The sequence below is a fragment of the Gudongella sp. QWL-04 genome (genome assembly GCF_058683975.1).
Genome location: NZ_CM178754.1, coordinates 1,211,104 through 1,326,446, shown reverse-complemented (window position 1 = coordinate 1,326,446; position 115,343 = coordinate 1,211,104). Strand labels below are relative to the sequence as shown.

Below are 115,343 nucleotides of genomic sequence, written 5' to 3'. Positions count from 1 at the left end.
GCTAAGTATGTTGTTTTCAGAGCAATGGAAAACTCTGGCGGCTGTCGGGATCGCTGCTCAGGGAGAAGGAGCATGGCTTCTGGACAACGATGGAAAACCAGTGAGAAATGCAATTCTATGGAATGACAGCAGAAATGACCAGATCCCAATGCATGTGTGGGAAGAAGCAAACCTATGCAGCTCCCATAACCATATGGTGCCGCTATGTGTTGGTTCTCCACTTGCCATACTAAATTGGCTGAAGGAACATGAACCTCATAGCTACAGCAGGATCGAGCATGTTGTTTATTGCAAGGATTGGCTTAATTTCAAGCTTACTGGCAAAATATCAACTGACTGGACAGATGCATCAACAACGGCAATCAATGTAGTAAAAAAGACAAGGGTAGCCGAGATATTTAAAATACTCGGCATCGAAGAAATGATCAAAAAATTTCCCAAGATCCTTCATTCAGGAGAGACGATGGGAAAGGTTTCTTCCCGAGGAGCAATTGACACCGGAATACCCGAGGGAACTCCTGTTATCGCAGGGTGCATAGATATTTCTGCTACCTCAGCAGGACTTGGTGCAGTAGCTCCGGGGGACTCTGGATCTGTAATAGGAACAACCTTAGGCAATATTGTGATCATGGGCAAGGAAGAGATTGAAGAGATGAATGTCGAGGAGGGGAGCATTCTTTGTCACGTTAAGGATGGGTCGTACTTAAGACAGATGTCTGCATTAAGTGGTGTTGTAGTTATTGATTGGTGCAGGAAAGAATTGGGGATGACTCAAGGAGATATTTCTGTCATTGAGTCGGAAATCAAAACGATTCCGCCTGGCTCCGAAGGTGTTATCTTCCTTCCATATTTATTTGGTGAGAGAGCACCCTTCAAGGCACCGGATGCCTCAGCCGTTTTTTACGGATTAAGGTTCAATCATACCCGAGCACATATGATCAGATCGGTATATGAGGGACTTGCCTACTCGATGTATGATTGCCTTACCTTTATGCCAAAGGGAAATGCTGGCAGGTTTCTTGCAGGAGGAGGTTCCAAAAGTGACCTCCTATGTCAGATCATAAGCGACGTGACTGGAGAAGAGGTTATCAGATCCAATAGGGAAGAGCTTGGTCTATATGGAATATATAAGGTGATCACAGGAAATTGGGAGGAAATAAGCTCTCCTTCCGACAAATTTTATCCTGATTTTGATAGGAACCAAGTATATATGAAAATGTTTAGTGAATTTTTAAGAATCAGGGACAGGCTGATACCAAGGTAGAATAATTAAAAATCAGGCAGAAATCGTTAAAGTTTATATAACGGTTTCTGCCTGATCATTTAGAATCCCTTTATTTGACCTCTGAAGGGAGGTTCCTTATTGTCTCTGAATTCATCTATACCGGGACCACCAAGCTTCTTAAGCCTCCAGATACCATATATATAGCTTAATATAAGGACTGAAAGAGTTGCAGGGGTACCTAGAAGCGTATTTATCCAAGCCTGCTTCAGAAGATCTCCTCCTTGGTATAGCCTAAGCTGCAGGATCATTCTTATAAGGAATAGGAAACCCCACATTAATGTTACCTCTGTATAAGCAGGTTTGACGTCTCTTCTTAGAAACCAGGACATCTCCCAGCCTCTTGATAGATGACTTGCTAATGCAGCCATAGGCTTTCCAATAAGCAGAGTCACTATGGCAGCTATGAATAAAAAGCCACTGGTAAAGATCCTTGGAAGAAAGTAATTTGCTGCATTGTCTGCAAAGTATGCAAAGGCAGATGCGATCAATACTCCCAACAAACCTCCAGTTGCATATTTGACTGATTCTCCCTTAAGAAATCTTGCAACGCCTAAAAGCAAAGCGGTCAATACTGCAGAAATAATACCCCAGAAAAGCCCAAGCAGGTTGTTTGCTATAACAAAAACAATCGGGGGGAGTATGGCCCCGAGAGTCTTACCCCCTATAACGCTTTTGACCTCATTCTCGATGTCTTTAAGAAGTGGGGTCATATCTAGCGATCTCCTTTCGATATGCTCTCAATAGACCTCCACCCAAGGAAAAACCTTGTCCAATCACCCTTGTTGATTTCCAGATGGATAGCTGTATAAAGAGCCCCCGCAAAGAACCCTAATATCATGATGGCTATTATCCATAGTATCGAGATAATTTTGCTTTTCTCCCTGAAGAAAACCCACATAGAGAAAATCGTGAAGCCTACATACAGGTCTACCATGGAGACTATTCCCCATGGATTATTTAATATAATGCTGCCATCTGCAAAAAAATCACCTTGAGTAAATCCGAAGAATAGTGCTGCAGACATTGCAGCAACTCCTAACCACGCAATTGCTCTTGCAACCTTCATGAGAAATCCTCCCTGTAAAGTGTCGTAGCTATTTCCTGATATCCAAATTGATCCTTCCATCCTTGATTTCAACGATCCTGTCAGCTTGTTCGGCTATCCTCTGATCATGTGTGATTATCACGAAGGTGGTCTTGAATTTTTCATTGATATCTCGCAATGTGGAGTAGATTGTCTTAGTTGAATCCGAATCCAGATTTCCAGTAGGTTCATCGGCGAGTATCAGCTTAGGTCTGTTTATAAGGGCTCTGGCGATAGCTGTTCGCTGCTGTTGTCCTCCTGACATATTGGTGGCCAGGTTATTCTTTACTTTTGTGAGCCCAACAAGATCAAGCAGCTCGTCAGCCCATTCCTCGATATCCTTGGGAACCTTGAAGTTCCCTATCCTATAGGGTATGAGGATATTTTCTCTGGCTGTAAACTCCGGAAGAAGATAATGGAACTGGAATATAAAGCCTATGGTTTTGTTTCTCAATACGGCAAGCTCTTCCTTGCTCAAGGTGTCCGTACGATTACCGTCTATGAAGACCCTGCCTGAGGTTGGCTTGTCAAGAGTCCCGATGATGTTTAGCAGGGTGCTCTTTCCGCTTCCAGATGCACCTATGATTGAATTGAAGCTGTTCTCCTCAAACCCGAGGTTTAGGTCAAACAAAACCTGGGTCTTTATCTTTTCACCATATATCTTGTTTATTTCTTCAAGCTGAATTATATTAGCCATTCTTGATCACCTCTATCGGATTAAGCCTTGATGACAATCTTGCTGGTATAAGTGAAGCGATCATTGCGGATAATACTGCAAATAATCCTGACAAGGCTATGAAACCGTAATTTACATATATCGGGATTACGGGTGTCCCATCGGGATTTAGTGCAAACTTGGTAAAGGACCACAACAGACCAAATCCAAGTGCTATACCGAGCACGGCACCGAGAAGACCTAGCATCAGTCCCTGGAAGACGAAAATAAGACTTGCATCGCTGTCTTGGATACCCATTGCCTTCAAGATCCCCAGCTGCTTGGATCTTTGAACCACTGATATGGCCAGCACGCTCGAAATACCTAAAAGTACTGCCACAAGGACGAAGACCTGGATCATATAGCTTGAAACGCTTTGCCCGTTGAGGCCGCTTAAAAGGGACGCATTCTGGTCCTTCCAGTTGTCGATCCTAAGATCCTTTCCGGATATAGAATATTCAAGTCTTTCAGCAAGAAGGTCTGCATCAAATACCTCAGAAACCTGCATCTCAACAGATGTGACGCTGTTATCAGTTCCAAGTATTCTTTGGGCAGTATCCAGGGAGGTGACCACCCAGCTTTCGTTAAGTGAAGATACTCCCAGATCAAATAAGCCGGTTACGGTAAGTCTTACGAATCCTCCGTCTGGGGTTAGAAGTGTTATTCTATCCCCGGTTTTAGTCCTTGTTTTTACTGCAAGCTCTCTTCCTATGATAGCTTCATCCCTTAGAGTAGGCAAAGTGCCCTCGTATAACCCTTCAGTGAAGCCGTAGATCGGATCAGAGGCAGATAAGTTGAAGCCTCTTATAACAACTGGATCGATGTCTGTTTCATAATCGATGCTGGCAGGTCCATCAACCGCTGGTGAAACATGAATTATCTCCGGCTCAAAAAGCTGTGCTTCATAGACGGCCCTTTCCCAGTCCTTTATAAGCTTTTCCTCATTGGTCGAGGTTATGGTGATTTGAGACGAGCTCCCAATTGTCGTATCTACTAGATCGATCTGAAGACCTTGAATGAGTAAGCCGATAAAGATCTGAACAGAGACGCCTACAGCAATACCAACTGCAATAAGTGCGGTTTGACCTCTTCCGGAACGCAAAAATCTCAGGGCGATTGAGAAAGCAAGTTTCATGAAGCATCACCCTCCCTGAGATTTTTTATATCTGAATAGCTGTCCATAAAGAGATCGCCACCTAATGCTGTGAATAGCTCACGATTATTCTTTATGGCTCTGCCGCCGAGGATCACTGTAATGCCATTTCCATGATCATTCCGGATCTCCTCGATAAGCTTTTTGGTTTCCGAGAGGTGATAGTGATCGGTTACGCTTATTGCAACGTATTTTGGCTTCTCTATATAGATTGCAATGGATACTTGATCCCGTGGAGTATTGGCACCTACAAAGACTGTTTCATATCCCTCTATAGCAAAGAGATCTGCCATCATCCTGAGGCCTACGTCGTGAAGCTCGCGCTCTGGACACGCAAGAACCACTTTTTGTCCGGCGGGATCGTTATTTTTTTTCATTTCAATTACCTGAGGATATATTGACTCAATGATGGTCTTTACTATACCTGTCTTTACATGCTCATCCCAGATACAACCCTTGTCCTCATCCTGACACTCGTCTATGGTAAAGAGGGCAGGGGTAAGGATTTCCTCATACAGCTCAGATAGGGTAAATAGACCATCGGACAGCCCTTTAACTGCGAATTTTACGCAGGCATCCTTATCATTTTTCTCAAAATGCTCCATAAAGCTAAAAAAATGCCGATTCATACCTGTCACCTCATTCTAAAATACTTACTTCAGTTCCGTCAGATATTTCCATTTGAGGATTGAGAATGACCTGATCGTTTTCGTTTAGCCCTGATTTGATTTCTACTATATAACCGTCGGATATCCCAAGCTCCACAGGAGTTTTGACGGCCCTGCCTCCTGAAACAGCATATACGAAGGATACACCTGAATCATCATATCTTACAGCCTCAGTTTTAACTGAAAGGACTCCTGCTTTTGAATCTGTTGCAACCTCGGCATCAGCGTCAAAACCTGGGATCACTTTATCGTCTGTGTCACTAAGAAGTATCCTTACTTCGACCTTTGGTGTCCTGCTACCGCTTGAAGGTTCTACCTTTGCTAATTTCCCAACGAAGGAAACGCTGCCGTCATAGGATGTACCAGACCCCGGAACTTGAACAATAGCCTTTTGATTTACAGATATCAACAGGGATTCCTCCTGAGTTACAAATGCTACAAATTCAACACCCTCACTGCCATGTATGATGACCTCGGCTCCTGTGGGAACATCTCTGCCCTCCTCAAGAGGAAGATCAACTACCATACCTGAAATATTTGATTTTACGATCGTGTCGTTTATAGAATTCTGAAGCAGCTCCATGTCCAGAAGTATGGACTGCCTTTGCCTGTCGAGACCTTGGACTCCATCTGAGGATGATTTAACGAACTGGGAGTACCTGAGAGTAGCATCCTCATAGTTCAACAAGGAGGTATTTCTATAAGCTTCAAGAGACATTAGAGCTGATAACCTGTTGTCATAATCAGATTTGCTTATGGCTCCTTCATCAAGAAGTACCTTGTAAGAAGCAAGATCCTGCGCACCCTTGGAAGCGTCTGCTACAGCTTTATTGTAGTCTTCCTTTGCTCTATCCAAAGCATTCTTCAGTATAGCCTGATCACTTGAAATAGATGTGTTTTTCAAAGTTCCAAGCTCATCCTCGATCTGTTCCAGAGACAAAGAGGTCTTCTCCAATGATAGACGTAGCTCAGTGGAATCAAGCTCTGCTATTATCTGGCCTGGTTCGACTGTATCATTCTCTGATACATGAACCTTCAGTACCTTAAGGCCCTGCTGAACGGTTATGACCTCGCTCGCTACCGGCTCAACAGTTCCCGACATAGATACAGTCTTGGTGATGTCGGTTTTTGATGCATTCATAGCCCTGACCTCAACTCCACCTCCGCCCCTTCCGAATAGGTAGAAAGCTGCTAAAGCTCCGATAACAAGCAATGCTAAGATTCTGAAGGATTTTCTCTTGATTATATTCATTTTATGGACCCCTTTCAGACGTTGTTTGCATGATCTATTTAATTAATTCCGTTCATATTTACCCAAATTATGGAATTATATCAGTTATGGAATGGAAAAATGGTTTAGTTGTCACTAATATTGTCGGTGGCTGAGGAATTGTGCTAATATTAGGAGGAGGGGGTGGTATGGTGAAGGATGGTAATATCAATCTGGATTATGTTGATGCCATTATGATAGTTGACAGAAACGGTAAGATAGTTTATTCAGTCAGATACAATCCGAGGTTCGACAGCGACGGCTGTGATGATGTTTTGGAATCTGTTTTAAATAAGAATTTTCTTGAGGTATATCCAAATATCGATCCAAAGGAAAGCTCAACTGTAAGGAGTCTTGAGACAGGTAAGCCTGTTTATATGGAAAGGCAAAGATTTACTGACTTTACAGGCAGAGCGATCACCACAACTAACCTTACGATCCCTATTATCAGAAATGGGCAAATACTTGGCGTGGTAGAGCTGTCAAAGGATGTCACTAAGTTTAATGAATCAACGTCTCCAAAAGCGTTGAAAAACAGGGCTGAAAGAGGGACCTCAAATTTGTACAGCTTTGAGGATATCCTTACAACCAATCCTGAAATGAAGCTTAATATAATAAAAGCTAGAAGCATAGCTGAGTCGAGATCCTCGGCTATCGTATATGGTGAAACGGGAACCGGCAAGGAGCTTTTTATCCAGGCAATACACAACGGAAGTGACAGAGCAGGGAAGCCATTTGTGGCGCAAAATTGTGCAGCCTTACCCGAGAGCCTTTTCGAAACAATACTTTTTGGATCTGTCAAAGGCGCATTTACTGGTTCGATCGATAGATCAGGGTTGTTTGAGGAGGCAGATGGAGGAACATTGTTCCTTGATGAGCTGAACAGCATGCCTAAAAACCTTCAGGCAAAGCTCTTAAGAGTGCTTCAGGACGGCCGAGTCAGAAGAGTCGGAGATACTAAAGATAAGCAGGTCGATGTCAGAGTTGTCGCTGCCATGAACATGGACCCTATGACTGCTATGGATAGGGGATTTTTGAGAGAGGATTTATTTTTCAGGCTGGGAGTTATGACATTAAGATTACTTCCCTTAAGAGAGAGAAAAGAGGATATTCCACTTTATATCGAGCATTTTATAAATCGATTCAACAGCCAGTTCGGAAAGTCTGTTGAAAGGATCTCCAGGGATGTGGAGAAGCTATTCCTGGAGTACCCGTGGCCTGGCAACGTTCGAGAACTGCAGCATATAATAGAATCCTGTATGAGCTTTACTGATAAAAAAGTGATCGAGCTTGATGATCTGCCTGCATACTTAAATAGAGAACCTTCGTCATATCTTTTACAGTCAAAGAACTTGGAAGGAAAGACTATCGAGGAGTTTGGATCACTGGACAATCTGCTGGAAACGATTGAAAAGGATATGATATTGAGAACCTTAAAAAATACAGGCTGGAATATATCAAAGGCTGCCAAGCTCTTAAGAATAACCAGGCAAAAGCTTCATTACAAACTCAATAAATATGGTATCGAAACCGAGGTATGACAAAAAATATACAACAAGGTGACAGAAATCTGTCGCCTTGTATCTTTTTTTGTCGGTTTACTGAAGTAATTCCAATCTTTATCTTTGGCATGGTTATTGCATTAATAAATAGCAATAAAAGATAGGGGGTAAATGTATGGAGCTTGAATTACGTTACAGCTATGTAAAGGACATAAAGTTGTCAGATGCTACGAAAATTGAAAACGGCGTTCTGTCTGTAGACACTAAAGAGCTGAAGATGCTTCTAATGGAGGATGACAGGATCGTGGATGTTGGCTTTGATGTTGCAAAGCCTGGAGATAGTGTTAGGATATTGCCTGTTAAGGATGTAGTGGAGCCTAGATGTAAGATCGATGGAGATGGTTTTCCCGGTTTAGTTGGTGAGATTTATGAAGCAGGAAGGGGCACGACATACGTGTTGAAGAATGCTGCAGTAATAACAACCGGGCCAATAGTGGGATTCCAGGAAGGGATCATTGACATGTCCGGGCCACTAGCGGAATATACACCATTTTCCAAGCTGTTTAGTCTTGTAATGAGCGTCATTAAGAAGCCTGGGGTTACCCCTCACGAGCATGAGGAAGTAGTAAGACTTGCTGGCGTGAAGGCTGCGAATTATCTTGCCAAAGCATGTATCCCCTTTGGTTATGAGGATTCAGAAGTCATAAAATGGGGATCGCTTGATGATAAAAATCAAGAATATAAGGACCTTCCGAAAGTGGCCTATGTATATCAATGCGTGGGACAGGGTCTTCTCCATGATACCTACTTCTATGGCAAGGATTCCAAGCTTATGCTTCCTACTCCTATAAATCCACTTGAAGCCTTTGATGGAGCTCTTGTCAGCGGACACTGCGTATCTGCAGGGTCAAAGACTACTACATACCATCACCAGAATAATGCTGTCATCAAGGAATGCTTTAAAAGACATGGAAAAGAGATAAATTTCATCGGGGCAGTCGTCAGTCCTATGACAACGGTTCTCCAGGACAAGTATAGAAATTCAATGCTTACAGCAAAGATAGTAGAATTAATGGGTGCAGATGGAGCTATACAGTCTCAGGAGGGCTTTGGAAACCCAACTACCGATTTGATGATGATATGCAAGAGGCTGGAAAATAAGGGCATAAAGACCGTAATGATCAGTAATGAGGATGCAGGAGTAGATGGCAAGTCTGAATCACTTCCGGACGGTGTAGATGAAGCAGATGCAATAGTATCAACTGGAAACAGCAATGCAAGGATAAGGATCCCAAGGATGGATAGGATCATCGGGGATTTAGATGCACTTGAACACATAACCGGTGGATTTGTCGGCTCGAGGCAGGAGGATGGAAGCTTGATAGTAGAGATCCATGGGATCATCGGAAGCCATAATCTTCAGGGATATAGTTATCTTAGTGCAACTACTGTTTAGGAGGGGAAGATATGAAAAAAGCGCTGTTTTATACAAATCAATTCTTTGGCCAAATAGGCGGCGAAGACAAAGCTTCCATGAAACCGTTGCTATTGGATGGAGTTGCCGGTTCAGCAAATCTTTTTATTGATGGACTGGATGCTGAGATCGTTGCAACTGTAGTCTGCGGTGATAATTATTATGCTGAAAATATGGATGCTGTAAGAGAAGAGATACTCGAAATGGTTAAAGGTTTAGATATAGATATGTTAATAGCCGGTCCTGCCTTCAATGCTGGCCGATTCGGGATGGCCTGTGGGGACCTTTGCGCCTTTCTAGGCGAAATGCTTGGTATAAGTACGGTTACTGGGATGTACATTGAAAATCCCGCAGTTGCCATATACAAAGATAAAACAATAATAGTAGAGACGGCAAACTCTGCGGCAGGGATGAAAAAAGCGGTAGCTGCAATGAAGATGATAGCAAACAAGCTGCTTTCAGGTGAGGATCTTGGACTGCCTGCTGAGGAGGGCTATATCCCAAGGGGGATAAGAGTAAATAGATTTATGGACAGGACTGGAGCTGAAAGAGCTCTTGACATGCTTGTTAAGAAGCTTAGGGGAGAGGAATTTCAAACCGAGATCCCTATACCATCCTATAACAGAGTAAAGCCAGCAAGGGGACTTAAGGACTTGAAAAAGGCTAAAATCGCAATATTGACTTCAGGAGGAGTCGTTCCAATTGGAAATCCGGATCACCTCCCTGCTGCTACGGCCAAGTTCTATAAGAAATACAGTATCAAAGATATTGAAAAGCTTGAGGAAGGAAGCTATGAGTCGGTCCATGCAGGATATGATCCCGTATATGCAAACAAAAATCCAAATGTAGTGCTTCCCATAGATCTCATGAAAGCAAAAGAAAAGGATGGAACGTTTGGTGAGCTTTATGAGTATTATTATGTAACAACTGGAAATTCTACTTCTGTTGCAGATGCCACGGCGATGGGAAAAGAGATTGCACAGGAGCTTTTACAGGCAGGAGTTGATGGAGCTATAATGACTTCCACCTGAGGCACCTGCACTCGTTGCGGAGCAACGATAGTCAAGGAACTAGAGGCAGTTGGAATACCTTCATCCCACATTTGTACGGTAACTCCAATATCAAAAACAATCGGGGCTGTAAGAATAGTTCCGGCATTTGCTATCCCATTCCCTGTAGGCAATCCTATGGATTCCAGCGAAAAGGAAAGTGAAATCAGAAACAGGATAGTGGATGAAGCTCTGGAAATGCTGGCAGTTGATGTAGAATAAAGGGTTGATATCTCGAAGGAGGAATAACAATGATAATTGGTATACCAAAAGAGATCAAAAAGAATGAATACAGAGTGGCATGCAATCCTGACGGAGTGAAGGAGATCACAAGCAGAGGTCATACTGTTCTTGTCGAAAGAGGTGCAGGGATCGGAAGCGGTTATTCTGATGAGGACTATATCAAAAGCGGTGCGATCCTAAAGGATACTCCAAGGGAAGTATATGAGGAAGCCGAGCTTATTTACAAGGTTAAGGAGATATTTCCTCAGGAATTTCAATATCTTAGGGAAAACCACATAGTATTTACTTATATCCACTCAAACGCCTACGCTGAGCAAACTGATGCATTGCTTGAGAAAAAGGTTATAGGGATCGCCTATGAGGATGTAGACGACAAGGACGGAGAGTTCCCGTTACTTAAGCCAATGAGTATAATAGCAGGAAAGGGAGGGTTTTTGGCAGCTCTCCACTTTATGCAAAGGGTGCATGGGGGAAATGGCATACTTTTATCCAGAGTTGACGGAGTAAGAACCCCTGAGATAACCATTATTGGTGCAGGCAACTCAGGAGTAGCAGCTGCTGAACTAGCTGCAGCCTTTGGAAACAAGGTAACTATACTCGATATAAACATAGATAAGCTTGAGAAGGCAAGAAAGGAGCTGCCTTCAAATGTTGAGCTCCTTATATCCAACAGAGCCAATTTGGAGATGTGCTTGAAGAGGACTGATGTCCTTATAAATTGTATCCTTTGGCCCAAGTGGAGGAAGGATCATCTTGTGGACAGAGATATGCTCAAGATGTTGAAGCCAGGAGCGATGATAGTAGATGTTGCATGCGATGATGAGGGTGCGATACAAACGACACATTCAACCTCTCACGACGACCCAGTTTATGAGGTTGATGGAGTGACCCACTATTGTGTTGACAACATACCTTCGGCTTTTTCACAGACAGCTACAACCACCTTATGTAACGTTACAGTTCCATACGTTCTAAAAATAGCACAAAAAGGTGCAAAGCAGGCTTTAATAGAAGACAAGTACCTTAGAAGGGGACTTACTACCTATGAAGGCTTACTGACACTTGAAGAGACTGGCAGAAAGCAGAACAGACCCTGGGTGACGCCTGAGAAGGCACTTGGGATGGAGTAATGAGTATATTGGTTTGCCTCTGGGTATAGTCATCTTAACGCGAATTTGATTGGAGGTTTTAGGATGACTAGGATAAATGAAACGATTGCCTTGCAGCTTGAGCACCGTACTATTAGAGAATTCACAAATGAGCCTGTGTCAAAGGAGACAATGGATACGCTCTTCCAGGTAGCTCAGAGGACCGCGACCTCAAACGGGATGCAAAGCTATTCGATAATCAGGGTAACCGAACCGGGACTAAAGGAAGCTATCGCCAAGGTTGGAAATCAGGCTTATATTGCAAGAGAACCTGAGCTGCTGATATTTATTGTGGACAGCTATCGAAATGGCAGGATAGCACTTGATAAAGGTTATAAGGGTGAAGCACACAAGGACATGGACAGATTTTTCCAGGGGTGGACTGATGCGTCTCTTGCTGCTCAAAATGTCGTTCTGGCAGCTGAATCCATAGGGCTTGGAGCGAATTATCTAGGATGCATACTCAACGACACTGCAAAGATCATTGAGCTCCTGAAGCTTCCTGAGCTGACATTCCCAGTTGTGGGTGTTGGTCTTGGATACCCGAATCAAACTCCGCAGCTTAAGCCAAGGATGGATATGAGCTTGAGGGTGTTCGAGAACAGCTACTCGATAATAGATGACTATCTGACTGCAATATCAGAATATGACCAGGAAATGCAGACCTATTACGATTTGAGAAATGCCAACAAGAGGGTGGACAGCTTCAGCGACCAGGTAGTTTCCAAGCTTGTCAATGTTATTCCAGGAAGGCAGGATATCTTGAACGTAATAAAATCGCAAGGCTTTGACTTAATGATAAAATAAAAAGCAAAAAGAACCGTCCCCGGCGCTTATTAAAGCACCGGGGACGGTTCTTTTTGCTTTAAAATCACATGAATGGTAGAACCCTACTGGGGTATATATACTAACTACGGGAGGGATTGATATGAAGCCGAGCACTAAGAAGTTTATGACATATGCCATTCTGGGGATTATGATCTTTATTGCCTTCTCATATTTCACAAGAGATACGGAAAAGGACAATACCGAGAATATAATCAGCGCTGAACCTATTCCTGACTATTCCGGAAGCAGATACAAAGAGATATATATTGCTGGAGGGTGCTTCTGGGGAGTTCAAGCATATTTTGACAGAATGCTTGGTGTAATTTATACAAATGTAGGCTATGCCAATGGGGAAAGTGAGGATACTGATTACTATTCAATAGGAGAAACCGGACATGCAGAGACTCTGTATGTAGTGTATGATCCTGATATATTAAGTCTTGAGGAGCTTTTGGGATATTTCTATGGCATAATCGAGCCGACTGTTCTGAACAGACAGGGCAATGACATTGGAACCCAGTACAGGACTGGAATATATTATGTTGACCCTGAGGACCTTGCAACCATAAAAAACGTTACAGCACAGGAGCAAGAGAAACATGATGAGACAATAGTGACAGAAATAGAGCTTTTACAGAACTATGTACTTGCTGAAGAATACCATCAGGACTATCTTGTAAAAAATCCCGGTGGCTACTGTCATGTAGATCTTTCAAATATACCGCGGGAAAGGCCGGGAATATATAAGAGCGATTTTCCAAAGCCAGGCGACAGTGAAATAAAATCTAAACTCACCAGCCTACAATACAGCATAACTCAGGAGAATTTCACAGAGACTCCATTCCAAAACCCTTACTGGAATAATGAAGAGGATGGGCTTTATGTTGACATAGTTACTGGAGAACCACTATTCCTTTCAATCGATAAGTTTGATTCAGGCTCTGGCTGGCCAAGCTTTACCAGACCTGTACAGAGAGAAGTCCTTACCTATCACAAAGATGAAAGTCTTGGGATGGCAAGGACTGAGGTTCGTAGCAGAAGCGGCGATTCCCACCTCGGACACGTTTTCGAGGATGGTCCTGTTGAGGAGGGAGGCCTTAGGTACTGCATAAACAGCGGAGCATTGAGATTCATACACGTGGATGAACTTGAGAAGGAGGGCTATGGAGACTTTATGGTTTATTTCCGGTAGACAGTGCGGAGACCAAAGCCGATAAGGAGTATTCCTACAAGACCATTCAAAATCGACATAGCAGTTTCAGGTATAAAGACTCCTGCAAAACTTCCAACAACTGAAACAAAGGTCATGAAGAAAAGTGTGGAAAGCACAGCTCCTGCACCAAACAAGTACATTTCTTTCCTACCTAGGCCGTCTTCAATGATCCTTGATGAAAACACCCCTGCCCAGAACATTATAGTCAGGGGGTTTGAAAGGGTAAGAAGCAATACCTTTGGGAAAGCAGATCCTGAGCTGATACCCTTAAACAGGTTTATATTGGGGAGTATGGATAAACCGAAAACTCCGAGGAGAGTTTGCAATCCGAATAATATTAGTATAGATGCGCCAAAGTATTTGAAAAAAGACTTGGCGCCTTCTTTTTTCTCAAGTATAGCTGCCATTCCAAGTATTGCACCTAGAATAAAAAGACTATCAACCAAAGTGACGGCAGCAACCCCCTGCATCGCCTCCCAGAAGCCACTTTCAACCGATGTGCCAAATATAAACAAACAAACTGGACCTACTGCAATTTGTAGAAGCATTCCAAATCTAAATCCCTTTATCAGCATATTAACACCTACCTGTTTATAGTTTCCTTGAGAGTTGACAGCACTACTTGGGTATTTGACTTTTCCACACCCTTTATCGACTTTAGTTTACGGCTTATAAACTCCTCGAGCTCTGAAGTATCCCTAAGGAGAACCTTTAGCATATAGTCATATTCTCCTGCCATGTGATGACATTCGATCACCTCAGGATACTTCGTGATTATACTCCTGAAGCCTTGGATATTTCCTGTTTGACCAATATTCACAGAAATAATTGCCAGAAGCTTGTAGCCCAATTCTTCACGGTTTATCCTGACGGTATACTCTTGGATAATTCCTGACTCTTCAAGTCTTCTCATCCTTTCCGATACCGCAGGTACCGATAGCTTTATCCTCCTGCTTATATCTGAAGCAGTGGCTCTGCCGTTTTCCTTGAGTATTTCAAGTATTCCTAAATCCAAATTATCCATATCAACAGCACCTCTTAATATTATTTAAGGATATTATAGAACTTAACATAATAAATGTAAATAAATCATGATAAAATCAAAAACATATTAAGTTTCATCACGATTTTCCTAAAATAATACCGAAACAGAGTTTAATTGATTGCATTGACTTAAAAAAGTGATGTACAATGGGAATAAGGACTTATTAAGAGGAGGCAATCATATGAAATTTTTAACCTACAAAAGAGTTGAAGCGGTAAAGGTCGGCATTATGGATGATAACAATATGATATACAGTTTATCTGAGGTGCTGGGGCATGATGATTACGGGACCATGCATGAATGCATAGCAGGAATTTCAGATGCAGAGCTGGCGAGGGTAGATGCTTTTCTAAAGGATCCTGATTTTGAGGGAGTAAGCTCGGATAAGGTCAACATCCTTGCTCCTATCCCAAAACCGATCCATGACATAATATGTGTTGGAGTGAACTACCTGGATCATCTGAACGAATCCAAAAATGCAATGAATGACGACAAATTCAATGCTGTAACCAAGCCTGTATATTTTGGCAAGAGGACTCAGACCATAGTTGGGCCGGAAGCCTCAATAAAAGGATGGCTTGAAGTTGATGAGAACCTGGACTATGAGGTGGAGCTTGCGGTAATAATTGGCAAGAAGGGGACCTGTATTCCAAAGGATAAGGTAGAGGATCATATATTTGGATACTCTGTGTTCAACGATTTTTCATCCCGAAAGCTTCAAACTCTGCATATGCAATGGTACAGAGGCAAGAGCCTGGATACTTATACTGCAATGGGTCCAGTAATACTTCATAAATCAATGATGAAATTCCCTGTTGAAGCTGACATCATATCAAGAGTAAATGGAGAGGTCAGACAAAACTCGAACACAAGGATGCTTATAAATGACATTGCTGAGCTGATATCAGATTTTTCAAATGGGATAACACTTGAGCCAGGGGATATAATTGCAACAGGTACACCAGCAGGTGTTGGGATGGGCTTCTCACCACAAAGATTCCTTAAAAAGGGAGATGTGGTTGAATGTGAGATACCAGGGATCGGGATATTGAAGAATACCGTCGAATAAACCAGGGGGCATATATGACAAGATTTGAAGAGCATTTCAGGATGAGAGAGAATGATATAGTTGAATACGTCAAGGAAAAGCTGGATTTTTTTGAGCCTAATGAGTCCCTCCGTTGCCAGGAAATCGGTGATGGTAATATCAACTATGTATTCAGAGTAACCAGCATGGATTCCTCAAAATCCTTGATAGTAAAGCATGCAGATATCGCTGACAGATCCTGCGGAGACCCGCTTGCGGTGGACAGAAACAGGATAGAAGCCAATGCACTGATCCACCAAGGAAGTCTTTCACCAATGATGGTACCTAAGGTATATCACTTTGACCCTGTCATGAGCTGCCTCGTCATGGAGGACCTTTCTGATCATAGGATCCTTCGGGATGAGCTGGTAAATTATAAGACCTTTGATAGCTTAGGTGTAAATTTAGCTGAGTTCCTAGTGGACACACTTCTGCCTTCTACTGATATGTTGATGGATCAGATGGAAAAGAAGCGTTTGACTAAGGAGTATGTTAACCCTGAGCTTTGCGAAATAACTGAAAGACTGGTATTTACAGAGCCGTTTTTAAATGGAAGAGGCAAGAATAGCCTTACCGCTTTGGAGGATGGATTTGCTAAAAGGGAGCTTTATTCTGATAGAAGACTCCATCTCGAGGCTATGAAACTAAAAATGGATTTCCTTACAAAAGCACAAGCTCTCATTCATGGAGATTTGCATACAGGTTCAATATTCATTAAGGAAGGATCTGTCAAGGTCATTGATCCGGAATTTGCTTTCTTTGGGCCTATGGGCTACGATGTTGGGAATATAATAGCTAATCTGTTCTTTCCACTTATAAGGGCTACGGTAGACCGTTCAGGAGATGAGAAGAAGGAAATATTCATATATTGGATACAAGATACAATAAAAGAGTTGATTGAAAGCTTCAAGCTTGGATTCTTACTTAAGCTTAAGGTAAATGCGAAGGAGCCCTTTGCTTCGGATGATATGGTTAGAGAGTGGTATCTTGAAGAAGTACTTAAGGATTCTGCAGGTATCGCAGGGCTGGAGCTTATACGGAGAACTATCGGGGCTGCCAAGGTGAGGGATATTACATCCATCAAGGATGAAAATGAGCGCGCAATGGCAGAAAGACTCTGCATTTCTCTGGGTAAGGAGCTGATGATCAACAGATACAGTATCCTAGACAGCGACTCTTATTTTAATGCCTTTAAAAGAGCACAGAGCCACTGAAGCTATTAGCTCACAACAATATGCATTGGGAGGGAGATACATGAAAATAATTGTTCTTGACGGATATACCCTTAATCCTGGGGACCTTTCCTGGAGAGGATTTGAAAAGCTTGGAGAGCTCCATGTATATGACAGGACTGCTTACGATCTTTCAAATAGTGAGCTTGTAATAAACAGAGGGAGGGATGCAGATGTAATACTCCTTAATAAAACCCTCTTAAATAGAGAAATGATGGAGCATATGCCTAACCTGAAGTATGTTGGAGTACTTGCAACAGGATATAATATCGTGGATGTTGAAGCTGCTAAGGAAAAGGGGATCACTGTAACAAATATCCCTACATATGGAACAAATGCGGTGGCTCAAATGGCCATTGCTCTTTTATTGGAGCTTTGCCATCATGTGGGTGCCCATAGTGATGCAGTTGCCAATGGGGAATGGGAGTCTAATCCTGATTGGTCATTCTGGAAGTATCCATTAATAGAATTGGCTGGCAAGACGATGGGGATCATTGGATATGGACGGATCGGAAGGACCGTGGGGGGGATAGCTAAGGCTCTTGGCATGAAGGTTATTGCGATGGCAAACTCACCGGATCCATCACTTGAGGATGATATGATGCGGTATGGCACCCTCGAGGATCTGTTAAGGGAGTCTGACGTTATAAGCCTTCATTGTCCGCTTACTGAGTCTACCCAAGGTATCATCAACAAGGAAACCATAGCCAGCATGAAGGATGGAGTGATGATAATAAATAATTCAAGAGGTCAGCTGATCGTTGAGGGTGACCTAAGGGATGCTCTCAACAGCGGTAAGGTTGCAGGAGCTGCTCTTGATGTGGTATCGTCCGAACCTATAAAGCCCAATAATCCTTTGCTGCAAGCTAAGAATTGTATAATTACACCACATATTTCCTGGGCTCCTAAGGAGGCCAGGACCAGGCTTATGGATCTTGCTCTGGAGAACCTGGTAAGATATCTGGCGGATGATCCAATAAACGTAGTAAATAAATAACGGGAAGGAAATGATAGGATGAGCATATTTGAGGCTATAATGCTGCTTTGCTTTGGAGCTGCATGGCCCTTTTCGATAATAAAATCATATAAGTCAAGGTCGGTCGCTGGGAAAAGCCCCTATTTTCTGATAGTAGTAATTATCGGGTACATCTCAGGTATAATAAATAAGCTTCTCTATAGCAACGATATCGTCATGTATCTTTATATTTTGAACCTTCTTATGGTAGCAACAGATCTGGCTCTTTACCATAGAAATGTAAAGCTTCTAAAGGAGTCCTAGTTTGAGGAGAAAGGAAGGTACTTCTATGAACGAAATAACTAAGCTTTTATACAGGCTTGTATCTGTAAGAAGTGATACTGGCAGCAGCTTTGAAAGAGAAATGGCTGATGAAATTTATAGTGTTATCGGGGAAAATCAATATTTTAAAAGTAATCCCGATCTATTCGGTAAATATAACAGTGGAGATATTCTCGATAGACCTGTGGTTTGGGCATTAAGGCGTGGCTTAAACAACAAAACACTTATAATAACCGGACACTACGACACTGTAGGTATAGATTCATACGGGATATACCAGCAATATGCTCTTGACCCTGATAATTTAAAACAAAAATTTCTAGAAGGCGGCTTTGGAGATGAACTTATAAGGAGAGATCTTGGAGACCCCAACTGGGCTTTCGGCAGAGGCATAGCAGATATGAAGGCAGGACTAGCTATTGGCTTAAATGCTTTATTTACAAGCAGTGAGGATGACCTTAATATCTTATTTGTCGCTGTGCCTGACGAGGAGAACATATCCTCAGGAGCTATAATGGCAACTGATCTATATCACGAATTAAAAGACAAGTTTGGTCTAGAATATGTACTAGCTATAGTGCCAGAGCCTGAAAGCCACAGGGTAGGGGAAGCAGTAGATATAATCGGTGGAAGCATGGGTAAGTTTATGCCTGTTATAGTGGTTAAAGGTATTCTAACTCATGCAGGCTATTTAATGAAAGGACTTAACTCAGGTTTTATTCTATCTGAGATTATTCGTAGAATCGAGCTGGATAAGACGAAGATATTGTCAAAGGATGGCATATACACTCAGCCTCCTACGGTTCAAATGTTCAGAGATCTTAAAAAAGGATATGACGTATCTGTTCCTGAGTATAGTGCTGCCCTTTTTAACTTTATGTTCCTTAAACTTAGAACTCCAAATAGTTACATAGAAGACCTTAGGATAGTATGTAGGGATGCGTTGGAAACTGCGGTTCATAAGTATAATGATACTTTTTCTGAGCTTGTGGATATGGGGCTTCAAAAGGAAGAGTTTAGATTAAAATTTGATCCCAGAGTAATGACACTGGCAGAACTGGATGAATATACTTCAAATAAAAAAGCCGGTTATAAAACATTTAAAGATAAGCTTAATCAGGAAATTTCAAAGAAAGTCCACTCCAAGGAGATAACTCTTCAAACAGCAAGCATAGATACTATCAAAGCAATATTAGAGTACTCAGAGATCACGGAGTCTGTTGCAGTAATTGGCATATCTCCTCCGTACTACCCCGCAGTTGCCAATGATGTCTTAGATAAAGATGTGGATTATGCTTTTGATGATTTGGATGTGAGTTTAAGAGAAGAATTTGGATTTGGATTACGACATGTTTACTCAAACCTTGGAATGACAGACATAAGCTATATGTCCTGCACAGATCCAGAAGGTGAGAGAGAGTTTCTGGGAAATATGACTGTACCGAAAGAACTCTATGATATCCCAGTTGAGAGAATAGCAGAGCTAAACATCCCAACCTACAAGATTGGCCCAATTGAAAGAGATATCCATAAGATTGGAGAAAGAGTTTATTTGCCTGATGTTGAATCAATTATCCCAAGGGTATTTGAGAAAATTATAAGAAACCTATCAAGAAAATAGTTTTCATGAAAAAGCTCGGGAATAATTTCCTGAGCTTTTTCATGGTCATATCGCCTCGAATATCATAATTTCCTTGCTTTCAATAAGATCTGCGATCGCTGGGCCGAAAAACGCGAAATGAGGTGTTGCTTTATGGTATTCAAAGGCCTCCATGCTCGTGTACTTCTCATACAAAAAAACCTTGTTTCCATTTACGGCTGCTTCATAGTTCAAACAGCCAGGCTCTGCCAGACTGTTCTCTGAATTCTTCTTTAGCAGCTGAATGAACTCATCAAGCTTGTCCTCTTTTACCACGTAATTAACCTGTATAACTACCTTTTTCATCCGATCAACCTCCCATTGGCTAAATTATCCACGTATCAATGCAGCATGTAAAAATCATTGTCCAATTATTTTTCTATAGTAATCAAGCTCCAGGATTTTAGCTGAGTAGTAGAATTTCTCTTCAATCATAGCTGAGATCTCTCTGCGGTACTCCTCCTGGATTTCGGGACTTTCATCCTTAAATTCACCGAAGGCTTCAAATTTTCCTGTTCTTGAGTTGTATCTTCCCTTGTCAGTTATAAAACTCCTGTCATACAGCAGTACCAGAGGTTTTGAATCAGATAACAGGTCCCTGCCCATCAAAAGTCTGGAATCATATTCAAGTCCCATAAGATTTGTAATAGTAGGCAGAATATCCAGGCTTGAACCAGGTTTGTCGATCCTCATGGGCTTCATACCCTTGGCATAGAGGAGAAAAGCATTTTTGTAAAGCTCAAAGGTCTCCTCTATTTCATGACCTGCAAGAGCATCAAGGTGATTTTTTTCAAGTGCATAGGGGTAATGATCTGCACTCAGTGCAAAAAGGGTATTTTCAGCAATTCCAGCTTTATCTAACTCTGCCAACATATACTCAAGTGCTCTGTCTAGCTCTACTTGCGTGGCAAGGTACGCCTTTGCTCCTTCGGGATATGGAAGATCCTTCACAATTGCCTTGTTCTTATTTGCTATGAAGTTTCCGGCGAAGGTATACCTCATGTGGCCACTTACAGTCATATAATATGCATGAAAAGGCTGGTCCTCAATATACTCAGGAAGTGTAAGCTCCATCATTTCAAGATCGGATTCGGGCCAGGTCTTAGTAATGTTTAGACCGTTTCCTAAGCCTTTATATTCATATCCTGCATTTGGATGTGAAAGATGGCGGTCATAATAGTCATAGGAATGGTTATGGTACGCCTTGGTTATGTATCCACGCTTCTTCAGTTGATTTCCCATAGTAAAGGGCAGCAGGTTGTCCTTGGAATGCCTGTAGCTCCACACTCCGCTTTTTGGTATGAGTCCTGTAGTAGCAACGTATTCTCCATCTGAAGTGCTTACCCCCCATAGTGCAGTGTAGAAGTTATCAAACCTGAAGCCTTCGTTATACATCTTGTAAAGTGTAGGGGTGACATTCGGATCTATACCCAGGTGAGAAAAGCCTTCAGCAGTTATGAATATGAGATTATAATCCTTAAACATACCTGTGAATTGATTTTTCATAGTTGGTTCAACTGTACTGAAGTATGAATGAAGCTTCTTAAGCTGAGGATCTTTCTCATCCTGTACAAGATCAGCAAACTCGATTTCCATAGTATTCGGCTCTTGTTTTACTACTTCTACTTCAATCACCTCAATAGTATCATCAAGCTTCTTTTTAGGGATCACAACTATTGCGTTCCCGCTTCCAAGCTCCTTTGGCTCCCAATCGAGCAATGACCTCTTTAAGTCAAGCCTCATGTAGGTCAAAAGGCCGAGATTATTGACAGACATCTCAGGATGATGGATATTGTAGTATAGGTTATATGCTGAGTTCACGTTCCTGCTTCCTTGATTTATTATGGTTAAACCGAAAACGTGTAATACCGAAGCAACTGCAAACAAGATGATTAATTGTCTTGGGTCAAATCCTTTTAGCTCCGTCGATCTTCCTATAGTAACAAACAAAGCAAAGGGTAGAAACATAAGAAGGACGAGGTGTATATTTTCCAGTATCATATAGAGTGCTTCCTTGGCAAATTCCATTACTTTTCCGGCATTGCCTGCAGAATAGACGATATAAAAGGTCCTGAATATTTTGTAGTAGACCAGCTGAGACGCAAAGAGGAACCCAAGTATGAATAACAACGCTGCAGGAACAAGCTTTCTTCCCGCAAGTGATGACAGTATTCCTAAGCATATTGCAAATACAGCGCCAAAGAGCGTGGTATAGAATATACCATTCGACTGCCTTATAGCGGTAGTAAATAGCCTGAGAATAGTTTCAAGATATATGATCGAAAGGAAAAACAATACTGACAGAACCAATGTGTTCATTTTTCTCGTCGCCCTTTTAAGTTTTTTATAATTCAGCATTTGAATCACCTGCACTATACTCCTTTATTACTATAGTATACCACCATGTCTATAGACTGAATAATATTTTTCTTGAAGAATAGGTCATTTGTGGCATATTATCTCGTGTAGGGTATATTGCATTCATAACTACGTTTTAAATGGAGGATTTTTATGAGGCTATTTATAGGTATCGATTTTAATGACGAAACGATTGAGCTTATGGAGTCTACAATAACAAAACTAAAAAACATCGCAGAAAAGGGAAGATTTGTAAGACCAGAGCTTTTACACTTAACTGTAGAATTTTTGGGAGAGATCGAATCTGAGAGATTAAATGAGCTTCAGGAAATCATAGAAGATATTAAATTTGATCCCTTCTACATAAAGCCCTCCAACTTTGGCACCTTCAAAAGGCGAGAGGGAGATATATTATGGGTTGGGATTAAAGAAAACCAAGATCTCCAGGCACTTTGGGCGATGATTCACAAAACTCTCAGAGATTCCGGATTCAAAGTAGAAGACCGACCCTATGTGCCCCATATAACACTTGGAAGGAAAGTAAGGATCACATCAGATATAAATGAGCTTGAGAGTAGTATGGCACGGGCTATGCCAGATTCTTTGGTCGACAGGATCCACATTTTTCATTCAACGAGTAAAAATGGACATTTGGAGTACATCAAGATATATAGTGGTGTAATCCAGAAATAGAGTATTATTTCAGGAAAACTTTTGCATGATTGAATCTACCCCATGATACCGTTTTGGTATCTTGTTTTTTTCATGTCATTAATATAGAATTCTCATTAAAATATTTTTACGTGAGGAGAAGTCTGTATGATCAGGCAATTTAAGAAGGTATTGGTAGCAAACAGAGGCGAGATAGCCATAAGAATAATCAGAGCGTGTCAGGAACTGGGGATAAGGACGGTTGCGATTTATTCTGAAGAGGACAAGAATTCACTTTTCAGAACTAAAGCGGATGAATCTTATCTAATAGGCAAGAATAGAGGACCAATCGAAGCTTATCTTAACATCGATGAAATAATAAAGCTGGCTCTTAAAAAGGGTGTTGATGCTATCCATCCAGGCTATGGATTCCTAAGCGAGAATCCCGAGCTTTCAAGGAAATGTAAGGAGGTTGGCATTGAATTCATAGGTCCTGATACTGAAATGATGGAAAGACTTGGAGACAAAATCAAGTCCAAGCAGGTTGCTTCATCAGTCGGTGTAAGGACTATACCAGGCACAGAAAGGGCAGTGAACACAGATCAAGAGGCACTCCGGTTTGCTGGTGAAACTGGATATCCTGTTATGCTCAAGGCTTCCGCAGGTGGCGGCGGTAGAGGTATGAGAGTCGTTCATGATGAGGAGCAGCTTGCCCGCGAATACTGGAATGCAAGAAATGAAGCTAAAAAGGCCTTTGGAAACGATGACGTATTTATTGAGAAATATCTGGAAAAACCTAAGCACATCGAGGTACAGATATTAGGAGATAAATATGGGAACCTGGTCCATCTTTATGAAAGAGACTGCTCTATACAGAGGCGACACCAGAAGGTCGTGGAGTTTACTCCCGCATTTACTATTACTGAGGAACAAAGGCAGGCAATATGCAGTGATGCCGTAAGAATAGGAAGCTCAATAAATTACTGCAACGCAGGGACCGTGGAATTTCTCCTGGACCGCCATGGGCAGCATTATTTTATCGAGGTAAATCCAAGGATACAGGTAGAGCACACCGTATCTGAAATGGTCACAGGAATCGACATAGTTCAGGCGCAGATTCTGATAGCTCAAGGATACTCCTTAAACTCCGATAAGATCGGAATAAAAAGCCAAAGTGATATCCAACCCAGAGGATTTGCTATCCAGTGCAGAGTAACTACGGAGGATCCTCTCAATAATTTTGCTCCGGATACCGGAACAATTGACACTTACAGGTCAGGCTCGGGTTTCGGTATTCGTCTGGATGGAGGGAGTGCATTTACAGGAGCAACCATAACTCCATATTACGACAGCCTGCTTGTAAAGGTAACAGCCCATTCCAGAACATTTGAGGATGCTGCGAGGAAGGCTTCCAGAGCCTTGAGGGAGATAGTGGTCCGTGGAGTGAAGACAAATATTCCCCTGTTGATCAACATCCTTAACAACAAAGAGTTTCTTTCAGGAACCTGCGATACTGGTTTCCTGACCTTCCACCCTGAACTTTTCGATATTAGTATAAAGGACGACGTTGAGCTTAAGGTCCTTAAGCATATCGGAAGCAGGGTCGTGAATGTAACGAGGGGGAATAAGCCTGATTTCGACGTTCCTAAGATACCAAAGGTTGAGAGACCTGAAGTACAGAGCGGAACAAAGCAGATTCTGGATGAGAGAGGACCCGATGGACTTGTAGAGTGGATCAAGGGAACTGAAAGACTACTTATAACAGATACTACAATGAGAGATGCTCATCAGTCTCTTATTGCTACAAGAATGAGAACGACAGATATGATGAATATTGCTAAGGCAACATCGGTCCTTGCATCAGATTTATTTTCCCTTGAAATGTGGGGAGGTGCAACCTTTGACGTCGCCTACAGATTCCTTAGCGAATCGCCCTGGGAGAGACTTGAGAACCTTAGAAGAAAGATACCAAACATCATGTTCCAGATGCTCCTTAGAGGAGCAAATGCAGTAGGATATAAGAACTATCCTGATAATGTAGTTAGAGAGTTCATTCAGCAGTCTGCAAAAAGTGGTATAGACGTATTCAGGATATTTGACTCTCTCAATTGGATAAAAGGAATGGAGGTAGCGATAGACGAGGTTCTTAAAACGGGTAAGGTTGCTGAAGCCTGTATTTGTTATACAGGAGACATTTTAGATTCTACAAGGGATAAGTACACACTTCAGTATTATGTGGAGGAGGCGAAAAAGCTTGAAAAGGCTGGAGCACACATCCTAGGGATAAAGGACATGTCCTCGTTATTAAAACCCAAAGCTGGCTATAAGCTGATAAAGGCTTTGAAGCAGGAAATAGGCATACCGATCCATCTCCATACCCATGATACAAGCGGAAATGGTGTTGCAACTGTCCTCATGGCAGCGATGGCTGGAGTAGACATAGCAGATACAGCCTTTAACAGCATGTCAGGATTAACCAGCCAGCCTGCTCTTAACTCAGTGGTTGCAGCACTTGAACACACCGAGAGGGCAACAGGCCTTGTACTAGAAGACCTGGAGAAGATATCTGAGTACTGGGAGAGCATCAGACCAGTATATTACCAATTCGAAAGCGGACTTAAATCAGGTTCAGCTTCAATATACAAGTATGAGATCCCTGGAGGTCAGTACTCAAATCTGAAACCGCAGGTAGAGAGCTTTGGCCTGGGGCACCGGTTTGACGACGTCAAGGAAATGTTCAGGGAAGTCAACGACATGTTTGGGGACATAGTCAAGGTGACCCCTTCATCGAAGGCAGTAGGAGATATGGCGATCTTTATGATCCAGAACGATCTTAACAGGGATAATATATATGATAAGGGAAAGGAACTGAGTTTTCCGGATTCCGTAGTCTCTTATTTCGAAGGGATGATGGGTCAGCCTGTGGGAGGTTTCCCAGAGGAGTTGCAAAACCTTGTTCTTAAGGGCAAGAAACCGATTACTGTAAGGCCAGGTGAACTTCTACCTCCAGAGGATTTCGCCAAGGCGAGGGATTACCTTGAGAGCAAGTATGAAAGGGAGTTCTCTATGGAAGAGTTGCTTTCATATATAATGTATCCCAAGGTATTCGAAGATTATTTAAAAGATATCAAAGAAAATGGCGACAATTCAAGGATGAACAGTCATGTATTCTTCCATGGATTAAGGCTTGGCGAGACAGCAGAGGTCCATATAGATGAAGGAAAGATACTGGTAGTAAGCCTTCTTGAGATAGGAGAGGTCGACAAAGAAGGGAACAGAACTCTTTTATTTGAGGTAAATGACAGTACAAGAGCCGTTAAGATCAGAGACGGCCAATCCAGTGTAATAAGGGAGGAAAAGGAGGTTCCTATGGCAGACCCTTCAGTTCCGGGAGAGATTGGTGCCAGCATACCTGGAAGAATAGCTAAGCTTCTTGTAAAGCAGGGTCAGGCAGTAAAGAAGAATCAGACATTGTTTGTCCTCGAGGCTATGAAAATGGAAACAGAAGTAGCTTCACCAGTCGACGGCACTGTTAAGGCCTTGTTTGCCAAGGAAGGACAGATGCTGGCCAGTAATGAACTGGTTGTGAGGATAGAGTGAATACAATTCACATTTCACAGAGCACAATTCACAATGCACAATTGAAAAAAGCAGCTAAGAACTAAGAAATAAGAACCAAGAGCAAAGTATAGGGGATAGTAGGGGCAGACAGGGTCGTCTGCCCCTACTATCCCCTATACATTCCCCATAATTTGAGATTGTTAATTGCCAGACTATTCTACAAAGTGTATACTTTAATCGAGAGGAATAAACACAGCATCACATTAAAGGGAGGTTTGAAAATGATCGAGCAAGTAAAAGAAGGGATACTGTACTACGACGGCTGTAATACTCTTGAGCTGGCAAAGGAATTTGGAACGCCGTTATATGTTTATTCAGAAACAGATATCCTTAACAAGATCAATGAGATGAAGGAGTGCTTCACAAACAAGTACGAAAGGACCAGAATAGCTTATGCTGCGAAAGCCTTTGGTGTGATGGGCATATTCAGACTCATGGAAAGAGAAGGTCTATGCATTGATGTCGTGTCAGGTGGAGAGCTATACACAGCAATAAAAGCGGGATTCCCACCGGAAAGGATCGAATTTAATGGCAATAACAAACAGATCCATGAGCTTGAGATGGCTGTTGAATATGGAATAGGAAGGATCATAGTAGACGGGATTGAAGAGCTTTCCTTAATAGAAGATATATGCAAGGAAAAAGGGAAGAGGATAGAGATCCTGTACAGAATTACCCCTGGGGTAAGAAGTGATTCCCATGATTACATAGTAACAGGCAAGAAGGATTCACAGTTTGGTATGCCTTTGGATGATTATATATTAATGCCAGCTGTTGATGCAGCAATAAATTCAGTGGTTGTAGACTTCAAGGGCTATCATTTTCACCTTGGTTCCCAGTTGTTCGACAATTCGTCGCATTTACAGGCAGTGGAAATACTCCTGGAGCTAATAGAGAAAACAAGAGACAAGTTTGGTTTTGAAATAGAAGAGGTCAATTTGGGTGGAGGCTTTGGAATAAGGTATACTAATGAGGTAAGAAAGCCATTCAGTTATTTCCTCGAGCCAATGATGGAGAGGATAGAAGAGTATTTCAAGAAAAATGGGCGCATAAGACCTGAGGTAGTCATAGAACCTGGTAGAAGCCTTGTGGGAGAATCAGGGATGACACTTTATACCATAGGCAACATTAAGGAGATTGAAGGGATCAGGAAATATGTTGCAGTAAATGGTGGTATGCCTGACAATATAAGACCCGCCCTATACCAGGCTAAGTACAGAGGAGTTATTGCCAACAAGGCATCTATTGAAGCGGATGATAAGGTCACCGTCTGCGGTAAATGCTGTGAATCAGGTGATGTCCTTATGAGAGATGTATCCCTTCAAAGAGCAGAACGTGGAGATGTACTGGCGGTATTTACAACAGGAGCCTACGGATATTCCATGGCGAGCAACTACAACAAGAATCCTGTACCTGCAGTTGTGCTTGTAAAGGACGGTAGAGCAGAGCTGATGGTCAAGCGTCAAAGCTATGATGATATGATCAAAAATGAGTTGATCCCTGAGTCAATGAAGTAAGGAGGATCATATGTTATTTACTAAGATGCACGGCGCAGGCAATGATTTTATCATCATAAACAATTTAGTGGAAAATATACCTGAAGAAGTGTTTCCAAGCCTTGCAAAAGCTCTTTGTCAGAGAAGGATGTCCATTGGTGCCGATGGGATGATGATAATTGACAAAGCTCAGGGGGACGGAGATTTCAGGATGCACTTTTTCAATTCTGATGGCACGATAGGCGAAATGTGTGGAAACGGTGCCAGATGCATTGCCAGATATGGATTTGAGAAGGGATTATCCAAAGATATACAAAAAATAGAAACAACGGCCGGGATGGTTACAGGCTGGAGAGTAGATGAAAGACAGTACAAGGTCAAACTCAATGACCCAACCTATATCAAGCTGGATCATGATATTGATATCGGAGGGAGCACTTATAAATGCTCTTATATTGAATTAGGAAATCCAGGACTGCCTCATGGAGTTGTTTACCTTGAGGGAATGTCAGAGATGGATCATGACGAGTTGAGAAAGCTTGGAAGAATACTCAGGAACCATAGCTCATTTCCAAAAGGAGCAAATATAAATTTCTGCCAGTTGGATGGTCAAGATGGATTAAGGGCCATAACCTATGAGCGAGGAGTAGAGGATTTCACTCTTGCTTGCGGAACAGGAGCAGGATCCATGGCTCTTGCTATGAGGCTAAAGGGAGTTGTGAAGGAGGACAGAGTGAGGATCGAGAAGCCCGGAGGAACTCTATTTATTGAGCTTGAAAAGAGTGATGACACTTATTCGATCTACTTGATCGGACCTACCTGCATGGTGGTAGAGGGGCAGGTCCTGGATGAGAACATGAAGAAATTATGGGAGGGTTTGGAATGAGGTATAATTTTGATGAAATGATCGATAGAAGAGATTTTTATTCAGTCAAGTACGACGAGAGAATGAAGAAATTCGGCACAGATGATGTTATTCCGTTATGGATAGCTGATATGGACTTTAGAACTGCTCAGCCAATAATAGATGCTATGATCAAGCGGGCAGAGCATGGCATTTTTGGGTATGTTTCTAAACCTCTAAGCTATAAGGAGGCAGCTGCTGAGTTTCAACTGAGAAGGCACGGATGGAAGCTGGATACTGATACAATGAGCTTTGCAGTAGGTATTGTTCCTGCGATGGCTGAACTGGTAAGAGAGTTCACAGATCCAGGTGAAAAGGTTTTAATCCAGACTCCTGTTTACCCTGAGTTCTACAACGTGGTAGAGGTTTGGGAAGGGAGAGAGGTAGTTGAAAACAAGCTTCTGGAAAAGAATGGCTGGTACGATATCGACTTTGAGGATTTCGAGGAGAAACTGAAGTCTGGAGTTAAGCTGTTCATTCTATGCAATCCCCATAATCCAATAGGAAGAATATGGACAAAGGAAGAGCTAGTAAGAATGGGAGAGCTTTGCCTAAAGTATAATGTTCCTGTAATATCTGATGAAATCCACGGAGATCTTGAGCTTTATGGGAATAAGTACACAGCCTTCGGAACACTGTCAGAGGAGCTAAAGAAGAACACAATAATATGCTTCGCAGCTACAAAAACCTTTAACCTTGCGGGTTTACAGGCATGCTCCATAGTATTTCACAGAGAGGATTGGAAGAAGAGATTCGACGGCTTCTGGAGCGGTCTCGATATCCACAGAAATAATTGCTTCAGTCTTGTCGCCATGGAGGCAGCTTGGAGACATGGAGATGAGTGGCTGGATCAAATGCTGGAGTATGTTGGAGAGAACATGAAATATGTTAAGGAGTATCTTGAAATGGAGATCCCACAGATTAAAATGACTATCCCCCAAGCTACATACCTGATGTGGCTGGATTGCAGAGAGCTAGGGATGGATTCAAAAGAACTCAATGAGTTTTTTGTCAAAAAGGCCAAGGTTGGAATGAATAATGGCAAGGATTTCTGCAGAAGTCTTGATGGGTATATGAGAATGAATGCCGCTCACCCAAGAGCTCAGCTGAAGCAGGCATTGGAGCAGATAAAAGAAGCGGTTGAGGCGACCTTTGGTCGCAGTGAATAACGATTAGTGAATAGCGAATAGTAAAAATACCCTCCATAAACGTTCATTATAAGACATTTAATATCAAAATGAACGGAAATGGAGGGTATTTTCTTTTACTAACCACTAACAACTAACTACTAACTACTATTTTTCATTGTGAATTTAATTGTTCAATGTTCATCGTTCATTTATTAGCTCTTAAATCTTACCTCCTAGCTTTCTCTCACTCTCCGGCTTTCAGCATCTCCTTGCTCTTCAACAGAAATAAGGTCATGCCTGACATGAGGACACCAGTGGCAAGAAGCATAAGTTCGATCTCCAGCTTGTCTGCAAGAGGTCCGAAAAGGAGCATTCCAAGCGGCATTGTGCTGCTGTGGATCATTCCATAAACGCTGAAGACCCTTCCCAGATAATTTGGGTCCACTTTCCTTTGAATCAAAACTGTGGCAGGGGTACCAAAGAATGGCATCGTTATTCCACATATCACTATCATCAACACATATATTACAAACGCAGGTTTGAACCCAATCACTAGTGTCGATATCCCAGTCAAGATCGTCGACAACGCCATAGTGTGGACCTTGTTTTTAAAGCCTCCCCAAGCGGCAATTATCATTCCTCCAAGGATCATTCCAGCTGAGAATCCTATCTCCACAACTGAAAGCCGCCATACCTCGTCTCCATAGCTTCTGACAACCTGCAACGGAGTCAGAAATGCCAGTGGACTTATCAGGAAAAAGAAAATGATGCAGAACAAGAAAAATTCTCTTAGATAAAGATGACTTGATATATATCCTATCCCATCCCGAAAATCATTCAAGAAGCTCTCCTCCACCTCTTCAGCGGCTCTTTGGTGTTTGGGTATCTCCACTGCAAATATGAGGATCGTTATCCCTATCAAGGCGGTAAATACATCTATAAAAAAGATATATTGCAGATCGAATGATGACAAAAGTGCTGCGGCAGCCATTGGTGAAATCAGAAATACAAACGACTGCAGACTATTGTTCAAGCCGTTTACCCGTGTGAGAGCATCTTCAGGTACCAGCTGCGGAATAACTGCACCTATGGCGGGAGAATGGATACCGGAGCCAACAGCCCTTATTGCGGAAATCAAAAATAGAAGCCATATAGAGCCATATCCTGCTCTGAATAAAAGAGCTAGTAAAAGCGTAGCAAGAGCTATAAATGAGTCAGCAAAAACTATAAGCTTCTTCCGGTCGTATCTGTCTGCAAGTACCCCTGCGATAGGTGAAATGAAAAAGGTAGGTACGAAGCCTGCTATGATGTATATGGTCATCATGATCCCCGACTGAGTTTCCAGGGTAATGTGCCACATTATTGCATACTGAACAAGGCCGGAACCGAACAGTGATACCATCTGGCCGACTAAAAATAACGCTGTGTTTCTTTTCCAAACTGTGTTCATAAATAATCTCCAAAGGTTTTATTTGCCATAGATACCCATTTTAACACAACTGGAACATTTCAAGGCAGAATAGGGTTAGAAAAGATAAGAGTGGGTACAATGACAATAATTAAACACAATTGGGAGGAGATCAAAATGAGACCGGTAATAGGCATCACATTAAACTACTCAACAACTGACACGCTTGGGGTAAATGAAGGTATAGGTGCAAAGACTCAGGACTGGCAGATGATAGCATCAGATTATATAAGAGCTGTAGAGAGAGCGGGAGGAGCGCCGGTAATACTACCAATAACAGACAGCGTAGAGACCATATGGGAACTGGTCAAAGGCTTGGATGGGATAGTGTTTACAGGAGGAGCAGATATAGATCCAGCCCTTTATGGCGAAGTACCTATATTCGGACTTGGCACTATAGACACAGTAAGGGATAGATTTGAGTATGAACTGTTGAATCGAGTTGTAAAGGAGACTTCGATACCTGTTCTTGGGATATGCAGGGGATTTCAGTTGATTAATATTGCATTTGGAGGAACTTTATATCAAGACATGAAAACTCAAAGATCTGAAGGGATGAATCATAGTCTTGGAATATTCCCTAAATATTATCCTGCACATATCTTAAAGGTCAAAGAAGGCTCCTGGATGCATGGGATATTCGAAGGCGAGGTCGGTGCCAATAGTCTTCACCATCAGGCAGCAAAGGTCCTTGGGAAAGGTTTGATCCCGACATTGCATGCGAAGGATGGTTTGGTCGAGGGAGTCGAGTTGGAAGGCGACAGATTCCTTGCAGCAGTCCAGTGGCACCCTGAGATGATGATCCAGACTGATGCAAAATACTTAAAGTTTTTTGAAGGTTTTATAGATATTTGTAAAGCATAAGAAAGGAAAGGGGTTTCCCCTTTCCTTTCTTATGCTAATATGGCTGTTTCTCATCATCCTGCTCGTAAAGCTTAAAGATCTCAAGACAGGAATCTCTTTCCATTTGAACAAGTTTCACAGATGCTAAATCATCCTGTCGAGGCAGTATATCATAGAGTATCTTATCATCAAAGCCTATATGTGCGGCATCCTCTCTATCACAGCCGTAGTAGACCTCAGTTATTCGTGCCCAATGAATGGCTGCATAGCACATCGGGCATGGTTCACATGTTGTATATAGTCTGCAGCCAGACAGATCAAATCTTCCAAGAGCTTTACAGGCGTCACGAATTGCATTGATTTCTGCATGAGCAGTAGGGTCATTTGTTCCAACGACTTTATTGTGGCCTCTTCCAACTACAGTACCATTATTTACTATCACAGCTCCGAATGGACCACCATCCCTATTTTCGACTCCAAGCTTTGCCTCTGATATTGCTTCTGACATAAACGGATCCATAAATAGCACCTGCCTTCCGTTAAATATATACCCATGTTGGAGATAAACAAGGCAGATGTACCTGTTTGATGATTATTTTCACAAACAGGATAAAATTGCCCCAAAATTGGTATAATCAGGGTATAAGGGAGTTTTTAATAACATCGATAGGGGAATTCTGCCAGTTGATCTTATAGTTGAAATTACTTATATAGGAGTTGATGATTAAAATGAAAACACTTAAGACAGCATTGATCCAGCTTAAAGTAGTAGAGGACAAAGAAGAAAATCTTAGAATGGCGGAGGAAATGATACGGGAGGCTGCATCAAATGGTGCCAGGTTGGTATTGCTACCGGAGATGTTCAATACACCCTATGAAAACTCAAGGTTTCCTGTTTATGCTGAGGAATATCCCGGAAGGAGCAACCTGTGGATGGAGGAGCTCTCTAAAGAGCTTAAGATCTACATAGCAGGTGGTTCCGTGCCTGAGAGGGAGGGAGAAAAGCTGTATAACACTGCGTATGTTTACTCAGATGATGGAGAGCTTATAGCAAAGCATAGGAAAGCCCATCTGTTTGATGTAGATGTAGAGGGAGGTATAACCTTTAAGGAGTCAGATACACTGACGCCAGGTGAATGGTCAACTACTTTTACCATAGAGGATATGAAAATCGGGCTGATAATCTGCTACGATATAAGATTCCCGGAGTTTTCAAGAAAACTTGCACTGGAGGGTGCAGAGGCTATTTTAGTACCAGCAGCATTCAACATGACTACTGGGCCGGCACATTGGCATATCTCTGCAAGGGTTAGGGCTCTTGACAATCAGCTTTACATGCTCCTTTGTTCACCAGCCAGAGATTTCTCAGGTCCTTATACAGCCTACGGACATTCCATTGTGACAAGTCCGTGGGGAGATATAGTGGATCAACTGGGCTCCGAGGAAGGAATTCTCTATGCTGAGCTTGATAGGGATCATATAAGGAAAGTTCGAAATCAGCTGCCGCTCCTCAAGCATAGGAGACCAGAATTATACTAGAGGAATAATTACTATCTGAGGTGATTATCGTGCATAGGTTCAGGAACATTGTTACTGCATTTTTACTTTATGAAGACAAGGTACTTATGCTTAAGAGAGGGAATCATAAATCGATTGGACCGGGAAAATGGTTTGGCGTAGGAGGTCATATCGAACCTGAGGAGATCAACGATCCTTACTCTGCAATCTATAGAGAAATAAGAGAAGAAACCGGGCTCGATAGATACACTATCGAAACCCTTGATCTTAAGTACATCATTTATAATCATGTCGGCAAGGAAATAGTCATTAACCATATATTTTTCGGGAAGCCCTCTCTGACGGATGTTATTGACAGTGATGAGGGGTCTCTTCATTGGGTTGAAAGATCTCAGGCAATTGAAAGGATAGAGATCCCTGCTGTTAGAAAAGCTCTTGAACATTATTTCAGCGAGGTAAGAGATGAGATACTTCTTGGAGTAGTTGATGGTGCTGAGCCTTATATATGGTGGTATCCGCTATGAAAAGGGGTGAGATTTCTTGAACGAAATACTATTAGAAAAATATGAAAATGCATGGTTAAACTTTATCCAGAATAATATTGAGTCCAGCGATATGAACCCGATGATATTAAGATCATGGAGGAGATGCCGTGATTATGGAGTAGATCCATATAGCGGAGATGGAACTAAGGTACCTGACGAAGCTCTGGATGAATCATTGAGAAGGAATAGAGAGCTTCTGGAAATAGCAAAACCAATAATGGACAATTTAAACAGTATAGTACTTGGTACCGAATTTGTATTGGTTTTAACTGACAGCGAGGGCTTGATACTACATATCATCGGTGAAGAGGGAATCAAGCTTGAAGCAGAAAAACTGAGGTTCAGCACAGGATCTCTTTGGTCTGAGGAGTATGTAGGCACTAATGCAATCGGTACTTGTATTGCTGAAGATAAACCCATTCAAACTATTGGAGCTGAGCATTATTGTAAAAGCCACCACACATGGACTTGCTCAGCTGCACCGATACACGACTCTGAAGGTAAATTGATCGGAGTCCTTGACATGTCGGGGTACTCCAATGGAGCACATAAGCATACTCTTGGCATTGTTGTTTCTGCTGCGTACTCAATCCAGAATCAGCTTTCACTATGGAGGTCGTATGCACTAATTGATACTACTGTTGAGTCGATTTGGGATGGAGTCATGATCATTGATAGTGATTACAATATAACTAGGGTAAATAAAACAGGGGAAAGAATACTGGGTATTTCCAGAGGAGATCTGGATTCTAAGGATATCAGAACGATTTTAGGGGATAAGATTTTTTTGAGCCCTGATCATTACCAAAGAAGGCTGGATTGGAACTTCCATGTTAATGGTAAGAGCATCCCTTGCAATATCAGGATAGCACCCATGACCATACACGATAGCTTTACAGGAATGATAGTAATGTTCAAGGAAATGAAGGAGCTTCACAAAACAGCAAATGTTGTAGCAGGAAACAAAGCTACATATACTTTTGACAGTATCCTTACTAAGAATCCAATAATGAAGTCGTCTATAAAGGAAGCATATAAGTTTGCTAAAACCAGAGGATGTGTTCTTATAGAGGGAGAGAGCGGAACAGGTAAAGAGCTTTTTGCCCATGCGATCCACAATTCAAGCAATAGGAAGGACGGTCCCTTCGTTGCTATCAACTGCGCTTCACTTCCGAGAGACTTGGTTGAAAGCGAACTGTTTGGATATGAGCGGGGAGCATTCACTGGTGCTGTAAAAGAAGGGAAGATTGGGAAATTTGAGCTGGCTAACGGCGGAACATTATTTATGGATGAAATCGGTGAGCTTCCTCTTGACGTTCAAGCCAAACTCTTAAGAGTCCTGGATGATTACACTATAACCAGAGTTGGCGGTAAGATTCCGATGAAGCTTGATGTTAGAGTCATTGTTGCCACCAATAGAAATCTTTTTGAAGAGGTAAAAAACCGAAACTTCAGAGAAGATCTGTACTACAGGCTTAATGTATTCAAAGTCAATATACCGCCGTTGAGAAATAGAATAGAGGATACCGAGTTATTGGCAGAATACTTTTTAGAGCGATTGAACACGGTAAGTGGAACTAGAAAATATTTTTCTACCGAGTTTATTAACGGGTTGATTGAGCATAACTGGAAAGGAAACGTCAGAGAACTCCAAAATATGGTAGAGAGAGCATTTCATCTGACTGAGGGTGATTTGATAAATGAAACTGCTATTAAGAAGCAGGCTGATATGTACTCTTCCGATTTTACCATTAAAAATGTCATGACTATCAGGAACCATGAGAAGACAGCCATAGAAAAGGTTCTTGAGCATACTGGAGGCCAGGTGCTGGAGGCTAGCAGTATACTTGGAGTGAGCAAGTCTGCGCTTTATAGAAAAATAAAAGAGTATAGTATTGAACCAAGAAAATATCGTTCATAGGAAAATTCCCGGAATTGGGAAAACAAAATTCCCGATTTCGGGAATTTTGTTTTTTTAAAAATCTCAGCAACGTTGATAAATGCTGATAATGCACAAATAGATCGATTGGCATGATAATTGCTTAATATATCAGTAGATACCGTAAAGAAAAGAGAGGGGGAATACATAGAGATATGGAAGGAGAGTCCAGAAAAAGATTTATTATCGAGTTTGGTATGGGCATGGACTTCCACGGACAAGACATCTCAAAGGCTGCAGCTAAAGCGGTGAAAGATGCAGTATCGAGATCGTGCTTGTGTGGGCTGGAAGAGGTTCTGGGGATCAAGGACTTAAATACGTCGGTTGAGATCGAGGTTACAGTCGCTGTTTCAAGACCAGAGGAGGTGGATGAAAAAAAGATCAGGGAGCAGCTGCCAATAGGAAGCGTTAAGGTCAAAGCAGTAAAAGGCGGGTTGACTATACCAGGGTTGTATATACCAGCTTTTGGGGATAAGGACAATACAATTGAAGCAGTCCTGGCTTGTGTTGAAGTATTTATACTTTAAGGAGGGATTTTCTTGGATCTGACAAATGAAAAAATAATTGAGATGTACAAGGTTATGAAGAGAATCAGAGAATTCGAAACAAACGCAAGCAGATTATTTGCAGAAGGAAGCATTCCTGGCTTCGTACACCTGTATCTTGGCGAGGAAGCTGTTGCGACAGGCGTTTGCTCGAGCATGAATGAAGATGATTACATCACCAGCACCCATAGAGGACATGGGCATATAATTGCAAAGGGTGGAGACACCAAGTATATGATGGCTGAGCTGTTTGGGAAAGAAACAGGATATTGCAAAGGCAAGGGTGGTTCAATGCATATTGCTGATGCAACAAAAGGAATTTTGGGAGCTAACGGGATCGTTGGAGCAGGACACAATATTGCAGTTGGTGCAGGCTTAAGCGCAAAATATAGAAAATCAGGCCAGGTTTGTGCGTGCTTCTTTGGAGATGGATCAACTAATCAGGGTACATTCCACGAATCGATAAACCTTGCAAGCATATGGAAGCTTCCAGTAGTATTTGTTTGTGAGAATAACCTTTACGGGATTTCAATGTCCCAAGCCAGACACCAGGCTATACAAGATGTGGCTGATAGAGCTGTGGCTTATAATATCCCGGGAGTAGTAGTTGATGGTAATGACATATTCGCCGTATACGAAGCAGCAACTGAAGCAGTTGCGAGGGCAAGAAGCGGCCAAGGCCCTACTCTCATCGAATGCAAAACCTACAGGCATAAAGGACACTTTGAGGGCGATCCGACGACTTACAGACCTTCGGACGAGGTCCAGGAGTGGATGATGAAGGATCCTCTACCAAGAGCAGCAGCTTACTTATTGGATAATGATATAGTCACAGAAGAAGAGCTTAAGAGGATAGATGCAGAAATCGTCAAGGAAATCGCTGAAGCCATTAAATTTGCAGAAGATAGCCCTGTGCCTTCTTTAGAGTCCATCGTTCAGGATATTTATACTGATATCGTAGAGGAGGTAAGATAGATGAAAACCATGAGTATGATGGAAGCCATCAGAGAGGCTATGAATAAGCGAATGAGAGAAGATAAAAACGTAATTCTTTTTGGCGAAGACGTTGGAGCATTTGGTGGCTGCTTTGGAGTTTCAGCAGGTATGTTCAACGAATTTGGTGAAGAGAGAGTAATGGATACTCCAATTTCAGAGGGTGTAATAATTGGAACTGCAGTAGGAGCTGCCGCAACGGGATTAAGACCTATTGCAGAGCTGATGTTCATAGATTTTGCAACAGTTGGTGCGGATCAACTGGTCAATCAGGCAGCAAAAATGAGGTATATGTTTGGTGGCAAAATCAATCTGCCGATGGTTGTAAGATTGCCGTTGGGTGCGGGAATAAGCGCAGCAGCTCAACACTCCCAGTCGCTGGAAGCATGGATGGCACATATTCCGGGACTTAAGGTAGTATATCCTTCAACACCTTCTGATGCTTACGGCTTATTGCTTCAATCAATAGATGACGACAACCCTGTAATATTCCTTGAGCATAAGGTACTTTACGGTGCTACAGGCGAGGTAGATGAGAATATGGCTCCAATAAAGTTTGGATTAGGAGACGTCAAACGAGAGGGAAGCGACGTAACGATAGTTGCAACCGGAAAGATGGTTCATGAGGCTCTTGCGGCTGCCGAAAAGCTTTCAGCTGAGGGTATCGAGGCCGAGGTATTTGATCCTAGGACACTCTTCCCATTTGACAAGAAGGGAATTTTGAAATCACTGGAGAAGACAAACAAGATCGTGATTGCAACGGAGGAAAATAAGAGAGGAAGCTTTGCAGGAGAGATTTCAGCTATAATTGCCGAGGAAGGCTTTGATTATCTGGATGCACCTGTACTTAGAGTATGTGCTATGGATACTCCTGTTCCTTTCTCGCCGGTTCTTGAGAAGTACTATATACCAGACGCAGATGACATCGTAAAGGCTGTTAAAAAGCTGTTCTAAAGGGAGGCAACGTTTGTTGCCTCCTCCCAAGGGGTGAAAAGATGAGTACAATCGGTATTATAGCTAATCCTGCATCGGGAAAAGACATCAGGCGACTTGTCTCCCATGCGACCGTAGTTGACAATAATGAGAAGATCAATATCGTTAAGAGAATAATCCTGGCTGCTCAGGGAGCGGGCGTTAAGGGTGTAGTGATCATGCCGGATACATTTCTTATAGGATACAAGGCATCTGAAGCCCTTAAGAGTTCAAAGGAGCTGACAATACCAGTCGAAATACTAGATATGAAAATTAAAGGCAGTGTCGAGGACACAATTCTGGCTGCCAGGCTTATGGAGGAAAATAAAGTGCAATGTATAATTGCACTCGGAGGTGATGGTACCAGCAGAGCTGTTGCTAAATCGATCACCACTACGCCACTGATTAGTATCTCCACGGGGACGAACAATGTGTATCCTGAAATGTTAGAGGGGACAGTTGTAGGTATAGCCGCTGCGGCAGTTTCAACAAGAACAAGTAATCTAGGGCAGTCCTGCAGAAGGGATAAGAGAATAGAGATATATAAGGATGGAAAGATGCTGGACATAGCCTTGGTAGACTGTGTAATATCGAAGCAGACTTACATAGGATCAAGAGCAATTTGGGATCCTGAAGATATCCAAAGGGTAATAGTATCAAGGGCTAACCCTGCATCAATTGGTTTTTCAACCATTGTGGGCGTAAAGAAAATTATTAGTGAGGATGATGACTTTGGGGCATCTATCAATGTAAATGTCGGAGAATTTGAGTTAGTGGCTCCAATTGCAGCCGGGACAATGAAGGAAATAAGAGTTGATGAGCCATTGATTCATCCCCTTGATGAAATTTTCTCTATGTCTATGGAGTACAAGGGAATAATGGCCCTTGATGGCGAGAGGGAGCTTCCATTTAAAAAGGGAGATATTTATGAGTTTAAGATAACTAGAGACGGCCCATATAGGGTCAACATAAAGAAAACAATAGAATCTGCTCAGTTAAATGGATTCTTTAATAGGTAGCATCGAAGGAGGAGGTAAAATGGCAAAAAAAATAGTTATGCCCAAGCTAGGGCTGACAATGAAAGAGGGCAAGCTTGCTAAGTGGTATAAAGCAGAAGGGGACTCGATCAAGTCAGGAGAAAAATTATTCAGCATTGAGACTGACAAGATAACCAACGATGCAGAGGCAACAGAGGATGGAGTACTTAGAAAAATACTGGTGGAATCAGGCTCCATTGTTCCTATTATGTCACCAGTTGGTATAATGGGTGGTGCGAATGAGGACATTTCATCTTTATTGGCTGATGTACCTGAAGCTTATAGTATGAGGGAAGAGGATAAAATCCCGCAGCCAGAAAAGACTACCGAGCAGGATAAAAGAACCGAGAGGACTGGGAAGGTAAAAATTTCACCAGTAGCTAAAAAACTTGCAGAGGATGAAGGGATAGATTTGGAGTCGATTGAAGGAACAGGTCCTGGCGGAAGGATCGTTCTTGATGATGTAAAAGGCGCGATTGAAGACAAAGGGAAAGTAAAGGCAAGTCCTGCAGCTCTCAAAGCCGCAGAAGAGCTGGGAGTGGATGTATCAGGAATCTCAAGTGGATCAAGGGTGATGAAAGACGATGTGCTAAGAGCTGGGAAACAAGCTCAATATGCCTCAATGGCACAGACAGAAGACAGAAAGATCCCAATGACGACAATGAGAAAGATCATTGCAAAGAGAATGAGCGAGAGCTCGTTGATCGCTCCTACTGTCAACTTTACCATTTCCGTCGATATGACAAACTTAAAAGCATTACGGGAGGAGCTCAAAGGTGAAAGGAATATAACCTATACTGATCTTATAGCTAAAATAACCTCGTTGCTTCTGCTTGAACACCCATATCTCAACTGTTCCCTGGATGGAGATGAGATAATAATGCGAAATTATGTGAATATGGGGGTTGCAGTCGCTTTAGAGGATGGGCTTATAGTTCCTGTCATAAAAAATGCCCACATCAAGACGCTTAGTGCGATATCCGAAGAAATCAAAGATATGTCATTCAGGGCAAAGACAAATCAGTTGACGACAGACGAGATAGAAGGTGGCACCTTTACTATAACAAATATTGGTATGTTTGGTATCGAAAGCTTCACACCAATAATCAATCAGCCAGAATCAGCAATACTGGGGGTTAACGCAATCGTTGAAACTCCAATTGTGGTCGAGGGCTGTGTTTGTGCACGACCGATAATGAAACTGTCACTGACTGCTGATCACAGGACAGTTGACGGAGCAGTAGCAGCAATGTTCCTGGCGAGACTCAAGGAATCTCTGGAGCATCCGCTGAGAATTCTGCTTTAGGGGGGATACAATGAAGATTGCAATAATCGGAGGCGGTCCAGGCGGTTATGTCGCAGCAATTAAAGCAGCTCAAATGGGTGCTGAGGTAGTTCTGATCGAAAAGGAATACATCGGAGGAACTTGTTTGAATACCGGCTGCATACCAACAAAAGTACTTCTTCATTCTACAGAGATTTACCATCAATTAAGGAATGAGGCTGAAGCCTTAGGCCTTGAGATGGATAACCTTAAGGTAAATTGGAATAATCTCTTGAAAAGGAAAGAACTTGTAGCTACACAGCTTGTTGAGGGAGTAAAGAATCTACTCAGAATAGGGAAAATAGAAGTTATTGAGGGAAGTGCTAAATTTATATCGAGTAAAAGCATCGAAGTGTCTCTTGCAGCAGGAGGAAGCAAGAGAATATCTTTTGATAAGGCCATAATTGCGACGGGATCGAAATCCATAGTCATTCCTGTACCCGGTCATGATTTGGAGGGAGTGATAACAAGCAGAGAGGCGATGAGCTTGGCTGAGATCCCTAAAAGCCTTTGCGTTATTGGCGGTGGTGTAATTGGAGTTGAATTTGCCAATATTTATTCAAATCTAGGAACCCAGGTCACTATTATCGAGATGCTACCACGTCTTGTCGCAAATATGGATCAAGAGATAGTTAAAAGCCTTGAGGAAACATTAGTCGATAAAGGAGTTAAGGTATATAAGTCAGCTAAGGTTTTAAAAATCGATCGAACTGATAATGGACTCCAGGTAACTGCACAAATGAGTGATGATACATTCCAGGTAATATCTGAAAAGGTTCTTATGGCGACAGGCAGGAAGCCTATGGGGGATGGCTTAGGACTTCAGGAAATCGGAGTAAAGATTGAAAGAGGAGCTATTCAAGTTGATAAGCTATTTAAAACAGATGTTGATAATATATACGCAATTGGTGACTGTACAGGAGGAGTTCAGCTTGCACATGTCGCTTCAGCATCCGGGCTGATGGTCGCAGAACTCATTATGGGAGAAAGAATGACAATGGATTTCAGGACGATTCCCTACTGTGTATATACAAACCCTGAGCTTGCCTCTGTAGGCTTGACGGAAGAAGATGCAATTACGAAAGGATATAGGATAAAAGTAGGAAAATTCCCAATGTATGGGAATGGAAAGTCAGTAATCACCGGAAATGTCAGGGGATTAGTTAAAATAGTGGCTGATGAGAAAACAGGTGAAGTCTTGGGACTTCACATTGCCGGAAACAGTGCAACTGAGTTGATCGCTTCAGGAGCTGTTGCAATTAGGCTTGAAGCTACAGTCCAGGAGCTAATAACTACTATTTATGCTCATCCAACAGTTGGTGAAGCAGTACATGAAGCAGCGGAGGGTGTCTTTGGGAGAGCAATACATATACCCTAAAGACTTAAACGCCTGGTGGATAAAAGCCTCCAGGCGACTTTTTTTACACTTCTTAATTATTGTTATGCTATAATATTAAATAATAGACTAGTCGTGGGGGTAGAAGATGAACAAGCTCAACGGTTACAATATAGATCCAAGATGGAGACTTATGCTTATTTTTGCTGCACTTGGGATCGTATTCATTATAGCTTCGATACTCGTTAAATAATGTTAATCCGTAACAAGGTCTGCGATCTTATAGTCAAGGACCTTGTCCAGTTTTGCAACGGGAACGTGGAGCTGAAAACCAACCTTTCCAGCATTGAATACTACTATATCAAGAAGTACCAGCGTTTCGTCGAAGAATGTCGGATAGTGCTTCTTCATGCCAATAGGAGAACATCCTCCTTTTACATAGCCGGTTGTTTTGAATAAATCTTTCAATGGGAGCATTTCGATATACTTCTCCCCAGTTGCTTTGGCTGCCTTTTTAAGATCCAGCTCACAGGATACTGGAATTACAAATACATAGACCTCCTTTGTGCTTCCTATTGCAACAAGCGTTTTAAATATTTCATCCTCTGACAAGCCGAGTTTTTTTGCTACTGATTTCCCATCAATAGCCCCATCTTCTGTATCATAGGATGAAAGTATATAATCTATGACTGCGATATCAAGCAATCTGGCTGCATTTGTCTTTTCACTCATGTTATCACCTCATAGCTAGATTGTAACAAGTTTATTTGAATAGAACAAACAAATATAGATGAAATGCACACTAAAAAAAACAATAATGGGAGGCTGCAATGGACTGGAAAACAATAATCTACGGCAAAAAAGAAAAGGTAGGCATTATAACACTAAACAGACCTGAGGCAAACAATACTTTCGATCTGACAATGGCCAGGGAATTAAACGATGCCCTTAGATCGATGGATGATGAGTCTGAGGTAAATGTAGTTGTCATCAATGCAAACGGGAGGAATTTTTGTACAGGTATCGACGTTAATTACGTAGATGGGAAGTCGATGGACGAATACCTCAAATGGGTCAGGCTTATGGAGGAGATGAATATGACCATAGCACATATGAAAAAGCCTGTGATAGCATCGGTCCATAAAATTGCAGTAGCGAATGGAATAGGTCTGGTAGCAGCTTGCGATCTGGCAATAGCATCAGATAATTCGAAGTTCGGAGCGACTGCTATAAATGTGGGACTATTTTGTATGGGACCAGCTGTTCCCCTTTATAAAAGCCTTGGCAGGAAAAAGACTCTCGAGCTTATTATGACAGGTGATCTTATAGGTGCCGATGAGGCTCTAAGAATTGGTTTGATAAACAAGGTAGTTCCGGCTGATAGTCTGGAAGAAGAAACAATGAAATACGCTAAGAAGCTTGCTGCAAAAAGCCCTAGGGCAATGCAGTTGGGCAAAGTATCCTTTTACCAGATGGAAGACATGAAATTTGAGGATGCACTTGAAGTAACTAATTACCATTTCGCAGCTCTATGTACAACAGAGGAAGCACAGGAAGGGGTAAGTGCATTTCTTGAGAAAAGAGAGCCTAAATGGATCAAGGAATGATTATTAGACTGTGGAGAAATCCGCAGTCTTTGTCATGTGGGATGACACTGCTAAAATGACTGATAGACACATTTGAGAGATTAATATAAAATAAAATTGATAATAAGAGGAGGGATAAGAGTATGAGGAAAACCGTCAGCTATATACTTATCATAGGTATTATTACAGGCTTATCGACAGGCTGTGGAGGGCAAAATACAGTCAAGAGCAGCTTTAATTTCACAGAACCATTGATCGGTAAAGTTGATAGCTCTGGGGCAGCAATCGGAGATATCGAATCTAACGGGATAACTCTGGACATTTCTGAGGAAGCCTTTGAGAATAGTCAAACCATAACTTTGTCTCCAGTGGATGAGTATGAAATACCAGACAAAAATAGAGCACAGCTGCTTAGCTCACCCATAAAAATAGATGTAGACCAGGAATCAAAAAGATTCAATGCTCCTATCTCAGTCAAAATGAGCCTAAGTACTGAAGAAGTAGAGATGATAAAGGATGGGAATGAGATATGGGGTGCGTATTATAATGGCTCTGACTGGGACTTCATAAAACCTTCATTAGTGGATACTGAACAGAGTTTTATTGCATTCGAGACCTATCACTTCAGTACTTATTCAAAGGCACAGGTTGAAAAGGATGAAATAATAAATAAATTTTCTGAAAGCAATGCTTTGGAGCAATGGAATGCCAGGAATGGCAATACTGCAATAGATGAAGAGACAAAATCCTTGATAAAAGATATTTTGACAAATAAGATGGGGCTGGGTGGGAACCCTACGCTGGAAGAGGATATAATAGCTGCAGTTTTAAAGGAGGATGCATACATAAATCTTCTAAACGATTATTCCGAAGGCAATGTCGACGCATACTCTCAGACTATAGCTTTGCTTGCTGGAGAAAAAATCGTGGATATCATCAGCGAATATCCAGAATCTGTTGCAGGCGAGATGTTATCCAATGTGACTGAACATGCAAGCAAGATAGGCACTGGAGTGCAGATGGCTACTCATCTGGTTAATGGGGAGTATACTGAAGCGATGAAAGCCCTTTCAAATGAAATAATTGATTCATATCCTCTCACAAAGATGTTAAAAACAGCTGCAGAAATTACCGAAAGACAAATTGCAAGATGGAAGGACCAGGAGCTTGAGGCTGCTTATCAAGTATATAAGAATGGCGCTGAAAGTAATGTTCCATGGTGGGGATATAATGCTGAAAAAGGAAATTTTGAGGAAGTATGGTCACAGATGAAAGGGCTGCAGACCAAGGTACTATCAGATGCAATAGCAGACGAAGCTGCAAGGATGGGGGTTGCACCTGATCAGCTGGGTGAAAAAGTCCTTGAAGGAATAAGAGCCAAGGCTAAAGATAGTCTTAAAAAGGAATTTGAAGAAAGAGTTCTAGGCGAGAGCGAGATCGAAAAGATAAAAAATGAGAACCTTAAGCTAATCGAGGTGTACAGAAAGGCTAACCTTCTTGAAAAATACAGATACGGCTTCACTGAAAACACAGACTTGGAGCAAATGCTGGACAGGCTTTTCAGGCTGAAAGCAAGGATACTGAAGGACACTAAATCAAAGATGACGAATATAGACCTGCCGGATAAAGGTGAGATCTCAGCTGAGACGATAGCAATTCTTAGTCAAATATGGTATACCCAACCAGACGGAAAAGAGAAATATACAGAAAAGCTTGTAGAACTTGGATATGCTGAGCCTGCACCCGATTTGCTAATGACCTTGAAGATCAACGGTGTTGCGGGTATTGTCGATTATACGCCGGAGTTGGAGTATGAGGCTATAGGATATTTCATGGATACTATCCCTATCAATAGCGATGGTACTATAAATGTAGATTTTAATGGTGGTAAGATAATAAAGATCCCCGATGCCTTGATATTCAGTACACCTAGTCCGGGAAAGACTCTAACTCTTGAAAACGCTCAGATCAGAGGTAGTTTCGATGCAGCAAGAAATGAGGGTTCTGGTACTTTAACTATTAATTGGAGAATCCTGGAAGAAGCAGGCAGTGGAATAGATTATGAGAAATATGACGTCAAGAGATCGTTGACAGGCGATTTTAGAATTGCTGAGGCATATGGAGAACCAAATAAATCCAGAGGGCACCTGTACCTCGAGATTTATGGGAAGACAGAATGGAATCAAAGCTATACAGGAAAGTCATATGATCCGGAAAAGGATGAGTATTTCCTTGAAACCACTACCAGAAGCTATCCAACTGACGGCTGGGGAGGAACATATTCTTACGAAATTGTAAAACCATAAATAAGGTCAACTGGCTATTTGACATCGAACATAATGTTGTCTATACTGATACGAGACTTAGCATCGCATCAAATTGATTGGAGAAGCGAGAATGTTGGGAATAGCTAAAAGCCTTATTGATATATTGACTGTTGAACTGACGGTATTCTTAACAGCGGCCATACCCTTGATCGAGGTCAGAGGTGCCATACCGCTGGGAGTTTCCCTTGGGATGACCCCGCTGCACGCAGCCATTGTAAGCCTTGCAGGGAGCATGCTTCCAGTACCGTTTATATTGCTTACTATAAGACCAATATTCAACTATCTGAGAAGGACAAAGACTTTCAAAAAACTGATTTCTCATCTTACGGACAAATCGATAAATAATAACGGCCACAGGATACAGAAGTACGGAGCCTGGGGACTTTTGATCTTCGTTGCTATACCACTGCCTGGAACCGGAGTTTGGAGTGGGAGCCTCGCTGCAGCCTTACTTGATATGAGGCTGAAGTGGGCATTTCCATCGATACTTGTGGGTAATATCATAGCTACAATAATAATTACGAGTTTAAGCCATGGAGTAATTAATATTTTAATGTAGGACTGCCGAACCAGGCAGTTCTTTTTTTACAACAATTTCGGGAATTGGTTCAAAATTGCCATGGCAAGGTGTTGATACTGCAAAAGCGGGGTAATATAAGAGCAATAGGCATAGTACGGCATGGGATATAATACATACTAAATATTTTAATGTGACATACTATATAATTCTGTGCTATAATGTTTGATATTGACTACCGCAGGCAGATCGATGGTTGAAAAACATTTAGGGGGTAATGACATGGGGAACAAGTATGTTTACAGCTTTAAAGAAGGCTCCAAGGAGATGAAGTCCCTCCTGGGAGGTAAGGGTTCTAACCTTGCAGAAATGACTAATATCGGACTTCCGGTGCCTCCAGGGTTCACAATAACAACAGAGGCTTGCAACAGATTTTATGACGAGGGTCAAAAGCTGTGGCCTGAATTATTGGATGAGATATACATGCATCTGGCAGAGGTTGAAAAAACCCTTGGCAAGAGGTTCTCCGACCAGTCCAATCCACTGCTTGTATCGGTAAGATCTGGCGCAGTCTTCTCAATGCCCGGTATGATGGACACAATACTTAATCTGGGACTTAATGACGATGCAGTAAAGGGTCTCATATCCTCAACAGGAAACGAAAGATTTGCCTATGACAGCTACAGAAGATTCATTCAGATGTTCTCTGATATAGCTATGGGTATCCCCAAGAGGAAATTTGATGAAGTTATGGAGAAAATGAAGGAAGATAAAGGTGTCCATCTTGATACTGAGCTGGATGCTGAGGACCTTAAAGAGCTGGTAAGACGTTTCAAGGGAGTATACTTTGAGGACATGGGGGCGGAATTTCCACAGGATCCAATAAAGCAGCTGCAGCTGGCTATTGAGGCTGTATTTTCATCATGGAACAATCCAAGAGCTGTAATATACAGAAGGCTTCATGATATACCTGGAAATCTCGGAACAGCAGTAAACGTCCAATCAATGGTTTACGGCAACATGGGCGATACTTCAGGAACAGGAGTTGCATTCACCAGGAACCCTGCAAACGGAGAAAACAAGATATATGGGGAATTCCTTATGAACGCTCAGGGTGAGGATGTAGTGGCTGGAATCAGAACACCTAAATCGATCTCAGAGCTTGAGGAGGTAATGCCAGAGGTATTTGAAGAATTCAGAAAGGTTACCAATATTCTTGAGTCACACTACAGAGATATGCAGGATATAGAATTTACAATAGAAAAGGGCAAGCTGTTTATGCTTCAGACTAGAACAGGAAAGAGGACAACCCAAGCTGCCATAAATATAGCAGTTGATCTTGTCAACGAAGGTAAAATAGCGAAGGATGAAGCAATATTAAGAATCGAGCCCAATCAGCTTAATCAGCTTCTCCACCCAGCATTTGACGCTAAAAAGCTTGCTGAATCCGAGGTCCTAGCAAAGGGACTTCCAGCATCTCCCGGAGCCGCTTCAGGAAAGATTTACTTCCATGCAAAGGACGTTGTAGAAGCGAAGGGAAGAGGAGAGAAAGCTATTCTTGTGAGACAGGAGACCTCACCGGAGGATATAGAGGGCATGATCATGGCTGAGGGTATCCTGACGGCACGAGGAGGTATGACATCTCACGCTGCCGTCGTTGCAAGAGGCATGGGTAAGTGCTGTGTAGCGGGCTGCAGTGAGGTAAGAGTCGATGAGACTCAAAAAACAATGAAATCCGGCTCCGTTACACTCAGAGAAGGGGATTATATATCACTGGATGGAAGCGGTGGTACTGTATACTTAGGCGACATACCAAAGGTCGAGCCAGAGCTCTCAGGTCATTTTGGAGAGTTTATGTCCTGGGTTGATGAGGTGAGAAGGCTTAAGGTTAGGACTAATGCCGACACACCAAAGGATTCAGCACAGGCCGTGAAGTTTGGTGCTGAGGGTATAGGCCTTTGCCGAACAGAGCATATGTTCTTTGACGAGGCAAGGATACCTGCAGTCAGAAGGATGATAGTTTCAAATTCTGAGATGCAGAGGAAAAAGGCTCTGGATGAGCTGCTGCCGCTTCAGAGAAAAGATTTCTATGAGATATACCAGATAATGGAAGAAAGACCTGTCACAATAAGACTTCTGGACCCTCCGCTGCACGAGTTCCTGCCAAGTAACGCCAAGGATATAGAGGACCTTGCAAAATCAATGGGCATAGCAGCAGATGACCTTAGGGAGACTATTGAGTCACTTGAGGAGGTCAATCCAATGCTTGGCCATAGAGGATGCAGGCTGGCAGTAACCTATCCGGAGATCTATAGGATGCAGACTAGGGCAATAATCGAAGCTGCACTGGATTATAAGGTTAATGATGGGATCGAGATAGTGCCGGAGATAATGATCCCATTGATCGGTGATGCAGATGAGCTCACCTACGTCAAGAAAGAAGTACTAGCTGAAATAGAGGATGTATTCAGGCAAAGAAACGACTCGATCAAGTATATGATCGGAACAATGATAGAGGTTCCAAGAGCTGCCATAACAGCCGACGACATAGCCAAAGAGGCAGAATTTTTCAGCTTTGGAACAAATGACCTTACCCAGATGGGCTTTGGGTTCTCCAGAGATGACTCAGGAAAATTCCTGAATGACTATGTCGACAAGGGAATATTTGCCAAGAGCCCCTTTGAGGTACTTGATCAAAGGGGCATCGGTAAAATGATGGAAATAGCAGTTGATCTGGGTAGGAAGACAAGACCTGATATCAAGCTTGGAATTTGCGGAGAGCATGGGGGAGAACCAAGCTCGGTGGAATTCTGCCACAGGATAGGACTTGATTATGTATCCTGTTCACCATACAGAGTTCCAATAGCTAGATTAGCTGCTGCTCAGGCGGTAGTTAAAGAAAGAATGAATCTTCAGCTGGATAAGTAAATAGAGACTCTTAAACAGCGTCGCTTGATAAACAAAAGGCGCTGTTTTTTTATGTATCCATCATCATAAAGATAAATATTTATTGATAAACAATAAATATCGTGCTATCATCTAATTTGATGGTACAAAAAACAAGAGGTGTTGGATATGTATGACGTAGCAATAGTCGGAGCTGGCCCTGCAGGCTCGTCGCTTGCATCACAAATTGGCAGCAAATACAAAGTTATACTAATAGACAGAAGAGAGCCTGAAGAGAAAAGTGGTCATTTTAGAGAGGGTAAATGCTGTGGAGGTTTACTGGCGCCTGATGCTCAGAAGATTCTTGCAAGCTCAGGGTTAGTAGTACCTCAGAGTATATTTGTAGGACCGCAATTATTTGCAGTAAAAGTAATTGATTTTGACAATGACCTTGAAAGCATATATCAGAGATTTTATCTAAATATCGATAGATGCGGCTTTGATAATTGGCTCCTGAAAAGGAGTGAGAAAATGTGTGAGGTCAGACTGGGAACTTTATTGAGGGATATACATAGGCTGGACCGGGGGTATGAGTTGATATGTGCAACTAAATCCGGGATTGAAAGGATCAGAGCAAGGATAGTAGTTGGTGCTGATGGAGCCTCTTCTATCGTCAGAGCAAGACTATTTGGAATGGCAGAGAAACCTAAAACCTATGCAGCTATACAGGAATGGTACGAAGCAGATTCAGATATTCCATATTATACTGCTGTATTCGATAAAAATGTGACGGATTTTTATTCATGGGTGATACCAAAGGAGGGTAAGCTTCTTATTGGTTCCGCCTTGCCTTCAAAGAACAGGACTTTGGAAAGGTTCCATATCTTAAAAGGAAAGCTTGAACAAAAGGGATTTGTATTTGGCAATAGGATAAAATCTGAAGGTACTCTTGTTAACAGGCCAAGTAATCAAGGTGGCTTGATATTTGGCAATGAGGGAGCCTTGCTTATAGGGGAGGCATCCAGTGCAATCAGTCCAAGCTCTGCAGAGGGAATCAGCTATGCTTTAAGGACTGCAAAGTTTGCCGCAGAGAGCATCCTGGAAAACCTGGAGGGCTGTGCCGAGAGGTATTCGAGAACAGCTATAAGGGTAAGACTCAATATCCTACTTAAAAATTTGAAATCTCCGGGAATGTATATCCCGTATATAAGAGGAGCTGTCATAAAATCGGGAATAATCAGTTTAAAATAGACTTCAGCATTCTAAATACTCTTATAAATATAATCGATCATAAATCTGCTGTTGTTTCAGTTCCTTTTATTCTGGATCTCTGGTAAAATCAGAATATCAGAAATCATAACGGGAGATCCATGATGTTTAAAAATATACTGCATGCATTTAGACAGATGGACCAGGTAAGGAAGAGATACCTGGCTTTTGTCGTTGGTATTTTTATTATTTTTACACTTGTTTTAATATTGGTGTTCGTCTACCAGTTGGAGAATATCAATACTATACAATCAGAGAACACAAGGAATCAGATAGTTGAAATCAAAAAAAGCCTACTCAAGGATACGGTAAATAATACTCTAGGGTATATTGATGAGCTTAAGAGCTTCAATGAAGTCAGGTTTAAAGCAAGGATCAATAGGCTGAAGTTATTCATTGCGAGCCACACTAATGACTATGGTATTGGTCATCTCATGGAGTATATCCAATCAGGGGGAGTAAACGACGACCTGGTCATAATAATCAAGGATTCTAATGGGCAGATCATCTACGAAAGCCCAACAGCTATCGATTACAGACAAGGAGATATTATTGGGGAATATTTTGCCTCAGAAGAAGTAGTGTACTTAGAATACAATATTCTAATAGGTGCATTGGACAGCAGTGTGAAGCTGATGGTAGAGGATGCATTAAGAAACAGACTTTACAATGATATGTACTTTGAGGACTCGTATATTTGGGTTAATGAGATCATCAATTACGGAGGTGGGGAAGGATATGCAAAAAGGCTTATCCACCCAAATTTGAAAGACACAGAAGGTACTTTACTTTCAACAGATATGGAGGATATTGCCGGGGGTAAGCCATACCAGGAGGAGCTAGAGGGTATAAGGGAGAACGGCGAGCTTTTCTTCTCTTATTATTTCAAAAAGCTTACAACCGATACCGTAGAGAAAAAGCTGACATTTGCAAAGCTATATGAAGAATATGATTGGGTAGTAGCAATGGGTATCTACAATGATAAAATTGAAGATTACATAATGGATGCTAGGGAAGCTGTAGATAAAGAAAGAGGAACTATATTGTGGGTCATAGCCCTCTTAGGTACAGCAATGACCTTAGTTGGAGCAATTGTATTTCTAAGTGTTGAGAATAGGTACTTTGAAAGCTCTACTCAAAAGCTGATTACAGAGGTTGAAACAGACCTTTTGACTGGAGCCGGAAGCAGAAGGGCTGCCCTGCAAACCATATCAAAGGCATTTGAAGACTTCAGGTCAGATGGTGGGGTATACAACTTATTCGTCATGGATTTAGATGATTTCAAAAATGTTAATGATACCTATGGGCATGAGGCCGGAGATAACGTTCTTATAAGAGTTGTTGATAACATAAGGAATGTAATACGCGAATATGACCATTTATTCAGATGGGGAGGAGAAGAGTTCATTTTATTTACAAAAGATATTGCTCCGGGGAAACTCGACCAGTTTATGGATAAGGTACTTAAGGCCGTTGAGAATTCCACTTGCAGGAATGATGACATGAAGCTTAAAATAACGGTCTCTATTGGTGCGACCAGCTTCCTTGATTCCGATGCCAGCTATAATGATGCTATAAGAAGGGCTGATGAAGGATTGTATCAATCGAAGAGAAGTGGTAAAAATAGAGGAACTAAGGTGTTTTAATACTAAGATCTCTGGAGATTCTCCAGGGATTTTTCTTTACAAATGCTCCTTTTTTGCTATACTGTATCTAATTACCTTTTTGCATAAAAGCTTTACCTTGAAGAAGTAATGAGGATCATTATGAAGGGATGGATCGATATGACACATGATAAAACTATAATTCACAGAGCAAAAGAGATTCAGAATGAACTGGTAGAAAACAGACGGCAGCTGCACAAAAATCCTGAGCTTGGCATGAAGCTCCCGAATACTATCAACTTCGTACAAAAAAAACTTAGTGAAATAGGCATAGACTCCAAGGTAGTCGGAGGGGGAGTAGTTGCCATTATTGGAGACCCATCCAAAGGTAAAACTGTCCTATTGCGAGCAGATATGGATGCACTTCCAATAAAAGAAGAGACAGGACTGGAATTTGCTTCGGAGAATGAAGCTATGCATGCCTGTGGGCACGATGTCCATACTAGTACTCTACTTGGAGCAGCGAAGCTTTTAAAGGAGATAGAGAGCCAGCTTAAGGGAAGTGTCAAGCTTATGTTCCAGGCTGGTGAAGAGGTTCTTACAGGTGCGAAGACGATGATACAAGAGGGGATACTTGAGGATCCAAAGGTAGATGCTGCTATGATGATCCATGTATTCTCAGGTATCGAGGCAGAGCATGGGAAGCTTCTTATACCAAGAGAAGGAGCAGCATCGATGGCTCCTGACCAGTTTCATATCTATATAAAGGGTAAAGGCGGCCATGGCGCTATGCCCCATACGGCAGTTGACCCCCTAAATATAGCTGCACAAACTCATTTGGCGCTTTCAGAGCTTGTAAGCAGGGAGATAAAGCCAGGAGAAAAAGCACTCTGTGTGATCGGGCAGATGTCCGGTGGCTTGGCAGCAAATGTTATACCCGATACAGCAAATATATCTGGTGTAATAAGAACTATGGATCCTAAAACCAGGGAATTCATGAAGAACAGACTGGTTGAGATCGCCAAGGGTACTGCGGCAGTTTTTAGAGGCTCAGCAGAGGTTGAATATACAATACAGTGTCCTTCGGTTATAAATGATAAGTATATGAGAGATTTTGGGATTGCTGTTGGCAAAGAAATCTTTGGCGAAGAAGAAGTACTGATGCTTGACCCTTATATGGATGATGGAATGCTTGGCGGCTCAGAGGACTTCGGATTCTTAAGTGAAAGGATACCATCATTTATGGCAATACTTTCGATGGGGAGCCCATCCAAGGGATATCCATTTTCGCATCATCACCCTAAAACTGACTTTGATGAAGGTCAGTTTTACAAAGGAGCAGCGTATTATGCTTATTTTGCAAAGAGATGGCTTGAAGAGAATAATTAGTTCAAAGCTCCGGGTTTATTTTCCCGGGGTTTTTCTTTGCTCTGAATGTCTCCTGATGGTATAATTATTACCATACAACAGCATTGGAGAGGATAGAGTGAAAAATTGGATTCAGAAGTTTATGATAGGCAGATATGGGCTGGACCAGCTGTCGAATGCTATGTTTACTTCAAGTATAGCCGTTATATTGGGAAGCATATTACTTAAAAGCTCTGTGTTGAATACACTGGGGATAATAATATTAGTGCTTGGATATCTGCGAATGTTCTCAAAGAACACTAGTGCAAGATATAGAGAAAATCAGAAATTTTTAGGCTTATTTGGCAGTCTTAAAAGAAAAACTGCCGGATACAAAGAAACAGCAAAAAATAGAAGTCAATATAAATACTTTAAATGCCCAAGCTGTGGGCAGAAGCTCCGAGTTCCAAGGGGTAAGGGAAGAGTGAACATCAACTGTCCAAAGTGCAGGAGCACATTTATAAGGAAAGCGTAAGAATGACAACACATCCTGTCATCCCGAGCACAGTCGAGGGATCTACTCATTTATTGTCGATCGCATTTATTATTCGTTGTGCTATATAAAAATTTGGGTATCAATCCACTGAAATAGGGTATTGAGGAGGATCGAAATGAAAGGTAGATATTTTGTAGGAGTATTGCTTATACTTATTGGAGCGGGATTTCTTGGGGATCAGCTGGGGTACCTGGACTTTGGAAATGTAATAAGCACCTACTGGCCGAGCATAATAATCATAGCCGGCTTAGTTGGGCTTGTTGATAGGGGATCTTCAAAGCTGGGAAGTCTAATAGTTATTTCAATAGGTGTAATTTTCCAGTTAAGCAGGCTGGATATGATAACCAGGGACGTGTTCAAGTATTTCTTCCCTGTTATATTGATCCTGATAGGAGGGAACCTAATTTTCTCCAAGGGAGTGATGTCCAATAGAAGTGGCGTAAGCTCAGAGAATTGGAATAAAAACCGGACCAATGAGGATTTCGTGGATCACACTGTTTTGATGTCTGGAATAGAGAACGTAAATACATCTCAAAGCTTCAGAGGAGGTAAGCTCACTGCCATCATGGGCGGAATAGAGCTTGATCTCAGAGAGGCAAATATGGAAGGAGCCCAGTGCTATATTGAGGCAACAGCCATAGCAGGAGGAGTAGAGATCCATGTGCCAAGGCACTGGAGGGTAGAGGCACAAGGTACTCCTGTACTGGGAGCCTTCACCAATAAAGCAATGGGACCAGCAGATCCGACAGCTCCATTGCTTATCGTTAAGGGTACTGCAATAATGGGTGGAGTAGAGATAAATTAACGGATGCAAGTCTTATCAGCAAATTAATCTGGCAGTGAAACATCTCCTGCCAGTTTTTTTATTTCAGGATCATAACTCTGGGTATATTTCACCTAAGTCACAAATTAGAATTCAGGAGAGTATTCATGGACAAGAAACTTATAGCCGCAGCTGTTTTCTTAATCGTATTATTAATTGTATTTGCAGGATTCATGCTTCGAGCTGAGTACCAAAATATCCAGTCTCTCAGGCAGGAGTACCCTGACCTTGATGAGGCAGCCTACAGTTATAGAATGGATGCTTTCAGGCTATGGGCTATAAGGCTCCCATTATCCTTTATTATTCCCATGATTTTTTTGTTCTCTGGATTTTCTCAAAGACTTTTCCAAATAACCAGTAGGGGAAGAGGTGTATTTTTATCGGGTCTTTTATTTGGGATGACATACCTGGGCATTGTTTACCTTATCAACTTACCCTTCAGCTTTTACGGATCGTTTATCCTAAGACATAGATATGAACTTACAGACCAGACTATTCTGAGGTGGATCGAGCTTAGCTTAAAGGGCTTTCTTGTAAATAATGGTCTGATGGCTATATTTTTGTGGGTCCCATACGGACTTATACAAAGATACCCTGAAACTTGGTGGTGGAGGGGAGGACTATTGATGATACCAGTTATAATATTTATGGTATTCATCACTCCTCTTGTCGTAGATCCTTTTTTCAGCAGATATGTACCTATCCAGGAGGGATCTCTTAAAAATGGGATCCAGGAGATGCTGCATAGAGGAGGGATCGGCGATGCAGATATTTTCGTCGTCGATAAAAGCAGGGATACAAAGACAATGAATGCCTACATGACCGGAATTTTTTCCTCAAGAAGGATCGTGCTTTGGGATACTACCATAAACAATCTTGACGAGAGAGAGGTAGTCAGCATAACAGCCCATGAGATGGGTCATTATGTAAGAAACCATGTTTGGAAGGGAATAGGACTTGGCATAGCAGGCACCTTCCTGATCCTATTTCTTATACATCTATCTTCAGGCTGGGTAGTAAAGGCCTCAGGAGGAGCCTTTGGCTTTACAAAGCTTCATAGCTACTCATCTCTTCCACTGCTGCTCATTCTTCTGAATCTTTTCAACTGGTTTGGACAGCCTTTAATAAATGCTGTATCAAGAAGCTTTGAGAGAGAGGCTGATCTCTATGAGATCTCCATGACAAGAGACAGAGAATCAGCGGTGACAGCCATGGAGAAACTGTATGAAACAAGCCTCGGAGTCCCAAGACCGTCAGGCTTTTACGAGTTCTGGTATCATACCCATCCTTCTCTGGAGGACAGGATCAGATTCTATATGACGGAGGAGCTTGAAGAAATAGCAAAAGGAGGCCAATGAGCCTCCTTTACATTTTGAACAAAAACCACCGGCAGGTGGCTATCTCATATTTTAATTCAAAGGGTCTTTGCTGTTCTCCGATTATGCCCTCACAGCGATAGACCACCATCCTGTTTCCGCCAAGTTTTTCCTCCTCCTGGGAAAATATCCGCCCGATCCGTATGACTATCCGTACCTTGTCCTCAGAATCCAACCTAAATCTCAGAGGAACCGGATAATCCTTGTCATTGAACCAGGCGATCATTTCAACAGGCTTCATAAGGACCTTCATAAGTATACCTCCTATAGATAGCTGGACATCATAGGATAGCTTTCCTCCATAATGACGCCCCCTATAACGGGGTCTATCCCTGAATGAAGGAAACATGACCTGTAGACTGATCTTTGCCCGTATTTAAGCCTTATCCTGTCTATCACATCATCCAACTGCTGTTCCTTTTTATTCTGACTGCCCAGCATGGACAGCTGAAAGAAGTCATTTGATTCAAGGTGAGAAAGGCTGATTGAAAAATTTCTCATAGGCTCTCCCTGCCACATTTCATCGAATAGGCTTCTTGAAATTCTGTAGATCGTGTTAGTCGAATCAGTAGGGATAGGAAGCTTCCTTTGATGTGAGTAGTGATAAAAAAGGTGGTTTTTAAGCGAGACAGAAATCACGCTGCCACACATGTCAAGATCTCTAACCCTAAGACCTATCATTTCAGATATCGCCAGAAGAACTTTATGGGCCTCTTCCCTTGTCTCCACATCAAATGGCATAGTGGTTGAATTCCCAACTGATTTTAAGGGAACAGCGCCGCTTCTCACAGGGGATGATTCTATACCATTGGCATATTCCCAAATCAGCAGGCCTGGTTTTTTAAGCCAGGAATGGATGTAATCCCTGTCCAGCTCAGCCAGTTGCTTGATCGTGAATATACCTCTGCCATTTAGCTTCTTCTTGGTTCTTGAACCTACCATAAAAAGCTCCTCGACAGAAAGAGGCCAAAGCTTATCAGCGATATCGTCTTCGAAGAGAGTATGGATCTTATCAGGCTTTGAAAAATCTGAGGCCATTTTAGCCAACAGCTTGTTTGGGCCTATGCCAATATTAACAGTAAAGCCAAGCTCTTCACGGATCCTACTACCCATCTCCGAGGCGGCTTCCATGAAAGGACGTTCAGTATCAATGTATTCAAGGAAAACCTCATCTATGGAATACCTCTGGATAAACGGAGAATATTTGTCCAAAAGCTCCACCATAGAATCGCTGGCCCTTATGTAGCGTGGATAGCAGGGAGGTACCATAACAAGCTCAGGGCATTTTTCGAAGGCTGAATGGACGGTCTCTCCGGTTATTATCCCAAATTTTTTTGCGGGTATAGATTTTGCAAGAACTATCCCATGCCTCTTTTCCTGATCGCCTCCAACTATGGAAGGAATATCTCTAAGGTCAATGGGAGAGCCGTGCTGAAGTCTATATACAGCTTCCCAGGAAAGGTAAGCGGAATTTACGTCTATGTGAAAAACTATCCTTTCCGACATTTTTAACACCTCTTTATGATCTGTGTACTCATAATAACAGAACATATGTTCGAAGTCAATAAAAAGATTGTATGCTCCGGAAAACGTGATAAAATGGGAATATAGAGAAAATGGGAAGGAGATGGGTCATGTGAGGGTTCTTTTTGTAAGACCGGGGATCGGAGCAGGAAAGAAGGGGGCAGAGGTCGTAAGACTTCAGGAACCCGCGGAACTAGCTCTGCTTGCTGGACAAATACCTGCATACCTTAAGGATAGAGTGGAGCTTGGCATTTATGACTTTGCAGTTGAAAAGGGTTCATTCAAAAGAGGTCTTCAGGACTTCAGGCCGGATCTCATAGTGTTCTGGGTCGAAAGAGGGCAGGAGACGGCTGCCTCTGAGCAGGCTCTGCTTTCCAGAGAAGCTTCTTCAAATTCAATCATTGCAGCCGCGGGAGAGTCTGCAGCTCAGGCAAACCCATCAAGCTTTGACCTCGTATATGTAGGTAATCCGGTAAAGCAGCTTGAGGAAACTCTTATAGGAATAGAGACTGAGAGAAGTCTTGATGAGATAAAAAACAAGCTTGTCATGATCGACAAGGGATTCTCAGGATATGTTCTAAAGCCAATGGAATCAAGATCGATAAAGAGGGATGGCTATTATTTTCTGCAGTATCCATCAGTAAGAGAGATACACTCTCAGCAGAGGGTAAATTTCAATGAGAACGGGCTTATTGGAAAGGAAGGGTACGGTCTCAGACCAATTGAGGAGATTGCCTCAGATATAGATAATTGGGGATCAACAGTATACCTTAAGGATATGGATATTTTTCAGGATAGGGAGAGACTTGAAGAATTACTTTCAGTGCTTGAAGAAAGAGATCTCAAGGGGACTTATATAGCTGCCGGCGTATGGGGATTTTCCGAGTGGGAGGAAGCATTAAACAGATTCAGAGATATTGGTCTAAAAGCGGTGGTTCTTAGATTCACGCTTCCCAAGGATCCTGAGACCTGGATAGAGATGGAGGAGGATATTTCAACCTTAAGGAAGAGAGGCATAGAGCCTGTAATTCTTATAAAGGATGAGCTGTCTGAGACGGATCAGGAGGCGCTTATATTTTGGCTTAAAAAATTGGGAGAGGGACTTGTCGTCCTTGAAGGAGAAGCCTTAGAAAAGAATAATGCTATAATAACTGAGCTTCCGTTGAGTCTTAAGATTTATTGGAAATGGATAGGAGAGTTTGGATTAGTAGAAGCTACAAGAAGGCAGAAAGAATACAAAAAAGCTCTGCTCCCGTAAGTTGGGAGCAGAGCTTTTTAATCCTCTACAATTATTGCATGTGTTATATTCGCTGCCTTTTCAAGCATTGCAGTTACTCCGCAGTACTTCTCAAGAGAAAGATTTACTGCTCTTTCCAATTTATCCAGAGGGAGGTCCTTGCCCTTGAATATATAGTTCAGGTGTATGTCAGTGTATATCTTTGGATCTTCCTCAGAGGCCTCAGCTTCTACCTCAATATGGATGTCCTCCGGTGCAACCTTCATTTTGTCAAGGATCATCTTAACATCTACTCCTGTACAGCCGATAAGTCCTGCCAAAAGCATAGCCTTAGGCCTTGGCCCAAGGTCATTGCCTCCTGATTCAACAGCTGCATCTGTTATAAAGTGGTGGCCGTTTATATCCATCTCCCAGCCCATATTTCCAATGATATTTGCCTTTAATTTGGTTTTTGACAAAACTCACATCCCCTTTCAATTCAATCAAGGAGATATTACCCAAAAGTATCAGGCTATAATCCTTTCCTGAAGCTTTGATTGGTAGATCGCCAGCAGCTCTTCTTCCGAGGTGCTGCAGCTTGGCTTATCCAGGACGATTTTTCCTTTGTCCAGCATAACCACTCTCTGGGAATATTTTATTGCATCACCCATGTGGTGGGACACCATTATAGTAGTTATATGATATTTATCAAGGAGCTCACGCGTCTTTTCCATTACGACATGAGAGGTCTTTGGATCAAGAGCTGCAGTATGCTCGTCAAGAAGCATGAGATCTGGGTGCTTCATTGCAGCCATAATAAGCGAAAGGCTTTGTCTCTGGCCTCCCGATAAGAATTTAACCTGGGTGTTAAGTTTATCCTCAAGGCCTAGGTCGAGATCCTTTAGAAGGGACACGAACATATCCAGCCGCTCGCTTCGAATCAACTTTTTAAGGCCGAAGGGTTCACCTTTTTTGCTTGCAAGGGAAAGATTTTCAAGTATGGTAAGACTTGGCGCCACACCCATTGATGGATTTTGGTGGACTCTGCCGATATGCAAAGCCCTTTCTTCCTCGGGCAGCGAAGCTATGTTATTTCCCTTCAGTAGTATCTCTCCATCATCAGCACGTAAGCTTCCGCTTATAAGGTTCAGAAGAGTACTTTTACCGCACCCGTTTGCTCCAATGACCGCAGTCAGTGATTTATTTTCAATTGAGATGTTGAAGCCTCTGAAAATAGGTATTTCAAATTCAGTATCTGTATTAAAACTCTTCCAAAGGTTTTTTATTTCCAGCAACCGTCTTACCTCCCTGCTTTTTTAGACTATTAAACACCGGTGACGAAAAATTGTTATATGATATAAAAGCTATTACTATTATTGCACTTATAGCCTTAAGGTCAGTGGGACTTAAACCCAGATCTATAGCTACGCCGCCCATAAGCTTATAGGCCATTGCGCCAATTACAGCTCTGAGGGTAAGACTTATCTTTCTTGAGCTTTTTCCTACGGTTTCACCGATAATAATGGATGCCAGTGCTACTACGATTATAGAGCTCCCCATAGTTATATCCGCAAAGCCCTGGTATTGAGCCATCATCGCACCACTTGCTGCAACTAGGCCATTTGACAGCATAAAGCCCAGGATCTTGTACTTATTGCTGTTTTCTCCCAGGGATCGAACTAAAGATTCATTGTCTCCGGTGGCTATGAGAAGATAGCCTGTTTCAGTCTTTAAGAACCAGTCAAGAACGAGCTTTACCAATATGATAGCTCCAATAAGGACCAGCAGCCTGTAGCCTTCGGGATATATAGTACCTGAGCCAAAGAGTGGTATATTGGCTTTGCCATTCAGCCGCAGGTTGAAGGAGTAAAGCATTGTCATGGTAAGTATCCCCGAAAGAAGGGGCCTGATCTTAAGCTTAACGAAAAGCAAGGCTGTAATAAGACCTGCTCCGGCTCCAAAGACAAATGCCAATAGGGTTGATACTAATGGATTTGCTCCTCCCATGACAAACCGTGCAAATACGAAGGCACCAAGGGGGAAGGTGCCTTCCACGGACAGATCGGCCATATCGAGTATTTTATAGGTGAGGACCACTCCCATTGCAAGGACTGAGAAAATCAGTCCCTGCTCAAGAGAGGTCAGTATCAGTTCGTTCATCTTCTGCCTCCTGAATTGTTGTTATTGTCCCACTTCTGTTGCACCCTCGAAAACTTCGTTTGAGGGATCTACGCCCAAAGCTTCCATAGTAGATTTATTGAATACTGAGGTTGTGCCTATAGATTTTTCTGCCGGGACTTCTGAGGGTGACTTGCCGTCTATCAAAATAGCCTTAGCCATTTTCGCTGTCTGTCTTCCCAACTCAAAGTAGCTCACACCGTCAGTTACCAATAACCCTCCCTCGACGAAGGAGCCTTCAGCACCTACAGAGATTATTCCGTTGGAGTTTAGCTTTTCAGCTACGACAGCTATGGCTGAAGCGACCATATTGTCAGTGATCGCATAGAATCCATCGATATCCTTTATAAGTGAATCCATTGCCTGTGGTATATCATTTATGTTTGCTATTCCCATTTCTACGATCTCAAGACCTAGCTCACCTGCAAGCTCCTTGGCTTGTGCGACCTGGATCTCTGAATTGCTCTCGCTGGTGTTGAACAGGATACCGATTTTGCTTATTGAGGGGTCCAGCTTCTTGAACATTGAAAGCTGTTCCTTCATAGGAGTTGCATCGCTTGTTCCAGTGACGTTTCCACCAGGACTTTCCATGGATGAAATTAGCTCGCTGGCAACAGGATCTGTAACTGCACTGAAAAGAATGGGTATTTCCGAGGTTGCCTGTTTGGAGCTTTGAGCAGCAGGTGTTGCTATTGCGTAAATCAGATCTACCTTATCGGATACAAATTTTTGTGCTATGGAAAGGGATGTAGGTATATCACCCTGAGCATTTTGGTATACGATCTCCGCTTCTACTCCCAGCTCTTCCAGACCCTTGATAAAACCTTCCCTTGCGTCATCTAGAGCCGGATGCTCAACTAGCTGGTTGATTCCAATTACAATCTTTTCTTCCTCTGATGAACCTCCTGCAGCACATCCTCCCATCAATGCCACCAATGTAATAATTGCGACTGCCTTCAAAATACCTCTCTTTTTCATTTTTGCTCCTCCTTTTTTAGTAAATAAAAAAAATCCTCCGTTCCCATGAATCGTTTAAATTCACAGGGACGAAAGATTTAATCTCACGCGGTACCACCCATATTACGGCTAAGCCGTCTCTCATTCGGATCTAACAATCCTGTCCCTTTTAACGGCGGGCCTCCGGATCTGCCTACTCGAAATCTTTTGGCAAATCTGCTTGGGAGTGTATATCGTATCCAGCTATTGTCAGTTTCCACCCTTCCTGACTCTCTATCAATATGCACGGATGCGCTTCTCTCCTTCAACGCTTTTATGTATTGAATATAATCATAGTTCCCACTGTCAATATTGTCAACACTTTTTTCAAAAATATTTTTGTAAAGGAAATATTTCGCTTAATGTGATAAAATAGCTTTAGTAAAAAATACGGGGAGATGATTCTATGAATGAACGCATAAAAAAAGACATAGAGTTCATAGTTGAGCTGGACAGGATGAAAACCATACTTCGGCAAACAAGCCTGATTGGAGAGGACAAAAGAGAGGATGATGCACAGCACTCGTGGCACATAGCCGTTATGACGATGGTACTTTCTGAGTATTCAAACGAGGAGTTCGACGTCAACAGAGCGATAAAGATGCTTCTTATCCACGACCTTGTAGAACTTTATGCAGGTGATACCTTTTGCTATGATACAGCCGCAAACCTAGACAAAAAAGATAGGGAACTACAGGCTGCAGACAGGATATTTGGCATGCTTGGTGAAGAAAAGGGCCAATTTTTCAGGGAGCTTTGGGACGAATTTGAAGAGATGAAAACTCCAGAGGCAAAATTTGCAGCCTCAATGGATAGGCTTCAGCCGATGCTGAACAACTACTATAATGGCGGGGGAACCTGGAGAAAATTCGGTGTTGCTCAGGGTGATGTGTTCAAGCGGATCAGCCCTTTGAAGGGGACTTCAGATCAACTATGGGAATTTGTAGAATATATGCTTGAGGATGCATATCAAAGAGGATTGATCACGAAAAGGTAAAGCGGGGTGAAGGAATTGACTGTTGAAAGCGTAAGAAAGTACATAGAAGATAAGGCACTGGATATCGAGATTTTGCAAATGGAAACCAGTACGGCTACTGTGGAGCTTGCAGCTGAGTCTCTTGGTGTTGAACCTGGAAGGATAGCAAAGTCAATGGCCATAAGACTTAAGGACAGGGACATAATACTTGTTGTCAAGGGGGATGTACGCCTCGACAACAGGAAATTCAAGGATCACTTTAAGGAAAAGCCAAGATTTATCAGCGGAGAGGAGATGCTCGAAGCTACAGGTCATCCTGTGGGCGGCGTATGCCCCTTTGGTCTGTCCAGGCCTTTGGATATATATCTGGACCAGTCGATGAAGGTATATGACCATGTATTTCCCGCAGCAGGTGGACCAAGCACCTGTCTTAGGATAGATGTCGATCTTTTGGAAAAGGTTACCTGTGGACAGTGGGTAGATGTATGCAAGTAATAGAATGATCACCAGCAAAAAAGCTGGTGATTTTTTTATCACAACTGAATAAATCCTGAGAAATATTGCTATAATATATATGGCACCACTTTAAAGTGGTTGTTAAATCCAAGGGAAATGGAAGTGGGGAGGTTGAAAAAGCTACTTAAAATCATTGGGATCATAGCACTTGTACTTGTTCTTCTATTTTCAGGTATGTATACGTATCTAAGCAGAAACCTGAACGAACTGGTAGAATCAAGCATTGAGGATGTAGACCCAAGTGAGTTGAAAGATGGTACATATGTCGGGGAGTATTCAGTGCCTCCTGTATCGGCTTCAGTAGAAGTAAGAATAGAGGGAGGAAGGATAGAGGATATACTTCTTCTGGATCATGGAAACGGTATGGGACAGCCTGCGGAGGTAATTATCGAGGATGTGGTTGAGGCTCAAAGTCTAAGGGTTGACAGCGTATCAGGCGCCACCTATAGCAGCAGGGTCATCCTTAAGGCAATAGAGGCTGCTTTGCTAAAGGCAAGATAAGAGGGAAGGAAAAATGAAAATTTGTATTGTGGTACATTCATTTTCAGGGAATACCTTATCTGTAGCGGAAAAACTTTCACGAAGCCTATCTGAAAAAGGTCATGAAGCTAACATTTTCAGACTCCAGGTCGTCGGAGGAGAGGACAGAAATCAGCAGGACGTAAATAAGATAAATCTCCAGTCGATCCCTGATTTCAAGGGGTTTGACAGCCTGATCGTAGCCGGCCCGGTAAGAGGATTCCAAGCATCGCCAGTCATCAAGAAATTTTTTGAAGAAGCTGAAGGTATTGAAGGTAAAAACGTGGCAATGTTTGTGACACATGCTTTTCCCTATAGCTTTTTGGGTGGGAAGAGTGCAATTGGACAAATGGATAAAATGTGCCGTGAAAAGGGAGCAAATGTTGGATTTACCGGCATAATAGATTGGGGAAGCGGGAAAAGAGAAAAACAGATAGAGACTCTGATTAAAAATATAACTGACCTGATGTAACCCAATTGACATATTTAAGCCCGTAAATTAGGGTAAAAATGTTGCAAATCAGTAAAAGGAAGTGGTCAAGACATGAAGAAGAAAATTTTTATAGCCATATTTATTTCAGCAGTTCTGGTACTTTCCGGGTGCACCGATACTTCTCAGGAAGCTCTGGTTGAGGAGTTGAATACAGAGCTTCAATCGAAGAATAATGATATAGCTGAGCTTCAGTCGCAGGTACAGGATCTTCAGGCCCAGCTGGAGGAAGCACAGCAGCCGGAGCCAGAACCATTGCCGTCTGCAGGCCCAACTCAAGGAGCGTCGCTGTTGACGACTGCCTTGGAGGTTGTGGAGCTTTTAAAAACCATGGATATGTCAGGGGTCAGCGACTATGTACACCCCAGCCTTGGGCTGAGGTTTACCCCCTATGATTACGTAGATACCCAGGCTAACCTGGTATTTACTGCAGCACAGGTTGCAGGACTAGCTCAGGATAATACGATGTACCTATGGGGGAGCTACGATGGATCAGGGAACCCGATAAACCAGACATACCCTGGCTATCATCAGAGCTTCGTCTATGATGAGGATTTTCTGGATCCTCATATGATAGGAATAAATAATAAGATCGGTATGGGAAACTCTTTGAATAATGTCGACACTGCCTACCCAAACGCTGAGTTTGTCGAATTCCATTTCACTGGATTCGATCCGCAATATGGAGGGATAGATTGGAGAAGCCTCAAACTTGTTTTCGAGGATGTATCAGGCTCGTGGTATCTTGTTGGGATAATCCATGGACAGTGGACTATTTAATAGATTTCCTTTCTCCTTTCTGTTATCATAAAGATGGAGAATTCCATACGGAGGTGTAGGTATGCTTGGAGGACTTTTAGTCGGCCTTGTAGTTGGCTGGGTGGTTTCACTCTTTGGAGGCGACCAGATGATAATACAGGGTATTAGAGAAATAACTGGAAATTCAATAACAAGCGCAGGCTATTATACTATATTTGCAATAATAGGTCTGCTTGGGGGAGTACTGAAAAATAAGTAACCAGGTCCAAATTTGGACCTGGTTTTTCATTCTACATATCTTTTACCATATAGAAAAGAGTTTTGACCGGTACTCCTGTTGCACCCTTTGGAAGATAACCCATAGGATTTGAAAGATGAGAGGTACCTGCGATATCCAGATGGACCCACGGCTTCTCGTTTACAAATTCCCTGAGGAACAGTCCTGCAGTTATTGCCCCTGCCCATCTTCCTCCTGTATTCTTTAGATCAGCAAAATCACTTTTGAAAAGCTCCATGTATTCCTCATCGTGCGGAAGCTGCCAGACGGGTTCCCCCGCCAGGTTAGAGGCAGTTTTTATATCCTCCATGAGCTTATCGTTGTTTGTTATTGCTCCCGTATTGACGCTTCCAAGGGCGACTACACAAGCTCCCGTCAGTGTTGCCAGATCAACTATTCTGTCTGCATCTTCAACTGTTGCTGCATACCAAAGAGCATCCGCCAGAGTGACCCTTCCTTCGGCGTCAGTGTTACCTATCTCGATCGTTTTACCAGACATGGATCCTATTATGTCTCCTGTCTTGTAAGCTCCGCCTGATATCATGTTCTCACATGCTGCAACGATGGCTGTTACATTTTTCTTAAGACCTGATTTTGCAATTGAATACATAGCTCCAATCACCGAAGCAGCTCCTGCCATATCTGTATGCATAGTCGCCATGCTGTCTGCAGGCTTCAAACAATATCCACCTGAATCATAGGTTAGTCCCTTGCCAACAAGAGCCAGCTTTTCCTTTGAGTCAGGATCGCCATCATATTTCATTACAATAAACTGAGGCTCCTTCTCTGAGCCTTTCGCAACTGCAAGGAAGGCTGTCATGCCAAGCTCCTCTATTTTTTTCTTCCCAAATACTTCCACCTTGACTCCTAATGGTGTAAGACTGTCAACGGCACTCCTTGCAAGAACCTCCGGGTACATATTTATTGCAGGCTCATTTACCAGGTCTCTCGTTAGGAATACACCTTCCATTAGGATCTGAGTTTCTGAAACAACGTTTTTAGCTTTTTCGAGCTTATCTTCCATTACTTGAAGATATAAGTCCTTTAGTAAAACTCTTTGATCAGATTTGCTCTTATATTTATCAAAGCTGTATTGAGACTGGATCAGACCCTCGGACACAGCTTTCATGGTCTTTCCATAGCATCTGTCCCCAAATTTTGGAATCTGGACACCGATGCTCTCAAGCTTTAGTCTTCCCGCTTCCTTGCCAAGAGAATAGAATGCCTTCCTGATTACCTGGTAATCAAGCTTGGATTCTTCTCCAAGTCCCAGTAGTATTACATCATTACCATTGCCCAGGCTTGAATATACCTCGCCTGCTTTGCCTTCAAACAGCTTTCGCTCCTTTGTGAAGCTGTAAAGCTCATTAGCCTCAGATGATTTTTCAGCTCCTTTGAAAACAAGTACTGCTTTAGCTTCTCCGCCCTTTTCAAATAGAAAATTCATATTATCCCCCCATACATTATTTAGATAGTCTAATTATACCAGATAATTGACTATAGCTAACAAGATTAGTAAAAAATTGGATGTACAACAGCCAACTGCATTATTATGCTGGAAAAGTTATTGAAAATTTAATGAAGGTGGTTGACTTAAAACCTGTGCTATGATAATTTTAACTAAATAAATACCTTTAAACCGATCCTGTGAGATTGGAAAGGAGTGCGTATAAGCGGTTTACTTATGCCTTCCTTTGTGGAGGGCATTTTTAATGCGCTGCTCCGAGAACCCTATAGGTAAACAAGGAGGAATTATCATGCTGAAAGGAAGACATCTGATCGACCCCCAAGATTTTAGTATCAAAGAGCTTGAGAGTATTTTTGAATTGACAAAAAGTATCATCGAAAGTCCGGAGAATTATAATTATATATGCCATGGCAAGATCCTGAGCACCTTATTTTATGAGCCCAGCACCAGGACCAGATTTAGCTTTGAAGCCGCAATGTTGAGATTGGGTGGAAGCGTCATCGGGTTTTCGGAGCCGGGCTCTAGTTCTGTTGCAAAGGGTGAAAGCCTTGCCGATACGTTGAGGACGGTTGGCGCTTATGCAGATATAATTGCCATGAGACATCCCAAGGAAGGTGCTCCAAGACTTGGGACTGAGTACTGTCCGGTACCGCTAATAAATGGAGGAGATGGAGGGCACCAGCACCCTACTCAAACCATTACAGATCTTTTTACCATACTGCAGGCTAAGGGAAGACTGGATAAGCTTGTGATCGGTTTATGTGGAGACCTAAAATTTGGAAGGACGGTCCATTCGCTTATTAAAGCTACGTCAAGATACGAGAATATCGAATTCTTGTTGATATCGCCCAAGGAACTTCAGGTACCGGATTATATAAGACAGGAGATACTTATCGGGAAAGGTATACCTTTTAGAGAGGTAGAAAGGCTTGAAGAGGTTATCGGTGAACTGGATGTACTTTACATGACCCGAGTCCAGAAGGAAAGGTTTTTCAACGAAGCAGATTATATTAGGCTCAAGGATAGCTATATACTTGACAGGGATAAGCTGCTGATCGCACCTGAGGATCTTGTAATATTGCACCCTCTACCAAGAGTGAACGAGATCAGCCCCGAAGTGGATGATGATCCGAGGGCATGGTATTTCAGGCAGGTTAAGAATGGGATGTATGTAAGGATGGCTTTGATTCTTAAGCTTTTGGGGGTGGAATAGATGCTGAATATTACAAGCATTAAAAAAGGACTCGTTATAGATCATATAAGACCCGGTATGGGACTTAAGATATTCCAGTATTTAAAGCTCGATCAGGCGGACTTTACAGTTGCGCTCATAATGAATGCAGCCAGCAAAAAGCATGGAAAGAAGGATATCATCAAGGTTGAGGATGTAATTGATCTGGACCTTGCCATGTTGGGATTTCTGGATCCTAGCATAACGGTAAATGTCATAGAAAATGAGGTCATAACCGACAAGATCAAGCTTTCCCTCCCTGAAAGGGTAGAGGGAATAATAAAGTGTAAAAACCCTAGATGCATAACTTCAGAGGAACGAAATGTGATTCACAGATTTGTTCTCATTGATCATTCAAAGGGTATCTATAAATGTGAGTACTGTGATCACATTTATTCTTGGGAGGGATAGTATGGAGCTTTTGATTAAGGGTGCCAGGCTGATTGATCAGGATATCGATCTTTACGGCGACCTTCTCATAAGAGACGGAAAAATTGCAGAGCTTGGTGATGATATAATCTTTCAAGGCCCTGCCATAGACGCTCGTGGAATGTGCCTTATGCCTGCCTTCATTGATCTGCATGCACATTTCAGGGATCCTGGATTTACCTGGAAAGAGGATATTCTTACAGGCAGCCTTGCTGCATTGAAGGGAGGCTACACCTTCGTTAATCTAATGGGCAATACATCTCCGGTCTGCTCAGATATGGATACGGTAGAATATGTGCTTGATAAGGCAAATGAGCTTGATCTGGTCCAGGTTCATCAATGCGTATCTATAACACGAGGCTTTGACGGAAAGGATATATCTCATCTGGACAACCTGGATGAAAGAGTCAGGATGATCACTGATGATGGGAAGGGTGTATCAAGCTCTTTCGTCATGTTTAAGGCGATGGAAAAAGCATGGGAAAACGGCTTGATCCTGATGTCCCATGCCGAGGATGAGGAGATAACTCCTATTGACTACAGACTTTCAGAAAACCTCGAAACTGTAAGAAACATTTACCTCGCTCTTTATACCAGAGCAAGGCTTCATCTGACCCATGTAAGTACTGAGGAAGCCATTGAGGAGATAAGAAGAGGGAAGCTGATGGGGCAAAATATTACCTGCGATGTGACTCCTCACCATATAGCTTTGTGGGATGATCCTTATAGAGTAAACCCGCCTATCAGGACCAAAAGAGACGTAGAGGCACTCATCAATGGGATCAAGGATGGGACTGTAGATGCAATCGCCACTGACCACGCACCACACACAAAGGAAGACAAGCTAAAAGGAAGTCCTGGACTTTCTGGGCTTGAAACTGCTTTTTCAGTTTCTCATACCGTACTGGTAAGGGATCATGACTTGGATTTAAGGCTTCTATCAAAACTTATGTCAGGCAGACCTGCAGAGATAATGAAGCTTGATAAAGGAAAGCTTATAGAGGGCTATGATGGTGATCTGGTTCTTATCGACCTGGAAAGAAAGGTGATCGTCGATCCTTCAACCTTCGTATCGAAAGGTAAAAACACTCCATTTGAGGGTCATGAGCTTAAGGGAGATATTCTTATGACCATTAAGAGTGGAGAGATCAAATATATGAACAAAAACTGTGGGGAGGTGTTGGGACTTGATAATCGACAGGCTTTTTAAGGAAGTGGAAAGCAAAGGAATGGTATGTATAGGACTTGATTCAAGACTTGAATATATACCTGAAGAGCTTAAGATGAAACATCAGGATACAGGTGAGATCGTCTTTCAGTATAATAAGCTGATAATAGATTCTTCCCATGATATTGCTGCAATATACAAGCCTCAAATTGCTTTTTATGAGGCATATGGGCTCCAAGGTCTTACGGCATATAAAAGGACGCTTGAATATATAAGGCATGTAGGGTCGCTGTCGATTGGAGATGTAAAGAGAGGGGACATATCATCAACTGCAGAGATGTATGGGAAAGCTCATTTTGAGGGTGACTTCGAGGCAGACTTCATTACTCTAAATCCATACATGGGCTTTGACAGCATAACTCCCTACCTGCCATATCTTGAAAATGGCAAAAAGGGATTATTTGTGCTCTTGAGGACCTCCAATCCGGGTGCAAGAGACATAGAGTACCTGGAAGCTGACGGGAAAAAGATATACCTTCATGTGGGCGATAAACTTGCTGAAATGGGAAAGGACTACATTGGTGAATGCGGGTATTCTTCATTGGGAGCAGTCGTAGGAGGGACACATACCGACGAGGCCAGTGAAATAAGGGAAAGATATCAGGACATGTTTTTCTTAATACCCGGTTACGGAGCACAGGGTGCCACCGGAAAGGATGCAAAACTGTATCTTAAGGATGGAAACGGCGGCGTAGTTAACTCCTCAAGGGGAATAATCACTGCACACGCAAAGCAGCATGATGGTTGGGAGCGCTTTGGAGACTATATCAGGCAGGCAGTACTGGAAATGAGGGAGGATATTGGCTTTGAGGGATAGTTATAAAGAAGGGATAATAATTGAAAATATCGAAATCGCTAAAAACATATATTTGATCAAACTAAAGGGAGATTTTAAGGGCTCTCCTGGACAATTCTATATGCTCAGAGGTTGGGAGGGAAATGACCCATTTCTTCCAAGGCCAATCAGCATAGCTGATTTGAGAGATGGTATTCTTACAATGATATATGAGGTGAAAGGAAAAGGGACGCATATCATTTCAGATCTAAGACCAGGGAAAACATTGAGCTTGCTTGGTCCATTGGGGAATGGATTTCCCATTGCTGAAGGCAAAAAAATCGCAATAGTTTCGGGAGGGATTGGAATAGCGCCGATGCTATATCTTGCCAGGAGCCTAGGAGATAAGGCAGATCTATATGCCGGCTTTAGAGATGAGACATACCTGCTGGACGGCTTTGATGGATATGCCAGTGAGATACATATATCCACAGAGGATGGATCCCAAGGACATAAGGGATTTGTCACCGGGATGATCGATCCTGAAGTCTATGATATTATCTACTCATGCGGGCCAATGCCAATGATGGAGGCTCTGGGCAGGTTATGTAAAAGCAGGACTGAACTATTTGTATCGCTTGAGAGTCATATGGCATGTGGCATAGGTATCTGCCTGGGATGCACTGTTCCGACTGTAAGAGGTATGGAGAGAGTGTGCAAAGAGGGTCCTGTGTTCCTGGCTGAGGAGGTGCTGATATGATGACTACGGTGGAATTCTGTGGGATCAGCTTTAAGAATCCTGTGATCGCTGCATCGGGAACAGTAGGCTTTGGCAGGGAGCTGTCTGAGTATATTGAGCTATCCAGGCTGGGAGGAATATCCACTAAGGGGCTGACACTTGAGTCTCGGGATGGTAACAAAGGCAGAAGGATCCATGAAACTCCTTCAGGGCTTATGAACAGTATCGGTCTTCAAAATCCTGGGGTAAAAGGATTTATTGATCAGGAATGGCCATTTTTAATGGATAAGGATTTGATTACCCTGGTAAACCTGGGAGGAGGAACTGTTGAGGATTACGTTACAGGAGCCAAGCTCCTTGAAGAGATCGAAGCACCAATAATCGAACTGAATATTTCCTGCCCAAATGTCAAGGAAGGCGGAATGGCATTTGGGCTACAATGTATACCTGCATCGATCGTGGTAGAGGCAGTAAGAAGAGTCACTACGAAGAAATTGGTGGTCAAGCTATCTCCGAATGCAGAAAACATAAGGGAAATGGCAGAGGCATGCGTGGAAGCCGGAGCAGATGCACTTTCCCTGGTAAACACGTTCAACGCACTTGCTATAGACATACGGAGCAGAAGACCAGTATTCGACAATGTGACAGCCGGACTATCCGGCCCGGCAATTAAGCCCATAGCTCTGAGGATGGTCTATGAGGTTTGCAGGGCTGTCAACGTACCTGTGATCGGTATGGGCGGAATAATGACTACAGAGGATGCAATAGAATATATAATGGCAGGAGCGCACCTGATCCAGGTTGGTAGCGCCACCTTCAGAAAGCCTGAAATTGCAGTGGAAATAGCTGAGGGGATTGCTGTATTTATGGAACGAGAGGGTATAAAGGACCTTGAGGAGATCAGGGGAGCGATATGGAGGTAATAATATGATATTAGAATTATTAAAGGATTCAGGTGCATTACTCGAGGGACACTTTCTTCTTTCCTCTGGGAAGCACAGCAACAGATACGTTCAGTGTGCAAAGCTTTTACAGTATCCTGACAAGGCTGAAAAGGCTGTCGGGGAGATAGTCGGAAAGCTTGAAGGCGTTGATATAGACGTTGTTGTAGGACCTGCAATGGGTGGTATAATCGTCGCTTACGAGCTTGGAAGACAGCTTGGAAAGCCAGCGTTCTTCACTGAACGTGAAGAGGGCGAAATGAAGCTTAAGAGAGGCTTTGCAATCGAGGAAGGTCAAAGAGTATTGGTTGCGGAGGATGTTGTAACCACAGGCAAATCTTCTTATGAGGCAATAGCTGCTATTGAGGAAAACGGTGGAGTCGTGGTTGGGATAGCAGCCCTTATTGACAGAAGCAATGGCGATCTTAAGCACCCGGTCTATGCCGCAGGTAAGCTCCAAATAGATACCTACGATAAGGACGACTGTCCTTTGTGCAGAGAAGGACTCCCGATCGTTAAGCCCGGAAGCAGGAAGTTTTAGGGTAATTAATAATTGACAATGGACAATTGACAATGGACAATGGACAATAAATGAATAGATCCATAGACTACTCTCGGGATGACAAAAGTGTTGTCATTCTGAGGCTTGCCGAAGAATCCTACCTCTTAGCTCTTGGCTCTTACCTCTTCACTATTCACTATTCACTGAAAACCAGGAGGTGTTTCATGACCATACGTACAGGAATCGATATAGTAGGCAACAAGAGAATAGAAAAGCTTCTAGAGAAGGGTCGTGACAGCTTCTACAGAAGGATTTTCACTGAAGCAGAACAGGCTTATCTTGCTGAAAAGAGTCATAATCCTGCTACAGTGTCGGGAATGTTTGCTGCAAAGGAGGCTGTATCAAAGCTTCTTGGCACTGGAATCGGGCCAATAGGCTGGCGAGATATGCAAATACTCCATGAGGATGGCGGAAGACCATTCCTTGCATCATCACGGGCTCTATATTCTGTAATGGAAGCCATGGGAATCAGTGAGATCGAGCTATCGATTTCGAATGAGGAGGAATATACTGTGGCATCAGCGATAGGATATGTTGAGGGGTCGCTAAGAATACCTGACAATATGCCCTATAGGCTCCCAAGGAGACCATTCGATTCACATAAGGGCGACTTTGGGAGAATAGGTGTTATAGGCGGTAGCCATGGAATGCTTGGAGCAGTATATCTGGCTTCCTATGGAGCTCTGAGGGCAGGGGCAGGACTTGTGTATGCGATCCTGGAGAAGGAGTTGGCAAGGATATTCGCCACAAGGACGATTGAGGTAATAGTAAAGGAAGCGGACGATCCATATGTTTACAGACAAGCTATGGACCCTCTGGATGTTCTGATACTTGGTCCAGGTCTTGGAACTGGCAAGAAGCAGAGAGAATTGGTGGAGGATAGCCTTCTTTATTTCCAGAAGCCCATCGTCGTGGATGCTGACGGCTTGAATATTCTTTCAGACAATCCGTCGCTGATACGCCATAGAAATTCTCCTGCGATCGTAACTCCGCATCCAGGTGAGATGGGGAGACTATTGAGAATCTCAACAGAGGAGATACAAAAGGACAGAGAAGCTGCAGCTAAAAAGTTTTCTTCGACCTATGGAGTCATTACAGTGCTTAAGGGTCACAGAACAATAGTCACTGATGGTCAAAGATTGTATCTTAATGAGACTGGAAACCCGGGAATGGCAACAGCAGGGAGCGGCGACGTTTTATCCGGAATTGCCGGAAGTCTTTTAGCTCAGCTCGATGACCCATATGAAGCAGCTGTTTTGGCAGTGTGCATCCATGGAATGGCAGGGGATCTGGCGAAAAAATCAAAAGGCGAATACGGCATGATAGCATCGGATATACTTGAGAACATCCCACATGCTGTTGAGTCTCTTATATTAAAGGTTTAATTAAACACATAAATCTAAGCTCATAAACATGGAAAAGGCCTTGTGAAGGAATAAGGCCTTCTTTTTATTAGGTTGAGATTTAGCAAAAAAACAATATACATCATTAAATTCCTGATATAATATACTCAGAAATACTAATTTCAAGGAGGTTGCCATGGATAGGATAATAAACACTAGACCGACCTATGTAGAGGTAAACTTAGACAATCTGGTTCATAATTACACTGAAATTCGAAGGATCGTAAGAAAGGAAACGGAAATAATGCCTGTAATAAAGGCGAATGGCTATGGCCATGGGGCAGTTGAACTGGCTAAGCTATATACCACTCTGGGAGTTAATCGTTTAGCAGTATCTCTTTTAAACGAGGCGATCGAGCTTAGGAGAGCTGGAATAGATAAGCCAATACTGATACTAAACTTCACTCCTGATTATCAGATGATCGAGGTAGCCGCAAACGATCTTACTCAGGCGATCTACAGGTATGAGGATGCGGTAGCACTTTCAGAGGCGGCTGCAGAGATGGATAAGAATCTGAAGATCCACATAAAGTTGGATACGGGGATGAGCAGGATAGGATTTTTGCCATCAGAGGATTCTGTTGAAAATATCCTGAAAATCAGTCAGCTGCCAAATCTTGAGATCGAAGGTATATTTACCCATTTTGCGAAATCTGACGAAGCAGACAAAAGCTTCACCAGATTACAGTTCGACAGATTCATGAAGATGGTAGAAACGCTGGAGAATAAAGGGCTCATTATTCCTTTGAAGCATATATCAAATTCCTCAGCAATAATAGATCTGCCTGAATATAACCTTGACATAGTAAGGCCTGGAATAATCCTTTATGGCTACTATCCTTCTGACGAGGTCAAAAAGGAAAGAATAGATATCAAGCCTGCTATGACCCTTAGGACTATAATATCCAATATCAAAACACTGCCTGCCGAAACAGGCATAAGCTATAACCACGTTTACACCACACCTGCTGAAGCGAGGATAGCTACAGTTCCAATCGGGTACGCTGATGGTTATCCAAGGACGCTGACCGGCAAAGGTCAGGTTTTTGTGGCAGGGAAAAGAGTAACCATTAAGCCGAGGATCTGTATGGATCAGATGATGTTTGACGCTACTGGGCTTGGAGATGTCAAGATAGGTGACGAAGTGATCTACTTTGGTTATGGGAATAAAGATTGGCCTTCAGTTGATGAAGTTGCAAAGACCTTTGGAACTATCAACTATGAGATCATATGTATGATGGGAAGAAGACTTCCAAGAGTTTACCTTAAGGATGGCAGCGTATTTAAGACACTGGATTATCTTCTTGATTAATTAATTCCAATCAGTTGACACGGATTTTCTAATGAGGATATAATTGAACTGACCCTATATATCTTTGAGAAAAGTTGAAAGGGGGGGTTGACAAGAATGGACAAAAGAGACTCTGGTCTCCCTATGATTATAGAAAGCAACAAGGACCTCTTTGATAAGCTGGTAGCTTTGTGTAATTGCAACGAATACCACTGCAGCAAGTACAGGGAATTCATGAAGGCTTATCTTGACGTGTACCAGCTTAATGTTACCCTCGCTGAAATGGGCTTTGAGCAGGACATGTCTGACCTGGCAAGCTATGAGAGTACTTTGGAGTACGAAATCATATGATAGTTAAAAGAGGAGACATATATTACGCAGATCTAAGTCCCGTTATTGGCTCTGAGCAAGGTGGTGTAAGGCCGATTTTGGTAGTTCAGAATGACGTAGGCAACAAGTACAGCCCTACGATAATCGTCGCTGCCATCACCTCTCAGATCAATAAGGCCAGACTTCCTACCCACATTGAGATCACAGGACCTGATTTTGGGCTTCCCAAGGATTCAGTGGTACTTCTGGAGCAAATCAGAACAATAGACAAAAAGAGACTCAGAGAGAAAATAGGGAAATTTGACGAGGATATGATGAGAAAGGTCGATGAGGCTTTAAGGATAAGCATCGGTCTTGGCAATTACTGAAGATCCTCCTACATATCAGCGGTTGGCCGCTAAAAGGGCTTAAACGGCACAAAAAAATGAGCATTTCTGATGCTTATTTTTTTGTGCTGTAGTATAATGTAAGATGGTTAGTTATGTGGCTTGATCTTAATACTAAAATAAAGGGGAGTCCTTATGAAATTCAAAAAAACAACAGCAGCATTGGGGGTAGCTTTGGCACTGGCAGCTACAGGCATGGCTTATTCAGAGCCTGGAACTGAGTCGGATCCATTGATTTCACTTAGCTACCTTGAGGAAAAGCTGGATGAGTTGAAGGATTATGTCGATTCAAAGACAGGAAGCTCCGGGACACAGGATCCTTCCACACAATCAGACAACAGTCTGGTCGTAGTTGAGCTGTTTAACGGCCAGATGCTCATAGGAGATGCAGGCAGCGAAATAATACTTAGAAGCGGGTCTGCAACTGCCATCACAAGTGCTTCAGGCGGACTGTCAGATGTCACTTCGGGTACCGACATAGCAGAGGGGAAGCCTATACCTGCAAATCACCTTTTGATAATTCCCAGAAGCGACGGCAGGGGAATATTTGTTACCAAAAACAGCACCTTCGTTATGGTGCGAGGAGGCTATACCATTAGGTAAGCTACATATATTGGAGGATAGAATAATGAGAAATCGAATAACAGTAGTTGGTCTTGGCTATATTGGCCTCCCTACAGCTGCGGTGATGGCTGCTGCTGGAATGGAGGTACTTGGCTATGACCTAAACCCAAGAGTAGTAGAGGCGCTGAATAAGGGTGAAATAATAATCGAAGAGCCAGGTCTTGGAAAATTGGTAAAGGAAATGGTCGAGAAGGGGAGGCTTAAGGGGATATCCAGCCTCGAATCATCAGATGTATTCATAATTTCGGTACCTACTCCCATAAATAATGACAAGACCGCAGATATGAGTTTTGTAAGGTCAGCTGCAAAGGCTGTTGCCCAAGTGGTTGCTAGAGGAAATGCTGTCGTACTTGAATCCACATCACCACCTGGAGCTACAGAGGAGATCGTTGTTGAAGAACTGAAGGCCTCCGGACTTAAGGTAGGTGAAGAAATTTATGTGGCACATACTCCTGAGCGAGTTCTTCCAGGCAGGATACTAATAGAGCTGGTCGAAAACGACAGGATAATAGGCGGGATAAATAGTGAATCCACTGAGGTGGTAAAGGATATTTATCAACGTTTTGTTAAGGGGAACATATATATTACAGACTCCAGAACTGCAGAGATGTGCAAGCTTATGGAAAATACCTTTAGAGACGTAAATATAGCACTGGCAAATGAACTGGCAGTACTATCCGAAAAAATGGGGATAAATGCCTGGGAGGTAATAAAGCTGGCCAACAAACATCCCAGAGTAAATCTTCATATGCCAGGCCCTGGTGTTGGAGGTCATTGCATAGCTGTAGATCCATGGTTTGTAATCGAAGGCCAGCCAGAGGGCAGGCTGATAAGGCAGGCTAGGGAGAGAAACGACGGGATGCCGCTCTATGTTCTTGAGACGATAAAGAAGCTTACAGAAGGTATCGACACACCGAAGGTTTCAATTTTTGGAGTGACCTATAAGCCGGATGTGGACGATACCAGGGAGAGTCCGATCATGAAGCTGGTAGAGATGCTTGTTCGGGAGGGGAGCTATGAGGTAGCTATCCATGACCCACACGTCGATGATACAATTTTTAAGTATGGTGAGCTTAAAAAGCCAACGGCTCTTGAAGCAGCAGAGGGGGCTGATTTATTTGTGTTAGCTGTAAATCATTCAGAATACCTGAAGCTTGACTTCGAAGAAATAGGTCAGGTCATGAGAACAAAACAAGTCTACGATACGAGGAATTTCCTTGGAGGAGCAGGACTTGAAGCTTTGGGCTTTAGGGTAGTACTTTTAGGCAGGGGATAGAATGTATAGAGCTCTTATTATTGCAAATGAATTCCCTCCGATGGGAGGAGCAGGCGTCCAGAGAACGACCAAGTTCGTAAAATACCTAAGAGATTTTGACATCGAGCCTGTAGTTCTAACTAAAGTCCACCCTGGGGGTCTTACCGATGACACTCTTTTAAACGACATCCCTGCTGGAATCAGTATCCATCGCCTGAAAGCCTATGATACCGTAAACAGGAAAGGTATAATGAGGCTTCCGATGAAGTTCGTAGGTACCAGAATACTATCTCCAGATTCTGAGTATTTCTGGTATATATTCAACAGAAAAAGAGCCGAGAAAATCATAAGGGAAGAGCGTATAGACTGTATATATACAACCTCGTTTCCATACAGTTCACATCTTTTAGGTCTGCATCTTAAGAGGGTGTTTCCTGAAATTCCGTGGATATGTGACTTCAGAGACGAGTGGACCAATAATCCTTATCATCTTGACAGTATTTACAAGAAAATAAAGCTAAATATGGAGAAACGAAAGGAGTCTGAGGTTACCTCAAACTGCGACTTCTTCATAACAAACACGCCTTTGATGCTGCAGAGCTTCATTAATGACGACCCATCCCTTGAAGGTAGGTCAGTGTTCATTCCCAACGGGTATGACGAAGATGACTTCAAGGATGCGACAGACAAAAGAAACGGCGGCGACAGGTTTGTGGTAACCTACACCGGCTCGCTATATGGCAGACGGAATCTTGATGAGTTTATGGATGGCCTCAAGTCAGCTATAGAAATGGGTCAGATAAGGACTGATAAGCTTGAAATAAGGATCGTGGGGAATATCTATGAAAAGGTAGTAAACTCATATGCTGAGAAGTATGGCCTCAAGGATTCCATAAGATCCTACGGGTATCTTCCTCATAAGGAGAGTATCCAGATGCTGTTCAACTCAGACATTATTCTTTTGGTGATCGGGAAGGGAAAGGGATCGAGGAACTTTTACACTGGGAAGATCTTCGAGTATATAAGATCCAATAGACCTATACTGGGAATAGTTCCGATAGATGGGGTTGCAGCTGATGTTATCTATGAGACAGATACCGGGAAGGTAGTTGATCCAGAGGATATAGAAGGAGTCACAGCTGCCCTTTCAGAGCTTTATAAAGAATGGGCTGAAGGAAGTACGAACCATGACCCCAATTGGGCTGAAATAGAGAAATACAGCCGAAGAAGGCAGACTGAAATGCTTTCTGAGATATTTAAAAATATGATCAAAAAGGCAGCAGAGAGGAGTAGGAAATGAAAAGAAAATGGAATTGGATCGACACCCTGGTAATTGTCCTTATCGCAGCAGCAATTATTGTATTTTTCAATAGGGACAGAGTAGCAGGAGGAGTCGCACCAACAAATAGAAGGAGCATAATCTTTATAGTGGAGGCAAAGAAGCTGCCAAGGGATCTGGTCACGGAGCTTGATACAGGTGATCAGATTTTCTCACAGTACAAGCTGCAGAATGCATATATAACAGAGATAAATGTCAAACCCACATTAAAGTCATATGTCGCTGATGATGGAACAATGAGGACATATGAGGATGAGGAGGAAATGGTTCTTCAGGCTACGATCGATGCCGAAGTTGTATCAAGCGGACCATATCTGGATCTAGGCGGACAGGAAATCAAGGTAGGGCTCCAATTCATCCTTAAAACTATGGACGTCGAAGTGACGTCTGACATCAAGCATATCGAGGTGAAGCCATGAAGATTATAAATAAGGAAGGCAAAGTATTCAACAAGATCAACATCCTCGATCTACTTTTTGTGGCTGCTATTGCATTTCTAATATTTTTATCTGTTATAAAGATGATGGGCAAGGATCTTGACGATATAAGCTTGGATTCGCAGATAAGGACGATCGAGGTAGAAGTTTCAGTAGTTATGGACAAAGGCTATCTTGATACCATAAGAGTAGGCGACAGACTGGGTGAGACTAAGCAGTATCTGGATGCTTACGTGGAGAGCATTGAAATTGGGCCAATTATGGTCACAAATGTTGATTCTATGGGGAGTCCGATAGTTACTGAGGATCCTCTGAAGGAAAGTGCCAATGTAGTTTTCAAGGCAACTATTCCATTTGAAAACAGCAGCTATAAGCTTGGAAAGCAGGAGCTAAGACAAGGTAAGATAATATTTCTTGAGTCTGATTTTTACAGATATTTTGCACAAATCGAAAGTATTAAGGTTGTGAATTGATATGGACATTAAGAAAGGCATCCAGAGCAGCTTCCTTTTTTATCTTTTAGGAAGACTTGGATATGTAGCATCTAACAGCAGGATATTCAATATAAGCCTGAATCAGGGAAATAGACTTAAGGACTCTGAGAAGGGCAGCTGGATGGAGTCCAGTGCCTTTTACAGACTGATCAAGTGGATCGATTCTATTATTCAGAAGGTAGATAAATACCTGTTTAAGGCATTTTCTGAGAGCGCCATGATGAACTGGATCGTTGCTGACAGGAAAAAATCAGCAATAACCAAGGAGAAAACTGTGTTGTCCTCGAGCATCCTAGCAGGATCGATGGCTCGTACAGTTAAATCCTTTGGTTTTTCTGATTTACTTGCCGTATCTATAGGATTCTACATGGTGATCGACTACGTGGTCAGGAGACTTCCAGGGGTATCGGCTATGGGTTCAGTTTGGGATGAGCTCCTGCTTTTATTCGTTTTATTTTATGTAGTTCTAACAAGGATAAGAAGCGGTGGGAAAATTAGGTTCAACCTGACGCCCATGGATCTTCCAGTTTTGATCTATCTTATTCTAGGAATAAGTCATCTGTTTATAAGAGCTCTTGATCTGGGTGTTGCAATAGAAGGCTTCAGAGCAGTATTTCAGCATATACTGTGGTATTTTGCTGCAACACAGCTTGTCAGAGATGAGGATACTGCAGAGAAGGTAGTTGACGGAATGATCCTTATGGGACTTTTTCTTGGCCTACACGCAGTATATCAATATGTGATGAAGGTACCCATGCCAGGGAACTGGGTCGATACAGCTGAAAACATAACTACAAGAGCTTATTCCATAATCGGCAGCCCAAATATCCTTGGAGTTATATTTGTATTGCTCATAAATATCGCCATGGCAAGATCATTGTCATCTCAAAAATGGAAGCACAGAGTATATTATGGCGGATCAGCTCTTATAATGCTCGCGGGGCTATTGTTTACAATGTCCAGAGGTGCGTGGCTTGCCTTCGCATTCGGAGTTGGAATATTTACTCTAATCCTTGTTCCAAAGCTGATTGTTCCATTGGCAGGTGCGGGAGCAGGCTTCGTACTTTTTGGAGGAGCTTTGAGTGAAAGACTGCTGTATATGATGTCACCTGTTTATCTTATGAAGTCAGCAGCAGGCGGGAGGCTGTACAGATGGGCCATAGGATATGAGCTATGGACCAGAAACAAGTTATTTGGAGTAGGACTGGGGCGGTTCGGAGGAGCTGTTGCAATCAACAATAGGCTTGCTCCCTTTTACCTGGATAATTATTATCTGAAGACGTTGGTTGAAATGGGGATATATGGAGTCGCAGGCTTATTATTTGTTATAATATGCTTTGTTATCTCCTCTCTGAGGGCCATCGGAAACCAACATACTATCAAGGGAAGGATAATGACCATAGGGCTATTCTCTGGTGCAATGGGAGTTCTTGCGCAGAATTTTGTTGAGAATATCTTTGAGGTACCAGGAATGGTCGTCTATTTCTGGCTGACTGTGGCACTAATAAACGCCTATGGGAAATGGAGCACTGTGGAAGCAGAAGGAAGGGGAAATTGATTTGAAGGTTCTACATTTGATCAGCGGGGGAGATACCGGAGGAGCTAAAACTCACATAATATCTCTTCTTAAGGGTCTTAATAAAAGAATAGATGCCCGGATCATATGCTTCATTGAGGATACCTTTTATGAGGATGTTCTGGCAGCAGGTATACCGATCAAGGTATTCGAACAGAAAAGCCGATCAGATATGTCTGTCATAAGAAGACTTACTGAAGAAATCAACCAAGAAGGCTATGACATCATCCACTGTCATGGAGCAAGGGCAAATTTCATTGCCCAGTTCCTCAAGGGTAGAGTAAAGAAACCCTTCATGACGACTATACACAGCGATTATAAGCTGGACTTCAAGGACAACTTTTACAAAAGACTGGTATATACTACTTTAAATACGATTTCACTTAGGAGATTCGATTATTTTATTGCAGTTTCGGATAGCTTCAGGGAGATGCTAATTGATAGGGGATTCAAAAGAGACCGAATATTTGTAACCTACAACGGTATAGATATGGGTATTCCTGAGGAATACGTCTCGAAGGAGGATTTTCTGAAAAGATACGGGATAGAGGATCACGAACTCCCTGTAGTAGGAATACTTGCAAGACTGGATAAGGTAAAGGATCACCGGACATTTATTGAAGCTGCAAAACACGTCCTGAAAACCGTCGATGCTCACTTCCTGATTGCGGGGGAAGGCGCTGATGAAGAATCGTTGAAGACTCTTGTCAGTGAGCATGGCCTTGAGAACAGGATACATTTTATTGGATTTGTAAAGGACCCATATTCTTTCTTCAATGCTATAGATATAAACGTGCTTACATCTGTAAGCGAGAGTTTTCCATACGTCATTCTTGAGGGTGCTAGGATGAAGAAGCCGGTGGTCTCCACTGAAGTAGGCGGCATCGGAAGATTGGTGGATGATGGAATCAACGGATTTCTATGCCAGCCTGGAGATTGGAAAACCATCGGTGAAAGAATACTTTCTCTGATTGCAGATAAAGAGTTAGCCGGGACCATGGGTTATAAGCTTTATCAGTCAGCGGCTGAAAGGTTTTCCTATGATTCAATGGCCGAAGCTCACATAAAGACATATTCTAATATACTATCTAAGGGACCCAAAATTGTAATGTCAGGTTACTTTGGATTCGACAACAGCGGAGATGACGCCATACTTAAGGCAATAGTCAAGGATCTGATGGAGTATGATCCGGATGTAAGGATAAAGGTCCTCTCAAAAGATCCTAATAAAACCGAAAAGCTTTGCCCGGTAATTTCTGCCAACAGATTTAAGCTGAGAGAGGTAATAAATTCTGTTAAGGAATCAGATCTTGTTATAAGCGGTGGAGGGAGTCTCCTCCAGGATGTAACCTCCACAAGGTCTCTGCTTTACTATCTTACGCTTATGAAGCTTGCATTGATGTTAAGAAAACCTGTTATGATATATGCCAACGGTATTGGGCCAATCAATAAGGCACTTAATAGAAATCTTACCAGATGGATCCTTGATCGTGTGGATCTAATAACCCTTAGAGACAAGGGGTCTCTTGACTTTGTACGATCTATAGGAGTAAAAAATGAAAAGGTAATAGTTACTGCTGATCCTGTTTTCACATTGAATCCTTCTGAAAAAAGCAGGATCCATGATATTTTTAAGGCCGAGGGAATAGATTACTCCAAACCCTTGATGGGCATTTCTGTGAGAGGTTGGAGGAACGAGGAAGGTATAATCAATTCAGTTGCCGAGGGAACCAGGAGGTTTATTGATAGCAAATCTGTAGGAGTAGTCATGATTCCCATGCATTACCCTGAGGATCTTGGGATAAGCAAGAGGATCGAAGAACTCACAGGCTCAGATAATTGCTGGACTCTTAAGGGCAAGTACTCGGTAGAAGAAATCATGGGAGTAATCAGAGAAACCGAAATCATGGCTGCTATGCGGCTACATTCTCTCATTTACGCTGCTACCCAGGGGGTACCGATAGCAGGACTTGTATACGATCCAAAGGTAAAGGGCTTCCTGGACGAGCTTGATCTTGATCATTATTTAGATGTGGAAAGCATAACTGCTGGTGGCTTTTATGATCTGGTATCCAAGGTGTGGGAAGAGAAGGAATCCATCAGGAATTCTATAGACAGCCATAAGGAAAGATTGGAAAAGCTTGCTCTGGAGAATGTAAAGCTGGCATACAGCTTGATTGGAAGGTGATTGGATGAGAAGGCTTGAAATAATGGGTGTCGAGATCCTTGATACTACACTTGCAGAGATGGCAGCTGTTCTGGAGGAGGATCTGCAAAGGGGCAATAAGGTCAAGATCTTTACTCCAAACACTGAGATAGTAATGGCTGCAAGGAAAAGCACCAGGCTCAAGGATGAAGTAAACAAAGGTACCTACGTTATCCCGGATGGAATAGGTCTTCTTCACGGTGCTAGATTGAGAGGTTTGGAGATAAAAGAAAGAGTCACAGGGTATGATACATCTATGGAGCTGCTAAGAATAGCTAATGACAATGGGTACGGCCTTTTCCTTCTGGGGGGAAGAGAGGGAGTAGCAGAGGAAGCTGCTCTGAATATCAAGCGCGATTACCCGGGGATAAGGATAGCAGGTCATCACCATGGTTATTTTAAAGGCACTCACACAAACAGCCCTGGTATAGAGGAAGAGCGAGTACTAGATATGATTCGCAATTCCAAAGCTGACATTATCTTCGTCGGTTTTGGGTTCCCCAGACAGGAGATATGGATCAACTCTCATATGGACAAGCTGAGGGTAAAGGTTGCCATAGGAAATGGAGGAGTAATAGATATTCTTGCCGGAAGGGCAAAAAGAGCTCCTGAGATTTTTATAAGGCTGGGTTTAGAATGGCTATATAGACTCATCTCTGACCCATCCAGGATAAAACGGCAGATAGTGCTGCCTTTATTTTTAATTAGGGTGATACTCGAGAGAGATTCAATAAAAAAGCTTTAGTAAGAGGAGGACGATTTAATGAATATTGATCAGCGCAGTATAGACACCATAAGGATGCTATCGGCAGAGGCGGTAGAAAAAGCAAAATCAGGCCACCCGGGTATGCCCCTGGGGGCTGCACCAATGGCCTATACATTATGGTCCAGGGTAATGGATCACAATGGCAAGAATCCGTCATGGTTCAACCGTGACAGATTTGTACTTTCGGCAGGACACGGCTCGATGCTACTATATTCGATGCTGCATTTATTCGGCTATGGATTGGAAGTAGATGACCTTAAAAACTTCAGGCAACTTGAAAGCAAGACTCCTGGACATCCAGAATATGGTCATACAAAGGGAGTCGAGGCGACGACAGGGCCTCTTGGACAGGGCATTTCAACTGCTGTCGGGATGGCTATGGCTGAAGCTCACATGGCTGCAGTCTTCAATACTGAAGATATCAAGGTGATCGACCATTATACCTATGTTATAGCTGGAGATGGGGATCTTATGGAAGGTATAAGCAACGAAGCATCCTCATTGGCAGGAACGCTTGGCCTAGGGAAGCTTATTGTATTATACGATTCTAACTCAATTTCGATCGAGGGAAGCACAGATCTTGCTTTTACTGAAAAGGTAAGAGATCGTTATTCAGCACTTGGCTGGGACACTCATTATGTTGGAGACGGTACAAATATAGAAGCCATTGAAATGGCTATAAAAGAAGCCAGGATGGAAACCGGGAAGCCCTCCTTGATAGAGGTTAGAACTAATATCGGGTATGGGACTGAAAAACAGGATTCAGCTTCTGCCCATGGTGAACCGCTTGGATCTCATAACCTTGAAGTATTGCGAAAGAATCTGGGCTGGGAGCTTGAGCCTTTCAAGGTGCCAGATGAGGTCAGAGAGCATATGGATGCGCTGATCGATAAAGGAATGAACAAGGAGAAGGCTTGGAACGACCTCCTTCACAGCTATTCAGAAAAGTACCCAGACAAGGCTAGGGAACTGGATATATGGCTTGCTGGTGAAGTTCCGGATGATTATCTTGAATCTGATGAATTTTGGAGCTTTGATAAGGGAATATCAACCAGAGAAGCTTCTGGTATATTAATAAACAGACTTGCAGAAAGACTACCCAGCTTGTTTGGAGGCTCAGCGGATCTTGCGCCTTCAAATAAGACTAATATGAAGAGTAGATCTGCATTCTCGAAAGAGCATTACTCAGGCTCAAATATCCACTTTGGAGTTAGGGAGCATGCAATGGGTGCAATACTAAATGGGCTTGCACTACATGGAGGTGTAAAACCATACGGTGGTACCTTCTTCATATTTACGGACTATATGAAGCCTGCAATGAGGTTGTCCTCACTAATGGAGATTCCAGTGACCTATGTTCTGACCCACGACAGTATCGGCGTTGGAGAGGACGGACCAACACATCAGCCAATCGAGCAAATGGCTGTTTTCAGGGCTCAGCCAAACTTTATCGCATTTAGACCTGCTGATGCCAGGGAAACAGCTGCTGGCTGGTATCTGGCTATGACGACAAAGAACACACCTGTCGGCTTGGTTTTGACAAGACAAAATCTACCTCTTCTGGAAGGAACAGGAAAGGATGCACTTAAGGGTGGCTATGTTCTGAAGAAAGAAAAAGGAGAGCTTAGGCTCATATTGATGGCAACTGGGTCCGAAACTGAACTGGCTGTGAGGGCTTCCGACGAGCTTGAAAAGGAAGGAATAGGCACAAGAGTCGTAAGTATGCCTTCTTGGGAGTTGTTTGACCAGCAGCCGGAGGCCTACAGAAATGATGTCCTTCCAAATAATGTTAGGGCAAGAATTGCAATTGAGGCAGCTACATCTATGGGATGGCATAAGTATACTGGAATAGATGGAGCAATAATCTCACTGGATACCTTCGGAGGCTCTGCCCCTGGTGAACAGCTTTTTGAGAAATTTGGATTTACAGTTGATAATGTTGTAAACGAGTCCAGGAAGCTTTTAAAATAGACACATCATGGGATCTGGCAGCAGATCCCTTTTTGTATTTTTCAAAGCTTGGTAAATCATATGCTGCTCAAAGGTTTGAAAAAAACGATTGCATAAGTTATTTTACCATGGTAAAATAAGAATTAATAATATTAAATAAACAGGAGGTTTTAACTATGAAAAACCGTCGTTTAGTAATGATACCTGGTCCAACACCTGTTGTAAGGTCTATCCAGGATCAAATGGGAAGAGAAACAGTCGCCTTTGGAGATCCAGGCTTCGTAAAGGATTTTAAAGAGCTGCTTGTCGACCTTAAGGAGCTTTGGAAATCCACCGGAGAGGTATTCGTCGTGGCTGGAACAGGAACCATGGCGATGGAGATGGCAATCTCCAATACTCTGAAGTCAGGAGATAATCTGCTTATCATATCACATGGCTTCTTTGGTGACAGATTCGTAGAGCTTGCTGAGAGAAAGGGAATAGTTGTAGATATAATTAAAGCCGAATGGGGCAAGATTATACCAGTTGAGGAAATTGAGAAGAAGCTTTCTGAGAAGAAGTATCAGGCTCTTACTGTAACTCATGTTGATACTTCTACAGGAGTGTGTGCTCCAGTTGCTCAAGTCGGTGAGATGATGAAGAAATTCCCAGAAACTATTTACATTGTAGACGGAGTATGTGCTACAGCAGGTGAAAGGGAATACGTCGATGAAATGAACATAGACGTACTTCTTACGGGATCTCAAAAGGCTTTTGGAGTTGCACCTGGACTTGAAATGGTTTGGGCAAGTCAAAAGGCTCTGGCCAGGAGAAAAGAAATTGGCACAATTCCTGAGTACTATATAGACTTCGAAAAATGGCTGCCGATAATGCATGATACTTCAAAATACTATGCAACTCCTGCGGTCAACTTGATATGGGCACTTAAGGAATCGGTAAGACTTATTAAAGAAGAGGGAATAGAAGCAAGATATGACAGACACATAAAGGTTGGAAGAGCCATGCAGTCAGCTCTTGAAGCTATGGGCTTCGGGATTCTTGCAGATAAGGACCACAGAGCGGTTACTCTCTCAAACGTACTTTATCCTGAAGGCGTAGACGATATGAAGTTCAGAACTATTCTGGCTGAGGAAGGCGCTCAGGTTGCAGGCGGACTTGCAGCCTATGCTGGAAAGATGTTCAGGATAGGTCATATGGGAAATGTAGATATGCACGATCTGGTGGGAGCTATTTCAGCCATCGAGAGAACCCTTTACAGAATGGGGATCGACGTTCTTGGCAAGGGAGTAGCAACACTTCAGAAGGAGCTTTTGAAATAACAATTAATAGAAATAACAAAGAATGCAGTCCGGCCGGACTGCATTCTTTGTTATTTAAAATCAATCATAAAAGCCTTCATCACAGGGCAGCAGGCCCTTCTCGGATATTATCATCTCAACAGGAAGGTCGAAGCTTTCTCTTGGGACCTGGTCGAGGATTTGAAGACTGAAACCAATAGCAATTCTTTTAGCGTCCTTTCTTGTCCTGGTAAGGAATCTGTCGTAAAATCCACCGCCATAACCAACTCTGTATCCATGGTGGTCAAAGGCCACTCCCGGTACAAGAATTACGTCTATTTCGTCAGGCTCTATAGGCCTAACAAACTCCGCCTTTGGGGTAAGGATATTAAAATATCCTGGTTCGAGCTCATCCATGGAGGTTATGAGAGAAGGTATAAGCTCCTTGGTTTCATGGACAGCTATAGGGACTACGAGTCTCTTACCATCCGCCAGAGCCTTGTTAATAATCATCGATGTGTCCATCTCGCTTCCAAAGCTTACGAAGCACATGATAGTCTTTGCATTCTTATAATAGGTCGTAGATGCAACTAGCTCCATTATTCTTTCGCTGTATGCCTCATACAATTCAGGGCTAAGCTTTGCTCTTTCCTTAAGCACGGCTCTCCGGACTTCTTTTTTATTCATATTAATCACCTCAAGTGGTTTATTTATGCCCCGTTTTCATATATAATAATATATTATTGGCGAAATGCAAAGAAAAAATTGAAATGTACCTATTTGTGGAAACTGAGGTGAAAAATTGATCAAGTTTGTAAATATATCAAAGGAATACAAAAATGGCGTCACCGCGCTTTATGATATAAATGTTGAGATCAATAAGGGTGAGTTTGTATTTTTGGTAGGCTCCAGCGGGGCAGGCAAGTCTACTCTCATAAAAATCCTCTTGAAGGAAGAGGGAATATCAAGAGGCAAGCTATATCTTAACGGCATGGATATTACAAGAGTACCGAACCGAAGAATACCCTACATCCGAAGACAGGTGGGTGTGGTATTTCAGGATTTCAGATTGCTTCCCAACAAAACCGTTTATGAAAACGTTGCATTTGCAATGGAGATAGTAGGTGCCAGACCAAGAGATATAAGAAGAAGAGTGCCGCTAATACTCAGCATGGTCGATCTCAGTAAAAAAGCAAACAGCTTTCCTGACCAGCTTTCAGGGGGAGAACAGCAGAGAGTTTCAATTGCAAGGGCAATAATCAACAACCCTCCTGTTCTTATAGCAGATGAACCCACAGGAAACCTTGACCCTGAAACTGCATGGGAAATAATGAAGGTCTTGACGGATATCAACAATAGGGGAACTACAATCGTTATGGCTACTCATGCAAGGGACATCGTAAACCTTATGAAGAAAAGAGTAGTAGCTCTTGAGGATGGAAGACTCATAAGAGATGAACAGAAGGGTGGTTATAGCAATGAAATTCCGACTATTTAAGAACATTGTAAGGCAGGGATTTCAGAGCATGTGGCGTAACCGTGGGATGGGACTTGCTTCTGTGACTAGTATCTCTGCCGTGCTCATGATACTGGGCGTAGTTCTGATACTTATATTAAGCATTAATAATGTCGTACTGGATACTAAGCTGAAGTTTGATGAAATAGAGGTGTTCCTGGAGGATGACCTTGGTTCCGGTGCCCTGGATGCCATTGAAGCTGAGGTCATGGATTACCCAGGAGTTCTTTCCATAATGTTCAGGTCGAAGGAACAGGCTCTGGAAATAATGAAGGAAGAATGGGCTGAAGAAGCATATCTTCTGGAAGGCTTGGAAGAGAATCCTCTGCCCGACTCGTATATTATCAAGGTGAATGATATAGAGTTAGCTGAAAATTTAGTAAATGCAGTCAAAACACTTGACGGCGTTGAAGAAGTAAAATATTATAAAGATGTAATAGATAAACTACTTGTTTTTGCCGGATACATCCGCATAGGCGGGATCGTTATCATCGGCATATTGGTGTTTGTATCGGTTTTCATAATATCCAACACAATAAAGATAACCGTGGCTTCCAGAAGAAGAGAAATCAATATAATGAAGTATGTAGGAGCAACAAACGACTACATCAGAGGCCCATTCATCATTGAAGGAGTGCTTTTCGGACTTCTTGGAGCATTGCTTTCAATTGCGGTGGTTTATTTTGGATACGAATACCTGTATAAATCAATGAACGAAAAGCTGTACAATTTATTCACCTTCTATTTAGTAGACCCTAAAATGATATTTGCCGATATTGCTATAATATTTGGCACAATAGGCTCAGGGATCGGAGCTCTTGGTAGTCTCCTGTCTCTAAAACGATATTTGAACGTTTAGGAGGGTTGTGCGTGAACAAGAAAAGACTACTTACACTCATAATAGCAATTGCTTTAGTTTTTACATCAGTCATGCAGGCCAATGGAGAAACCGTAGAGGAGCTTAAGAAGAAGCAGGAGAAGATCCAGCAGGAGATCGAGGAGACTAAAAAAGAAATCGCAGCAATGCAAAAGGAAACCAAGAACCTTGACAATCAAATCAAGGAGCTTGATTTAAGGGTTTCCAGTGCTGTGTCTGAGCTGACAAGTGTTGAAAATGAGCTTCAGATACTTAACTCAGAGATAGAAAGCACCATGGAAATTCTTAAAGAAGCAGAGATCAATATTGAGGAGCGTACAGAAACCTTCAATCAAAGACTAAGAGTAATGTACAAGAATGGTAATGCAGGTTATTTGGAGGTGCTTCTCTCATCAGCCAATATTAAAGACTTCCTCTCCAGACAGGAGATGATACAGTCTATTGCAGATTATGACAAAGATTTGATTAGGTACATGAAGGAACAGAGAGATATAATAGAGGACAAGAAGGTTGAACTGGAGGCACAGAGAGCATCTGTGGAAACAACCAAGGCAAAGCTCGAGGATAGGAAAAGAAGCCTCGAAAGAGCCAGCAGGGACAAAGAACTATTGATGGCTGATATTGCTCTCGACATCAAGGCATTCGAAAAGGAATACGATAAACTAAATGATTTTGCCAAGGAGATAGAATCCCAGATAGTTAAGCTTCAAAAGAATACCGGACCTTATTCAGGAGGCAAAATGGCATGGCCTGTACCTGGACATTCGCGGATTAGCTCTCCCTATGGATATAGGATCCACCCGATTTTTAAGGTCAAAAAACTTCACACCGGTATAGATATACCTGCACCAACTGGTACTGCTATAACTGCAGCAGCCGCAGGTACAGTGATCTACAGCGACTGGCTTGGCGGTTATGGGAAGGTAATAATGCTCGACCATGGCGGTGGGATAGTAACACTTTATGCTCATAATTCTGCGTTAGTTGTTTCTGAAGGCCAGAGCGTAAAAAGAGGAGATACAGTGTCTAAAGCTGGAAGTACTGGCAATTCAACAGGTCCGCATCTCCACTTTGAAGTACGTAAGGAAGGAGCCTACGTGGATCCTTTGCCCTGGTTGAATGGAAGCTTATGATTTGAGCTTTGGAACTATTCTTGAAAATGATAAAGAGGAGAGCGATCTCCTCTTTTTTGATGATTGCAGTTGAAATAAATGTTATAATAACCGAGAGACCGAAAATTGTATAGAGCCGGGGTGTAAAAATGACTAAGAGAAAAATGATAGTAGTATTTTTGATATTGCTAATAGTGACAAATGCAATTGCTTTTGGACTGGGAAGCTTCACAACTCTTCAGTTAGGTAGCAGGATAATGGTATCAAAGACTGATTATGAGGTATTAAAGAAGCTTCAGCAGGACAATGAGAAGCTGGTTACCGTTAGGAAGGTTATAGACGAGCTTTACCTTAGAGAAGTCGATGATGAAGCGCTGCGCGAGGGACAGATCAGAGGAATGGTGGCAGCTTTGGAAGATCCCTATTCAGTATATATGTCTAAAAGCGAGTATGAAGAGTTCAACATGGAAACAGAGGGCGAGTATGGAGGCATAGGTATAATCGTTACCCCCGGAGACGACAATCTTATAACAGTCGTTTCCCCAATAGAGGATACTCCGGGTGAGCGAGCCGGTATAAAGACCGGGGACAAGATAATAAGGGTGGAGGGTGTTGATTATTTTGCTGAGAACATGGATGAGGCGGTAAGCAAAATGAGAGGAGAGCCCAATACAGAAGTAACAATAACTATATTTAGAAGTAATAATGGAGAAAGCGAAACCTTTGATGTAACTATAACAAGAGAGATAATAAAGCTGATAAGCGTTAAGTCGGAACTGCTTGAAGGAGATATTGGATATATCAGACTGACCTCTTTTGACGTACCGACAGCAAGTGATTTCCTTAATCACCTTAGCAGACTTAAAATGCAGGGAATAAAGGGTATTATTATCGACCTCAGAAATAATCCAGGAGGTCTTATGAACGTCAGTACAGATATAGCTGATGAGCTTTTGGGTAAAGCCACTATTGTTTATACTGAGGACAAAGGCGGAAAGAAGGACTATATTTATTCAGATGATAAGCTTACTGATCTGCCCTTAGTTATACTTGTCAACGGAGGTAGTGCAAGTGCTTCTGAGATACTTGCAGGAGCGATCCAGGATAACGACAGAGGTATATTGGTCGGAACGACGACCTTTGGAAAGGGAGTCGTCCAAAGACTCAGAGATCTGCCAGATGGATCGGGAATAAAGCTTACAGTTTCTGAATATTTCACACCTGCAGATAAAAACATACATGGAATCGGTATAGAACCTGATATTACTGAGGAGCTGAACGAAGAAGCAGAGGGAATAGGAATTGATTATCTTGAACAAGACAATCAGCTTCAAAGAGCTATAGAAGAATTGCGGAAGATCATGTAAGACTAAAAGCACCCATTTGGGTGCTTTTTATTTCAAGTTCTCCAATTTTATAGCATAGATTATATCTGACATCTCAGACTTAAATGGAATCACCATATCAACGAATAAGGTCCTTGAATCCAGATTCAGATAAACCTTTTCACTTTGGGACCGCCCCAATGGAGCTTCAGTACCATCTTCGATATCAAGAAGTGAAAGACTGAAATCATTTCCTCCATTGATCCTCTCGATCAATAACAGCTTGTTATCCCCAACATATCTTATTGCAGCAAAGTTGCGCTGGATTCTATACGTTTCTTCGCCCTCTTTAGCGTCATATATAACCAATGCATTGGAGTTGCTTTTTTCATCGTGTTCCAGATATCCGATCCTATCCTCCCCAACTGTAATCAAGTGCCATCCCATTCCTATCAGCTGGAAGGAGCTGCCATCATAGGAGATGTGAAGTCTCCTGTTGGTGTTCTCACCATCCCTCTCAGCCACTGCGATGGTATCATTGCTCAAAGTAAGGTTGATTATTGGCATCTCAAAAGTATATGATGCATCAAGGTTATTATTGGAGACGTCATATTTCAGGATCCTGGTCCTGCCGGAAGCTGGTGTCTCTGATATATAAACCATATCACCTTCTCCCCAAACTGCCTTATTAGGGGTAAAATCACCTGGCAAGGCAACCTTTATGACCTTCATATCCTCAAGCTGTAATATATAAAGCATTGAGTGAGTACCATCATTCTCAATAAATGATATATTGTATCCATTATCGCTGAATTCTGCCGATTCGATACTGTGGTTGGTACCATACAGGAAGCTCTTCTTTCCCTGGTTGATATCATATAGCCAGAGACCTCCAGTAAAGCTGCCGCTTTTACCAGAAAGATCATTCACATAGATCATTCCATGATCCCGATCAAAACTGAGTACCCTGCCTTCATCAACAAGTGATGATATGAGACTTTTACTGGACATTACCAGCTGACCTGACCCTGAGTCCACCACAGCCTTGAGATTAATAAGCGGTACCTCTTTGCTGTCTCTATCGAATATATTCTCGTACACGATTTCCCATAACAGCTTATCGCCATCCTCAAAAAGCCTGACCTTAGGGCTTGTTGAACTGCTGATCTTCATGTCAGCCTTAAGTTTATTGAGTATGTCGACTATTCCATAGCTAACCTTTATTGGCATGTAATTTTTATTAACTATTGAAAAAGCAGCTCCTGCGGCTCGGGATGTATCGATATCTGTAAGGTGGACAGTAATTTGGGGTATAACCAATTCAGAGTTAGGATTATCCTGATTCACTAATATAATAGATATCTTACCGCCATCCATAGTGATTTCCTCAACCTGTACACCTGCACTCTTTAAAAGACCAGGATATACTACCAGCCTGGTTTCATTGTTCTTTTGTATAAGCTCGACCTTAGGTTCAGTATTTTGATATCCTTTTGTAAGGACTACCTGTTCTATTTCATAATCCAGGGATACCGGCTCCTGATCATCAGGTGATCGATCTACTGAATTCTTGATTTTGGAGCAGCCGGTAACAAGGACGGCAAAAGCCAAAATAAGTATTGCCAGAGTATTGCGCTTCATCGCAGTTATCGCCTCCTCCAATAATTTTACCTTAAGCGCAGGGATTCCACAAGTTTATAATTTCTGTGGATTTTTGAAATTGGTTGGTATACTATAATAATAGAACATGTGTTCAAGGAGAGAGGGAGATAACATGGATCATTTTAAAATAGAGGCTGCCTATAAACCCACTGGAGACCAGCCTGAGGCAGTAAATGCCCTGGTGGACGGTCTTAAAAAGGGATTGAGAGACCAGGTCCTTATGGGGGTAACGGGTTCAGGGAAGACATTTACCATGGCAAACATCATAGAGCGCGTACAGCGACCTACCCTTGTGATTGCTCACAATAAAACCCTGGCTTACCAGCTTGCCAGTGAGTTCAGAGAGTACTTTCCAAACAGCGCCGTCGAATATTTTGTTAGCTATTATGACTATTATCAGCCTGAAGCCTATGTTCCTCAGACAGACACGTATATTGAAAAGGATTCATCCATAAATGACGAGATAGACAAGCTAAGACATTCAGCCACCATGGCGTTGTTTGAAAGAAGAGATGTCATAATAGTCGCCTCAGTATCCTGCATCTATGGACTGGGAGATCCTATAGACTATGAAAATCTGGTAGTTTCTCTCAGACCCGGTATGCAAAGAGACAGGGATGAAGTCATGAGAAGACTTGTTGATATACAATACATGAGGAATGATATAAACTTTGTACGAGGTACCTTCAGGGTAAGGGGAGATACTTTGGAAATATTCCCTGCTTCCTCAGCTGAAAATACGATCCGTGTGGAATTCTTTGGAGACGAGATCGAAAGGATATCAGAGGTAAACTATCTTACAGGTGAGGTCCTTGGTTATAGGACTCACGTCTCAATATTTCCAGCTTCCCATTTTGCCACAACCGACGAAAAGGTTCAAAGAGCTTTGATCTCGATTGAGCAGGAGCTGGAGGAAAGATTAAGAGACCTGAGGGATAGAGACAAACTGGTTGAAGCACAAAGATTGGAACAGAGAACCAGATATGACCTGGAGATGCTTAGAGAGATGGGGTTTTGCTCTGGGATCGAAAACTACTCAAGACATCTTAGCGATCGACAGGCAGGAAGCAGACCATATACACTAATTGATTACTTCCCGGAGGATTTTCTAGTTATAATAGACGAGTCCCACGTCTCCATACCCCAGATTAGGGGGATGTACGAAGGTGATAAATCCAGAAAAACAACTCTTGTTGAATATGGCTTCAGGCTTCCATCAGCTCTTGACAACAGACCTTTAAAGTTTGACGAGTTTGAAAAACTGGTAAAGCAAGTAATATACGTATCAGCTACTCCCGGTCCATATGAGCTTGAAAGAGCTCAGAACATGGTAGAGCAAATAATTCGTCCAACAGGTCTTCTGGATCCTGTCGTTGAGGTTAGACCCACGACTAATCAAATCGATGATCTACTAAATGAGATAAGACTGGTTGTGGCCAGGGAGGAAAGGATTCTCGTCACTACCCTGACCAAGAGAATGGCTGAGGACCTGACAGATTATTTAAAGGAGGTTGGAGTAAAGGTCACCTACCTTCATTCAGACATAGACACTATAGAAAGAATGGAGATAATAAGGGATCTGAGACTTGGAAAATATGACGTACTTGTTGGGATAAATCTTTTAAGGGAAGGCTTGGACCTTCCAGAGGTATCCCTTATAGCGATTCTGGATGCTGATAAAGAGGGATTCCTGAGAAGTGAGACCTCCCTTATACAAACCATAGGAAGAGCTGCCAGAAACATTCAGGGAAGAGTTATAATGTATGGGGATAAAATAACAGGCTCCATGGAAAGAGCTATATCTGAGACTAATCGTAGACGACAGATACAGCACGAGTATAATATTGAGAACAGTATAACTCCCAGATCAATAGTTAAGGGAGTGAGGAAAATCATCGAAGCAACCTTGGTTGCAGAGGATCAGCCAGAATATGAAGGTAATCTTGGAAGGGAAGAGATAGAAGCTATTATTTCTGGTTTGGAAGCTGCAATGCTTAAGGCTGCTGAAGCACTAGAATTTGAAAAAGCTGCAGATATAAGAGACAAGATCATAGAGCTCAGAAAGAACAACAAAGACTGAGGTGTAAAATGACGAAGGATAAAATTGTAATAAGGGGAGCGAAGGTCCACAATCTCAAGAATATTAACCTGGAGCTTCCAAGAGAGAAATTTATAGTATTTACAGGACTTAGCGGATCGGGCAAGTCCTCACTTGCATTTGATACGATCTATGCTGAGGGGCAGAGAAGATATGTGGAATCTCTTTCAAGCTATGCAAGACAGTTCCTAGGACAAATGGATAAGCCGGACGTTGAATATATCGAAGGTCTGTCACCATCCATCTCGATCGATCAAAAGACGACCTCGAGAAATCCTAGATCTACAGTTGGTACTGTAACAGAGATCTACGATTTTCTGCGTCTTCTTTACGCCAGGATCGGGATACCCTATTGTCATATCTGCGGCAAGGAGATAACCAGCCAGACAGTGGATCAAATGGTCGACAAGGTGATGACCTTACCTGAGAGGACGAGGATACAAGTCCTTGCGCCGGTCATAAGAGGCAAGAAGGGGGAACACGCCAAGCTGCTTGAGCAAATAAGAAAGGATGGATTCATGAGGCTCTTCGTGGATGGAGAGCTTAAGGAGATAGATTCAGATATTAAGCTGGATAAAAACAAAAAACACAATATCGAGGTAGTGGTCGATCGACTGATAGTCAGAGAGGGAATAGAGGGCAGGCTCTCTGACTCACTGGAAACTGCAATGAGTCTGGGTGAGGGACTGGTCATGGTGGACGTTATAGATGGAGAAATGCTGACCTTCAGTCAAAAGCTCTCATGCCCTGACTGCGGGGTCTCAATAGAGGAAATATCGCCAAGAATGTTTTCATTCAACAGTCCCTTCGGCATGTGTCCAACCTGCAATGGATTAGGTTTTCATAAGGAGATCGATAAAGATCTGGTACTACCTAACCTTAACCTAAGCGTAAATGCAGGGGGAGTTGCGCCCTTCAGCAACTCAGCAGAGGATACCTACTATTACCAGATATTCAAAACTCTTGCTGAGGATAATGGATATGATCTGGACAAACCACTTTCAGAAGCACCTCAAAAGTTCATAGAGGAGCTTCTTTATGGCACTAAAAGAAACATAAAATTCACCTTCCTAAGCCACTTCGATGATGAGGGAAGACGTGAATACACAGGTACATTCGAGGGGGTTATGAATAATCTGCAGAGAAGGTATTTGGAGACTCATTCTGACTATATGAGAAGCAAGATAGAGGAGTATATGGCTGAAAATCCATGCCCAGCATGCAAAGGCAAAAGACTTAAGGATGAGGTATTGGCAATCAGGATCAATGGGCTTAACATTACTGAAACCACGGAGCTTCCAGTTTCAAAATCACTTGAGTTTTTTGGCGGGTTGAAGCTCTCAGACAAGGAAAAGCACATAGCTGAACAGGTCCTGAAGGAAATAAAGGAAAGACTTCAATTCCTTATGGATGTTGGCCTTGATTACCTTACTCTGGCGAGGGCAGCAGGATCACTGTCAGGTGGTGAAAGTCAGAGGATTAGGTTAGCCACTCAGATAGGCTCAAGTCTTGTGGGCGTTGTCTACGTACTCGATGAGCCTAGCATAGGCCTGCACCAGAGAGATAATTCCATGCTTCTAAAAACCTTGAGAAACTTAACTGATATCGGCAATACCCTTATAGTAGTCGAACATGACGAGGATACTATGTATGCAGCAGATCAGATCGTAGATATCGGACCCGGAGCAGGTATCCACGGGGGATATATAGTTGCACAGGGAACAGTTGAAGATATCAAGAAAAATCCAAACTCCATAACCGGCAGCTATCTTTCCGGGAAGCTAAAGATCCCGGTGCCTGAGAAAAGAAAAGCAGTGAACGGGAAATGGATCGAGGTAAAGGGTGCAGCGGAAAATAATCTTAAGAATATAGACGTAAAAATCCCCATAGGTGTCATGACTTGTGTCACTGGAGTGTCAGGCTCCGGCAAAAGTTCTCTTATAAATCAAATACTTTATAAATCACTTGCCCACAGCTTAAATGGAGCTAGAGTAAGGCCCGGCGTTCACGACAGGATATTAGGTCTTGAGTATCTCGATAAGGTGATTGAGATCGACCAAAACCCAATAGGAAGAACTCCCAGATCGAATCCTGCAACCTATACCGGCTTATTCGATTTGATCCGGGATGTATTCGCTATGACCAATGAAGCTAAAATGAGGGGGTACAACAAAGGCCGATTCAGCTTTAACGTCAAGGGCGGAAGATGCGAAGCTTGTAAAGGAGATGGGATACTGAAGGTTGAGATGCACTTCCTTCCGGATGTGTACGTACCTTGCGAGGTCTGTAAGGGCAAACGATATAATCGGGAAACCCTGCAGGTAAAATATAAGGGGAAGACAATATCCGACGTTCTTGAAATGACAGTTGAGGAAGGACTTGAGTTTTTTCAAAACCTCCCAAGATTAAAAAGGAAACTCCAGACTCTTTATGACGTTGGGCTTGGATATATCAAGATCGGACAGCCATCAACCGAGTTGTCGGGAGGAGAGGCACAAAGAGTCAAGCTTGCAACAGAGCTCTCCAAAAAGGCAACAGGAAGGACTGTATATATACTTGATGAACCGACAACAGGCCTTCACACAGCTGATATCCATAAGCTTATAACTGTCCTAAATCAGCTTGTGGAAGGTGACAATACCGTGATCGTGATTGAACATAACCTTGATGTTATCAAGACAGCGGACTATGTTATCGACCTGGGTCCAGAGGGTGGAGACAGGGGAGGACAAGTAGTCATAACCGGTACGCCTGAGGAGGTAGCTGCTTTTCAGGACTCCTATACGGGCAGATTCCTGATGGAGGCTCTAAAGAAAGGATAGGTGAACAGAAGTGTGCGGAAGGTATGCCTTGGATGCTGATATTGATTTATTGATCGAGAGGTACAAGGCTATAATAGCTGAAAGAGAAGTATCAGGTAAAAGTGAGATATTTCCAACTGATTTTCAACCCATTATTACTGAGGAGGGCGGACGTAGGATCCAAATGGCCAAGTGGGGGTTTACGCCTCATTATGCGAAAAGGCCGCTGATCAATGCACGTGGAGAGACAGTCCATGAAAAACCGACCTTCAGGAGGTCCTTTCTGAGCGGAAGGTGTCTGGTTCCTGCGACAGCATTCTTTGAATGGGAAGAAAAGGACGGTAAGAAAATAAAAAGAAAGATCAGCGTGGAAGATGTTTCTATTTTTTCAATGGCTGGATTGTTTGAAGACTTCATTGATAAGGAAGGGAAAAAGTTCAGGGCCTATACTATCCTGACCACAGATGCCAACCCGAAAATGGCAAAGATACATGACAGGATGCCTGTCATCGTTTCACCAGAGGACGAAGAAAAATGGCTTGATCCCAATCAAATTGATGTTGAAAATCTGAAAAAAATAATTATTCCTTCAACGCTTCATTTAGTTATCGAATAAAATCAAAAAAAGTATTGCAATTGTTTAACTCCCGGAATATAATGATTAACAGATTAAATTTTACTGAAGGAGGTCTTAATCTTGATAGAAAAATATCTGATCAAGAGCCAACGGAAGTTTGGTTCAGTAGCTGTGGACAAGACTTCCAAAGGTCACAGGAGTTCCTCACTATTATAGCCAAGAAACTTAAATAATAGGAGGAATAAAAATGTATAAGAAAATAGCATTAATAATGGCGTCGACAATGATGGTACTGGCACTGGCAGGTTGCAGCGGCGGCAGCACCCCGGCTGAAAAATCCAAGCTCGAAGAAATAAAGGCTTCTGGCAAGATTGTACTTGGAACAGCAGCAGATTACCCACCTTATGAATTTCATAAGGAAATAAACGGTCAGGATCAAATAGTAGGCTTCGACATTGAGATAGCAAAAGCTATCGCAGAAGAGATCGGTGTGGAACTGGAGATCGTGGATATGAAGTTTGAGGGACTTTTACCTGCACTGGTTACCGATGACATTGATTTCATCATAGCAGGTATGGTAGCCACTGAAGAGCGTAAGGAATCTGTAGATTTTTCAATACCCTACTACCAGGCACAGCAAAGATTCGTAGTTAAGGCAGCAGATGCTGATACACTTAAAACTCCGGAGGACTTTGCAGGCAAGAAGATAGGTGCGCAGAAATCAACCATTCAGGAAAACATTGCTATGGAGCAGTTCACTTCAGCTGAGTATATTGGACTTAGTAAAATCACTGATCTTATACTGGAGTTGAAGAATAGTAAGGTCGACGGAGTTATCCTGGTTGAGCCTGTAGCCAAAGCCTATGTTAAGCAAAACAGCGACCTTTTCCTTGCAGAGCAAGTGCTAGGACAGGAAGATGGTGTTGCAGTGGCTGTCAACAAGGGAAATGGAGATTTCCTGGCAGAGATAGACAAAATATTGCAAAAGCTGATAGACGAAGGCAAAATTGAGCAGTTTATAGCAGATGCCACCGAACTGGCAGAAGAATAAGATATTCCCCGGCAAAAGAGAAGCGCTTCTCTTTTGCCTTTTTAATGCATAAAAGGAGGCTTTTGTTTGGATATCTTTGATATTGAGTTTATAATGAAATATTACAAGTATTTTATAAGGGGAACCACGGTTACCTTGGGAGTAAGCTTCTTTGGAGTCATATTTGGAACTATAGTAGGAGTTCTTTTAAGTCTGATGAAGCTTTCGAACAACAAAATACTGAAGGGAGTTTCCACCTCATACATCGAACTAGTAAGAGGTACACCACTTTTAGTCCAGCTCTATATAGTCTATTACGGATTTCCAATGTTTCTTCCATTTGAGCTTAGCAGATTGACATTGGGTACCATAGCAGTACTATTGAACAGCGCAGCCTATGTGGCTGAAATCATCCGTGCAGGGATACAATCAATAGATAAGGGACAAATGGAGGCAGCCAGATCTTTGGGAATGCCATATGGGATGGCAATGAGACATATAATTATACCTCAAGCCTTCAAAAACATTCTACCTGCACTCGGAAACGAGTTTATAGTCCTGATAAAGGAATCGGCAATAATATCGGTTGTGGGGATCCATGATATAATGTACAATGCTGACACACTGAGGGGTATAACCTATAAGCCATTCATACCTTTGGTATATGCGGCTTTGATCTATTTCGTTATAACTTTCTCGCTGTCAAAGCTATTGGGTGTTTTCGAAAGGAGGTTGCGTGCTGGTGATACAAACAATTAACCTAAATAAAAAGTTTGGCAGCCTGCATGTCCTTAAGGACATAAGTGAAACCATAAATGATGGCGAGGTAGTCGTGATCATAGGCCCCAGCGGCTCCGGAAAGAGCACCTTTCTTAGATGCCTGAACCTGCTTGAAGAGCCAACAAGCGGAGAGATACTCCTTGATGGAGTAAATATCACCGATAAAAGCAATGATATTAACAAGCAGCGTGAAAAGATGGGTATGGTATTTCAGCAATTCAACTTGTTCCCGCACAAGACAGTTATGGAAAATATCACCCTCGCTCCGATCCAGGTCAAGGGGGTGTCAAAAGCTGATGCCGAAGAAATCGGGTGGAAGCTTCTTAAAAGAATCGGACTTGAGGAAAAGGCAGACGCTTATCCTAACCAGCTCTCAGGAGGTCAAAAACAGCGTATTGCTATTATAAGAGCCTTAGCAATGAATCCTGAGGTCATGCTGTTCGATGAGCCTACCTCTGCTTTGGATCCTGAAATGGTCGGAGAGGTACTGGAGGTAATGAAGGAGCTTGCACGTGAGGGAATGACCATGGTAGTAGTTACCCATGAGATGGGCTTCGCCAAAGAGGTAGGTGATAGAGTGATTTTCATGGATGAAGGTGTTATGCTTGAACAAGGGACACCAAAAGAGCTTTTCAATGATCCAAAGAACCTGAGAACTCAGGATTTTTTAAAAAAGATTTTGGTGTAGATTTAGCGATAAGCACTGAAAAACAGCTATTAATCGGTAGTAGGTAATTGCAAGGGCGACCATTGGTCGCCCCTAAGAACTTGGATTCTTCAGCGAGCCTCAGAATGACAACTCATTTATTGTCATCCCGAGCGTAGTCGAGGGATCTTTTTTATTGTTAATTTTTGTTTTATCGCATGGTTGTCAATTGTCCATTGATTTCCCCTTTCCCCTGGCGTTTTCTTGACCCTTATAGTATAATATCCTTGAATATTTCAGATCTGGAGGAAATTTGATGCTTTACGCAATGCTGGCGTTTTCTATATTGGCTGGGATCGACAAGCTGCTTAACAACAAATTCGGTTTGGGAGTCAAGTTCGACGAAGGTTTTAAGGCGATGGGAGGTCTTGCCCTAACTATAATAGGGATTTACAGCCTATCACCCATAATTGCATCAGCTGCAACTCCCATACTCCTGCCGCTGGCAAATCTGCTTCACACAGATCCATCAGTATTTATCGGCAGCATATTGGCCACAGACCTGGGAGCATATAATACAAGTCTGGAGATAGCCAGAAGCGAAAGCATGGTAGCATTTAACGGAGTTATACTTGCATCCACTCTGGGAGCTACGATTTCCTTTACGGTTCCTGTAGCAACTAACCTCATATCTGCAAGGGACTTCGACTATTTTGCAAAAGGGATCCTGGCAGGGATAGTAACTGTACCTGTCGGTATGGTGATTGCAGGCTTTATGTTGAAAATTTCAGCTGTTGAGGTAATTATGAATCTACTTCCGGTGATAGTGTTTTCAGCATTGATAGCATATGGTCTAATAAGGTTTCAGGATAAGATGGTGTCAATTTTTGGTATCGTAGGAAAATTAGTTTTAGGTTTAAGTACATTTGGCCTTCTTATTAGTATCTACAGCTATTCGACAGGCTATATGATAGTAGAGGGGATGCTTCCTCTGGAAGATGCCGTAATGCTTGTATTCACAATTGCAGTTGTTTTATCAGGTGCTTATCCTATGCTTTACTTTCTTCAGAGAAGGTTATCAAGGGTGCTCCGGAAGGCTTCAACAAGGTTTGGACTTGACGAGTACTCGATACTTGGACTATTTTCATCACTTGCCAGCTGCCTCCCTATGATGGGGGTTTATCATGAAATGAACTGGAAAGGGAAAATGTTGAACGCAGCATTTTCAGTTAGCGGGTCATTTGTTCTCGGTGGGCAGTTAGGTTATGTATCTTCTGTATCTCCGTCCTCGGTAAATGCCTTCATCGCAGCGAAACTCACTGCAGGACTTGCTGGCGTGGCTGTTGCAGGAATATTGATCAAGCAGGAATCAAATAAGGGAGGAGTTAGAGATCATGACAAATAATAAACTTGAAGCATTGAGGAACCTAATGAAGGAGAGAGGGCTGGATGCCTATATTGAGCCCACCTCGGATCCTCATCAATCAGAGTATGTAGCTGATCATTACAAAGGAAGAGCATACCTGACAGGATTTACAGGATCAGCAGGGATAGCAGTTGTGACAATGGATGAAGCCATTCTTTGGACTGATGGAAGATACTTTATTCAAGCTGAGAACCAGATCAGGGATACTGGATTTATACTCTATAAAATGAACACACCCGGCTATCCAACCTATAAGCAGTGGATTCAGGACAACCTTAAGGATGGTGCAACTATTGGCATGAATGGCAGGATAGTTTCCCAAGGATTTGTGGAATCCATACTTGATGATTTAGAGAAGATAGAGCCTATAGTTTATGATGGAGAAGATCTTGTAGGAATGATATGGGAGAATAGACCAGAGCTTTCCAAAAACAAGCTTATATGTCTGGATGAAGAGTATACAGGAGAATCCGCACTGAGTAAACTGACTCAAATAAGGGAAGAAATGAAGGGAATCAGAGCAGATTTTTACCTTCTTGGCAGCCTTGATGATATAGCGTGGCTTTACAACATCCGAGGTGGTGACGTGAAGTGCAACCCCGTAGTAATGTCCTATGCCCTAATTTCAGAGGATGAGGCGATTTTGTATCTTGATATGGATAAATTGGATGATGTAGCAGCAGACCTCCTAATGAAACAAGGAGTACATTGTAGACATTATGAGGATGTTGTTGATCACTTGGCCTCAATAAGCAAAGATAAGTCCATCGTTCTGGACAAAGAACGGATCAACAGGTGGATTTTCAGCTCAATACCTGAAGAATGCACAATAATCGACAAACCAAACCTTACAACTCTCCTTAAAGGGGTCAAAAACAAGACCGAGATAGAAAACCAGAGATTGGCTTATATAAAAGACGGGGTTGCTTTGACAAAATTCTTCTACTGGCTTCACAACAATCTCGGCAAAAGACGAATCACTGAGGTGGATGCAGCAGACCAGCTTCTCCAGTTTAGAAAAGACATGGAGAGTTTTATAGAGCCAAGCTTTGATACAATTGCTGCGTATGGTGCAAATGCCGCAATGATGCATTATTCTGCTACGGAAAACGATCATGCGGTCCTCGAAAGAAATGGTCTTTTCCTTCTTGATTCTGGCGGTCAATACCTCAACGGAACAACAGATATCACAAGGACAGTTGCATTAGGAGATCTTACTCCTGAAGAGAAAAAAGATTTTACTCTTGTCCTAAAAGGTCATATAAACCTAATTTCAGCAAGGTTCCTTCAAGGAAGCTCAGGTCATGCACTGGACGTGCTTGCAAGATACCCACTGTGGATGGAGGGAGAGGATTATAAGTCCGGAACAGGTCATGGAGTAGGATATTTGCTAAATGTACACGAAGGACCACACAGAATAGCGACTATGCCAAATAGCGTCGCCCTAGAGCCAGGGATGGTTGTTACGATTGAGCCTGGTATATATAAGGAAGGAAAGCATGGGATAAGGACTGAGAATGTGGTTGTTGTAAAAGAGGATATTAAAACAGACTCAGGTCAGTTCCTTAAATTCGATATGCTTTCATGGTGCTATATCGATACTGAGTGTATAGATGTAGACCTATTGTCGCCAAAAGAAAAAGATTGGTTGAATAACTATAATAAAAATGTTTATGAAAAACTTAGCCCTTATTTAGAGGGAGATATAAAGACCTGGTTGAAAGAGAAGACCAGAGAGATATAGTTAACGAAGCTGCATAACCAGAAGATTTTTAATAGGAAGCTCTCATTAGCATAAAATGGAGGTTAGATAGTTTTTACGGACCGCTCTCGGCTGCTTGGCCGGTAAATGTCCCCAAAGCTGCTAACCTCCGATCTTCTTTAAGCAAATGTAAAGCTCAAGGTACCAGGTTCCCATTCATTATTGGATAGCTGTGATCAATTGCTGTTTATGGTATAATTTAGCTATCAATAGATAAAGGTGATAATGTGACAGATTTCAGTGAACAACTAAAACAACTTCCAGATCTCCCGGGAGTATATTTAATGAAGGACAAAGCTGGAGAGATCATATACGTTGGAAAGGCGATCTCTCTTAAGAAGAGAGTGCGTCAATATTTTCAGGCCTCTGGCAATCATTCTCCAAAGGTCGCCAACATGGTCAGGAATATCCATGACTTCGAGTATATAATTGTTAATAATGAGGTTGAGGCTCTGGTTCTGGAGTCCAACCTTATTAAGAGCAACAAGCCTAAATACAATATCCTTTTGCGTGATGACAAGCAATACCCATATATAAAGGTAACAGTCCAGGAAAGGTATCCCAGAGTCCTGAAAACAAGGCAGATTGAAAGGGATGGGGCTAAGTATTTCGGACCTTATCCAAGTGCCACGGCTGTTAACGAGGCGATCGAGATCTTTCACAGGACATTCCCCTTGAGAAACTGCCGGCTCAACCTGGATAAAGAGGGTCAACAATTCAAGCCCTGCTTGAACTATCACATAGGTAGATGCCTTGGCCCATGCAGGGGAAATGTTGATGAAGCTTTATATAGTGAGATGATAGATAAGGTACTGGATTTTCTGTCTCTTAAGGATGATTATCTGGTAAAAATGCTGGAAGACAAAATGAAAAGGGCTTCTCAGGAACATAATTTTGAGGCTGCAGCCTCATTTCGGGATCAGATACAGGCACTTATGACTTTGCATGAGAAGCAGAGAGTTGATGCTGCGTCAAACGTAGAGCAGGACGTTATTGCAATGGCAAGAGGCGTCGAGGAGGTAGTCGTCCAGGTTTACTTCATAAGAGATGGAAAGATAGTCGGAAGAGAGCACTATATAATGGAAGATTCATATCTTGAGGATAGAAGTGAGATTATGGAAGCCTTCGTCAAGCAGTTTTACATGGGAGCCTCATACATCCCTAAGGAACTTCTACTGGAGGAAGCCATTGGAGACAGTGACTCGATCCAAAGCTGGCTGTCCAGCATGAGAGGCTCTAAGGTCTCGATCCAGGTACCATCCAAGGGAGATAAGTCTCAACTGATACGCATGGCTAAAGAGAATGCGCTGGAAATGTTAAATAAATATGGAGATAAATTCCTTCGAAAGCACAGGGAGAATTTAAAAGCCCTGGAGGAGCTTCAGGGAAACCTGGGTCTGGAAGACAGGCCTGAAAGACTGGAGGCTTTCGACATTTCGAATATAAGCGGCGTTGGCTCCGTTGGATCGATGGTCGTATTTGAGAAGGGCGAGCCTAAAAAATCCGACTATAGAAGGTTCAGAATAAGATCATTGAGTACTCCTGATGATTATGGGAGTATGGTTGAGGTACTTGAGAGAAGATTTCTAAGAGGACTGACGGACAAAAATGGTGAGGATCAACAAAGAGAGAAAAATGGGTTTACACTTCTACCTGATATAATAATGATAGATGGGGGTAAAGGTCAGGTAAACAGGGTCCAATCCCTTCTAGAGAAAATGGGTGTCGAGATTCCGGTATGCGGAATGGTCAAGGATCAATTCCATAAGACCAGGGGATTGATATACAATAATAAGGAAATTTCCTTAGACAAGGATAGTCTTGCATTCAAAATGGTTTACAGGATCCAGGAGGAAGCTCATCGTTTTGCGATCAGCTACCACAGAAGCTTAAGATCCAAGGATATGTTCAGATCTGAATTGGATGGTATCCCAGGGATAGGTGAGAAAAGAAAAATGGAGCTTTTAAGGCATTTTCAAAGCATATCTAAAATCAAGGAAGCAACTATCCAGGAGCTGTGTGAAGTAAGGGGAATGAATGTGAAAGCTGCAGAAAGTGTTCGGAATCACTTTCAAATGAAGGAGGAGTAGATATGGATAAAAAGCTTTATTTGTCTGATACGGACAAAAAAATTGCTGGAGTATGCGGCGGCATAGCCGAATATTTCGGGATAGACTCTACGCTGATAAGACTTGGTTGGGTATTCCTGCTTTTGCCGACAGCTTTTATTGGCGGAATAGTGATGTACTTTCTGGCAGCAGCAATAATACCCCATAGACCACCAGAGGGTATGTAAAGGAGGATGCCTATGGACCATGTTTTGTTGAGTGATTTGATAAATGAACTGGGACTTGATCGGATATACATCTCAGACGACGTTGATTCTGTATGTATAGAGACTACTGATATAAGCCGGCCTGGACTGCAAATGGCAGGATACTATGAAAAATTCGTTCCGGAGAGAGTACAGGTGATTGGTAGCGCTGAGTGGCATTTTTTAAGAGATATGGATGAATCAGATAGACTTCATGTCCTGGAAAAGTTCATTCAATACCCCATCCCGGTTATAATAGTGACAAGAGGGAATGAAGTATTTCCAGAACTGATAGAGCTTTCAAAGAAATACAATAAGACACTTCTCTATAGTGAAAAGACCACCTCAAAGGTTATAGGAGAGTTGGTTTCATACCTTGGACTTAAGCTGGCACCTACAACCAGTCTACATGGAGTACTGCTGGAGGTATTTGGGGTTGGAGTCCTATTGACCGGGAAATCAGGGATCGGGAAATCCGAAACTGCTCTGGACCTTATTACCAGGGGATGCAGGCTGATATCCGATGATGTTGTCGAGATAAAGAGAGTGGAAGATACACTTAGAGGCTCCTGTCCTGAACTGACAAGATATTTCCTTGAAATCAGGGGAATTGGAATTCTTGACATCGAAAGGTTATACGGTATAAGTGCAGTAAAGCAATACGACTATTTGGATATGGTCGTAGAGCTGGAGGCATGGAATCCCGATAAGGAATATGATCGAGTTGGTCTTGAGGAAGAAACTATTGAAATACTGGGTATTAAACTGCCGAAGGTCACGATCCCTGTTAAGCCCGGCCGGAGTATTGCAATGATCGTAGAAGTTGCTGCAAAAAACAACCGACAAAAGAGGCTAGGCTACAATGCCGCAGAGGAGCTCAATGAAAGAGTGAGGAAGTCAATACTGGAGAGGAAAGCCAACAAGAATGCAAGGAATTAAGCGCTCTTGACCGGGGAAATATGAAGGAATATTAAGTTGACATCCATTTCATTGTTTAATATACTTAAATATGATAACGGATTTTTTAACAAATTCAGGAGGGCAATGCCCTCTTACATTTTATCAACCATATACCATATCAAGGAGGTACTATACATGGGTAAAGTTATGAAGACCATGGATGGTAACACAGCTGCAGCGTACATATCCTACGCATTCACAGATGTAGCTGCGATATACCCTATCACACCATCATCAAACATGGCCGAATCAGTAGACGAATGGTCTGCACATGGCAAGACTAATATCTTTGGGCAAAAGGTATTGGTAACAGAGATGCAGTCAGAGGCTGGAGCAGCTGGAGCAGTTCACGGTTCACTACAGGCGGGAGCCTTGACCACTACATACACAGCATCTCAGGGACTATTATTGATGGTTCCAAACATGTACAAAATGGCGGGAGAACTTCTGCCGGCAGTGTTCCATGTGTCAGCAAGAGCATTGGCTTCGCATGCGCTTAGCATCTTTGGCGATCACCAGGACGTAATGGCTACAAGACAAACAGGTTTTGCATTACTTGCATCAGGTTCAGTTCAGGAGGTAATGGATCTTGCAGGAGTAGCACATCTTTGTGCTATAAAGGGGAGAGTTCCATTCCTGCATTTCTTCGACGGCTTCAGAACAAGCCACGAGGTTCAAAAGGTTGAGGTTATGGAGTATGACGACCTAGCTAAGCTTCTTGATTGGGATGCACTAAAAGAGTTCAGGAACAGAGCTTTGAATCCAGCAAATCCTGTAACCAGAGGAACTGCACAGAATCCTGACATCTACTTCCAGGCTGCAGAGGCTTCAAATCCATACTATCTTGCAGTACCGGATCTTGTAAATGACTACATGAAGGAAATAAACAAGGTAACAGGAAGGGATTACAAACCATTCAATTATTATGGACACCCTGAAGCTGAGCATGTAATGGTAGCTATGGGATCTGTGACAGAGGCAGCTGAAGAGGTAGTTGACTACCTAATGGCTAAGGGCGAGAAGGTTGGTTTGATGAAGGTCCACCTTTACAGACCATTCTCAGAGAAGTATTTCTTCGACGTTATGCCTGCATCTGTAAAGAGAATAGTTGTACTTGACAGAACAAAGGAAAAGGGAGCTCTCGGAGAGCCGCTGTACCTGGATGTTAAGAACCTGTATTATACCAAAAATGATCAGCCTATCATAGTTGGCGGAAGATACGGACTAGGCTCAAAGGATACAACACCTTCTCAAGTTTTGGCAGTATTCAAGAATCTAAAAGCTGAAGCTCCAAGGGATGGATTTACAGTAGGTATAGTTGACGATGTAACTAACCTTTCACTTCCAGTTGATGAGATAATTGAAACTGAGCCTGAGGGAACCATCCAATGTAAATTCTGGGGATTCGGGTCTGACGGTACCGTTGGAGCTAATAAGAGCGCTATAAAGATCATCGGTGACGACACAGATATGTATGCTCAGGGATATTTTGCATACGACTCTAAAAAATCAGGCGGGGTTACTATCTCTCACTTGAGATTTGGAAACAGTCCGATAAAATCGACTTACCTGATTTCAAGCGCTGACTTCATTTCCTGTTCCAAACAGTCTTATGTAAACAGCTATGACCTGTTGAAGGGACTTAAGAAGGGCGGAACCTTCCTTCTCAACTGTCTATGGGATGAGAAGGAGCTTGAGGAGAACCTTCCTGCTTCAATGAAGAGATACATTGCAGAGAACGAGATCAATTTCTATACTATAAATGCAACAAAGATCGCTGTCGAGATCGGTCTTGGCGGAAGAACAAATATGATCATGCAATCAGCCTTCTTCAAGCTTTCAAAGGTTCTTCCGTTGGAAGCTGCCGTAGAGCATTTGAAGAAGTCAGTTATTCATGATTACGGCAAAAAGGGCGAGAAGATCGTCAACATGAACTACGCTGCAATCGATAAAGGTATAGATGCTCTAGTCAAGATAGAAGTTCCAGCTTCCTGGAAGGATGCCGTTGACGCTAAGGTTGAAGCAAAAGAAGTTCCGGACTTTATCAAGAACGTAGTAGAGCCTATGAACAGACAAGAGGGAGACGACCTTCCAGTAAGTACATTCGTTGGAAGAGAAGACGGTACCTTCCCACATGGAACCTCTGAATTTGAGAAGAGAGCCATAGCAGTTGATGTACCGCATTGGATAAAAGAAAATTGCATCCAGTGTAACCAATGTTCTTATGTTTGCCCTCACGCAGTAATAAGACCTATACTCGTCGATGCCGATGAGAAGGCAAAAGCGCCAGGGACCTTCGAGACTCTAGCTCCAACAGGCAAAGGATTTGATGGACTTGAGTACAGGATCCAGGTATCTCCATTGGACTGTACAGGCTGCGGAAACTGTGCCGATGTATGTCCTGCCAAGGAGAAGGCTCTTGTAATGACTCCATTTGAGGAAGAGTACGAAGTACACTCCAAGAATTGGGAATTTGCAATGACAGTAAAGAACAAAGGCGACAGATTCGAAACTAACATATTGAAAAATACTCAATTCCAGCAACCACTTCTCCAGTTCTCAGGAGCTTGTGCAGGCTGTGGAGAAACTCCATATGCTAAACTTGTAACTCAGCTATTTGGAGACAGAATGATGATCGCCAACGCAACTGGATGTTCATCGATTTGGGGAGCTAGTGCTCCTGCAACTCCTTACTGCGCAGGTCAGGATGGAAGAGGACCATCATGGGCAAACTCACTGTTCGAAGACAACGCTGAGTTTGGATATGGTATGGCAGTAGCAGTCAAGAAGATCAGAGAAAAAATAAAGCTTGCCATGGAAGAGTTTTTGGCAGCTGGAGTAGATTCAGAGCTTAACGAGCACTTCAACGCATGGCTTGTAGGAATGAACGATGCAAATGCTTCAAAGGCAGCAGCAGGAATGATCCTTCCAAGACTTAACGTTAAATTCGGAAATGAAAAAGCAGATGCAGCAATTAAGCTTATCGCTGAACTAAAGGATTACATGATAAAGAGATCAATGTGGATATTCGGTGGTGACGGATGGGCATATGACATCGGCTTCGGTGGACTTGACCACGTATTGGCATCAGGTGAGGACATCAATGTTCTTGTATTTGACACAGAGGTTTACTCAAATACAGGTGGACAGTCATCAAAAGCAACCCCAACTGCAGCTGTAGCAAAATTTGCAGCTTCAGGTAAGAAAATAAGAAAGAAAGATCTCGGTATGATAGCTGCCACCTATGGTTATGTATACGTAGCTCAGGTTGCTATGGGAGCTAACATGAACCAAACTCTCAAGGCTCTTAAGGAAGCTGAGAGCTATGATGGTCCATCACTTGTTATTGCATATGCACCATGTATCAACCACGGAATCAAATCAGGTATGGGAACCACTATCAAACAAGAAAAGCTTGCAGTTGACACAGGATACTGGCATCTGTACAGATTCGATCCAAGACTATCTGATGAAGGCAAGAATCCGTTCGTACTTGACTCCAAGGAGCCTACAAGACCGGTTACTGACTTCCTTGATTCAGAGGTCAGATATACTTCACTTAAGCTATCCTTCCCAGAAGAAGCTGAGATGCTCTACAAAGCAGCTGAGGTTGCTTCTAAGGCAAGATACGAAGTATACAAGAGAATGGCAAGAGACTAATTTCAAAAAGCTGTCACCTTCGGGTGACAGCTTTTTTTAGTTAAAGACCCTTCGATGTGGTATAATATATGGGAGAATGCAATATTTAACAAAGGGTGATAATACGAGATGAACAAATATATTAAAATATTCGAAGAGCATGATTTTATGGACATAAGGTTTGATGAGCCGATGTCAGCACATACATCATTTAAGATAGGAGGAGCTGCTGACGTCCTTATAAGGATAACCTCAGAAGAGGAGTTAGAAACAGCTTTAAGAGTGTCCAGGGAGCAGGATGTCCCAGTATTTATAATGGGGAATGGCTCTAATCTCCTGGTTAGGGACGGCGGGATAAGGGGAGTTGTACTCAAGATAAACGACGGCTTCGATAAAGTCTGGGTAGAGGGTGATACTATTTGTGCTCAAGCTGGTGCATTGCTGACAGCAGTAAGCAAAGCAGCACTTAGAGAATCTCTGGAGGGGCTTGAATTTGCAAGTGGTATCCCTGGTACGATAGGCGGAGCAATCTCTATGAATGCAGGGGCTTACGGAGGCGAGATGAAGGACGTGGTCACTCTGGTAAGGGCAATTGATAGATACGGAAGGAAGCTCCAGCTTGATGGGCATGAGATGGAATTTGCCTATAGAAACAGCAGAGTCAAAAAGGACGAGCTCATAGTTTTGGATGTAGTAATGAGCCTTGAGAAAGGAGACTATGCAAAAATTGACGAAAGAATAAAGGAGCTTACAGTCCAAAGGACATCAAAGCAGCCGCTAGAAATGCCTAGTGCAGGCAGCACGTTTAAGAGACCGGAGGGGTACTTTGCTGGAAAGCTTATTGAGGATTCAGGTCTTAGAGGCTTAAGGCACGGCGATGCTCAAGTTTCTGAAAAACATTGCGGTTTCGTTGTAAACAGAGGAAGCTCAACCTGCAAAGAGGTAATTGAGCTTATAGAAGTGATACGCAAAACGGTAAGGGATAAATTTGAAGTTGAACTGGAGATGGAAATCAAGCTGGCAGGTGAAGACTGATGATTCGTATAAGGGGTGATTACCATACCCACACCATCTATAGCAGTGGGTTTAAGAAGAAAGGAACCCATGCAAAAGGTACAATAGAGGAGAACGTCGCAGAAGCTTATGCGAAAGGCTTAGAGACGATCGTAATCAGCGAGCATGGACCGGGTCATTACCTATATGGTCTAAGGGTTGAAAATCTTCCGATCATGAAGAAAGAGATCGATAGATTGCGAGAGATATATGAACCAAGAGGATTAAATATACTTCTCGGACTTGAAGCAAATCTGGTAGGATTGGATGGAGAACTTGACGTTGATGAAGGAATAATTAAGCAATTGGACATACTATTAATGGGCTATCACTACGGAGCTACTCCAGGAAGCATAAGGGATGCTCTTGGTTTATATGTTACTCCTCAACTTGCCAAGATATTTGCTGACACTATGGAAGGGTCCATTGAAAGGATGACTGAGGCTTATATCAAAGCTATGGACCGATATCCTATAGATATAATAACCCATCCAGGTTCTAAAGCTAAGGTAGACATAGTCGAGGTCGCAAAAAAAGCCGCTCAGATAGGAACAGCTCTTGAAATAAGCTCTAAGCACGACGAACTATCAGTTAAAAGTCTGGAGCTTATCAAAGACATTCCGGTAATGCTTTACCTTAACAGTGATGCACATGAGCCTTCCAGAGTTGGGGATGTCGAAAAGGGCTTAAAGAAGGCGAAGGAC

105 protein-coding genes and 1 other annotated feature (2 of these 106 only partly in view) are annotated in these 115,343 nt (G+C 42.5%); of the genes, 83 read left to right on the top strand and 22 right to left on the bottom strand.

Translation table 11 applies throughout. From position 1 onward, the window contains the following. Nucleotides 1-1,264, top strand: the 3' portion of a protein-coding gene (locus AC4PHB_RS06710) for an FGGY-family carbohydrate kinase (RefSeq protein WP_492135682.1). The gene continues 179 nt to the left of window position 1, outside the view; 1,264 of the gene's 1,443 nt are visible here — the last part of the coding sequence; its start codon lies beyond the left edge, outside the window; its stop codon occupies nt 1,262-1,264. Between the two features lie 59 nt (nt 1,265-1,323). Here the strand turns inward: AC4PHB_RS06710 and AC4PHB_RS06705 are convergent, their stop codons facing one another. From AC4PHB_RS06705 to AC4PHB_RS06680, 6 genes are read right to left on the bottom strand one after another with little or no spacing between them, the layout of a single operon-like run. Beyond that, nucleotides 1,324-1,995, bottom strand: coding sequence for a DUF3159 domain-containing protein (locus AC4PHB_RS06705; protein WP_492135681.1), 672 nt, complete (start codon nt 1,993-1,995; stop codon nt 1,324-1,326). 2 nt (nt 1,996-1,997) lie between these two features. Beyond that, nucleotides 1,998-2,351: a DUF1475 family protein gene (locus tag AC4PHB_RS06700; RefSeq protein WP_492135680.1), complete on the bottom strand. Its 354-nt coding sequence runs from the start codon at nt 2,349-2,351 to the stop codon at nt 1,998-2,000. A gap of 28 nt (nt 2,352-2,379) precedes the next feature. Further along, nucleotides 2,380-3,066 (bottom strand): ABC transporter ATP-binding protein, encoded by a 687-nt coding sequence (locus AC4PHB_RS06695; protein ID WP_492135679.1) that lies wholly within the window; start codon nt 3,064-3,066, stop codon nt 2,380-2,382. Then, nucleotides 3,059-4,219 carry an ABC transporter permease gene (locus AC4PHB_RS06690; RefSeq protein WP_492135678.1) on the bottom strand — a complete coding sequence of 387 codons (1,161 nt, stop codon included), beginning with the start codon at nt 4,217-4,219 and terminating at the stop codon, nt 3,059-3,061. The genes AC4PHB_RS06695 and AC4PHB_RS06690 overlap by 8 nt, the downstream gene beginning before the upstream one ends. Beyond that, the gene (locus tag AC4PHB_RS06685; protein ID WP_492135677.1) at nt 4,216-4,866 is read right to left on the bottom strand and encodes a cobalamin B12-binding domain-containing protein; all 651 of its coding nucleotides are present in this window, start codon (nt 4,864-4,866) and stop codon (nt 4,216-4,218) included. The genes AC4PHB_RS06690 and AC4PHB_RS06685 overlap by 4 nt, the downstream gene beginning before the upstream one ends. Nucleotides 4,867-4,876: 10 nt before the next feature. Beyond that, nucleotides 4,877-6,157: an efflux RND transporter periplasmic adaptor subunit gene (locus tag AC4PHB_RS06680; RefSeq protein WP_492135676.1), complete on the bottom strand. Its 1,281-nt coding sequence runs from the start codon at nt 6,155-6,157 to the stop codon at nt 4,877-4,879. A gap of 167 nt (nt 6,158-6,324) precedes the next feature. On the opposite strand from AC4PHB_RS06680, the gene AC4PHB_RS06675 reads away from it, so the two are divergent. From AC4PHB_RS06675 to msrB, 6 genes are all read left to right on the top strand, one after another. Continuing rightward, nucleotides 6,325-7,716, top strand: a complete 1,392-nt coding sequence (locus AC4PHB_RS06675; protein WP_492135675.1) for a sigma-54 interaction domain-containing protein — start codon at nt 6,325-6,327, stop codon at nt 7,714-7,716. A 136-nt stretch (nt 7,717-7,852) separates the two neighbouring features. Next, nucleotides 7,853-9,133 carry a glycine/sarcosine/betaine reductase component B subunit gene (locus AC4PHB_RS06670; RefSeq protein WP_492135674.1) on the top strand — a complete coding sequence of 427 codons (1,281 nt, stop codon included), beginning with the start codon at nt 7,853-7,855 and terminating at the stop codon, nt 9,131-9,133. A gap of 11 nt (nt 9,134-9,144) precedes the next feature. Continuing rightward, nucleotides 9,145-10,422, top strand: coding sequence for a glycine/betaine/sarcosine/D-proline family reductase selenoprotein B (locus tag AC4PHB_RS06665; protein ID WP_492135673.1), 1,278 nt, complete (start codon nt 9,145-9,147; stop codon nt 10,420-10,422). Nucleotides 10,423-10,451: 29 nt separating this feature from the next. Next, nucleotides 10,452-11,573, top strand: coding sequence for an alanine dehydrogenase (ald, locus tag AC4PHB_RS06660; RefSeq protein WP_492135672.1), 1,122 nt, complete (start codon nt 10,452-10,454; stop codon nt 11,571-11,573). Nucleotides 11,574-11,636: 63 nt separating this feature from the next. After that, nucleotides 11,637-12,398: an NADPH-dependent oxidoreductase gene (locus AC4PHB_RS06655; protein ID WP_492135671.1), complete on the top strand. Its 762-nt coding sequence runs from the start codon at nt 11,637-11,639 to the stop codon at nt 12,396-12,398. Nucleotides 12,399-12,519: 121 nt separating this feature from the next. Then, a complete protein-coding gene (msrB, locus tag AC4PHB_RS06650) occupies nt 12,520-13,611 on the top strand; it encodes a peptide-methionine (R)-S-oxide reductase MsrB (protein WP_492135670.1) in 1,092 nt (363 codons plus the stop codon). On the opposite strand, the gene AC4PHB_RS06645 is transcribed toward msrB, so the two are convergent. Together AC4PHB_RS06645 and AC4PHB_RS06640 are read right to left on the bottom strand one after the other, a co-directional pair. Beyond that, the gene (locus AC4PHB_RS06645) at nt 13,599-14,207 is read right to left on the bottom strand and encodes a LysE family translocator (RefSeq protein ID WP_492135669.1); all 609 of its coding nucleotides are present in this window, start codon (nt 14,205-14,207) and stop codon (nt 13,599-13,601) included. The two genes, msrB and AC4PHB_RS06645, sit on opposite strands and share 13 nt — an antisense overlap. Nucleotides 14,208-14,215: 8 nt before the next feature. Beyond that, nucleotides 14,216-14,656 carry an Lrp/AsnC family transcriptional regulator gene (locus tag AC4PHB_RS06640; protein WP_492135668.1) on the bottom strand — a complete coding sequence of 147 codons (441 nt, stop codon included), beginning with the start codon at nt 14,654-14,656 and terminating at the stop codon, nt 14,216-14,218. A gap of 202 nt (nt 14,657-14,858) precedes the next feature. On the opposite strand from AC4PHB_RS06640, the gene AC4PHB_RS06635 reads away from it, so the two are divergent. Genes AC4PHB_RS06635 through AC4PHB_RS06615 form a run of 5 tightly spaced genes read left to right on the top strand, consistent with a single transcriptional unit; the run spans nt 14,859 to nt 19,914 of the window. Beyond that, on the top strand, nt 14,859-15,746 hold the full coding sequence (locus AC4PHB_RS06635; protein WP_492135667.1) for a fumarylacetoacetate hydrolase family protein: 888 nt from the start codon (nt 14,859-14,861) through the stop codon (nt 15,744-15,746). 14 nt (nt 15,747-15,760) lie between these two features. Next, on the top strand, nt 15,761-16,978 hold the full coding sequence (gene mtnK / locus AC4PHB_RS06630) for an S-methyl-5-thioribose kinase (protein WP_492135666.1): 1,218 nt from the start codon (nt 15,761-15,763) through the stop codon (nt 16,976-16,978). A gap of 40 nt (nt 16,979-17,018) precedes the next feature. Continuing rightward, the gene (locus AC4PHB_RS06625; RefSeq protein ID WP_492135665.1) at nt 17,019-17,993 is read left to right on the top strand and encodes a D-2-hydroxyacid dehydrogenase; all 975 of its coding nucleotides are present in this window, start codon (nt 17,019-17,021) and stop codon (nt 17,991-17,993) included. 18 nt (nt 17,994-18,011) lie between these two features. Continuing rightward, entirely contained in the window at nt 18,012-18,275 is a 264-nt protein-coding gene (locus tag AC4PHB_RS06620) for a hypothetical protein (RefSeq protein WP_492135664.1), read from the top strand. A 25-nt stretch (nt 18,276-18,300) separates the two neighbouring features. Beyond that, nucleotides 18,301-19,914 carry a M20/M25/M40 family metallo-hydrolase gene (locus AC4PHB_RS06615; protein ID WP_492135663.1) on the top strand — a complete coding sequence of 538 codons (1,614 nt, stop codon included), beginning with the start codon at nt 18,301-18,303 and terminating at the stop codon, nt 19,912-19,914. Nucleotides 19,915-19,959: 45 nt separating this feature from the next. On the opposite strand, the gene AC4PHB_RS06610 is transcribed toward AC4PHB_RS06615, so the two are convergent. Together AC4PHB_RS06610 and AC4PHB_RS06605 are read right to left on the bottom strand one after the other, a co-directional pair. Continuing rightward, on the bottom strand, nt 19,960-20,238 hold the full coding sequence (locus AC4PHB_RS06610) for a putative quinol monooxygenase (RefSeq protein WP_492135662.1): 279 nt from the start codon (nt 20,236-20,238) through the stop codon (nt 19,960-19,962). Nucleotides 20,239-20,292: 54 nt separating this feature from the next. After that, entirely contained in the window at nt 20,293-22,290 is a 1,998-nt protein-coding gene (locus AC4PHB_RS06605; protein WP_492135661.1) for an LTA synthase family protein, read from the bottom strand. A 153-nt stretch (nt 22,291-22,443) separates the two neighbouring features. Between AC4PHB_RS06605 and thpR the strand changes: the two genes are divergently transcribed. From thpR to AC4PHB_RS06580, 5 genes are all read left to right on the top strand, one after another. Further along, on the top strand, nt 22,444-22,983 hold the full coding sequence (gene thpR / locus AC4PHB_RS06600) for an RNA 2',3'-cyclic phosphodiesterase (protein WP_492135660.1): 540 nt from the start codon (nt 22,444-22,446) through the stop codon (nt 22,981-22,983). A 129-nt stretch (nt 22,984-23,112) separates the two neighbouring features. Beyond that, nucleotides 23,113-26,541 carry a pyruvate carboxylase gene (locus AC4PHB_RS06595; RefSeq protein WP_492137751.1) on the top strand — a complete coding sequence of 1,143 codons (3,429 nt, stop codon included), beginning with the start codon at nt 23,113-23,115 and terminating at the stop codon, nt 26,539-26,541. A gap of 242 nt (nt 26,542-26,783) precedes the next feature. Then, complete coding sequence (gene lysA / locus AC4PHB_RS06590) at nt 26,784-28,079, top strand: diaminopimelate decarboxylase (protein WP_492135659.1); 1,296 nt, start codon at nt 26,784-26,786, stop codon at nt 28,077-28,079. Between the two features lie 10 nt (nt 28,080-28,089). Then, nucleotides 28,090-28,944 (top strand): diaminopimelate epimerase, encoded by an 855-nt coding sequence (dapF, locus tag AC4PHB_RS06585; protein ID WP_492135658.1) that lies wholly within the window; start codon nt 28,090-28,092, stop codon nt 28,942-28,944. Next, a complete protein-coding gene (locus AC4PHB_RS06580; RefSeq protein ID WP_492135657.1) occupies nt 28,941-30,131 on the top strand; it encodes a MalY/PatB family protein in 1,191 nt (396 codons plus the stop codon). The genes dapF and AC4PHB_RS06580 overlap by 4 nt, the downstream gene beginning before the upstream one ends. Nucleotides 30,132-30,336: 205 nt before the next feature. On the opposite strand, the gene AC4PHB_RS06575 is transcribed toward AC4PHB_RS06580, so the two are convergent. Further along, nucleotides 30,337-31,542: an MFS transporter gene (locus tag AC4PHB_RS06575; protein WP_492135656.1), complete on the bottom strand. Its 1,206-nt coding sequence runs from the start codon at nt 31,540-31,542 to the stop codon at nt 30,337-30,339. Nucleotides 31,543-31,677: 135 nt separating this feature from the next. Between AC4PHB_RS06575 and AC4PHB_RS06570 the strand changes: the two genes are divergently transcribed. After that, complete coding sequence (locus tag AC4PHB_RS06570; protein ID WP_492135655.1) at nt 31,678-32,424, top strand: gamma-glutamyl-gamma-aminobutyrate hydrolase family protein; 747 nt, start codon at nt 31,678-31,680, stop codon at nt 32,422-32,424. Between the two features lie 34 nt (nt 32,425-32,458). Here AC4PHB_RS06570 and AC4PHB_RS06565 read toward each other — a convergent pair whose 3' ends face one another. After that, entirely contained in the window at nt 32,459-32,911 is a 453-nt protein-coding gene (locus AC4PHB_RS06565) for a nucleoside deaminase (RefSeq protein ID WP_492135654.1), read from the bottom strand. Nucleotides 32,912-33,123: 212 nt separating this feature from the next. Here AC4PHB_RS06565 and AC4PHB_RS06560 point away from each other — a divergent pair, with 212 nt between their 5' ends. From AC4PHB_RS06560 to lpdA, 9 genes are all read left to right on the top strand, one after another. After that, nucleotides 33,124-33,942, top strand: coding sequence for a carbon-nitrogen hydrolase family protein (locus AC4PHB_RS06560; protein WP_492135653.1), 819 nt, complete (start codon nt 33,124-33,126; stop codon nt 33,940-33,942). Between the two features lie 20 nt (nt 33,943-33,962). Next, nucleotides 33,963-34,445, top strand: coding sequence for an NUDIX domain-containing protein (locus tag AC4PHB_RS06555; protein ID WP_492135652.1), 483 nt, complete (start codon nt 33,963-33,965; stop codon nt 34,443-34,445). Nucleotides 34,446-34,461: 16 nt separating this feature from the next. Continuing rightward, entirely contained in the window at nt 34,462-36,387 is a 1,926-nt protein-coding gene (locus tag AC4PHB_RS06550; RefSeq protein ID WP_492135651.1) for a sigma-54-dependent Fis family transcriptional regulator, read from the top strand. Nucleotides 36,388-36,560: 173 nt separating this feature from the next. After that, a complete protein-coding gene (locus tag AC4PHB_RS06545; protein WP_492135650.1) occupies nt 36,561-36,932 on the top strand; it encodes a Lin0512 family protein in 372 nt (123 codons plus the stop codon). A 12-nt stretch (nt 36,933-36,944) separates the two neighbouring features. Continuing rightward, complete coding sequence (gene pdhA / locus AC4PHB_RS06540) at nt 36,945-37,925, top strand: pyruvate dehydrogenase (acetyl-transferring) E1 component subunit alpha (protein ID WP_492135649.1); 981 nt, start codon at nt 36,945-36,947, stop codon at nt 37,923-37,925. Beyond that, entirely contained in the window at nt 37,926-38,897 is a 972-nt protein-coding gene (locus AC4PHB_RS06535; RefSeq protein WP_492135648.1) for an alpha-ketoacid dehydrogenase subunit beta, read from the top strand. It begins immediately after the preceding gene. Between the two features lie 41 nt (nt 38,898-38,938). Further along, on the top strand, nt 38,939-39,934 hold the full coding sequence (locus tag AC4PHB_RS06530) for an ATP-NAD kinase family protein (protein WP_492135647.1): 996 nt from the start codon (nt 38,939-38,941) through the stop codon (nt 39,932-39,934). A 19-nt stretch (nt 39,935-39,953) separates the two neighbouring features. Then, nucleotides 39,954-41,258, top strand: coding sequence for a dihydrolipoamide acetyltransferase family protein (locus tag AC4PHB_RS06525; protein WP_492135646.1), 1,305 nt, complete (start codon nt 39,954-39,956; stop codon nt 41,256-41,258). Nucleotides 41,259-41,268: 10 nt separating this feature from the next. After that, entirely contained in the window at nt 41,269-42,654 is a 1,386-nt protein-coding gene (gene lpdA, locus AC4PHB_RS06520) for a dihydrolipoyl dehydrogenase (RefSeq protein ID WP_492135645.1), read from the top strand. 213 nt (nt 42,655-42,867) lie between these two features. Here lpdA and ybaK read toward each other — a convergent pair whose 3' ends face one another. Beyond that, the gene (gene ybaK, locus AC4PHB_RS06515; protein ID WP_492135644.1) at nt 42,868-43,344 is read right to left on the bottom strand and encodes a Cys-tRNA(Pro) deacylase; all 477 of its coding nucleotides are present in this window, start codon (nt 43,342-43,344) and stop codon (nt 42,868-42,870) included. 98 nt (nt 43,345-43,442) lie between these two features. On the opposite strand from ybaK, the gene AC4PHB_RS06510 reads away from it, so the two are divergent. The 10 genes from AC4PHB_RS06510 to AC4PHB_RS06465 all read left to right on the top strand — a co-directional run bounded on the left by AC4PHB_RS06510 (nt 43,443) and on the right by AC4PHB_RS06465 (nt 56,885). Further along, nucleotides 43,443-44,219 carry an enoyl-CoA hydratase/isomerase family protein gene (locus tag AC4PHB_RS06510; protein ID WP_492135643.1) on the top strand — a complete coding sequence of 259 codons (777 nt, stop codon included), beginning with the start codon at nt 43,443-43,445 and terminating at the stop codon, nt 44,217-44,219. Nucleotides 44,220-44,341: 122 nt separating this feature from the next. Beyond that, nucleotides 44,342-46,504 (top strand): hypothetical protein, encoded by a 2,163-nt coding sequence (locus AC4PHB_RS06505; protein ID WP_492135642.1) that lies wholly within the window; start codon nt 44,342-44,344, stop codon nt 46,502-46,504. A gap of 91 nt (nt 46,505-46,595) precedes the next feature. Beyond that, the gene (locus AC4PHB_RS06500; protein WP_492135641.1) at nt 46,596-47,084 is read left to right on the top strand and encodes a COG2426 family protein; all 489 of its coding nucleotides are present in this window, start codon (nt 46,596-46,598) and stop codon (nt 47,082-47,084) included. Between the two features lie 240 nt (nt 47,085-47,324). After that, nucleotides 47,325-49,970 (top strand): pyruvate, phosphate dikinase, encoded by a 2,646-nt coding sequence (gene ppdK, locus AC4PHB_RS06495; RefSeq protein ID WP_492135640.1) that lies wholly within the window; start codon nt 47,325-47,327, stop codon nt 49,968-49,970. Between the two features lie 147 nt (nt 49,971-50,117). Beyond that, nucleotides 50,118-51,179 (top strand): FAD-binding protein, encoded by a 1,062-nt coding sequence (locus tag AC4PHB_RS06490; protein WP_492135639.1) that lies wholly within the window; start codon nt 50,118-50,120, stop codon nt 51,177-51,179. Between the two features lie 122 nt (nt 51,180-51,301). Then, the gene (locus AC4PHB_RS06485) at nt 51,302-52,843 is read left to right on the top strand and encodes a diguanylate cyclase domain-containing protein (protein WP_492135638.1); all 1,542 of its coding nucleotides are present in this window, start codon (nt 51,302-51,304) and stop codon (nt 52,841-52,843) included. Between the two features lie 120 nt (nt 52,844-52,963). Beyond that, a complete protein-coding gene (locus AC4PHB_RS06480; protein ID WP_492135637.1) occupies nt 52,964-54,190 on the top strand; it encodes a M20 metallopeptidase family protein in 1,227 nt (408 codons plus the stop codon). A gap of 97 nt (nt 54,191-54,287) precedes the next feature. After that, a complete protein-coding gene (locus AC4PHB_RS06475; RefSeq protein ID WP_492135636.1) occupies nt 54,288-54,683 on the top strand; it encodes a hypothetical protein in 396 nt (131 codons plus the stop codon). 136 nt (nt 54,684-54,819) lie between these two features. Further along, entirely contained in the window at nt 54,820-55,509 is a 690-nt protein-coding gene (locus tag AC4PHB_RS06470) for a LiaF transmembrane domain-containing protein (protein WP_492135635.1), read from the top strand. 125 nt (nt 55,510-55,634) lie between these two features. Next, nucleotides 55,635-56,885 carry a M48 family metallopeptidase gene (locus tag AC4PHB_RS06465; protein WP_492135634.1) on the top strand — a complete coding sequence of 417 codons (1,251 nt, stop codon included), beginning with the start codon at nt 55,635-55,637 and terminating at the stop codon, nt 56,883-56,885. Between the two features lie 7 nt (nt 56,886-56,892). Here the strand turns inward: AC4PHB_RS06465 and AC4PHB_RS06460 are convergent, their stop codons facing one another. Next, nucleotides 56,893-57,156, bottom strand: a complete 264-nt coding sequence (locus AC4PHB_RS06460; protein WP_492135633.1) for a hypothetical protein — start codon at nt 57,154-57,156, stop codon at nt 56,893-56,895. Between the two features lie 11 nt (nt 57,157-57,167). Next, nucleotides 57,168-58,409 (bottom strand): Y-family DNA polymerase, encoded by a 1,242-nt coding sequence (locus AC4PHB_RS06455; RefSeq protein ID WP_492135632.1) that lies wholly within the window; start codon nt 58,407-58,409, stop codon nt 57,168-57,170. A gap of 85 nt (nt 58,410-58,494) precedes the next feature. On the opposite strand from AC4PHB_RS06455, the gene AC4PHB_RS06450 reads away from it, so the two are divergent. Then, nucleotides 58,495-59,685: a hypothetical protein gene (locus tag AC4PHB_RS06450; protein WP_492135631.1), complete on the top strand. Its 1,191-nt coding sequence runs from the start codon at nt 58,495-58,497 to the stop codon at nt 59,683-59,685. A gap of 17 nt (nt 59,686-59,702) precedes the next feature. On the opposite strand, the gene AC4PHB_RS06445 is transcribed toward AC4PHB_RS06450, so the two are convergent. From AC4PHB_RS06445 to AC4PHB_RS06430, 4 genes are read right to left on the bottom strand one after another with little or no spacing between them, the layout of a single operon-like run. Continuing rightward, nucleotides 59,703-60,122, bottom strand: a complete 420-nt coding sequence (locus tag AC4PHB_RS06445) for an OsmC family protein (protein WP_492135630.1) — start codon at nt 60,120-60,122, stop codon at nt 59,703-59,705. Nucleotides 60,123-60,170: 48 nt separating this feature from the next. Continuing rightward, entirely contained in the window at nt 60,171-60,938 is a 768-nt protein-coding gene (locus tag AC4PHB_RS06440) for an ABC transporter ATP-binding protein (protein ID WP_492135629.1), read from the bottom strand. Continuing rightward, complete coding sequence (locus tag AC4PHB_RS06435) at nt 60,904-61,803, bottom strand: ABC transporter permease (protein WP_492135628.1); 900 nt, start codon at nt 61,801-61,803, stop codon at nt 60,904-60,906. The genes AC4PHB_RS06440 and AC4PHB_RS06435 overlap by 35 nt, the downstream gene beginning before the upstream one ends. Before the next feature lie 21 nt (nt 61,804-61,824). After that, on the bottom strand, nt 61,825-62,799 hold the full coding sequence (locus AC4PHB_RS06430; RefSeq protein WP_492135627.1) for an ABC transporter substrate-binding protein: 975 nt from the start codon (nt 62,797-62,799) through the stop codon (nt 61,825-61,827). 61 nt (nt 62,800-62,860) lie between these two features. Next, nucleotides 62,861-63,095 (bottom strand) — a binding site (T-box leader). A gap of 128 nt (nt 63,096-63,223) precedes the next feature. On the opposite strand from AC4PHB_RS06430, the gene AC4PHB_RS06425 reads away from it, so the two are divergent. The 6 genes from AC4PHB_RS06425 (at nt 63,224) to AC4PHB_RS06400 (ending at nt 66,336) form a co-directional block, all read left to right on the top strand. Then, entirely contained in the window at nt 63,224-63,814 is a 591-nt protein-coding gene (locus AC4PHB_RS06425) for an HD domain-containing protein (RefSeq protein WP_492135626.1), read from the top strand. Between the two features lie 6 nt (nt 63,815-63,820). Further along, complete coding sequence (locus tag AC4PHB_RS06420) at nt 63,821-64,288, top strand: YbaK/EbsC family protein (RefSeq protein ID WP_492135625.1); 468 nt, start codon at nt 63,821-63,823, stop codon at nt 64,286-64,288. A 132-nt stretch (nt 64,289-64,420) separates the two neighbouring features. Beyond that, nucleotides 64,421-64,810: an FMN-binding protein gene (locus tag AC4PHB_RS06415; protein WP_492135624.1), complete on the top strand. Its 390-nt coding sequence runs from the start codon at nt 64,421-64,423 to the stop codon at nt 64,808-64,810. Nucleotides 64,811-64,823: 13 nt separating this feature from the next. Next, nucleotides 64,824-65,300: a flavodoxin family protein gene (locus AC4PHB_RS06410; protein ID WP_492135623.1), complete on the top strand. Its 477-nt coding sequence runs from the start codon at nt 64,824-64,826 to the stop codon at nt 65,298-65,300. A 72-nt stretch (nt 65,301-65,372) separates the two neighbouring features. Next, nucleotides 65,373-66,098 (top strand): hypothetical protein, encoded by a 726-nt coding sequence (locus AC4PHB_RS06405; RefSeq protein ID WP_492135622.1) that lies wholly within the window; start codon nt 65,373-65,375, stop codon nt 66,096-66,098. A gap of 61 nt (nt 66,099-66,159) precedes the next feature. After that, nucleotides 66,160-66,336 (top strand): hypothetical protein, encoded by a 177-nt coding sequence (locus tag AC4PHB_RS06400; protein ID WP_492135621.1) that lies wholly within the window; start codon nt 66,160-66,162, stop codon nt 66,334-66,336. Nucleotides 66,337-66,367: 31 nt separating this feature from the next. On the opposite strand, the gene AC4PHB_RS06395 is transcribed toward AC4PHB_RS06400, so the two are convergent. After that, entirely contained in the window at nt 66,368-67,801 is a 1,434-nt protein-coding gene (locus tag AC4PHB_RS06395) for a leucyl aminopeptidase (protein ID WP_492135620.1), read from the bottom strand. Nucleotides 67,802-68,111: 310 nt separating this feature from the next. On the opposite strand from AC4PHB_RS06395, the gene pyrB reads away from it, so the two are divergent. From pyrB to AC4PHB_RS06290, 21 genes are all read left to right on the top strand, one after another. Continuing rightward, complete coding sequence (gene pyrB, locus AC4PHB_RS06390; RefSeq protein WP_492135619.1) at nt 68,112-69,035, top strand: aspartate carbamoyltransferase; 924 nt, start codon at nt 68,112-68,114, stop codon at nt 69,033-69,035. After that, nucleotides 69,036-69,464, top strand: a complete 429-nt coding sequence (locus tag AC4PHB_RS06385) for an aspartate carbamoyltransferase regulatory subunit (RefSeq protein WP_492135618.1) — start codon at nt 69,036-69,038, stop codon at nt 69,462-69,464. It abuts the gene before it with no gap. 1 nt (nt 69,465) lies between these two features. Continuing rightward, nucleotides 69,466-70,692 carry a dihydroorotase gene (locus AC4PHB_RS06380; protein WP_492135617.1) on the top strand — a complete coding sequence of 409 codons (1,227 nt, stop codon included), beginning with the start codon at nt 69,466-69,468 and terminating at the stop codon, nt 70,690-70,692. Then, nucleotides 70,670-71,527, top strand: coding sequence for an orotidine-5'-phosphate decarboxylase (gene pyrF, locus AC4PHB_RS06375; protein ID WP_492135616.1), 858 nt, complete (start codon nt 70,670-70,672; stop codon nt 71,525-71,527). The genes AC4PHB_RS06380 and pyrF overlap by 23 nt, the downstream gene beginning before the upstream one ends. Beyond that, nucleotides 71,517-72,245, top strand: coding sequence for a dihydroorotate dehydrogenase electron transfer subunit (locus AC4PHB_RS06370; protein ID WP_492137750.1), 729 nt, complete (start codon nt 71,517-71,519; stop codon nt 72,243-72,245). The genes pyrF and AC4PHB_RS06370 overlap by 11 nt, the downstream gene beginning before the upstream one ends. After that, nucleotides 72,245-73,147: a dihydroorotate dehydrogenase gene (locus tag AC4PHB_RS06365; protein ID WP_492137749.1), complete on the top strand. Its 903-nt coding sequence runs from the start codon at nt 72,245-72,247 to the stop codon at nt 73,145-73,147. The genes AC4PHB_RS06370 and AC4PHB_RS06365 overlap by 1 nt, the downstream gene beginning before the upstream one ends. Nucleotides 73,148-73,151: 4 nt before the next feature. Then, nucleotides 73,152-73,706 (top strand): orotate phosphoribosyltransferase, encoded by a 555-nt coding sequence (gene pyrE / locus AC4PHB_RS06360; protein ID WP_492135615.1) that lies wholly within the window; start codon nt 73,152-73,154, stop codon nt 73,704-73,706. Between the two features lie 185 nt (nt 73,707-73,891). Beyond that, nucleotides 73,892-75,112, top strand: a complete 1,221-nt coding sequence (locus AC4PHB_RS06355; protein ID WP_492135614.1) for an NAD(P)H-hydrate dehydratase — start codon at nt 73,892-73,894, stop codon at nt 75,110-75,112. A 154-nt stretch (nt 75,113-75,266) separates the two neighbouring features. Then, entirely contained in the window at nt 75,267-76,442 is a 1,176-nt protein-coding gene (gene alr, locus AC4PHB_RS06350; protein WP_492135613.1) for an alanine racemase, read from the top strand. 96 nt (nt 76,443-76,538) lie between these two features. Then, the gene (locus AC4PHB_RS06345; RefSeq protein WP_492135612.1) at nt 76,539-76,772 is read left to right on the top strand and encodes a hypothetical protein; all 234 of its coding nucleotides are present in this window, start codon (nt 76,539-76,541) and stop codon (nt 76,770-76,772) included. Then, nucleotides 76,769-77,119 (top strand): type II toxin-antitoxin system PemK/MazF family toxin, encoded by a 351-nt coding sequence (locus tag AC4PHB_RS06340; RefSeq protein WP_128425576.1) that lies wholly within the window; start codon nt 76,769-76,771, stop codon nt 77,117-77,119. The genes AC4PHB_RS06345 and AC4PHB_RS06340 overlap by 4 nt, the downstream gene beginning before the upstream one ends. Before the next feature lie 153 nt (nt 77,120-77,272). Then, nucleotides 77,273-77,740 carry a hypothetical protein gene (locus AC4PHB_RS06335; RefSeq protein ID WP_492135611.1) on the top strand — a complete coding sequence of 156 codons (468 nt, stop codon included), beginning with the start codon at nt 77,273-77,275 and terminating at the stop codon, nt 77,738-77,740. A gap of 25 nt (nt 77,741-77,765) precedes the next feature. Continuing rightward, nucleotides 77,766-79,037 carry a nucleotide sugar dehydrogenase gene (locus tag AC4PHB_RS06330; RefSeq protein WP_492135610.1) on the top strand — a complete coding sequence of 424 codons (1,272 nt, stop codon included), beginning with the start codon at nt 77,766-77,768 and terminating at the stop codon, nt 79,035-79,037. A gap of 1 nt (nt 79,038) precedes the next feature. Next, complete coding sequence (locus tag AC4PHB_RS06325) at nt 79,039-80,316, top strand: glycosyltransferase family 4 protein (protein WP_492135609.1); 1,278 nt, start codon at nt 79,039-79,041, stop codon at nt 80,314-80,316. Beyond that, nucleotides 80,313-80,774: a DUF4330 domain-containing protein gene (locus AC4PHB_RS06320; protein ID WP_492135608.1), complete on the top strand. Its 462-nt coding sequence runs from the start codon at nt 80,313-80,315 to the stop codon at nt 80,772-80,774. Before AC4PHB_RS06325 ends, AC4PHB_RS06320 begins: the two co-directional genes overlap by 4 nt. Then, a complete protein-coding gene (locus AC4PHB_RS06315) occupies nt 80,771-81,265 on the top strand; it encodes a DUF4330 domain-containing protein (protein WP_492135607.1) in 495 nt (164 codons plus the stop codon). Before AC4PHB_RS06320 ends, AC4PHB_RS06315 begins: the two co-directional genes overlap by 4 nt. A gap of 1 nt (nt 81,266) precedes the next feature. Then, nucleotides 81,267-82,844 (top strand): O-antigen ligase family protein, encoded by a 1,578-nt coding sequence (locus AC4PHB_RS06310; protein WP_492135606.1) that lies wholly within the window; start codon nt 81,267-81,269, stop codon nt 82,842-82,844. Then, entirely contained in the window at nt 82,801-85,050 is a 2,250-nt protein-coding gene (gene csaB, locus AC4PHB_RS06305) for a polysaccharide pyruvyl transferase CsaB (RefSeq protein ID WP_492135605.1), read from the top strand. Before AC4PHB_RS06310 ends, csaB begins: the two co-directional genes overlap by 44 nt. Nucleotides 85,051-85,054: 4 nt before the next feature. Then, nucleotides 85,055-85,813 carry a WecB/TagA/CpsF family glycosyltransferase gene (locus tag AC4PHB_RS06300; protein ID WP_492135604.1) on the top strand — a complete coding sequence of 253 codons (759 nt, stop codon included), beginning with the start codon at nt 85,055-85,057 and terminating at the stop codon, nt 85,811-85,813. An 18-nt stretch (nt 85,814-85,831) separates the two neighbouring features. Further along, nucleotides 85,832-87,805, top strand: a complete 1,974-nt coding sequence (tkt, locus tag AC4PHB_RS06295; RefSeq protein ID WP_492135603.1) for a transketolase — start codon at nt 85,832-85,834, stop codon at nt 87,803-87,805. A gap of 155 nt (nt 87,806-87,960) precedes the next feature. Continuing rightward, nucleotides 87,961-89,103, top strand: coding sequence for a pyridoxal-phosphate-dependent aminotransferase family protein (locus AC4PHB_RS06290; protein WP_492135602.1), 1,143 nt, complete (start codon nt 87,961-87,963; stop codon nt 89,101-89,103). Nucleotides 89,104-89,163: 60 nt separating this feature from the next. Here the strand turns inward: AC4PHB_RS06290 and AC4PHB_RS06285 are convergent, their stop codons facing one another. Then, on the bottom strand, nt 89,164-89,748 hold the full coding sequence (locus tag AC4PHB_RS06285) for a 5-formyltetrahydrofolate cyclo-ligase (protein WP_492135601.1): 585 nt from the start codon (nt 89,746-89,748) through the stop codon (nt 89,164-89,166). A gap of 115 nt (nt 89,749-89,863) precedes the next feature. Between AC4PHB_RS06285 and ftsE the strand changes: the two genes are divergently transcribed. The 4 genes from ftsE to AC4PHB_RS06265 all read left to right on the top strand — a co-directional run bounded on the left by ftsE (nt 89,864) and on the right by AC4PHB_RS06265 (nt 93,933). Next, the gene (ftsE, locus tag AC4PHB_RS06280) at nt 89,864-90,559 is read left to right on the top strand and encodes a cell division ATP-binding protein FtsE (RefSeq protein ID WP_492135600.1); all 696 of its coding nucleotides are present in this window, start codon (nt 89,864-89,866) and stop codon (nt 90,557-90,559) included. Continuing rightward, the gene (gene ftsX / locus AC4PHB_RS06275) at nt 90,540-91,436 is read left to right on the top strand and encodes a permease-like cell division protein FtsX (RefSeq protein ID WP_492135599.1); all 897 of its coding nucleotides are present in this window, start codon (nt 90,540-90,542) and stop codon (nt 91,434-91,436) included. Before ftsE ends, ftsX begins: the two co-directional genes overlap by 20 nt. Nucleotides 91,437-91,447: 11 nt before the next feature. Continuing rightward, nucleotides 91,448-92,587, top strand: coding sequence for a murein hydrolase activator EnvC family protein (locus tag AC4PHB_RS06270; protein WP_492135598.1), 1,140 nt, complete (start codon nt 91,448-91,450; stop codon nt 92,585-92,587). Between the two features lie 128 nt (nt 92,588-92,715). Further along, nucleotides 92,716-93,933 (top strand): S41 family peptidase, encoded by a 1,218-nt coding sequence (locus AC4PHB_RS06265; RefSeq protein WP_492135597.1) that lies wholly within the window; start codon nt 92,716-92,718, stop codon nt 93,931-93,933. A gap of 27 nt (nt 93,934-93,960) precedes the next feature. Here AC4PHB_RS06265 and AC4PHB_RS06260 read toward each other — a convergent pair whose 3' ends face one another. Beyond that, entirely contained in the window at nt 93,961-95,532 is a 1,572-nt protein-coding gene (locus tag AC4PHB_RS06260) for a hypothetical protein (protein WP_492135596.1), read from the bottom strand. 133 nt (nt 95,533-95,665) lie between these two features. Here AC4PHB_RS06260 and uvrB point away from each other — a divergent pair, with 133 nt between their 5' ends. From uvrB to AC4PHB_RS06190, 14 genes are all read left to right on the top strand, one after another. Beyond that, nucleotides 95,666-97,633, top strand: coding sequence for an excinuclease ABC subunit UvrB (gene uvrB, locus AC4PHB_RS06255; RefSeq protein WP_492135595.1), 1,968 nt, complete (start codon nt 95,666-95,668; stop codon nt 97,631-97,633). A gap of 8 nt (nt 97,634-97,641) precedes the next feature. Continuing rightward, complete coding sequence (uvrA, locus tag AC4PHB_RS06250; protein ID WP_492135594.1) at nt 97,642-100,473, top strand: excinuclease ABC subunit UvrA; 2,832 nt, start codon at nt 97,642-97,644, stop codon at nt 100,471-100,473. 28 nt (nt 100,474-100,501) lie between these two features. Continuing rightward, nucleotides 100,502-101,068, top strand: a complete 567-nt coding sequence (locus AC4PHB_RS06245) for an SOS response-associated peptidase (protein WP_492135593.1) — start codon at nt 100,502-100,504, stop codon at nt 101,066-101,068. A gap of 208 nt (nt 101,069-101,276) precedes the next feature. Beyond that, nucleotides 101,277-102,080 carry a transporter substrate-binding domain-containing protein gene (locus AC4PHB_RS06240; RefSeq protein WP_492135592.1) on the top strand — a complete coding sequence of 268 codons (804 nt, stop codon included), beginning with the start codon at nt 101,277-101,279 and terminating at the stop codon, nt 102,078-102,080. Nucleotides 102,081-102,146: 66 nt separating this feature from the next. Next, the gene (locus tag AC4PHB_RS06235; RefSeq protein WP_492135591.1) at nt 102,147-102,818 is read left to right on the top strand and encodes an amino acid ABC transporter permease; all 672 of its coding nucleotides are present in this window, start codon (nt 102,147-102,149) and stop codon (nt 102,816-102,818) included. Further along, entirely contained in the window at nt 102,802-103,527 is a 726-nt protein-coding gene (locus AC4PHB_RS06230) for an amino acid ABC transporter ATP-binding protein (RefSeq protein ID WP_492135590.1), read from the top strand. The genes AC4PHB_RS06235 and AC4PHB_RS06230 overlap by 17 nt, the downstream gene beginning before the upstream one ends. 274 nt (nt 103,528-103,801) lie before the next feature. Next, on the top strand, nt 103,802-104,890 hold the full coding sequence (eutH, locus tag AC4PHB_RS06225; RefSeq protein ID WP_492135589.1) for an ethanolamine utilization protein EutH: 1,089 nt from the start codon (nt 103,802-103,804) through the stop codon (nt 104,888-104,890). Beyond that, nucleotides 104,880-106,655: an aminopeptidase P family protein gene (locus AC4PHB_RS06220; RefSeq protein ID WP_492135588.1), complete on the top strand. Its 1,776-nt coding sequence runs from the start codon at nt 104,880-104,882 to the stop codon at nt 106,653-106,655. The genes eutH and AC4PHB_RS06220 overlap by 11 nt, the downstream gene beginning before the upstream one ends. A 302-nt stretch (nt 106,656-106,957) precedes the next feature. Continuing rightward, on the top strand, nt 106,958-108,763 hold the full coding sequence (uvrC, locus tag AC4PHB_RS06215; RefSeq protein WP_492135587.1) for an excinuclease ABC subunit UvrC: 1,806 nt from the start codon (nt 106,958-106,960) through the stop codon (nt 108,761-108,763). Between the two features lie 2 nt (nt 108,764-108,765). Then, the gene (locus tag AC4PHB_RS06210; protein ID WP_492135586.1) at nt 108,766-108,969 is read left to right on the top strand and encodes a PspC domain-containing protein; all 204 of its coding nucleotides are present in this window, start codon (nt 108,766-108,768) and stop codon (nt 108,967-108,969) included. 12 nt (nt 108,970-108,981) lie between these two features. Then, nucleotides 108,982-109,926 (top strand): HPr(Ser) kinase/phosphatase, encoded by a 945-nt coding sequence (hprK, locus tag AC4PHB_RS06205; protein WP_492135585.1) that lies wholly within the window; start codon nt 108,982-108,984, stop codon nt 109,924-109,926. Between the two features lie 156 nt (nt 109,927-110,082). Then, on the top strand, nt 110,083-113,607 hold the full coding sequence (gene nifJ / locus AC4PHB_RS06200; RefSeq protein ID WP_492135584.1) for a pyruvate:ferredoxin (flavodoxin) oxidoreductase: 3,525 nt from the start codon (nt 110,083-110,085) through the stop codon (nt 113,605-113,607). Nucleotides 113,608-113,715: 108 nt separating this feature from the next. Continuing rightward, on the top strand, nt 113,716-114,621 hold the full coding sequence (gene murB, locus AC4PHB_RS06195; protein ID WP_492135583.1) for a UDP-N-acetylmuramate dehydrogenase: 906 nt from the start codon (nt 113,716-113,718) through the stop codon (nt 114,619-114,621). Further along, nucleotides 114,621-115,343 carry the 5' portion of a PHP domain-containing protein gene (locus AC4PHB_RS06190; protein WP_492135582.1) on the top strand. 42 nt of this gene lie beyond the right edge of the window, so 723 of the gene's 765 nt are visible here — the first part of the coding sequence; it begins with the start codon at nt 114,621-114,623; its stop codon lies off the right edge, out of view. The genes murB and AC4PHB_RS06190 overlap by 1 nt, the downstream gene beginning before the upstream one ends.

Coding starts and splice junctions, on each gene's coding strand:
- AC4PHB_RS06705 (WP_492135681.1), bottom strand. CDS start 1,995: ATGACCCCACTTCTTAAAGACATCGAGAATGAGGTCAAAAGCGTTATA.
- AC4PHB_RS06700 (WP_492135680.1), bottom strand. CDS start 2,351: ATGAAGGTTGCAAGAGCAATTGCGTGGTTAGGAGTTGCTGCAATGTCT.
- AC4PHB_RS06695 (WP_492135679.1), bottom strand. CDS start 3,066: ATGGCTAATATAATTCAGCTTGAAGAAATAAACAAGATATATGGTGAA.
- AC4PHB_RS06690 (WP_492135678.1), bottom strand. CDS start 4,219: ATGAAACTTGCTTTCTCAATCGCCCTGAGATTTTTGCGTTCCGGAAGA.
- AC4PHB_RS06685 (WP_492135677.1), bottom strand. CDS start 4,866: ATGAATCGGCATTTTTTTAGCTTTATGGAGCATTTTGAGAAAAATGAT.
- AC4PHB_RS06680 (WP_492135676.1), bottom strand. CDS start 6,157: ATGAATATAATCAAGAGAAAATCCTTCAGAATCTTAGCATTGCTTGTT.
- AC4PHB_RS06675 (WP_492135675.1), top strand. CDS start 6,325: ATGGTGAAGGATGGTAATATCAATCTGGATTATGTTGATGCCATTATG.
- AC4PHB_RS06670 (WP_492135674.1), top strand. CDS start 7,853: ATGGAGCTTGAATTACGTTACAGCTATGTAAAGGACATAAAGTTGTCA.
- ald (WP_492135672.1), top strand. CDS start 10,452: ATGATAATTGGTATACCAAAAGAGATCAAAAAGAATGAATACAGAGTG.
- AC4PHB_RS06655 (WP_492135671.1), top strand. CDS start 11,637: ATGACTAGGATAAATGAAACGATTGCCTTGCAGCTTGAGCACCGTACT.
- msrB (WP_492135670.1), top strand. CDS start 12,520: ATGAAGCCGAGCACTAAGAAGTTTATGACATATGCCATTCTGGGGATT.
- AC4PHB_RS06645 (WP_492135669.1), bottom strand. CDS start 14,207: ATGCTGATAAAGGGATTTAGATTTGGAATGCTTCTACAAATTGCAGTA.
- AC4PHB_RS06640 (WP_492135668.1), bottom strand. CDS start 14,656: ATGGATAATTTGGATTTAGGAATACTTGAAATACTCAAGGAAAACGGC.
- AC4PHB_RS06635 (WP_492135667.1), top strand. CDS start 14,859: ATGAAATTTTTAACCTACAAAAGAGTTGAAGCGGTAAAGGTCGGCATT.
- mtnK (WP_492135666.1), top strand. CDS start 15,761: ATGACAAGATTTGAAGAGCATTTCAGGATGAGAGAGAATGATATAGTT.
- AC4PHB_RS06625 (WP_492135665.1), top strand. CDS start 17,019: ATGAAAATAATTGTTCTTGACGGATATACCCTTAATCCTGGGGACCTT.
- AC4PHB_RS06620 (WP_492135664.1), top strand. CDS start 18,012: ATGAGCATATTTGAGGCTATAATGCTGCTTTGCTTTGGAGCTGCATGG.
- AC4PHB_RS06615 (WP_492135663.1), top strand. CDS start 18,301: ATGAACGAAATAACTAAGCTTTTATACAGGCTTGTATCTGTAAGAAGT.
- AC4PHB_RS06610 (WP_492135662.1), bottom strand. CDS start 20,238: ATGAAAAAGGTAGTTATACAGGTTAATTACGTGGTAAAAGAGGACAAG.
- AC4PHB_RS06605 (WP_492135661.1), bottom strand. CDS start 22,290: ATGCTGAATTATAAAAAACTTAAAAGGGCGACGAGAAAAATGAACACA.
- thpR (WP_492135660.1), top strand. CDS start 22,444: ATGAGGCTATTTATAGGTATCGATTTTAATGACGAAACGATTGAGCTT.
- lysA (WP_492135659.1), top strand. CDS start 26,784: ATGATCGAGCAAGTAAAAGAAGGGATACTGTACTACGACGGCTGTAAT.
- dapF (WP_492135658.1), top strand. CDS start 28,090: ATGTTATTTACTAAGATGCACGGCGCAGGCAATGATTTTATCATCATA.
- AC4PHB_RS06580 (WP_492135657.1), top strand. CDS start 28,941: ATGAGGTATAATTTTGATGAAATGATCGATAGAAGAGATTTTTATTCA.
- AC4PHB_RS06575 (WP_492135656.1), bottom strand. CDS start 31,542: ATGAACACAGTTTGGAAAAGAAACACAGCGTTATTTTTAGTCGGCCAG.
- AC4PHB_RS06570 (WP_492135655.1), top strand. CDS start 31,678: ATGAGACCGGTAATAGGCATCACATTAAACTACTCAACAACTGACACG.
- AC4PHB_RS06565 (WP_492135654.1), bottom strand. CDS start 32,911: ATGTCAGAAGCAATATCAGAGGCAAAGCTTGGAGTCGAAAATAGGGAT.
- AC4PHB_RS06560 (WP_492135653.1), top strand. CDS start 33,124: ATGATTAAAATGAAAACACTTAAGACAGCATTGATCCAGCTTAAAGTA.
- AC4PHB_RS06545 (WP_492135650.1), top strand. CDS start 36,561: ATGGAAGGAGAGTCCAGAAAAAGATTTATTATCGAGTTTGGTATGGGC.
- AC4PHB_RS06535 (WP_492135648.1), top strand. CDS start 37,926: ATGAAAACCATGAGTATGATGGAAGCCATCAGAGAGGCTATGAATAAG.
- AC4PHB_RS06530 (WP_492135647.1), top strand. CDS start 38,939: ATGAGTACAATCGGTATTATAGCTAATCCTGCATCGGGAAAAGACATC.
- AC4PHB_RS06525 (WP_492135646.1), top strand. CDS start 39,954: ATGGCAAAAAAAATAGTTATGCCCAAGCTAGGGCTGACAATGAAAGAG.
- lpdA (WP_492135645.1), top strand. CDS start 41,269: ATGAAGATTGCAATAATCGGAGGCGGTCCAGGCGGTTATGTCGCAGCA.
- ybaK (WP_492135644.1), bottom strand. CDS start 43,344: ATGAGTGAAAAGACAAATGCAGCCAGATTGCTTGATATCGCAGTCATA.
- AC4PHB_RS06510 (WP_492135643.1), top strand. CDS start 43,443: ATGGACTGGAAAACAATAATCTACGGCAAAAAAGAAAAGGTAGGCATT.
- AC4PHB_RS06505 (WP_492135642.1), top strand. CDS start 44,342: ATGAGGAAAACCGTCAGCTATATACTTATCATAGGTATTATTACAGGC.
- AC4PHB_RS06500 (WP_492135641.1), top strand. CDS start 46,596: ATGTTGGGAATAGCTAAAAGCCTTATTGATATATTGACTGTTGAACTG.
- ppdK (WP_492135640.1), top strand. CDS start 47,325: ATGGGGAACAAGTATGTTTACAGCTTTAAAGAAGGCTCCAAGGAGATG.
- AC4PHB_RS06490 (WP_492135639.1), top strand. CDS start 50,118: ATGTATGACGTAGCAATAGTCGGAGCTGGCCCTGCAGGCTCGTCGCTT.
- AC4PHB_RS06485 (WP_492135638.1), top strand. CDS start 51,302: ATGTTTAAAAATATACTGCATGCATTTAGACAGATGGACCAGGTAAGG.
- AC4PHB_RS06480 (WP_492135637.1), top strand. CDS start 52,964: ATGAAGGGATGGATCGATATGACACATGATAAAACTATAATTCACAGA.
- AC4PHB_RS06470 (WP_492135635.1), top strand. CDS start 54,820: ATGAAAGGTAGATATTTTGTAGGAGTATTGCTTATACTTATTGGAGCG.
- AC4PHB_RS06465 (WP_492135634.1), top strand. CDS start 55,635: ATGGACAAGAAACTTATAGCCGCAGCTGTTTTCTTAATCGTATTATTA.
- AC4PHB_RS06460 (WP_492135633.1), bottom strand. CDS start 57,156: ATGAAGGTCCTTATGAAGCCTGTTGAAATGATCGCCTGGTTCAATGAC.
- AC4PHB_RS06455 (WP_492135632.1), bottom strand. CDS start 58,409: ATGTCGGAAAGGATAGTTTTTCACATAGACGTAAATTCCGCTTACCTT.
- AC4PHB_RS06435 (WP_492135628.1), bottom strand. CDS start 61,803: ATGAACGAACTGATACTGACCTCTCTTGAGCAGGGACTGATTTTCTCA.
- AC4PHB_RS06430 (WP_492135627.1), bottom strand. CDS start 62,799: ATGAAAAAGAGAGGTATTTTGAAGGCAGTCGCAATTATTACATTGGTG.
- AC4PHB_RS06425 (WP_492135626.1), top strand. CDS start 63,224: ATGAATGAACGCATAAAAAAAGACATAGAGTTCATAGTTGAGCTGGAC.
- AC4PHB_RS06410 (WP_492135623.1), top strand. CDS start 64,824: ATGAAAATTTGTATTGTGGTACATTCATTTTCAGGGAATACCTTATCT.
- AC4PHB_RS06405 (WP_492135622.1), top strand. CDS start 65,373: ATGAAGAAGAAAATTTTTATAGCCATATTTATTTCAGCAGTTCTGGTA.
- AC4PHB_RS06400 (WP_492135621.1), top strand. CDS start 66,160: ATGCTTGGAGGACTTTTAGTCGGCCTTGTAGTTGGCTGGGTGGTTTCA.
- AC4PHB_RS06395 (WP_492135620.1), bottom strand. CDS start 67,801: ATGAATTTTCTATTTGAAAAGGGCGGAGAAGCTAAAGCAGTACTTGTT.
- pyrB (WP_492135619.1), top strand. CDS start 68,112: ATGCTGAAAGGAAGACATCTGATCGACCCCCAAGATTTTAGTATCAAA.
- AC4PHB_RS06385 (WP_492135618.1), top strand. CDS start 69,036: ATGCTGAATATTACAAGCATTAAAAAAGGACTCGTTATAGATCATATA.
- AC4PHB_RS06380 (WP_492135617.1), top strand. CDS start 69,466: ATGGAGCTTTTGATTAAGGGTGCCAGGCTGATTGATCAGGATATCGAT.
- AC4PHB_RS06365 (WP_492137749.1), top strand. CDS start 72,245: ATGACTACGGTGGAATTCTGTGGGATCAGCTTTAAGAATCCTGTGATC.
- pyrE (WP_492135615.1), top strand. CDS start 73,152: ATGATATTAGAATTATTAAAGGATTCAGGTGCATTACTCGAGGGACAC.
- AC4PHB_RS06355 (WP_492135614.1), top strand. CDS start 73,892: ATGACCATACGTACAGGAATCGATATAGTAGGCAACAAGAGAATAGAA.
- alr (WP_492135613.1), top strand. CDS start 75,267: ATGGATAGGATAATAAACACTAGACCGACCTATGTAGAGGTAAACTTA.
- AC4PHB_RS06345 (WP_492135612.1), top strand. CDS start 76,539: ATGGACAAAAGAGACTCTGGTCTCCCTATGATTATAGAAAGCAACAAG.
- AC4PHB_RS06340 (WP_128425576.1), top strand. CDS start 76,769: ATGATAGTTAAAAGAGGAGACATATATTACGCAGATCTAAGTCCCGTT.
- AC4PHB_RS06335 (WP_492135611.1), top strand. CDS start 77,273: ATGAAATTCAAAAAAACAACAGCAGCATTGGGGGTAGCTTTGGCACTG.
- AC4PHB_RS06330 (WP_492135610.1), top strand. CDS start 77,766: ATGAGAAATCGAATAACAGTAGTTGGTCTTGGCTATATTGGCCTCCCT.
- AC4PHB_RS06325 (WP_492135609.1), top strand. CDS start 79,039: ATGTATAGAGCTCTTATTATTGCAAATGAATTCCCTCCGATGGGAGGA.
- AC4PHB_RS06320 (WP_492135608.1), top strand. CDS start 80,313: ATGAAAAGAAAATGGAATTGGATCGACACCCTGGTAATTGTCCTTATC.
- AC4PHB_RS06315 (WP_492135607.1), top strand. CDS start 80,771: ATGAAGATTATAAATAAGGAAGGCAAAGTATTCAACAAGATCAACATC.
- AC4PHB_RS06310 (WP_492135606.1), top strand. CDS start 81,267: ATGGACATTAAGAAAGGCATCCAGAGCAGCTTCCTTTTTTATCTTTTA.
- csaB (WP_492135605.1), top strand. CDS start 82,801: ATGGGAAATGGAGCACTGTGGAAGCAGAAGGAAGGGGAAATTGATTTG.
- AC4PHB_RS06300 (WP_492135604.1), top strand. CDS start 85,055: ATGAGAAGGCTTGAAATAATGGGTGTCGAGATCCTTGATACTACACTT.
- tkt (WP_492135603.1), top strand. CDS start 85,832: ATGAATATTGATCAGCGCAGTATAGACACCATAAGGATGCTATCGGCA.
- AC4PHB_RS06290 (WP_492135602.1), top strand. CDS start 87,961: ATGAAAAACCGTCGTTTAGTAATGATACCTGGTCCAACACCTGTTGTA.
- AC4PHB_RS06285 (WP_492135601.1), bottom strand. CDS start 89,748: ATGAATAAAAAAGAAGTCCGGAGAGCCGTGCTTAAGGAAAGAGCAAAG.
- ftsX (WP_492135599.1), top strand. CDS start 90,540: ATGAAATTCCGACTATTTAAGAACATTGTAAGGCAGGGATTTCAGAGC.
- AC4PHB_RS06265 (WP_492135597.1), top strand. CDS start 92,716: ATGACTAAGAGAAAAATGATAGTAGTATTTTTGATATTGCTAATAGTG.
- AC4PHB_RS06260 (WP_492135596.1), bottom strand. CDS start 95,532: ATGAAGCGCAATACTCTGGCAATACTTATTTTGGCTTTTGCCGTCCTT.
- uvrB (WP_492135595.1), top strand. CDS start 95,666: ATGGATCATTTTAAAATAGAGGCTGCCTATAAACCCACTGGAGACCAG.
- uvrA (WP_492135594.1), top strand. CDS start 97,642: ATGACGAAGGATAAAATTGTAATAAGGGGAGCGAAGGTCCACAATCTC.
- AC4PHB_RS06240 (WP_492135592.1), top strand. CDS start 101,277: ATGTATAAGAAAATAGCATTAATAATGGCGTCGACAATGATGGTACTG.
- eutH (WP_492135589.1), top strand. CDS start 103,802: ATGCTTTACGCAATGCTGGCGTTTTCTATATTGGCTGGGATCGACAAG.
- AC4PHB_RS06220 (WP_492135588.1), top strand. CDS start 104,880: ATGACAAATAATAAACTTGAAGCATTGAGGAACCTAATGAAGGAGAGA.
- uvrC (WP_492135587.1), top strand. CDS start 106,958: ATGAAGGACAAAGCTGGAGAGATCATATACGTTGGAAAGGCGATCTCT.
- AC4PHB_RS06210 (WP_492135586.1), top strand. CDS start 108,766: ATGGATAAAAAGCTTTATTTGTCTGATACGGACAAAAAAATTGCTGGA.
- hprK (WP_492135585.1), top strand. CDS start 108,982: ATGGACCATGTTTTGTTGAGTGATTTGATAAATGAACTGGGACTTGAT.
- nifJ (WP_492135584.1), top strand. CDS start 110,083: ATGGGTAAAGTTATGAAGACCATGGATGGTAACACAGCTGCAGCGTAC.
- murB (WP_492135583.1), top strand. CDS start 113,716: ATGAACAAATATATTAAAATATTCGAAGAGCATGATTTTATGGACATA.